Origin of the sequence: Bradyrhizobium sp. JR4.3 (assembly GCF_040547695.1) — a bacterium.
GTDB classification, from domain to species: Bacteria; Pseudomonadota; Alphaproteobacteria; order Rhizobiales; family Xanthobacteraceae; genus Bradyrhizobium; species Bradyrhizobium canariense.
On the sequence record NZ_JBEPQF010000018.1, the window covers coordinates 1 to 115,343 of the forward strand.

General features: G+C 62.0%; 89 protein-coding genes, 2 tRNA genes, 1 pseudogene and 1 riboswitch (1 of these 93 running past the window's edge). Of the genes and pseudogenes, 54 read left to right on the forward strand and 38 right to left on the reverse strand.

Annotated elements, in window-relative coordinates; genetic code table 11:
- Positions 1-104: 104 nt before the first annotated feature.
- The 4 genes from ABIB91_RS25495 to ABIB91_RS25510 form a co-directional block, all read right to left on the reverse strand.
- Positions 105-180, reverse strand: a tRNA-Thr gene (locus tag ABIB91_RS25495).
- Between the two features lie 100 nt (positions 181-280).
- Entirely contained in the window at positions 281-2,080 is a 1,800-nt protein-coding gene (locus ABIB91_RS25500) for a heme biosynthesis protein HemY (protein ID WP_354168323.1), read from the reverse strand.
- Positions 2,081-2,116: 36 nt separating this feature from the next.
- Complete coding sequence (locus tag ABIB91_RS25505; RefSeq protein WP_354168325.1) at positions 2,117-3,358, reverse strand: COG4223 family protein; 1,242 nt, start codon at positions 3,356-3,358, stop codon at positions 2,117-2,119.
- 69 nt (positions 3,359-3,427) lie between these two features.
- Positions 3,428-4,174, reverse strand: coding sequence for a uroporphyrinogen-III synthase (locus ABIB91_RS25510; protein WP_354168327.1), 747 nt, complete (start codon positions 4,172-4,174; stop codon positions 3,428-3,430).
- Positions 4,175-4,338: 164 nt separating this feature from the next.
- On the opposite strand from ABIB91_RS25510, the gene tsaD reads away from it, so the two are divergent.
- From tsaD to ABIB91_RS25525, 3 genes are read left to right on the forward strand one after another with little or no spacing between them, the layout of a single operon-like run.
- Positions 4,339-5,412: a tRNA (adenosine(37)-N6)-threonylcarbamoyltransferase complex transferase subunit TsaD gene (gene tsaD, locus ABIB91_RS25515; protein WP_354168329.1), complete on the forward strand. Its 1,074-nt coding sequence runs from the start codon at positions 4,339-4,341 to the stop codon at positions 5,410-5,412.
- A gap of 2 nt (positions 5,413-5,414) precedes the next feature.
- On the forward strand, positions 5,415-6,395 hold the full coding sequence (locus ABIB91_RS25520; protein WP_354168331.1) for an NAD(P)H-dependent glycerol-3-phosphate dehydrogenase: 981 nt from the start codon (positions 5,415-5,417) through the stop codon (positions 6,393-6,395).
- Between the two features lie 2 nt (positions 6,396-6,397).
- A complete protein-coding gene (locus ABIB91_RS25525) occupies positions 6,398-6,811 on the forward strand; it encodes an EVE domain-containing protein (protein ID WP_354168333.1) in 414 nt (137 codons plus the stop codon).
- 81 nt (positions 6,812-6,892) lie between these two features.
- Here ABIB91_RS25525 and ABIB91_RS25530 read toward each other — a convergent pair whose 3' ends face one another.
- Positions 6,893-7,987, reverse strand: a complete 1,095-nt coding sequence (locus tag ABIB91_RS25530; RefSeq protein ID WP_354168533.1) for an adenylate/guanylate cyclase domain-containing protein — start codon at positions 7,985-7,987, stop codon at positions 6,893-6,895.
- Between the two features lie 101 nt (positions 7,988-8,088).
- On the opposite strand from ABIB91_RS25530, the gene ABIB91_RS25535 reads away from it, so the two are divergent.
- Entirely contained in the window at positions 8,089-8,544 is a 456-nt protein-coding gene (locus ABIB91_RS25535) for an SRPBCC family protein (RefSeq protein ID WP_354168335.1), read from the forward strand.
- Between the two features lie 11 nt (positions 8,545-8,555).
- Here ABIB91_RS25535 and ABIB91_RS25540 read toward each other — a convergent pair whose 3' ends face one another.
- Positions 8,556-9,725 carry a DNA topoisomerase IB gene (locus ABIB91_RS25540; protein ID WP_354168337.1) on the reverse strand — a complete coding sequence of 390 codons (1,170 nt, stop codon included), beginning with the start codon at positions 9,723-9,725 and terminating at the stop codon, positions 8,556-8,558.
- A gap of 400 nt (positions 9,726-10,125) precedes the next feature.
- On the opposite strand from ABIB91_RS25540, the gene acs reads away from it, so the two are divergent.
- Together acs and ABIB91_RS25550 are read left to right on the forward strand one after the other, a co-directional pair.
- Complete coding sequence (gene acs / locus ABIB91_RS25545) at positions 10,126-12,072, forward strand: acetate--CoA ligase (RefSeq protein ID WP_354168339.1); 1,947 nt, start codon at positions 10,126-10,128, stop codon at positions 12,070-12,072.
- A gap of 451 nt (positions 12,073-12,523) precedes the next feature.
- Entirely contained in the window at positions 12,524-13,039 is a 516-nt protein-coding gene (locus ABIB91_RS25550; protein WP_007598677.1) for a L,D-transpeptidase, read from the forward strand.
- Between the two features lie 54 nt (positions 13,040-13,093).
- On the opposite strand, the gene ABIB91_RS25555 is transcribed toward ABIB91_RS25550, so the two are convergent.
- Positions 13,094-13,687, reverse strand: a complete 594-nt coding sequence (locus tag ABIB91_RS25555) for a thermonuclease family protein (RefSeq protein WP_354168342.1) — start codon at positions 13,685-13,687, stop codon at positions 13,094-13,096.
- Positions 13,688-13,939: 252 nt separating this feature from the next.
- On the opposite strand from ABIB91_RS25555, the gene ABIB91_RS25560 reads away from it, so the two are divergent.
- The 4 genes from ABIB91_RS25560 to cysC all read left to right on the forward strand — a co-directional run bounded on the left by ABIB91_RS25560 (position 13,940) and on the right by cysC (position 21,448).
- On the forward strand, positions 13,940-15,970 hold the full coding sequence (locus ABIB91_RS25560; RefSeq protein WP_354168535.1) for a methyl-accepting chemotaxis protein: 2,031 nt from the start codon (positions 13,940-13,942) through the stop codon (positions 15,968-15,970).
- Positions 15,971-16,110: 140 nt separating this feature from the next.
- Positions 16,111-18,582, forward strand: a complete 2,472-nt coding sequence (locus ABIB91_RS25565) for an FAD/NAD(P)-binding protein (RefSeq protein WP_354168344.1) — start codon at positions 16,111-16,113, stop codon at positions 18,580-18,582.
- Entirely contained in the window at positions 18,579-19,550 is a 972-nt protein-coding gene (gene cysD, locus ABIB91_RS25570; protein WP_354168346.1) for a sulfate adenylyltransferase subunit CysD, read from the forward strand. Before ABIB91_RS25565 ends, cysD begins: the two co-directional genes overlap by 4 nt.
- On the forward strand, positions 19,550-21,448 hold the full coding sequence (gene cysC, locus ABIB91_RS25575; protein ID WP_354168348.1) for an adenylyl-sulfate kinase: 1,899 nt from the start codon (positions 19,550-19,552) through the stop codon (positions 21,446-21,448). Before cysD ends, cysC begins: the two co-directional genes overlap by 1 nt.
- A 49-nt stretch (positions 21,449-21,497) precedes the next feature.
- Here the strand turns inward: cysC and ABIB91_RS25580 are convergent, their stop codons facing one another.
- A complete protein-coding gene (locus ABIB91_RS25580) occupies positions 21,498-21,707 on the reverse strand; it encodes a DUF1674 domain-containing protein (protein WP_088941367.1) in 210 nt (69 codons plus the stop codon).
- 187 nt (positions 21,708-21,894) lie between these two features.
- Between ABIB91_RS25580 and ABIB91_RS25585 the strand changes: the two genes are divergently transcribed.
- The 3 genes from ABIB91_RS25585 (at position 21,895) to purH (ending at position 26,875) form a co-directional block, all read left to right on the forward strand.
- Complete coding sequence (locus tag ABIB91_RS25585; protein ID WP_354168350.1) at positions 21,895-23,241, forward strand: RsmB/NOP family class I SAM-dependent RNA methyltransferase; 1,347 nt, start codon at positions 21,895-21,897, stop codon at positions 23,239-23,241.
- Between the two features lie 156 nt (positions 23,242-23,397).
- Complete coding sequence (locus tag ABIB91_RS25590) at positions 23,398-25,116, forward strand: heparinase II/III family protein (RefSeq protein ID WP_354168537.1); 1,719 nt, start codon at positions 23,398-23,400, stop codon at positions 25,114-25,116.
- Between the two features lie 59 nt (positions 25,117-25,175).
- A riboswitch (ZMP/ZTP riboswitch) is annotated at positions 25,176-25,257 on the forward strand.
- Between the two features lie 25 nt (positions 25,258-25,282).
- Positions 25,283-26,875 (forward strand): bifunctional phosphoribosylaminoimidazolecarboxamide formyltransferase/IMP cyclohydrolase, encoded by a 1,593-nt coding sequence (gene purH, locus ABIB91_RS25595; RefSeq protein WP_354168352.1) that lies wholly within the window; start codon positions 25,283-25,285, stop codon positions 26,873-26,875.
- A 139-nt stretch (positions 26,876-27,014) separates the two neighbouring features.
- Here purH and ABIB91_RS25600 read toward each other — a convergent pair whose 3' ends face one another.
- The gene (locus tag ABIB91_RS25600) at positions 27,015-28,400 is read right to left on the reverse strand and encodes an MFS transporter (protein WP_354168354.1); all 1,386 of its coding nucleotides are present in this window, start codon (positions 28,398-28,400) and stop codon (positions 27,015-27,017) included.
- 99 nt (positions 28,401-28,499) lie between these two features.
- Between ABIB91_RS25600 and ggt the strand changes: the two genes are divergently transcribed.
- Positions 28,500-30,251 (forward strand): gamma-glutamyltransferase, encoded by a 1,752-nt coding sequence (gene ggt, locus ABIB91_RS25605; RefSeq protein WP_354168356.1) that lies wholly within the window; start codon positions 28,500-28,502, stop codon positions 30,249-30,251.
- Positions 30,252-30,363: 112 nt separating this feature from the next.
- Entirely contained in the window at positions 30,364-31,659 is a 1,296-nt protein-coding gene (locus tag ABIB91_RS25610) for an MFS transporter (RefSeq protein ID WP_354168358.1), read from the forward strand.
- A gap of 10 nt (positions 31,660-31,669) precedes the next feature.
- Here the strand turns inward: ABIB91_RS25610 and ABIB91_RS25615 are convergent, their stop codons facing one another.
- Positions 31,670-32,335 (reverse strand): glutathione S-transferase family protein, encoded by a 666-nt coding sequence (locus tag ABIB91_RS25615; protein ID WP_354168360.1) that lies wholly within the window; start codon positions 32,333-32,335, stop codon positions 31,670-31,672.
- A gap of 150 nt (positions 32,336-32,485) precedes the next feature.
- On the opposite strand from ABIB91_RS25615, the gene ABIB91_RS25620 reads away from it, so the two are divergent.
- The 3 genes from ABIB91_RS25620 (at position 32,486) to panE (ending at position 34,946) form a co-directional block, all read left to right on the forward strand.
- Positions 32,486-33,082, forward strand: a complete 597-nt coding sequence (locus ABIB91_RS25620; RefSeq protein ID WP_354168362.1) for a DUF2239 family protein — start codon at positions 32,486-32,488, stop codon at positions 33,080-33,082.
- Positions 33,083-33,223: 141 nt separating this feature from the next.
- Positions 33,224-33,838 carry a 2-hydroxychromene-2-carboxylate isomerase gene (locus ABIB91_RS25625; RefSeq protein ID WP_007598664.1) on the forward strand — a complete coding sequence of 205 codons (615 nt, stop codon included), beginning with the start codon at positions 33,224-33,226 and terminating at the stop codon, positions 33,836-33,838.
- 184 nt (positions 33,839-34,022) lie between these two features.
- Entirely contained in the window at positions 34,023-34,946 is a 924-nt protein-coding gene (gene panE / locus ABIB91_RS25630) for a 2-dehydropantoate 2-reductase (RefSeq protein ID WP_354168364.1), read from the forward strand.
- A 12-nt stretch (positions 34,947-34,958) separates the two neighbouring features.
- Here panE and ABIB91_RS25635 read toward each other — a convergent pair whose 3' ends face one another.
- From ABIB91_RS25635 to ABIB91_RS25645, 3 genes are all read right to left on the reverse strand, one after another.
- Entirely contained in the window at positions 34,959-35,552 is a 594-nt protein-coding gene (locus ABIB91_RS25635) for a c-type cytochrome (protein WP_018459679.1), read from the reverse strand.
- 216 nt (positions 35,553-35,768) lie between these two features.
- On the reverse strand, positions 35,769-37,049 hold the full coding sequence (locus ABIB91_RS25640; protein ID WP_354168367.1) for a PQQ-dependent sugar dehydrogenase: 1,281 nt from the start codon (positions 37,047-37,049) through the stop codon (positions 35,769-35,771).
- 379 nt (positions 37,050-37,428) lie between these two features.
- Positions 37,429-38,415 carry an NAD-dependent epimerase/dehydratase family protein gene (locus ABIB91_RS25645; protein WP_354168369.1) on the reverse strand — a complete coding sequence of 329 codons (987 nt, stop codon included), beginning with the start codon at positions 38,413-38,415 and terminating at the stop codon, positions 37,429-37,431.
- 275 nt (positions 38,416-38,690) lie between these two features.
- Here ABIB91_RS25645 and ABIB91_RS25650 point away from each other — a divergent pair, with 275 nt between their 5' ends.
- The 7 genes from ABIB91_RS25650 to ABIB91_RS25680 all read left to right on the forward strand — a co-directional run bounded on the left by ABIB91_RS25650 (position 38,691) and on the right by ABIB91_RS25680 (position 47,906).
- A complete protein-coding gene (locus ABIB91_RS25650) occupies positions 38,691-39,959 on the forward strand; it encodes a tyrosine-type recombinase/integrase (RefSeq protein ID WP_354168371.1) in 1,269 nt (422 codons plus the stop codon).
- Positions 39,956-40,705 carry a hypothetical protein gene (locus ABIB91_RS25655; protein ID WP_354168373.1) on the forward strand — a complete coding sequence of 250 codons (750 nt, stop codon included), beginning with the start codon at positions 39,956-39,958 and terminating at the stop codon, positions 40,703-40,705. Before ABIB91_RS25650 ends, ABIB91_RS25655 begins: the two co-directional genes overlap by 4 nt.
- Before the next feature lie 116 nt (positions 40,706-40,821).
- Complete coding sequence (locus ABIB91_RS25660) at positions 40,822-41,064, forward strand: helix-turn-helix transcriptional regulator (RefSeq protein ID WP_354168375.1); 243 nt, start codon at positions 40,822-40,824, stop codon at positions 41,062-41,064.
- The gene (locus ABIB91_RS25665) at positions 41,057-43,429 is read left to right on the forward strand and encodes a DUF5906 domain-containing protein (RefSeq protein WP_354168377.1); all 2,373 of its coding nucleotides are present in this window, start codon (positions 41,057-41,059) and stop codon (positions 43,427-43,429) included. The genes ABIB91_RS25660 and ABIB91_RS25665 overlap by 8 nt, the downstream gene beginning before the upstream one ends.
- A gap of 1,134 nt (positions 43,430-44,563) precedes the next feature.
- Positions 44,564-46,150, forward strand: a complete 1,587-nt coding sequence (locus tag ABIB91_RS25670) for a recombinase family protein (protein ID WP_502917017.1) — start codon at positions 44,564-44,566, stop codon at positions 46,148-46,150.
- A complete protein-coding gene (locus ABIB91_RS25675) occupies positions 46,128-47,006 on the forward strand; it encodes a ParB/RepB/Spo0J family partition protein (protein WP_354168381.1) in 879 nt (292 codons plus the stop codon). Before ABIB91_RS25670 ends, ABIB91_RS25675 begins: the two co-directional genes overlap by 23 nt.
- Before the next feature lie 3 nt (positions 47,007-47,009).
- Positions 47,010-47,906: a plasmid partitioning protein RepB C-terminal domain-containing protein gene (locus tag ABIB91_RS25680; RefSeq protein WP_354168383.1), complete on the forward strand. Its 897-nt coding sequence runs from the start codon at positions 47,010-47,012 to the stop codon at positions 47,904-47,906.
- A 448-nt stretch (positions 47,907-48,354) separates the two neighbouring features.
- Here the strand turns inward: ABIB91_RS25680 and ABIB91_RS25685 are convergent, their stop codons facing one another.
- From ABIB91_RS25685 to ABIB91_RS25695, 3 genes are all read right to left on the reverse strand, one after another.
- Positions 48,355-50,085 (reverse strand): caspase family protein, encoded by a 1,731-nt coding sequence (locus ABIB91_RS25685; RefSeq protein ID WP_354168385.1) that lies wholly within the window; start codon positions 50,083-50,085, stop codon positions 48,355-48,357.
- Between the two features lie 309 nt (positions 50,086-50,394).
- Positions 50,395-51,273, reverse strand: coding sequence for a hypothetical protein (locus tag ABIB91_RS25690; protein WP_354168387.1), 879 nt, complete (start codon positions 51,271-51,273; stop codon positions 50,395-50,397).
- Entirely contained in the window at positions 51,274-53,163 is a 1,890-nt protein-coding gene (locus ABIB91_RS25695) for a hypothetical protein (protein ID WP_354168389.1), read from the reverse strand.
- Between the two features lie 620 nt (positions 53,164-53,783).
- On the opposite strand from ABIB91_RS25695, the gene ABIB91_RS25700 reads away from it, so the two are divergent.
- A complete protein-coding gene (locus ABIB91_RS25700; protein ID WP_354168391.1) occupies positions 53,784-55,385 on the forward strand; it encodes a tetratricopeptide repeat protein in 1,602 nt (533 codons plus the stop codon).
- A gap of 746 nt (positions 55,386-56,131) precedes the next feature.
- Here the strand turns inward: ABIB91_RS25700 and ABIB91_RS25705 are convergent.
- A complete protein-coding gene (locus ABIB91_RS25705) occupies positions 56,132-57,097 on the reverse strand; it encodes a GIY-YIG nuclease family protein (RefSeq protein ID WP_354168392.1) in 966 nt (321 codons plus the stop codon).
- 296 nt (positions 57,098-57,393) lie between these two features.
- On the opposite strand from ABIB91_RS25705, the gene ABIB91_RS25710 reads away from it, so the two are divergent.
- From ABIB91_RS25710 to ABIB91_RS25720, 3 genes are all read left to right on the forward strand, one after another.
- Positions 57,394-58,383, forward strand: coding sequence for a hypothetical protein (locus ABIB91_RS25710; protein WP_354168394.1), 990 nt, complete (start codon positions 57,394-57,396; stop codon positions 58,381-58,383).
- A 409-nt stretch (positions 58,384-58,792) separates the two neighbouring features.
- Complete coding sequence (locus ABIB91_RS25715) at positions 58,793-61,855, forward strand: AAA family ATPase (protein ID WP_354168396.1); 3,063 nt, start codon at positions 58,793-58,795, stop codon at positions 61,853-61,855.
- Complete coding sequence (locus ABIB91_RS25720; RefSeq protein ID WP_354168398.1) at positions 61,846-63,468, forward strand: hypothetical protein; 1,623 nt, start codon at positions 61,846-61,848, stop codon at positions 63,466-63,468. The genes ABIB91_RS25715 and ABIB91_RS25720 overlap by 10 nt, the downstream gene beginning before the upstream one ends.
- A 96-nt stretch (positions 63,469-63,564) precedes the next feature.
- On the opposite strand, the gene brxL is transcribed toward ABIB91_RS25720, so the two are convergent.
- Genes brxL through ABIB91_RS25750 form a run of 6 tightly spaced genes read right to left on the reverse strand, consistent with a single transcriptional unit; the run spans position 63,565 to position 76,425 of the window.
- Complete coding sequence (brxL, locus tag ABIB91_RS25725; RefSeq protein ID WP_354168400.1) at positions 63,565-65,622, reverse strand: BREX system Lon protease-like protein BrxL; 2,058 nt, start codon at positions 65,620-65,622, stop codon at positions 63,565-63,567.
- Positions 65,619-67,979: a BREX-1 system phosphatase PglZ type B gene (gene pglZ, locus ABIB91_RS25730; RefSeq protein ID WP_354168402.1), complete on the reverse strand. Its 2,361-nt coding sequence runs from the start codon at positions 67,977-67,979 to the stop codon at positions 65,619-65,621. Before pglZ ends, brxL begins: the two co-directional genes overlap by 4 nt.
- The gene (locus tag ABIB91_RS25735) at positions 67,976-71,614 is read right to left on the reverse strand and encodes an Eco57I restriction-modification methylase domain-containing protein (protein WP_354168404.1); all 3,639 of its coding nucleotides are present in this window, start codon (positions 71,612-71,614) and stop codon (positions 67,976-67,978) included. The genes pglZ and ABIB91_RS25735 overlap by 4 nt, the downstream gene beginning before the upstream one ends.
- 8 nt (positions 71,615-71,622) lie before the next feature.
- Entirely contained in the window at positions 71,623-75,087 is a 3,465-nt protein-coding gene (gene brxC / locus ABIB91_RS25740; protein ID WP_354168406.1) for a BREX system P-loop protein BrxC, read from the reverse strand.
- The gene (locus ABIB91_RS25745; protein WP_354168408.1) at positions 75,084-75,647 is read right to left on the reverse strand and encodes a hypothetical protein; all 564 of its coding nucleotides are present in this window, start codon (positions 75,645-75,647) and stop codon (positions 75,084-75,086) included. Before ABIB91_RS25745 ends, brxC begins: the two co-directional genes overlap by 4 nt.
- Positions 75,648-75,657: 10 nt before the next feature.
- Entirely contained in the window at positions 75,658-76,425 is a 768-nt protein-coding gene (locus ABIB91_RS25750) for a hypothetical protein (RefSeq protein ID WP_354168410.1), read from the reverse strand.
- Positions 76,426-76,736: 311 nt separating this feature from the next.
- Here ABIB91_RS25750 and ABIB91_RS25755 point away from each other — a divergent pair, with 311 nt between their 5' ends.
- Positions 76,737-77,030, forward strand: coding sequence for a DUF3892 domain-containing protein (locus ABIB91_RS25755; protein ID WP_354168412.1), 294 nt, complete (start codon positions 76,737-76,739; stop codon positions 77,028-77,030).
- A 236-nt stretch (positions 77,031-77,266) separates the two neighbouring features.
- Here the strand turns inward: ABIB91_RS25755 and ABIB91_RS25760 are convergent.
- Positions 77,267-77,341: transfer RNA gene (locus tag ABIB91_RS25760), tRNA-Gly, on the reverse strand.
- A 275-nt stretch (positions 77,342-77,616) separates the two neighbouring features.
- On the opposite strand from ABIB91_RS25760, the gene trxA reads away from it, so the two are divergent.
- Positions 77,617-78,540: a thioredoxin gene (gene trxA, locus ABIB91_RS25765; protein WP_007598659.1), complete on the forward strand. Its 924-nt coding sequence runs from the start codon at positions 77,617-77,619 to the stop codon at positions 78,538-78,540.
- Positions 78,541-78,571: 31 nt separating this feature from the next.
- Positions 78,572-79,249, forward strand: a complete 678-nt coding sequence (locus tag ABIB91_RS25770; protein WP_007598658.1) for an LON peptidase substrate-binding domain-containing protein — start codon at positions 78,572-78,574, stop codon at positions 79,247-79,249.
- 12 nt (positions 79,250-79,261) lie between these two features.
- Here the strand turns inward: ABIB91_RS25770 and ABIB91_RS25775 are convergent, their stop codons facing one another.
- The 4 genes from ABIB91_RS25775 to ABIB91_RS25790 form a co-directional block, all read right to left on the reverse strand.
- Positions 79,262-81,763: an EAL domain-containing protein gene (locus tag ABIB91_RS25775; RefSeq protein ID WP_354168415.1), complete on the reverse strand. Its 2,502-nt coding sequence runs from the start codon at positions 81,761-81,763 to the stop codon at positions 79,262-79,264.
- Positions 81,764-81,984: 221 nt separating this feature from the next.
- Complete coding sequence (locus ABIB91_RS25780; RefSeq protein WP_354168417.1) at positions 81,985-82,578, reverse strand: cytochrome b/b6 domain-containing protein; 594 nt, start codon at positions 82,576-82,578, stop codon at positions 81,985-81,987.
- Between the two features lie 62 nt (positions 82,579-82,640).
- Entirely contained in the window at positions 82,641-82,919 is a 279-nt protein-coding gene (locus tag ABIB91_RS25785) for a PepSY domain-containing protein (protein ID WP_354168419.1), read from the reverse strand.
- A gap of 214 nt (positions 82,920-83,133) precedes the next feature.
- Positions 83,134-83,484: a hypothetical protein gene (locus ABIB91_RS25790; protein WP_354168421.1), complete on the reverse strand. Its 351-nt coding sequence runs from the start codon at positions 83,482-83,484 to the stop codon at positions 83,134-83,136.
- Between the two features lie 105 nt (positions 83,485-83,589).
- Here ABIB91_RS25790 and ABIB91_RS25795 point away from each other — a divergent pair, with 105 nt between their 5' ends.
- A complete protein-coding gene (locus ABIB91_RS25795; protein WP_354168423.1) occupies positions 83,590-84,120 on the forward strand; it encodes a TetR/AcrR family transcriptional regulator in 531 nt (176 codons plus the stop codon).
- Positions 84,121-84,180: 60 nt separating this feature from the next.
- On the forward strand, positions 84,181-84,378 hold the full coding sequence (locus ABIB91_RS25800; protein ID WP_007598651.1) for a Trm112 family protein: 198 nt from the start codon (positions 84,181-84,183) through the stop codon (positions 84,376-84,378).
- 246 nt (positions 84,379-84,624) lie between these two features.
- On the opposite strand, the gene ABIB91_RS25805 is transcribed toward ABIB91_RS25800, so the two are convergent.
- Positions 84,625-85,845 carry a ubiquinone biosynthesis hydroxylase gene (locus ABIB91_RS25805; RefSeq protein ID WP_354168425.1) on the reverse strand — a complete coding sequence of 407 codons (1,221 nt, stop codon included), beginning with the start codon at positions 85,843-85,845 and terminating at the stop codon, positions 84,625-84,627.
- Positions 85,846-85,983: 138 nt separating this feature from the next.
- On the opposite strand from ABIB91_RS25805, the gene tesB reads away from it, so the two are divergent.
- Positions 85,984-86,856, forward strand: coding sequence for an acyl-CoA thioesterase II (tesB, locus tag ABIB91_RS25810; RefSeq protein ID WP_354168427.1), 873 nt, complete (start codon positions 85,984-85,986; stop codon positions 86,854-86,856).
- A gap of 31 nt (positions 86,857-86,887) precedes the next feature.
- On the opposite strand, the gene ABIB91_RS25815 is transcribed toward tesB, so the two are convergent.
- The gene (locus tag ABIB91_RS25815; RefSeq protein ID WP_007598648.1) at positions 86,888-87,778 is read right to left on the reverse strand and encodes a DUF4339 domain-containing protein; all 891 of its coding nucleotides are present in this window, start codon (positions 87,776-87,778) and stop codon (positions 86,888-86,890) included.
- Between the two features lie 238 nt (positions 87,779-88,016).
- On the opposite strand from ABIB91_RS25815, the gene ABIB91_RS25820 reads away from it, so the two are divergent.
- The 13 genes from ABIB91_RS25820 (at position 88,017) to xth (ending at position 101,706) form a co-directional block, all read left to right on the forward strand.
- On the forward strand, positions 88,017-88,355 hold the full coding sequence (locus ABIB91_RS25820) for a P-II family nitrogen regulator (RefSeq protein WP_007598647.1): 339 nt from the start codon (positions 88,017-88,019) through the stop codon (positions 88,353-88,355).
- Between the two features lie 233 nt (positions 88,356-88,588).
- The gene (locus ABIB91_RS25825) at positions 88,589-89,890 is read left to right on the forward strand and encodes an ammonium transporter (protein WP_354168430.1); all 1,302 of its coding nucleotides are present in this window, start codon (positions 88,589-88,591) and stop codon (positions 89,888-89,890) included.
- A gap of 41 nt (positions 89,891-89,931) precedes the next feature.
- A complete protein-coding gene (locus ABIB91_RS25830) occupies positions 89,932-90,246 on the forward strand; it encodes an ArsR/SmtB family transcription factor (RefSeq protein ID WP_035993871.1) in 315 nt (104 codons plus the stop codon).
- Positions 90,243-90,590 carry an SRPBCC family protein gene (locus ABIB91_RS25835; protein ID WP_007598644.1) on the forward strand — a complete coding sequence of 116 codons (348 nt, stop codon included), beginning with the start codon at positions 90,243-90,245 and terminating at the stop codon, positions 90,588-90,590. The genes ABIB91_RS25830 and ABIB91_RS25835 overlap by 4 nt, the downstream gene beginning before the upstream one ends.
- Before the next feature lie 41 nt (positions 90,591-90,631).
- Positions 90,632-91,234: an ATP-dependent Clp protease proteolytic subunit gene (locus tag ABIB91_RS25840; protein WP_354168432.1), complete on the forward strand. Its 603-nt coding sequence runs from the start codon at positions 90,632-90,634 to the stop codon at positions 91,232-91,234.
- A gap of 434 nt (positions 91,235-91,668) precedes the next feature.
- Complete coding sequence (locus tag ABIB91_RS25845; protein ID WP_007598642.1) at positions 91,669-92,007, forward strand: P-II family nitrogen regulator; 339 nt, start codon at positions 91,669-91,671, stop codon at positions 92,005-92,007.
- Positions 92,008-92,045: 38 nt separating this feature from the next.
- Entirely contained in the window at positions 92,046-93,494 is a 1,449-nt protein-coding gene (locus tag ABIB91_RS25850; RefSeq protein ID WP_007598641.1) for an ammonium transporter, read from the forward strand.
- 207 nt (positions 93,495-93,701) lie between these two features.
- On the forward strand, positions 93,702-95,300 hold the full coding sequence (locus ABIB91_RS25855; RefSeq protein ID WP_354168435.1) for a caspase family protein: 1,599 nt from the start codon (positions 93,702-93,704) through the stop codon (positions 95,298-95,300).
- A gap of 116 nt (positions 95,301-95,416) precedes the next feature.
- The gene (locus ABIB91_RS25860) at positions 95,417-95,821 is read left to right on the forward strand and encodes a GFA family protein (RefSeq protein ID WP_354168437.1); all 405 of its coding nucleotides are present in this window, start codon (positions 95,417-95,419) and stop codon (positions 95,819-95,821) included.
- Between the two features lie 309 nt (positions 95,822-96,130).
- Positions 96,131-97,345 carry an aminotransferase class I/II-fold pyridoxal phosphate-dependent enzyme gene (locus ABIB91_RS25865; protein ID WP_354168439.1) on the forward strand — a complete coding sequence of 405 codons (1,215 nt, stop codon included), beginning with the start codon at positions 96,131-96,133 and terminating at the stop codon, positions 97,343-97,345.
- Positions 97,346-97,354: 9 nt separating this feature from the next.
- Entirely contained in the window at positions 97,355-99,829 is a 2,475-nt protein-coding gene (locus ABIB91_RS25870) for a DNA translocase FtsK (protein WP_354168441.1), read from the forward strand.
- Positions 99,830-99,981: 152 nt separating this feature from the next.
- On the forward strand, positions 99,982-100,737 hold the full coding sequence (locus ABIB91_RS25875; RefSeq protein WP_354168539.1) for an outer membrane lipoprotein carrier protein LolA: 756 nt from the start codon (positions 99,982-99,984) through the stop codon (positions 100,735-100,737).
- A gap of 153 nt (positions 100,738-100,890) precedes the next feature.
- On the forward strand, positions 100,891-101,706 hold the full coding sequence (gene xth / locus ABIB91_RS25880) for an exodeoxyribonuclease III (RefSeq protein ID WP_354168443.1): 816 nt from the start codon (positions 100,891-100,893) through the stop codon (positions 101,704-101,706).
- Between the two features lie 96 nt (positions 101,707-101,802).
- Here the strand turns inward: xth and ABIB91_RS25885 are convergent, their stop codons facing one another.
- Both ABIB91_RS25885 and ABIB91_RS25890 read right to left on the reverse strand, forming a co-directional pair.
- Positions 101,803-102,246: a cyclic nucleotide-binding domain-containing protein gene (locus ABIB91_RS25885; RefSeq protein ID WP_007598631.1), complete on the reverse strand. Its 444-nt coding sequence runs from the start codon at positions 102,244-102,246 to the stop codon at positions 101,803-101,805.
- Between the two features lie 58 nt (positions 102,247-102,304).
- Complete coding sequence (locus ABIB91_RS25890; protein WP_007598630.1) at positions 102,305-102,991, reverse strand: response regulator transcription factor; 687 nt, start codon at positions 102,989-102,991, stop codon at positions 102,305-102,307.
- Positions 102,992-103,193: 202 nt separating this feature from the next.
- Between ABIB91_RS25890 and ABIB91_RS25895 the strand changes: the two genes are divergently transcribed.
- Together ABIB91_RS25895 and ABIB91_RS25900 are read left to right on the forward strand one after the other, a co-directional pair.
- Positions 103,194-103,763 carry a L,D-transpeptidase family protein gene (locus ABIB91_RS25895; RefSeq protein ID WP_219681964.1) on the forward strand — a complete coding sequence of 190 codons (570 nt, stop codon included), beginning with the start codon at positions 103,194-103,196 and terminating at the stop codon, positions 103,761-103,763.
- A gap of 6 nt (positions 103,764-103,769) precedes the next feature.
- Positions 103,770-104,543 (forward strand): 2-keto-4-pentenoate hydratase, encoded by a 774-nt coding sequence (locus ABIB91_RS25900; protein WP_354168446.1) that lies wholly within the window; start codon positions 103,770-103,772, stop codon positions 104,541-104,543.
- 138 nt (positions 104,544-104,681) lie between these two features.
- On the opposite strand, the gene ABIB91_RS25905 is transcribed toward ABIB91_RS25900, so the two are convergent.
- Positions 104,682-105,371: a YggS family pyridoxal phosphate-dependent enzyme gene (locus ABIB91_RS25905; RefSeq protein WP_354168541.1), complete on the reverse strand. Its 690-nt coding sequence runs from the start codon at positions 105,369-105,371 to the stop codon at positions 104,682-104,684.
- A gap of 107 nt (positions 105,372-105,478) precedes the next feature.
- On the opposite strand from ABIB91_RS25905, the gene ABIB91_RS25910 reads away from it, so the two are divergent.
- The gene (locus ABIB91_RS25910) at positions 105,479-107,176 is read left to right on the forward strand and encodes a diguanylate cyclase domain-containing protein (RefSeq protein WP_007598626.1); all 1,698 of its coding nucleotides are present in this window, start codon (positions 105,479-105,481) and stop codon (positions 107,174-107,176) included.
- 3 nt (positions 107,177-107,179) lie between these two features.
- Here ABIB91_RS25910 and ABIB91_RS25915 read toward each other — a convergent pair.
- A pseudogene (locus ABIB91_RS25915) lies at positions 107,180-107,287 on the reverse strand (GGDEF domain-containing protein); the annotation flags it as partial.
- 225 nt (positions 107,288-107,512) lie between these two features.
- Here ABIB91_RS25915 and leuS point away from each other — a divergent pair.
- Genes leuS through holA form a run of 3 tightly spaced genes read left to right on the forward strand, consistent with a single transcriptional unit; the run spans position 107,513 to position 111,751 of the window.
- A complete protein-coding gene (gene leuS, locus ABIB91_RS25920) occupies positions 107,513-110,137 on the forward strand; it encodes a leucine--tRNA ligase (RefSeq protein ID WP_354168449.1) in 2,625 nt (874 codons plus the stop codon).
- The gene (lptE, locus tag ABIB91_RS25925; protein WP_354168451.1) at positions 110,124-110,675 is read left to right on the forward strand and encodes an LPS assembly lipoprotein LptE; all 552 of its coding nucleotides are present in this window, start codon (positions 110,124-110,126) and stop codon (positions 110,673-110,675) included. The genes leuS and lptE overlap by 14 nt, the downstream gene beginning before the upstream one ends.
- A 47-nt stretch (positions 110,676-110,722) precedes the next feature.
- Positions 110,723-111,751, forward strand: coding sequence for a DNA polymerase III subunit delta (gene holA, locus ABIB91_RS25930; RefSeq protein ID WP_007598623.1), 1,029 nt, complete (start codon positions 110,723-110,725; stop codon positions 111,749-111,751).
- Between the two features lie 232 nt (positions 111,752-111,983).
- Here holA and ABIB91_RS25935 read toward each other — a convergent pair whose 3' ends face one another.
- The 4 genes from ABIB91_RS25935 to mnmG all read right to left on the reverse strand — a co-directional run.
- Positions 111,984-112,868, reverse strand: coding sequence for a ParB/RepB/Spo0J family partition protein (locus tag ABIB91_RS25935; protein ID WP_354168454.1), 885 nt, complete (start codon positions 112,866-112,868; stop codon positions 111,984-111,986).
- A 162-nt stretch (positions 112,869-113,030) separates the two neighbouring features.
- Positions 113,031-113,885: a ParA family protein gene (locus tag ABIB91_RS25940; RefSeq protein ID WP_007598621.1), complete on the reverse strand. Its 855-nt coding sequence runs from the start codon at positions 113,883-113,885 to the stop codon at positions 113,031-113,033.
- Positions 113,886-113,914: 29 nt separating this feature from the next.
- Entirely contained in the window at positions 113,915-114,688 is a 774-nt protein-coding gene (gene rsmG, locus ABIB91_RS25945; RefSeq protein WP_219681893.1) for a 16S rRNA (guanine(527)-N(7))-methyltransferase RsmG, read from the reverse strand.
- A 7-nt stretch (positions 114,689-114,695) separates the two neighbouring features.
- Positions 114,696-115,343, reverse strand: partial view of a tRNA uridine-5-carboxymethylaminomethyl(34) synthesis enzyme MnmG gene (gene mnmG / locus ABIB91_RS25950; protein WP_354168457.1) — the 3' end only. 1,233 nt of this gene lie beyond the right edge of the window; 648 of the gene's 1,881 nt are visible here — the last part of the coding sequence; the start codon falls outside the window, past its right edge; the stop codon is at positions 114,696-114,698.

Genomic DNA, 115,343 nt, shown 5'->3' on the forward strand with positions numbered 1-115,343 from the left:
GTAAACGACTTTGATACCCCTCGACAACCCGTTCGGCACGAGGTTGTCACCCATGTCTTAGGTACGACCTGTTACCTATGTCTCCGGTCTGGACACTGGGGCGCTGGTGCCGCAAGAGGGATTCGAACCCCCGACCCCGTCATTACGAATGACGTGCTCTACCAACTGAGCTATTGCGGCGAACCCTGCCGGGGCCCGCGCGAGGCCGGTCCCGATACGCGCGCTCCTGATATCGGGCGGGGCCCGAATTGGCAAGGTGGAGCCGGCTTCGAAATGCCGCTCAGCCGCCCCAGCGAGACCAGAATCCGCGCCAGCCGCCGGCCTGGGCCTTTGCTTGGTCCCTGGGCGTGCCGATTTGTTCCGTAAATTCATCGCTCGGACCCTCGTCGTCGATCCCGGGATCATCCGGGGCGCGGACGATCGGGATGACGGCGGGAATAGGTGCTTGCGTGGGCTTGCCAAGGTCGGCGCGGGTCCGGAACACCGGCGTCGCGGCTACCGGCGATGATTCGGCGATCTCAGGGGCCGGTTTGACCGGCTCGGCTGGCGTGACGGCCGGCTCTCCCTTTGCCGCTTCGTTGGCAGTTTCCTCGGTGGTTTCCTTGGCGTCCTCCTTGGCTTCAAGAGGCGGCGAATTGTCCTGCGCAGCAGGCACCGGATCCGGCGCCATGACAGCCGGTTCCGCCGGGCTTTCGCTCGGGGCCGCCGTCACCCGCTTCGGCGGCGGAGCCGCCAGCATGGCTTCCTCGAAGGCTGAGGATTCGATCATCGCGCCCCTGTCGGAAGGAAGACTGGCGACCGGCGTTTGCCACTGGAACGCGTCGAGGCGACCGGTGACCGGGGAAACCGGACGCCAGCGATCGCTGACATAACCGTCCGCGGTCCAGGCTGGATCATGGCGGGCGCGCACCGCGCGCAAGGTCCAGGCGCGGGCCCGGCCGCCGTCACCATGCTCGGTGCGCTCGAGCTCGGCCATCAGCAGCGCCACGCGCTGGGTCGGATCGTTGACGTAAGGCGCCAGCACCGCGCGCGCACGGGCGAACTCGGACGCATCGATCGCGGCGCGCGCGATCGCCAGCTGGCCCTCGACATAACCAGTCTTGTCGGCAGGAATTTTGGCGGCGAGCGTCTCGACCCGCTGCAAGCGCTGCCGCGCGGAATCGCCGAGCTTCACATGCGCATAGGCATCGGCGAGATCAGGATGCGGATTGGCGAGCCAGGCAGTTTCCACCAGCTTCATGGCGCGGCGCACCTGATGCGCCTCGCTCTCGAATTTTGCAGCGAGCACCGCGGCCGGAACCAGGGTCGGCGCGAGCTTGACCGCCTGCATCACGCTCTCGCGCGCGACGTCGCGGTCCATCGTTTCCAATTCCAGCGCGCGGGCGGCGAGCAGCACGCCGCGCTGGCGGCGATAGGCCTGCTTGTCGATCAGGCCCGCGGACAGATTCGAATCGAGGATCGCGAGCGCGCCGCTCCAGTCGCCGCGCGCGCAGCGGAAGCCGAGCACCGCATGCGAGGCCCAGGTCGAGAACGGCGACAGCTTGATCGCTTCCTCGGCGATCATCACGGCGCCGACCGCATCGTCGGCGCGCTGCGCCTCGATGAACAGGCCGCGCAGGCCGAGCAGGCGCGTGTCCTCGCGCTCGGCCATGGCACGGAAGACGCGCTGGGCCTCGTCGCGATTGCCCTCGAGTTGCGCCGATTGCGCATGCAGGAGAAGCGCGAGCGGATCGTTTGCGGCCAGCCGCCGCGCGGTATCGGCGTGGCGACGAGCAAGCGCGGTGTCGCCATGGCCGATCGCAAGCAGGCCGTGGGTGATGGCGTGGCGGCCGCGAGCATGGCGCTTTTCGTGACGACGGCGGCGCAGACGCCCCGGAGCGCGCCAGGCCATCGTCAGCAGGCTCCAGACCAGCACGACTGCCGCGGCAAAGAGGCCAAGCAAGAATACGAATCGGGGAAGCGTCGTTGTGGCGCGGAAGGCGCCCGCGGTCAGGACGAGGTCGCCAGGCTGATCGGCGACCCAGGCCGCGCCAGCCGCCGCCAGCGCGATCAGGACGAGGAAGAGGACGATGCGAAGCATGACGATCCCTATACGCGCTGATTGTTGCGCGAACCTTTATTGACCAGGCTTGACGAGATCCGCCATGGCGGCGTCGGCGAATTTGCGTGAGGCTGCGAGCGCGGCGTCACGGGCATCGGCCTTGTCGAGCCAGGCTTGCGCCGGTGCACGATCGGCCTCGGGCAGCGTCTTCAACTCGCGCCGTGCCTCGACGAAATCGTTGCGCAACGCAGCCGCCGTCACTCGCGCGACGATGGCGCCGCGATCGTTGCCGACCCCGTCGGTACGCTCGATGCGGACGAGTTTTGACGCCCCTGCCTGAAGGCGCTCGACGATGCCGGTGCCGCTGGCCGGAGCTTCCGCCGGCGGCGACAATTTCGGCACGATGTTGAGGAGCTCGCGACTCAATGCGACCGGCGTCGGAATGCCTGACGATGCAAAGGTGTCGAGCGGCTTCAGCATATCCGGCTTTGCTGCCAGCGACCGCGCGGCGGCGAGCTGCGATTCGTAGGCGTCGCCGTGGCGAACGGCGACGTCGAGCAGGGCCGCCGCCACCACATGGCGCAGCGGCTTGTCGTCCATCGTCTTCGCGTCAGCGATCTTCTCGTTTTGCTGCGCGAGTTCCGCACGTTCGGTCTTGCTGGCACGCTCGAGCTGCACGAGGCGGTCGTTGAGAGCGGCAACATCAGGCGCGGCAGCGCCTGGCGCCGATTTCGCGTCGTTGAGGGCGCCCGCGGTCTTGTCGGACTGTGCGCGCAGATTGGCGATGTCGCTGCGCAGGCTCGTTGCGGATTTCTCCAGCGCATCGATCCGCGCCAACATGGCCGGATCGGCGGCAGGCTTGCCCGCCTTGGCTTCGACCGCGGCAACGCGCCCGCTCAGCGCGTCAACAGTTGCGCCCGTCACTTGCGGAGCAGCCGGCGGCGCCTGCACCGCAGGCCAGCCCAGCATCCAGCCGACCGCGATCACAATTGCGGCTGCGACAGCGCCGGAGAACGGAGCGATAACCCAGGGTGAAATTGACGGCGATACCGACGCGGACGCAACGGAAGACTCTTCCTCGGCAGGCTGGGGCTGCGGCTCGGCATTGGCCTGTTCGGACTTGCCCTCTTCAGACTTTGCCTCTTCAGATTTGGATTGCTCATGCGCGGCCGGTTCGGTCGCGGCCTCAGGCTCGCCCGCCACCTCCTGCGGCTGGGTCGAGACTTCGGTCGCCTCGAGGTCGATGGTGGGCGGGCTCCGCTTGGCACGGCCGGACTCGGGAGCCAATCCTGCGTCTTCAGGCTTGTCGTCGGCCATCGTGACGGTTCCTCACACTTACCTGCCCTGAACGAACGGATCCGATTGCGTCGGATTCGGCCCGACCTCTTACGCCAAACGGGTACGCAAAGCACGCTCCAAGGTGTCAAATAAGGCATTTTCGTCCGGCGTCGCGGCCACCAGAACCTGCGAGGCACCGGCCTCGCGCAGCACGCCGGCGACGGCCTCGGACAGGCAGCATTGCGGGATCGCCAGAGCCGAGATTTCGACGCCTTCGCCCCGCGCGGCCTCCAGGAAAGCCCGCGCACTGCGCCGGGAGTAGTGCAGCACCGCCCTGATCCCATGGGCGGCAAAGCGCTCACAGACATCGCGCGGCAACAGCTTGATAGGCGCCATACGATAGATCGTCTGTGTGACGACGTTGAAGCCTTCGGCGCTCAGCTCGCCTCCGAGGTCGCGCGACAGATCCGCGCCCGCGAGATAGAGCAACGTGCCCTTTTTCTTCAGCCGCTTGTCGCGCGCGCTCTGCATCACCTTGTCGCGCAGGGCAGTACCGTCGCCGCCGGCGACGATCACCTCGGCAAAGCCGGCATCGCGCGCGGCGGCGGCCGTGTGCTCGCCGACGGCAAACAGCGGCAGCTCCAGCAGACCAAGGTCCTGCAATTGCGGCGCGACGGCACGGATCGCATTGGCCGACGTGACGATGACGGCGCTGTAGCTCGTTTCACTCTCGGCATGGAAGGCGACCGGCTCGAACTTGAGCACCGGCGCGAGCAGCACCACATGACCCCGTGCACGCAGATTTTCCGACGTCGCCTCATTGTCGGGATGCGGCCGTGTGACAAGAATGGACATCGCTTGTGTTCCCGAACCACGTGGCGGTGGCGCTTTCACGAGGAACGGCCGCGCGTGACGATTGCGTTGGCCGACCCCGGAATGCTACCGGACGTACCAGAACTCTGCTTTGCGGATGAGCGCAAGGGGGGTGAGAAGGGCGCAAATTGGATAACAATTCGCCAATGCTGGTACTGGGTATCGAAACCACCTGCGACGAGACCGCCGCGGCGGTAATCGAGCGTGCGCCTGACGGCAGCGGCAAGATCCTGTCCAATATCGTGTGGTCGCAGGTCGAGGAGCATGCCCGTTTCGGCGGGGTGGTACCGGAGATCGCGGCCCGCGCCCATGTCGACCTGCTCGACGGCATCATCGACCGCGCCATGACTGAGGCCGGCATCGACTTCGCCCAGCTCGACGGTGTCGCCGCCGCGGCGGGGCCGGGGCTGATCGGTGGTGTCATCGTCGGGCTCACCACCGCGAAGGCGATCGCGATGGTGCACGATACGCCGCTGGTCGCGGTGAACCATCTGGAGGCGCATGCGCTGACGCCGCGCCTGACTGACGCACTCGAATTTCCCTATTGCCTGTTTCTCGCCTCGGGCGGCCATACCCAGATCGTTGCCGTCACCGGCGTTGGTCAGTATGTGCGCCTCGGCACCACCGTGGATGATGCGATCGGCGAGGCCTTCGACAAGGTCGCGAAGATGCTGGGACTGCCCTATCCGGGCGGGCCGCAGGTCGAGCGCGCGGCCGCCAGCGGCGATCCCTCGCGATTTGGGTTTCCGCGGCCGTTGCAGGGACGCCCCGACGCCAACTTCTCGCTATCGGGATTGAAGACGGCGGTGCGCAACGAAGCAAGCCGGTTGGCCGAGATCACACCGCAGGACGTCAGCGATCTCTGCGCGAGCTTTCAGGCTGCCGTGCTCGACTCCACCGCCGACCGGTTGAGCGTCGGCCTGAAACTTTTCCGCGAGCAGTTCGGCGCGCCGCACGCGCTTGTGGCGGCCGGCGGCGTCGCCGCCAATCAGGCGATCCGCGACGCGCTGCATGACGTTGCGAGGAAAGCCGGAACACAATTGATCATGCCGCCGCCGGCGCTCTGCACCGACAATGGTGCAATGATCGCTTGGGCCGGCGCCGAACGTCTCGCACTCGGCATGACCGACACGATGGAAGCACAGCCTCGCGCGCGCTGGCTGCTCGATGCGAACGCGACGGCACCGGCCGGATACGGCAAGACGCGCGCGGGATTCTAGCAATGACAGCGTTCCAATCGATTGCGGTGATTGGAGCCGGCGCCTGGGGCACGGCGCTGGCGATGGTGGCGGCTCGGGCCGGACGGAACGTGACGCTGTGGGCGCGCAATCCCGAGCACGCGACGCGGATCGCATCGACCCGCGACAATCCGCGGCTGCCGGGCGTGCGGCTTGCTCCGGATATCGTCGTGACGAGCGATCTGGCCCTCGCCGCGCAGGCGGACATGCTGCTGATCGCGGTGCCCGCGCAGCATCTGCGCGGTGCTGTCAACATGCTCGCCTTGCACCTGGAAAAGCCGGTGCCGATCATTGCCTGCGCCAAGGGCATCGAGCACGGCACCCATAAATTCATGGCCGACGTGATCGCCGAGGCCGCGTCCCACGCGCAGCCGGCGATCCTGTCGGGCCCGAGCTTTGCCGACGATGTCGCGCGTGGTCTGCCGACCGCGGTCACGCTGGCGGCGAGGGACGAAGCGCTGGCCAACAGCCTGGTGCAGGCGCTGGGCTCGACGACCTTCCGGCCGTATCACTCCACCGATGTCCGCGGCGTCGAGATCGGCGGCGCCGCCAAGAACGTGCTGGCGATCGCGGTCGGCATCGCGGTCGGGCGCAAGCTCGGCGCTTCCGCCCAGGCCGCCCTCACCACCCGCGCCTTTGCCGAGCTGACACGCCTCGGCCGCGCGCTCGGCGCACGCAGCGAAACACTCACGGGCTTGTCTGGCCTCGGCGATCTGATCCTGACCTGCTCGAGCCCACAATCGCGCAATTTCGCGCTCGGCCTGGCGCTTGGCCGCGGCGATCAGCCGCCCGCCGGCAAGCTTGCCGAAGGCGAATTCACCGCGCCGGTCCTGATCGAGCTCGCGGCTTCGCAAAACATCGAAATGCCAGTATCGGAAGCCGTCGCATCGATCCTGACCGGCAGAAGCACGATCGACGCCGCGATCTCGGGGCTCATGACGCGACCTTTCAAGGCAGAGGAATGAACATGGCGTACTGGCTGGTGAAATCCGAACCATCGGTGTGGTCCTGGGACCAGCAGGTGGCGAAGGGCTCCAAGGGCGAGGCCTGGACCGGCGTGCGCAATTACACCGCGCGCCAGAACCTCGTCGCCATGAAGAAGGGCGACAAGGCGTTCTTCTATCATTCCAACGAGGGCAAGGAGATCGTCGGCATCGCGGAGATCGTCAAGGAAGCCTACCCCGATCCGACCGACAAGACCGAGAAATTCGTCTGCGTCGACATCAAGGCCGACAAGCCGTTGAAGAGTCCGGTGACGATGGCCGCGATCAAGGCCGAGAAGAAGCTCGCCGACATGGCGCTGGTGAAATATTCCCGCCTGTCGGTGCAGCCGGTGACGGCCGAGGAATGGAAGCTCGTCTGCAAGATGGGCGGGATGTAGGCTTAGGTGCTGTAGCCCGGATGAGCGAAGCGATATCCGGGACTACTGCTGCGATCCCACATGTCGCTACGCTCATGCGGGCTACGATATCGGAGTTCGCGTCTCCGGCAGCGCAAACACCTCGCATGGCGCGGCAATGCCGCGCAGGGAATGCGATCCAAGCGCGATCAGAGGCATGTCGGTCTCCGCGGCGAGCGCGCCCGACACCAGCACGGTTCTGCCGAGCGGCTTGCACAATCCTTCGAGCCGGCTGGCGAGATTGACGGCGGGACCGATCGCCGTGAAATCGAGCCGGTTGGCGGCGCCGATATTGCCCCACAGCATTTCGCCGAGATGCAGCGCCGCGCCAAACGCGAGCGGCGGCAGAGCTTGGGCACGGCGCTCCGCATTGAGATACGCCATCCCGGCTTCGGCTGCGCTCGCGGCACGCAGAGCTGCATCGCACGCTTGGCGCGGTGACGCCCCGACCACCGGAAAGATCGCGAGCACGCCGTCGCCGATGAATTTCAGCACCTCGCCGCCGAAGGCGTGAACCGCGCCGGCGATGCGATCGAACCAGGCATCGAGCGCCGCGATGACGTCGGCAGGCGGATTGGTTTCCGACAGGAGCGTGAAGTTGCGCAGATCCGCATAGAGCAGCGCGGCCTGTATGGTCTCGCCGAGATCGCGCCGCAGGGGTGCCGCCAGCACCCGCTCCGCGCTGCGCTTGCCGAGATAAGCATCCAACGTCGCGCGCAACGTGGCACGCGCGGCAAGCACCGCAAGGGGCGTCGCGGCAAAGCGCGCGGCCTGGCGCAATTGCTCGGTCTCGTTTGCGGTGAACGGACGCGGCCCGATCCAGCCGAGCAACGGCCCGTCAGGCCGTCCGACCAAATCTTCGTGCACCTCACCGTCCGCGATGTCGCGCAGCCAGCGGCGGCCGGCATCGTTGGGCGGGTCGGGCGCGAGGCCGCCTGGTGCGAAGCCGAGCGCTTCGATCACCCGGCCGTTCTCCGCGCGCCACAACCAGGTCCGCTTCGCGATCAGCGGATGCGGCACCTCGAGCGTCAGGCTGCCTGCCGCAAGCGGCACGCCGTCGGCGACCAGATGTGCGCCGAGGTCCGCGAGCAGGCGGTCGGCCCCGGCGCTATCGGCGGCGGCGTCGACAAGCCAGGCGAGCGTCGGAGAGAGGTGCACGGCCCGATCATGACGATGCCAGGCCGTCTTTGTCACGGGCAATCCTTGACGGGCCGCTCGCGCGCCGCCATGTCCCAGTGTCAGCCCAGGGATGATCGCCGATGACCGAACCGTTCATAGTGCGACGCGAGACCCAGATTGCCGCCCCACGTGCCACCGTTTTCGCTTACCTGACCGACCCCGAGAAGATTTTGAGCTGGATGGGTTCCGACGCGACCACGGAGCCGCATCCCGGCGGGCTATATCTGCTCAAAGGCATCGGCCCTCGCGGCGGCGTCGCCCGCGGCGCGTTCCGCGAAGTCGTGCCGGTGCATCGGCTCACCTACACGTTTGGATGGGAGGGCGGCCAGGAAGTGCCGCCCGGCTCGAGCCTGATCGAGATCGACCTGATCGAACGCGACGGCGGCACATTGCTGCGCATGACCCATAGCGGGCTGCCGACCGAGGAACAGGCTGCCGCCCACGCGACGGGATGGGCGCATTATCTGGGACGGCTCACGGCAGCAGCCGCGGGCGGCGATCCCGGTCCCGACAACGGCGTTTCCAACAAGGCGTAACGACGCCGAGGTCAGACCGCCGCGGTCGCCACCACCTGCTGTAAAAGCTGCTCGCGCCTGGCCTGCGAGCGCTGGCCCTTCATGGTCGCGGCGAAGCGTTCGAGGATGCCGTCCTCGAACGCGGTGACGATGGTGTCGTGAACATAGCTCTTGCGGCAGATCGCCGGCGTGTTGGAGAGCTGATCGGCGGCGCCGCGGATTGCCTCCAGCACCTGCTTCTTGCGGCCACGCTGGCTGGTCGCCGGCGTGATCCGCGACAGCGATTCCACCACAACCGCAGAGGCCATCAGCGTGCGGAAATCCTTCAGCGAGATCTTGATGCCGGCGATCTCGCGCAGAAACGCGTTCACCTGTGTGGTGCTGACCGCGCGCACGATCCCATAGGGATCGCGATACTGGAACATGCGCTTGCCGGGAACGCCCTGCAAAATGCCGATGGCGCGCACGAGCTTGGCGGCGTCGCACTCCTTGCGCACGGCCTTGCCGCCCTTCGCCTTGAAGGTCAGCACGAAGCTGTCGTCTTCCAGCGAGACGTTGGACTTCAGCAGCGTGGTGGCTCCGCGGGTGCCGTTGAGACGGGCATAGGATTCGTTGCCGGGGCGGATAGCGGTGCGCGCGATCAGTTCGATGACGGCCGAGAGCGCGAACTCGCGGGTCGGCTCGTCGCCCGACAGGAACGCCGAGACCTTGCGCCGGATCTTGGGCAGCGCGCCGACGAGTTTTTCAAGGCGATGCGCCTTGCGTTGCTCGCGGACCTTCTCCCAATCGGCGTGATAGCGATATTGCAACCGACCCGCGGCATCGCGTCCCACCGCCTGGAGATGCGTGCTTGGATCGGCCGAGTAGCGCACCTCGCGATAGGCCGGCGGCACCGCCATGGAATGCAGCCGCCGAATGGTGCGGGGATCGCGGATGTGGACGCCGTTGTGCCGCACGAAGGAATAGCCCTTGCCGCGCCTGATGCGGCGGATGGTCAGCTCGTTCTGGTCGCCGAGCCGCAGGCCCAGTTCCTTGGCAAGGGCCTCGACCGTTGCCCCAGGCGCCGCGTCGAACACTTTTTTCGGGCTGGGGCGGCCGGAACCGGCCGGTTTCGGCCATTGTCCGAGGGCTTTGGCTAGCGCAATGGCTGCAGGATCGGCTGAAGCGGGCCGCAAAGTCCCGAGATTCTGCTGATCCATCATAGTCTTATGCCTTAGCCCTGTCTGTTATCGGTCAATGCCGCTGTTCTGATTTTCGTTCCAAGGGGTCTCGTTGGACCCGGGTTGGCCATTTAGGGTGTTCCGAACCGCATTGCGAGTCCCGAATCAGTGAGAGACGGTTTCTAAATACCTCTGCTGGGTGCATGGCGCTCTGCGCGGGCCCATTCCGACGATCTGGGTAAAGACCCGAAAGCCGCCCGTTGCCCTGTTTCAAAACTGCGACAGTCGCAAGAAGCGGCTTGATCCTCCGCATGGCAGGCTGCTCGCCGAAGGTCCAGCTTGTGCACCTTGTCGGGTCCGGTTAGCCCGACGCATAATCGGTTCAACGATCAAGTCGGCTCGCCAGTGGTCTGTGCTCGGCTTGCCGTATCTGGAGGGAAACATGTCCGAGAAGATCTACGACGTCCCCGCGGAATGGGCGAAGCGCGCCTGGGTCGACCAGGCCCAATACAAGGACATGTACGCCCGCTCGATCTCGGACCCGAACGGTTTCTGGGCGGAGCAGGCCAAGCGCATTGACTGGATGCACGCTCCGACCAAGATCGAGAACGTCTCCTTCGCGCCCGGCAACATCTCCATCAAATGGTTCGAGGACGGCGTTCTCAATGTCGCCCATAATTGCATCGACCGGCATCTCCACAGCCGCGCCAACCAGACCGCGATCATCTGGGAAGGCGACGATCCCTCACAATCCCGGCACATCACTTACAAGGAGCTGCACGACGAGGTCTGCCGGATGGCCAACATCCTGCGCACCCGGAACGTCAAGAAGGGCGACCGTGTCACCATCTACCTGCCGATGATTCCGGAGGCGGCCTACGCGATGCTGGCCTGCGCGCGGATCGGCGCGATTCACTCCGTGGTGTTCGCCGGCTTCTCGCCCGACAGCCTCGCCCAGCGCATCAACGACTGCCAGTCCAAAGTGATCATCACCGCGGATGAGGGCCTGCGCGGCGGCAAGAAGGTGCCGCTGAAGGCCAACGTCGACGCGGCGCTCGCTAAGGCAGACGGCGTCGACTGGGTCGTCGTGGTCAAGCGCACCGGCGGCGCGGTCGAAATGAATCCCTCGCGCGACCTCTGGTACCACGACGCCGCCAAGATGGTGACGACGGAATGCCCGGTCGAGCACATGCACGCCGAGGATCCGCTGTTCATCCTCTACACCTCGGGCTCGACAGGCCAGCCCAAGGGCGTGCTGCACACCTCCGCGGGCTATCTCGTGTTCGCCGCGATGACGCATCAATACGTCTTCGACTATCACGACGGCGACATCTACTGGTGCACCGCCGACGTCGGCTGGGTCACCGGCCACAGCTACATTCTCTACGGACCGCTCGCCAACGGCGCGACCACGCTGATGTTCGAAGGCGTACCGAATTACCCGGATAATTCGCGATTCTGGAACGTCATCGACAAGCACAAGGTCAACATCTTCTACACCGCGCCAACCGCGATCCGCGCGCTGATGCAGAGCGGCGACGCGCCCGTGAAGAAGACCTCGCGCGCCAGCCTGCGCCTGCTCGGCTCGGTCGGCGAGCCGATCAATCCGGAAGCCTGGGAGTGGTATCACCGCGTCGTCGGCGACAACCGCTGCCCGATCGTCGACACCTGGTGGCAGACCGAGACCGGCGGCATTTTGATCACGCCGCTGCCCGGCGCCACGAAGCTCAAGCCGGGATCGGCGACGCAGCCATTCTTCGGCGTGATGCCCGAGATCGTCGATGCCGACGGCAACGTGCTGGACGGCGAGACATCAGGCAATCTGTGCCTGACGCGGTCATGGCCGGGCCAGATGCGCACGGTCTATGGCGACCACGCCCGCTTCGAGCAGACTTATTTCTCGACCTACAAGGGCAAGTATTTCACCGGCGACGGCTGCCGACGCGATGCCGACGGTTATTACTGGATCACCGGCCGCGTCGACGACGTCATCAACGTCTCCGGCCACCGCATGGGTACCGCCGAAGTCGAAAGCGCACTGGTCGCGCATGAGAAGGTGTCGGAGGCCGCCGTGGTCGGCTTCCCGCACGACATCAAGGGCCAGGGCATCTACGCCTATGTGACCCTGATGGCCGGCATCGAGCCGACCGAGGATCTGCGCAAGGAGCTCGTCACCTGGGTGCGCAAGGAGATCGGCCCGATCGCTTCGCCCGACCAGATTCAGTTTGCACCGGGTCTGCCAAAAACGCGCTCCGGCAAGATCATGCGCCGCATCCTGCGCAAGATCGCCGAGGACGAGCCGGGCAGCCTGGGCGACACCTCGACCCTGGCCGATCCCGGCGTGGTCGACGACCTCGTCAAGAACCGGCAGAACAAGAAGTCGGCGTAAAGGCGGTCTCGTGCCCCGGACGCAGCGCAGCGCTCGTTAGCGGTGCGCTGCAGAGCCGGGGCCCATGCAACAGCAGACTCTGAGGCTTTCTGGGTCCCGGCCCTCCGTCGCACCGCTTCGCGCTTTGCCGCGTCCGGGACACGAGACCCATCCCCGCGTTAGCGCTCCCCCGAACAACGGTCGTTCACATCCTCACGCACTTGTCAGGCCGCGCCCCGGCGGCCGGGCATCTTTCCCGCCGAGTGTTGTTTTCAGGTCATTTACTTTGTTTCGAACATTTCCTTTGTTCCCCCTGCTGGCTGGCCCTTGGCGGCCGTGCGTGGAAACCATCCGGTTAACAAGCGCGGTTAAGAATGTCCCCTGACAAGGACTTGCAACAAGGACTTGGCGAGCCAGCGATTGCCGGTTTTGCGTAATTTTGGACGGTCCGTTCGGGGCAGGGGGAAAATCGATGTCGATGAGGATTGCTGTGGCGCTGGCCGCCACCGTCGGGGCTGGGGTCTTGATGTCGACGGCGGCGCAGGCGCGGCCGGAAATGGTGGGGACGCACCTGGCCGACTATTCGCCGGGCACCATCGTGGTCAAAACCAACGAGCGTCGGCTCTATCTCGTCCTCGATAACGGCCACGCCGTGCGCTACCCGGTCGGCGTCGGCAAGTCCGGCAAGCAGTGGGCCGGCACCACCCGCATCGACGGCAAGTACCGCAATCCGGCCTGGTCGCCGCCTGCCGAAGTGAAGCGCGACAAGCCGAGCATCCCGGACGTTATCCCGGGCGGCTCACCGCGCAATCCGATGGGCGTCGCGGCGATGACGCTGTCCGGTGGTGAATATGCCATTCACGGTACCAACGTGCCGGGCTCGATCGGCGGCTTCGTCTCCTATGGCTGCATCCGCATGCTCAACGACGACATCACCGATCTCTACAGCCGCGTCTCGGTCGGCACCACGGTGGTCGTGACGCGCTGATCGCCGGCATCGGGTGAGACGGCAAGAGCCGCGTCTTTCGACGCGGCTTTTTTGTCACCAGAAGCGCCAACTCCGCGCGCACCAGCCGTCGCGATGGCCGCCATTGTAGCTCCGCGCGTAGCCGCCGGCGAGCAACGCCGCCGAGACATTGGCCGTACGTTTCGTCGCGACGTCAGCGAGAACGCGTCCGTATTTATCAGGTCCGAGATTGGTAATCGTCACGCCACCTTGCCCGAGCAGATCGCGCAATGCGCGGGCCGCGGCTTCGGCCTTGTCCAGTTCTTCCTGGCAGGAGGCTTTCATCTCAGGGGCATCGATGCCGCGCAGGCGAACGCGCGCGACGAGGTCGCGGCCACCCTGCTGATGCACGCGCGCGAGAAAGGTGTCGCCGTCGATGGTGCGGATGACGTCGACGGGCTGGCGAGCATCGGCATTGCCAGATTGCTGGAGGATGATCTCGGCTTCCTGCGACCGGCCGTCGGCGCCATGCGGAACGGGCCAGTTCGGCCCATGCCGGAAGGTGAGCACGATCGCCACCACGACGCCGACCACGAACATCCACGGCAACAGCCCCGAGAAACGGCGACCGAAAGGCGAGCCGCCGAACTGCGGCCGATAGGCATTGGGACGATCCTGGAAACGCATCATTGCAGGCTAGGGCTGAGTCGGGGAAGCCGGCAAGGCACCTTCAAGACACCATCGGATGCCGACTTGATGGTCCGTCGCCTGATCGTGGTCGCGGAAGTCCGGAACGTTGCTCCGTAGAATCGCACCTATGCGCGCCACGCTGTTCCGAGCACTCTCCAATCGATACCTCCTGTAGTTGTACGGAGTTTGATCTTCAGCCGTTGTTTAGTATTAAGGCCGAGTACTCGGTATGCGTGTGGGGGAGCGGTAAGTATGGCATCGTTCAAGTTTCGCATCGGTACAAAGCTCGGATTGACCGCGAGCGCGGGGGTCCTTCTCGTCGGTGGCATGCTTGCCAACCAGCTCGTCCGCAACGAGCAGATCGCGGATCTGAGCCGGCTGGTGGTCATCAACACCGCCAACAAGGCCAATGCCCAAGGGGCCGAGCTCGCAGTGACCCGGGCACGCCTCGCCATCGCGGAAATCGGATCCGCATCCTCAGCCGAGGGTCTCGGCAAACATCTCGAAACGTTGCGCGGCTCCATCGCCGCTGCCACAACCGAAATGGACGCCGCATTGGAGCGGTCCAGGCGCGCCGAAGCCAAAGAGCTCTGCCGCGAGGTCAAGATCCTGCTCGAGGCCTCTCTGAAGGCCGGCAACGATCTTGGCGAGGCACGTCGCACCGCCGTCACCGAATTCGCCGCGGCAAACCAGATCGAAGAGGCCTGGAACAAGGCTATCGAGAAACTGCTGGCGTCGTCCGCACTCGTCGCATCGCAGAACCACCTCAACGTCGAGGTCGCGTTGCGCGAAGCCGACGCCTTGTTCAAGGCGGTCAGCGCGGCCGATTGGCATTTCACGGCGACCGGCGACGTCGCGCAGAAGGACCATATCGCCGGACGGGCCGACGCCATGATCCGCGTTCTCAAGCAGGTTCGTCAGTCCGCCGGCGACAAGGATATCGCTGATGGAATCGATGCGCTCTCTGCGCTCGCCGGGCGCTACAAGGCGGCAACCGGCACAGTCATGAAGGCGGAGGAAGCGAAGAGGCGCATTTTCGACGAGCGGGTGCTTCCGGCCGCCAGGGAAATCACGACGCGTGTCGACAAGCTGGTCGCCGCCAACAATGAGTTTATGGCTCTGCGGCAGACCCAGCTCGTGACCGCGCTGGAGCAGGCCACCCAGGTCAGCCTGATCGTCGGTGTCCTCGTGATCCTGGTCCTGGCCGGCTCGGCGCTGTTTTCGGTGCTGAGCATTGCCCGGCCGATCCGCCGCATCGGCGACGTGCTGCTGCAACTCGCCGGAGGTAACAAGGCCGTCGAGATTCCCTACACTTCCCGCGGCGACGAAGTCGGCGACAATGCCCGTGCGGCAAGCACGTTCAAGGACAATCTGATCCGCATCGAGCAGATGGAGGCCGAGCAGAAGGATCAGGAGGCCGCAGCGACCGCCCGACGCAAGAACGAGATGATGAGGCTCGCCAACGCGTTCGAGGATGCGGTCGGCGGCATCGTCAACTCGGTTTCGATCGCTTCACAGCAGCTCGAATCCGCCGCCGGCACGCTGTCGGGAACGGCCGAAGAGACCGAGCAGCTTTCCGGAATGGTGGCCGCAGCTTCAGAGGAAGCATCCGCTAACGTCGGAGCCGTAGCATCCGCTGCCGAGGAAATGAGCGCGTCGGTCGTCGAGATTGGCCGTCAGGTCCATGATTCCAGCCGCATCGCCGGCGAGGCCGTGCAGCAGGCCGAGCACACCGATGCCCGGATCAACGAATTGCTCAAGGCCGCAGGCCGGATCGGCGACGTCGTCAAATTGATCACTGCGATTGCGGAGCAGACCAACCTTCTGGCGCTCAATGCGACCATCGAGGCCGCACGCGCCGGCGAGTCCGGCCGTGGGTTTGCCGTGGTGGCCAGCGAGGTCAAGGCACTCGCGGCCCAGACCGCGCGTGCCACCGACGAGATCGGCGCACAGATTGCCGGCATGCAGACCGCGACGCAAGATTCCGTCGGCGCCATCAAGGAGATCGGTACGACCATCTCCAAGATTTCGGACATCTCGACCACCATTGCTGCCACCATCGAGGAGCAGGGGGCTGCAACCGCCGAGATCGCACGCAACGTCAGCGAAGCCGCCAAGGGAACGGTCGAGGTCGCTGACAAGATCGCCCAGGTCAGTCACGGCGCCAGCGCCACCGGTTCGGCGTCGACGCAGGTGCTCGCATCCGCGCGCTCGCTCTCGACTGAGAGCGGTCGCCTCAAGGACGAGGTCGCAAAGTTCCTTGACACGGTGCGGGCCGCCTGAGGCGCCGCAAATCATGCGGCCGACCTGAGGCCGGCCGCACGCCACTTTCCGACCCGTCCATCAATCAATGGCTTTGGGAGGCCCCCACGCCGAGCCCCCGCTCGCGCCTGGGTCAAACATGGCAAATGGGGGATTGAGCGATGATCATCAGCATTGTCGGCGGCGGCGCAACCGGCATCACGATCCTGCGTCATCTGGCGGAGCTCGCCACATCGGGACGAGACCACCACGCGATCAGCGGAATTCAGCTCTTCGATAAATCCGGCTTCGATGGTGGGACGGCCTATCGCACGCAGAGCGATCGCCACCTGCTCAACATGAAGGCGTCGACGATGTCGATCCGTCCGGGCGATCCGGAGGAGTTTCTGCGCTGGCTTCGGGTCCGCGGTCTCAGCTGCCACGGCAACAAGCATCTGCCGCGGATGGTCTACAGGGACTATCTCGACGCAGTGCGACTGGCCGCGATCGCTCAATGCCGCAGCGCCGGTCTGTCCGTCCATGTCGAAGATGCCGAAATCGTCCGCATGCGGCTCTCGCCGGATCGCGATGTCCTGCTGACGACCGACCGCAACATCACGCATATCTCGTCTTTGCTGGTCCTCTGCACCGGTCACAACGCGCCCGACGATCACTACGGTCTCACAGGAAACCCGAACTATCTCCGCGATCCCTATGCGCAATTCACCTTCGCGGATCGCGACGGCTTCGAGATCGGTATCCTCGGAAGCGGGCTCAGCGCGGTCGACACTGCAACGGCGCTGGCCAAGACCCACCAAGCCGTCAGGATGACTTGCCTCTCCAGAAGCGGCCTGTTTCCCACGGTGCAGCCGGCGACTGTTCCCGCAACCACGAACGACTTCCGCGACGCGCTGCATCGCTATGTGACCAGCCGTGAGCGGATCGAGGCTGACGGCTTTGCCGCCCGTCTGTCCGAACTGCTGCTGGAGACCACCGGGATTCGCTGCGACCTGTCATGCCGGAACGTCGATGGCGATGCACTGAGCGATCTCGAGCGCAACATCTTGCGAGCTGAAACCGGCGATCTCAACGTCCACTCCTATCTCGTCAGCGTCATCGACGTGATGTGCGACGCCTGGAGCCGGATGAGCGATGCCGAGAAGATGCGTTTCATGGACCTCTATAATTCCGGCTGGCTTCGCAACCGTTCGGCGATGCCGCTGGAGAACGCGATCCGTATCCGCGACCTGATGCGGTCGGGCAGGCTCTCGGCGCGCGCCCGGCTACGCAGGGTGACCGCCATTGATGGCCGATTTCGCGCGATCCTGGGCGAGGGCGATCATCACGACGTCGATTGCGTCGTCGATGCGACAGGACCGTCCTACCGGCCGGATGCCAGCCCGCTCTATCAGGACATGCAGCGACAGGGGCTCATCGCCTTCGACGCGCTCGGCGGGATTCGCTGCGGCTACGACGACAGTCGTGTCCACGACCGCCACGGCACACCTCATCCGAACATCTATGCGGTCGGTGGCCCCACCAAGGGTACACACTTCTACGCCGCCGCTGTCGACGTCAACATGCGCCGCGCACAGATCGTGGTCGATTCGATCCTCAACCCGAAAGGTCCGAAGATGAGCACCATCACGACGTCAGTCGAAGAAACCGACCGCCTTGCCGATCTGGTCCGCCGCGACGATCCTTCGCTCGATACGATGGTGCTCGCGCCGGACGGCAAATATCAGACGCGGCCCGCCGCGCTGGACGAATTGATGTGGGAGGTGAGGGACTGTCTTGGCGAGGCGTTCCGGCACTGGGCTCCGGAGGACTTCCCGACGCTCTACTGCGCATGGGGGCGCTGCCGCGTAGGTTCGACCGCGCTCACCAACCTCTTCGGCGTCGCCGGGATGCCCTCCTATTTCCAGCCGGTGAAGGCAATCCTGCGCCATCGTCTCGTCGGAAACGCGGGGGAGCCCTGGGCCGTGCCGGTCGCGGCGGAGCAGCCGCACGTCTTCAGCAAGGAAATGGCGGGGCCCTATGTATTGGCCGAAAGCCTGTTCCTGCCGCTGCTGCCATTGATCGAGGCCGGCTGGCCGGCAGACAAGCTCCACATGATCATGCTCGACCGCGATCCCGCCAGCTCGCTCGCATCGTGGCTGGAGAAATGGTCGGACCGCGTTCCGGAGGACCGGCTGATCCAGAACTACGTCATCTCCACGCTGAACGCCCTTCGCGTCGAAAGCTACGCAAGGCGGCAGGGTGTGGCCGTCACCCGCTACGTCTATGAAGCCAGCAAGGACGCGACCGGCTCGGTCCGAAAGCTGTTCGACCGGCTCGGCCTCGGCGCCCGCTTTACCGAGAGCGCCGTCACCGATTGGCGGGAGCGCGGGCAGATCGAATCGGAGGGTTCGGGCGTCACCTTCCTCAGCGAGCCCAAGGTCTACACCGTCGTCGGCCTTCATGGATCGGACACCGCCTACCGCTATCGCGGCCGCAAGACGGCGTCGCTGAGCGATGCCCAGCTGGCGGTCATCGAACGCTACGACATCAACGGCATCTACCGCGCCTCGGTCGCGGCCTGCGTCGATGACCTCTCACTGGACGCCGACACGGCGATGCGCCTGTTCGGCGACCGCCTGGGCACGGCCGCATGACCGCTCAGATCGATTCCGCGATAGAGGCGCCAGTGCGCGGCGCCTCCGATCAACCCGCGGCGCGCCACAGCGTTACCAGTCATCTCCAGCGCCTGGAGGCGGAAAGCATCCACATTCTGCGGGAGACCGTGGCCGAATTCCGCAAGCCTGTGATGCTGTATTCCATCGGCAAGGACTCCTCCGTGCTGCTGCATCTGGCGATGAAGGCATTTCATCCCGGCAAGCCGCCGTTTCCGCTGCTGCACGTCGACACGACCTGGAAGTTCCGCGAGATGATCGCGTTTCGCGACCAGCGCGCACGCGAACTCGGCCTCGATCTGATCGTCCATACCAATGACGACGGATTGAACCAGGGCATCGATCCCTTCACCCACGGCTCGGCCCGTTACACCGACGTCATGAAGACGCAGGCATTGCGGCAGGCGCTCGACCTCCACGGCTTCGGCGCCGCGATCGGAGGCGCGCGACGCGACGAGGAGAAGTCGCGCGCCAAGGAGCGCGTGTTCTCGCACCGGAGCGCGGCGCATCGTTGGGATCCGAAGAACCAGCGGCCGGAGCTGTGGAGCCTGTACAACACGATGCTCGCGCCCGGCGAGAGCATGCGGGTGTTTCCGCTGTCGAACTGGACCGAGCTCGACGTCTGGGATTACATCCTGCTCGAGGACATCCCGATCGTTCCCCTCTATCTGGCAGCTCGGCGCCCGGTGGTCGAGCGCGACGGCGCGCTGATCATGGTGGACGATCAACGGATGCCGCTGCTTGCAGGCGAAGAGCCGCGGTGGCGCTCCGTCAGGTTTCGCACCCTTGGCTGCTATCCCCTCAGCGGCGCGACGATCTCGACGGCGGCAACTCTGCCCGAGATCGTACGGGAGATGATGGCATCACGCACCTCGGAACGGCAGGGACGCATGATCGACCGGGACAGTCCCGCATCGATGGAGCGCAAGAAAGCGGAGGGCTACTTCTGATGTCCTATCACGAGGCCCCCACGATCGCCGCAACCGACGTGCCGCGGCTCGAACAGGACGACGATCGTCCGACGCTGCGTTTCGTCACCTGCGGCAGCGTCGACGACGGCAAGAGCACGCTGGTCGGCCGCCTGCTCTACGATTCGAAGACGCTCCTCGACGACCAGCTCGACGCGCTCGCCTCGGAAAGCAAAACGTCCGGCACCACCGGCGGCGATCTCGATTTCGCTCTGCTGGTCGACGGTTTGCAGGCCGAGCGCGAGCAGGGCATCACGATCGACGTCGCCTACCGGTTCTTCGCCACCAAACTGCGGCGCTTCATCGTCGCCGACACGCCCGGGCATGCGCAGTATACGCGCAACATGGCGACCGGCGCCTCCAACGCCGATCTCGCCGTGGTGCTGGTCGACGCCCGCAAGGGCGTGATCACGCAGACACGGCGCCACAGCCACATCCTGTCGCTGCTCGGCATCCGCCACGTCGTGCTCGCCGTGAACAAGATGGATCTGATCGGCTTCGACGGGGACCGCTTCGCGGCCATCACCGCCGAATATCTGACCATGGCCGGTCAACTCGGGATCTCCCAGGTCCAGTGCATCCCGGTCGTTGCGCCCGACGGCGACAACATCGTCGCCGCGAGCGCGCGGATGCCCTGGTACGCCGGGCCGACCGTCACGGCCTATCTGGAATCGGTGGACGTTGCCGGCGACGTCTCGCAGCGGCCGTTCCGGCTGCCGGTGCAATGGGTCAACCGGCCTCATGCGGAGTTTCGCGGCTTCTGCGGGCGAATCGCCAGCGGTACGATCGCGACCGGCGAGAGCATCGCCGTGCAGCCCTCGGGCCGTCGCACGAAAGTCGCGCGCATTCTCACACCCGGCGGCGAGCGCGACCGGGCTGTGGCGGGCGCTTCGGTGACGCTGACTTTGGCGGACGAGATCGACGTCAGCCGCGGCGACGTGCTGACGGCAGGACCCACGCCCCTGATCTCGGATCAACTGGCCGCCCATCTCGTGTGGTTCGACGACGAGGCCATGGTCGCGGGCCGGCGCTACTTGCTCAAATGCGGCACGGCCTCGACCGGCGCGGTGATCACGACGCTCAAGCACCGTGTCGCCATCGACACCATGGCGCTGGAGACCGCCGCCACGCTCGATGCCAACCAGATCGGCTACGTCCATTTCAGCCTCGACCGTCCGCTGGTGTTCGAGGCCTATCGCGACGACCGCGACATGGGCAGCTTCATTCTCGTCGATCCGATCAGTCACCGCACGGCTGCCGCGGGGATGATCGACCTGTCGCTGCGGGCGGCCACCAATATTCATTGGCAGCACCTTGCGGTGGATAAATCCGTGCGGTCACGGCTGAAGCAGCAGCGGCCCTGCGTGCTCTGGTTCACGGGCCTCAGCGGTGCCGGCAAATCGACGATCGCCGATCTCGTCGACCGCAGGCTTGCCGAGCTCGGACGCCATGCCGCGCTGCTCGACGGCGACAATCTCCGCCACGGCATCAATCGCGACCTCGGCTTCTCCAGTGCGGAGAGGATGGAGAACGTCCGGCGCGTCGCGGAGATCGCAGCGCTGTTCGTCGATGCCGGCATGGTCGCGCTGGTCGCGCTGATCTCACCCTTCGGCAGCGAGCGCGAGCTGGCCCGCCAGCGGGTCGAGGCAGGCGAGTTCATCGAGATCCATGTCGCGGCCCCGCTCGCCGAATGCGAGCGCCGCGATCCGAAGGGACTCTATCGCAAGGCACGGGCAGGGGAGCTGAAGGGTTTCACCGGCATCGATGATCCCTACGAGGCACCGCAGGCGCCGGAGATCACCATCGACACCTCGGAACTGTCAACCGAGGCGGCCTGCGAACGCATCATCCGCTATCTCCGGGAGCATGATTATCTGTAGCGGCCGGGACCGGTCTTGCCCGGCATCATCCGGGCGGCCGGCACAGAGCTCAGAAGTCGGAAGCGATGCCCTTGCGCTCCCAATCGCCATAGCGGGTCGGTTCGGGTCCTTTTGGCCCCTGCAACTCCTTTGGCGTCGCCTGGCCGTCGTTTTTGGCTCGGACTGCCGCAGCCTGCCGGCGCGCTTCGGCCTCGGCCAGCGCACGCTGGGCGGCCGGTGTGAGCTGCTTGCGGTCGGAAACGGGAGGCTGGTCACTCATCGTCGGCTTTCTAGCGCGGGACGGCCCGCGACGCGACGCCCAATAACGCATTCCTGAAATGGCTCCGAAAGGGCTGAAAAACCCGGAAGCGATTCTTACATTTGGCATATTCGCGTGCCAGAGATCGCCTTCTCAAGGCATGCGCCCATTACGGCGAACTGCCGCTCGCTCAGAACCTTGTTTCCGCATGCCTTCTCAACGTTTCGCTCCTCCATCCGAAGTGCCCGGTCTCGCGGCGCGGCGGATTGCCGCCGACATCGTCGACGGCGTGCTGCAAAAGCACCGCACGCTTGACGAGCAGCTCGACGGCAGCGGCGCCCATCCCGGACTGAAGACGCTCCCCGATCGCGACCGCGCGCTGATGCGCCGCCTGGTCGCCACCGTGCTGCGCCGGCTCGGCACGCTCGGCCATGTGCTGTCCCGCTTGCTCGACAAGGGCATTCCCTCCGACGCGCCGCGCGCGCAGAGCGCGCTGTTGATCGGCGCTGCCCAGATCCTTTGGATGGATGTGCCCGATCACGCGGCCGTCGATCTCTCCGTTCGCCTCGTGCAATCCGACCGGCGCGCCGCGCGCTATGCCGGCCTCGTCAACGCCGTGCTGCGCCGCTGCGCCCGCGAGGGCAAGGCGCTGGTGGACGAGGTTGCGGCGCAGTCGCTGGACCTGCCGCCCTGGATGGTCGCGCGCTGGAGCGCGCATTACGGCGAGACAGTCGCAAGGGACATGGCGCTCGCGCTCAGCCACGATCCTTCGCTGGATCTGACCGTGAAGTCGGACGCCGCGCAATGGGCGAGCCGCTTACATGGCGAAGTGCTGCCGACCGGATCGGTGCGTACGGTGCTGCACGGCGCGGTGACCATGCTTCCCGGCTTCGCCGAAGGACAGTGGTGGGTGCAGGACGCCGCCGCTGCGCTGCCGGCCCGGCTGTTCGGCGACATCAAGGGCAAATCCATCGCCGATCTCTGCGCCGCTCCCGGCGGCAAGACCGCGCAGCTGGCGCAGGCCGGTGCGCATGTCACGGCCATCGACCGCTCGCCTGCCCGGGTGGCGCGGCTGCGTGAGAATCTGACGCGGTTGTCGCTCCAGGCCGAGACTGTCGTCGCCGACGCCGCGGAATGGGCGGGTCCGGCCGATGGCTTCGACGGCATCCTGATCGATGCGCCCTGCACCTCGACCGGGACGATCCGCCGCCACCCCGATGTCTCCTGGCTCCGTCAGGAATCCGACATCGCAGCAATGACCGTGCTCCAGCGGAGGCTGCTGCAAAACTCGGTCCCGCTGCTCAAGCCCGGCGGGACGCTGGTGTACTGTACCTGCTCGCTGGAACCCGAAGAGGGCGAGCATGCGGTCGCCGCGCTGCTGGCCGCAGAGCCTGGGCTTCGCCGGGTCCCGATCGATGCGTCCGAGGTGTCGGGGCTCAGCGAGATCGTCACCGCCGAGGGCGATTTGCGCACTCTGCCCAGCCATCTGCCGAACGCCGATCCCAAGCTCGGCGGGCTCGACGGATTTTTCGCGGCCCGGCTCGTTAAATCCTGATTTTGCACTGGATTTTGCAACCACGGCGCTGATTCGCGTCGTTCAAGGTGGTGTCGGCCGTCCGATTTTGGGATTAATAAGGATTCGTCGGAATCCTCTCCCCCATCAAGGCAAGGCGTGTCGGTCGCTCAACGCAGACGTATCTCGACGCTGGTGATGAACCGCTTCGCGCGGAACATGCTCGCGCGCGCGAGCGGCGGTTCTGTCGCCCTGTCGCGGGTCTGGCCCGGCCGCGCCGACCGGCTGATCATCGCGCCGCATGATCTGCGCACCGCGGATGCGACCCGCGCCGCCGAGATCTATGCCGGCCGCTTCGTCTTCGCCGGCAAGATCGTCAACTGCCACGGTCGTTCGATCTTCGATCTCGAGCCGCCGTCGGAGGATTGGGAGGTCGCGCTGCTCGGCTTCGGCTGGCTGCGCCATTTGCGCGCCGCCGACACCGCGCTGACGCGCGCAAATGCGCGCTCGCTGATCGAAGATTGGATCGGCAACCCTGCCAGCAAGCGCCGTCCCGTCGCGCGACGCGCCGACGTCCTGGCGCGGCGCGTGATCTCCCTGCTGTCGCAGGCACCGCTGGTGCTGAACGATACCGACAACAAATTCTACCGCCGTTATCTGCGCGCGCTGGCGCGCGAAATCCGCTTGCTGCGCTACACCATGATCAACATCCCCGACGGAGTGCCGAAGCTCCAGGTACTGATCGCGCTGTGCTATGCGGCGCTGTGCCTCGCCAACCAGGCAAGTCACATCCGCAGCACCTCGAAAAAGCTCTCCGATGAATTGCAGCGGCAGATCCTGCCCGACGGCGGGCATGTCTCGCGCAACCCGGGCGCGCTGATCGAGCTGTTGATCGACCTGTTGCCGCTGCGGCAGACCTTTGCCGCGCGCAATATCGCGCCGCCGCCCGCGCTGCTCAACGCGATCGACCGCATGATGCCGATGCTGCGCTTCTTCCGCCACGGCGACGGCAATTTCGCGCTGTTCAACGGCATGAGCGCGACGCCCTCGGACCTGCTCGCGACGCTGCTTGCCTATGACGACACCCACGGCGCGCCGATGTCGAACATGCCGCATACGGGTTTCCAGCGCCTCGATGCCGGCCAGACCACGCTGATTATCGACACTGGCCCGCCGCCGGCAGCCAGCGTCAGCCACGACGCCCATGCCGGCTGCCTGTCGTTCGAACTGTCCTCCGGCATCAGCCGCATCGTCACCAATTGCGGCATGCCGGCCACGGGCCGCGACAATTGGCGGCCGTTCGCACGCGGCACGGCGGCGCATTCGACGCTGACCTACCACGACACCTCGTCATGCCAGTTCGTGGAAATGTCGGCGATGAAGCGGCTCTTGCACGGTGCTCCGGTCACCAGCGGCCCCGTCGAGGTCGAGAGCTATCGCGAAATCGTGCAGAACGGCACGCTGCTGACGACGTCGCATGACGGTTACCTGACAAAATTCGGCGCGATCCACCGCCGCGTGCTGATGATCGCCAATGACGGCGCGCGCATCGACGGCGAGGACACGCTGTCGCCGCCGCAAGGCGGACGATTCAAGGGTCCGGATGCCGATTTCGCGCTGCGATTCCATCTGCACCCGGCGGTGAAGGCGAGCCGGCTGTCCGATGCCCGCGGCGTCATGCTGGTGCTACCGAACCGCGACGTCTGGACCTTCGAGGCGCTCGACGACAAGGTGGAGCTGGAGGACAGCGTATCCCTGGCCGGCAATGACGGCCCGCGCCGCACCGCGCAGATCGTGATCCGTCAGGATGCGCGGCAGGCGCCCTCGATCCGCTGGAGTTTTGTCCGCTCCACCGCCTCGCCGGCGATCACGAATGCCCGCAGAAATGCGCGGCGGGAGCCGGAACTTCCGCTGTAGACGCATGTGATTCGGCGCTATCTGATCGTTGTGAAAGCGATCGAAAACTGCTATCGAGCCCTCGCTCGCGCGACTGGCGACCTTGGATGGAGCACCATCGGGAAGCGCGGGACTGAGAAGCCGCGCGCCTGGGCATAGACACTCCTTCAGACAGAGGATCTTGCTCATGACTGACCATCCCCGCCGCGTCACCCGCGCCCTTCTCTCCGTTTCCGACAAGACCGGCCTGATCGACTTCGCAAAGGCGCTTGCCGCACACGATGTCGAACTGATCTCGACCGGCGGCACCGCAAAGGCGATCGCCGCGGCCGGCCTTGAGGTGAAGGACGTCTCCGAGCTGACCGGCTTCCCCGAGATGATGGATGGCCGCGTCAAGACGCTGCATCCGAAGGTGCATGGCGGCCTGCTCGCGATCCGCGACAACAAGGACCATGCGGATGCGATGACGGCGCATGGCATCGCGCCGATCGATCTCCTCGTCGTCAATCTCTATCCGTTCGAGGCGACCGTCGACAAAGGCGCGGGCTTCGAGGATTGCATCGAGAACATCGATATCGGCGGCCCCGCGATGATCCGCGCCGCCGCGAAGAACCATGACGACGTCGCCGTCGTGGTCGAGGCGCAGGACTACCAGGCCGTTCTCGACGAGCTCGCCGCCAACAAAGGCGCAACCACGCTGAAGTTGCGCCGGCGCCTTGCTGCCAAGGCGTACGCGCGCACTGCTGCATATGACGCCGCGATCTCGAACTGGTTCAACCGCCAGCTCGAGATCGACGCGCCCGATTTCCGTGCCTTCGGCGGCCGGCTGATCCAGTCGCTGCGTTATGGCGAGAATCCGCACCAGACTGCGGCGTTCTATGCGACCCCCGACAAGCGGCCGGGCGTCTCGACCGCGCGGCAGCTCCAGGGCAGGGAGCTCTCGTACAACAACATCAACGACACCGATGCGGCCTATGAATGCATCGGCGAGTTCGACGCCAAGCGCACCGCGGCCTGCGTCATCGTCAAGCATGCCAATCCCTGCGGCGTCGCGGAGGGCTCCGACCTCGTCAGCGCCTACCGCAAGGCGCTGGCCTGCGATTCCACCTCGGCCTTCGGCGGCATCATCGCGATGAACCGCGCACTCGATGCCGACACCGCGCGCGAGATCACGAAAATCTTCACCGAGGTGATCATCGCGCCCGACGCAAGCGAGGAAGCGATCGCCATCATCGGCGCGCGCAAGAACCTTCGGCTTCTGCTCGCCGGCAGCCTGCCCGATCCGCGCGCGTCCGGCCTCACCGCCAAGACGGTGGCGGGCGGTCTCCTCGTGCAGAGTCGCGACAACGCCGTGGTCGACGACATGACCTTCAAGGTTGTCACGAAGCGCGCGCCCACTGATGCCGAGATGCGCGACCTGAAGTTTGCGTTTCGGGTGGCGAAGCACGTCAAGTCCAACACCATCATCTACGCCAAGGATCTCGCCACCGTCGGCATCGGCGCCGGCCAGATGAGCCGGGTCGATTCAGCGCGGATCGCGGCGCGCAAGGCGCAGGATGCGGCCACCGAACTGAAGCTCGCCGAACCGCTCACCAAGGGCTCGGTGGTGGCGTCGGATGCGTTCTTCCCGTTCGCCGACGGCATGCTGGCGTGCATCGAGGCCGGCGCCACCGCCGTGGTGCAGCCCGGCGGCTCCATGCGCGACGACGAGGTCATCAAGGCCGCCGACGAGCATGGCATCGCCATGGTGTTCACGGGCACGCGGCACTTCAGGCATTGATTGAATGGCGTACGGGCGATCCCATCGAGTTCGTCATTGCGAGCGCAGCGAAGCAATCCAGAATCTTTCCGCGGAGAAAACCTGGATTGCTTCGTCGCTTCGCTCCTCGCAATGACGGGAATGAATCGTGGTAGCGGGGCTACTCCCGCACCCGCATCAACAGCGCCAGCCCCGCAACGAAGAACACCACCAGCACGGCCATGCCGGCCTTTTGGCTCGCCGTCACCGCGGTGATCACGCCGATCAGCAGCGGGCCGATGAAGGACGTCACTTTCCCAGTCAGCGCGAACAGACCGAAATACTGCGCAATGCGGTCCTTCGGTGCGAGACGGATCAGGAGCGTGCGTGAGGCGGCTTGCAGCGGACCACCGGCTGCACCGATCAGACAGCCCAGCACCAGATAAGCGCGCTCTGACGCAGCGGCGAACAATGCACCGCCGGGCGCGGGCGGCGCGACCTTGATGAAGAAGATCGAATCCTTGTCGACCAGCAGGATCGCCGCCAGCGCCAGCAGCAGGACCAGCATGCTGCCGGCGATCACGCGCTTAGGCCCGAAGCGATCGTCCAGCTTGCCGCCAAACCACGCGCCAAACGCGCCGGCGATCGCGAGCATGATGCCGAAGGTGCCGATCTGGATCGTGTGCCAGCCGAACGTGCCGGCAGCATAGATGCCGCCGAAGGCAAACAGCGACACCAGACCGTCGGTGTAGATCATGTTGGCGAGTAGAAACGCCGCAAGCGATTTCTGCTGCGGCAGACCTTTGATCGATTGCCTCAGCTCCGACAAGCCTTCGTGCAGCGCCTCGCGCACCGGGCGCTTCGCCGGATAGTCCGGCGTGAACAGGAACATCGGTGTCACGAAAATGATGAACCAAAGCCCGGTCAACGGTCCGGCGGCGCGGTCGCCTTGATGGCTGACGGGATCGAGCCCGAACAGAGGCGTGAGACCGAGCAGCGTGCGACCGGTCTCGGGATTCGCGGCGAGCAGGCCGAGCACGATGACCAGGCTGACGATGCCGCCGACATAGCCCGTCGCCCAGCCGGTGCCGGAAAGCCGGCCGATGCGCTCCGGCGGCACCAGCGTCGGCATCATCGCATTGTTGAAGAGGGTGGCGAATTCCGCGCCGACGCTGGCGAGCGCGACCGCGGTGAGCAGCGGCGGAATGATCGAGGGATCGCCGGGCTTCCCGATCCACAGCGTGCAGGATGCCAGCACCAGCACTGCGCCAAATCCCGCGATCCATGGCTTCCTGCGGCCTGAAGCATCGGCGATAGCCCCCAACACCGGCGACATCAACGCGATCGCGAGGCCCGCGGCAGCCATCGCAAAGCCCCACAGCGATTGCCCGGTGGCGGGATTCGGCGCAATGCCGGTGGCGAAATAGGGCGCGAACACGAAGGTCGTGATCAGCGTGAAATAAGGCTGCGCGGCCCAGTCGAAGAAGATCCAGCTGACGACGGCGCTACGCGGCGGATAGGTCCGCTGCGCGCCGGCGATGCGCGCATCCGGGGCGATCGTCGTCACTCCATAATCCTCATCACGAACAGTTTTGCCTCTGTCTGGGCAAACCGTATAGCATTGCAGCGCTGCATGTGAACTGCCCATGGCCTTTGCGGAAGTTTGATGATGTCGTCTTTTTCGACACGGCGGACATTTTTCGCCTTCCTTGCCACTCTGGCGTTCGGACTTCCGGCCGCGACCGCGCAGGATGCGCGGCGGGCCTATGTACCGCCCGCGCTCGACACGGTGCATGCCGTTCCCGCTGAGCACGGCATGGTGGTGGCGCAGGAGAAAATCTCTGCGCTGGTCGGCGCCGACATCCTGCGGCGCGGCGGCAATGCCGTCGACGCCGCGGTCGCGACCGGCTTTGCGATGGCCGTGACCTATCCACGCGCCGGCAATATCGGCGGCGGCGGCTTCATGGTGATTCATTCCACTGAGCGCAACGAAGACATCACGATCGATTATCGCGAGACCGCGCCGGCTGCGACCACGCCCCAGATCTTCCTCGGTGCCGACGGCAAGCCCGATGCGGCGAAGTCGCGGGATTCCGCGCTCGGCGTCGGCGTGCCCGGCACTGTTGCGGGTCTTGCGCTGGCGCTGGAAAAATATGGCTCGGGCCGGTTCACGCTGGCGCAACTGCTCGAGCCCGCAATCGCGCTCGCCCGCGATGGCTTCCTCGTCGGCGACGACATCGCCGACACGCTCCCGGGCTGGCACAAGCGGCTGGTGCGCTGGCCCTCCTCGGCCAGGATCTTCTCGCGGCCTGATGGCACGCCACTCAGTGAAGGCGACCGGCTGGTGCAGGGCGATCTCGCCGAAACGCTGTCGGCTGTCGCCGCACAGGGCCCGCGCGGTTTTTATGAGGGGCCGGTCGCTGAGAAACTCGCCAAGGCTGTGGCCGACGCGGGCGGCATCATGACGCCGGCCGATTTGAAATCCTATCAGGCGGTGATCCGCGCCCCGGTGCGCGGCACCTATCGCGGCTATGACATCGTGTCGATGCCCTTGCCGTCATCGGGCGGCGTGGTGCTGGTGGAGACGCTTAATATCCTCGAAGGTTTTCAGCTCGCCGATCTTAAACAGGGATCGCCGGCTTCGCTGCATCTGCTGATCGAGGCCATGAAGCGCGCTTATGCGGACCGGGCGCGCTATCTCGGCGATCCCGCCTTCGTCAACGCACCGATCGGGACGCTCACCGCCAAAGATTACGCCGCTAAACTGCGGGCAACCATCTCCGCCGATCGCGCCACGCCGTCGAAACAGCTCGTTTCCACCGCGACCTCACCGCACGAGGGCAGCAACACCACGCATTTTTCCGTCGTCGACGGCAGCGGCAACGCAGTCAGCAACACCTATACGCTGAACTTCAGTTACGGCGTCGGCCTCATCGCCGACGGCACCGGCGTGCTGCTCAACAACGAGCTTGACGATTTCACAGCGGCGGTTGGCGCTTCCAATGCCTACGGCCTTGTCGGCTACGAGGCCAATTTGCCCGGGCCGGGCAAGCGGCCGCTGTCCTCGATGTCGCCGACCATCGTTCTGAAGGACGGCAAGCCGGTTCTGGTGACGGGCTCGCCCGGCGGCAGCCGCATCATCTCGACCGTGCTCCAGGTGATCGTCAACGTGCTCGATTACAAGATGGACGTGGCGGCCGCCGTGGCCGCACCGCGGCTGCACCACCAATGGCTGCCCGACGAGGTCCGGATCGAGAGCGGCTTTCCCGACAATGTGCTGCTCGAGCTGAAGGCGATGGATCATCTCATCGTCACGCCGATGGGGCAGACATCGGCGAATTCGATCGCGGTGACCGCCAACGGTCCGCTCGGCGCGCCCGATCCGCGTAGCCGGGGTGCGGAAGCAGCGGGGCAGTAACTCTGTCGTTGCATGGCGCGAAGGCCGGCGGCCGGCTTGCGCAGGCCGCCGCGCGTGCTACCACCGCGAAGGCCAAAAATGCCGCAAAAGAAAACACTGTCGGGAAACGCACATGACCACCGTTGATCCGAACCAGCGCATCGAACGCGCCGAGATCGAGGACACCAGCCTTCTTGCTTTCTATCGCGACATGAACGCGCCGGAACGGCGGACGTTCTGGGCCTGCGCCGCGGGCTGGGCGCTCGACGGCATGGACTTCATGATCTATCCGCTGGTGATCGGCACCATCATCGCGCTATGGAAGGTCGATGCGGGATCGGCCGGGCTCGCCGGCACCGTGACGCTGCTGGCTTCCGCCATCGGCGGCTGGCTCGGCGGCTATCTCTCCGATCATATCGGCCGGGTCAGAACGCTCCAGATCACCATCATCTGGTTCTCGTTGTTCTCGCTGGTCTGCGCGGTCGTGCAGAATTTCGAACAGCTCCTGATCGCACGCGCGGTGCTGGGCCTCGGCTTCGGCGGAGAGTGGGCGGCAGGCGCCGTGCTGATGGGTGAAGCGATCCGGCCGCAATATCGCGGGCGTGCGGTCGGCTCGGTGCAGTCGGGCTGGGCCGTGGGCTGGGGCCTTGCAGTGCTGTCGCAGGCGATCCTGTTCTCGGCCTTGCCGGCGGAGACAGCGTGGCGCTGGATGTTCGTGGTCGGCGCGCTGCCGGCGCTGCTGGTGTTCTACATCCGCCGCTCCGTGACCGAGCCGGAGATCGCGGCTGAGGCCCGCGCCAAGCAGGCCGCGAGCGGCAATCGCCCGGCGCTCTGGGAAATCTTCTCCGGTCCAATCCTGAAGACCACGATCCTGGCGTCGCTGATGGCGACAGGCTGCCAGGGCGGCTATTACGCCGTCACCTTCTGGGTGCCGCAGTTCTTGACTAAGGAGCGGCATCTGTCGATCGTCGGCTCGACCGGCTATCTCTCGACGCTGATCATCGGCTCCTTCATCGGCTATCTCACGGGCGCCTGGCTCGCCGACCGGATCGGACGGCGCAATCTCTTTCTGACCTTCTCGATCGGCGCAATAGCGGTTGTGCTGCTTTACACGCAGCTGCCGCTCACCAACGAGGTCCTGTGGGTGCTCGGCTTCCCGCTCGGCTTTTTCGCCTCGGGCTATTTCTCCGGCGTCGGCGCATTCCTGACCGAGCTTTATCCAACGCGACTGCGCGGCTCGGGCCAGGGATTTTGCTACAATTTCGGCCGCGGCATCGGCGCGCTGTTTCCGTTCCTGGTCGGAGCGCTGTCGGCGACGACGTCGCTTGCGAATGCGATCGCGATCTTCGCGGTGGTGGCTTACGCGCTGTTCTTCATCGCCGCTTTCGCGCTGCCGGAGACGCGCGGGCGCGTGCTGCACGCGGACTGATGAAGGCTAACTATCGTCCGACCTGATACGGCCCGCCCTTTTCGAGGGCGCGACTGTATGCCGGCCGCGCATGAATGCGCTCCAGGAACGCCATCGCCTTGGGATGGCCGAGCTCGAGCCCGCCGCGCGCCTGGGCTGCCTCGAGCGGAAAGCTCATCTGGATGTCGGCGGCGGTGAATTCGTTGCCGGCGAACCACTCGGTCTTGCAGAGCTCGCCTTCCCAATAATCCATGTGCTGCTTGAGCTGCGGATTGACCAGCGCGGTGAGCGCCTGGTTCGAGACCTTGCGTACCAGCGGGCGGAGCAACGCCGGCGCGCGCTTCGGCATCAGCGTGAACAGCAGCTTGAGCAGCAGCGGCTGCATCGCAGAGCCTTCCGCATAGTGCAGCCAATAGGTGAAGCGCAGCCGCTCCGGCGTGTTCGGCGGCGGGACCAGCCGGCCGTTGCCGTAGGTGGCGATGAGATATTCGATGATCGCGCCTGATTCGGCGATGGTGTTGCCGTTGTCGGTGATGACGGGCGACTTGCCGAGCGGATGGATGGCGCGGAGCTCCTTCGGCGCGCGCATGTCCGGCTGTCGCTGATAGCGCACGATCTCGTAGGGCACGCCCAACTCCTCGAGCAGCCACAGCACGCGCTGCGAGCGGGAATTGTTGAGGTGATGAACGGTCAGCATCGCGTGGTCCCCGGGGCTAGGCATGGTCGATCGGCCGCGCGTTCGTGCCAGCCCGGGAACACAATGTCGAGCCATCCGGTCGGATATTTTAACCCGGGTATATTGACCTCAGCAATTTACCCGGGTATTAAAGTCGCCATCGCGACGAATATGGCAATGATTCCAATGCAGAAGACTTTCACCGCTTTCCAAGGGCATCGTCGCCTGGTCTCCGGGCCGGCAGGAGAGGTCGCGCTGGTCATCAAGCGGATGGCGGAGCGGCCCGACGAGCCCATCGTCATCTTCGAGGACGCCACGGGCCGGTCGATCGACTTCGATCTGCGCGGCGGAGACCGCGAGGTGCTGGCGCGGCTGGCGAAGCTTGTCCCGCCCCCGGTTGAGGAGACGCCATCGCCGAGCGAGCCGCGCGGCCGCGGCCGGCCGAAGCTCGGCGTGGTCGCGCGCGAGGTGACGCTGCTGCCGCGGCACTGGGAGTGGCTCAGCGCGCAAGCAGGCGGCGCTTCGGTCGCGCTGCGGAAACTTGTCGAAGAGGCGCGGCGTGCCAGCGGCGACAAGGATCGCGCGCGGCAGGCGCGCGATGCGGCCTATCACTTCATGTCGACCATGGCCGGCAATCTGCCGCAGTTCGAGGAAGCTTCGCGCGCGCTGTTTGCGGATGACCGGCGGCGTTTCACAGGACTGATCGCAGATTGGCCCGCCGACATCCGCGACCACATCGTCAAGCTCGCCTACAGCGACCGCGCTTGAGCTTGAGGCGTTCGTACGCGCAACTCGCGCCCAACGTGTTCGCGCGCTCACAGTATTATGACCGTCATTAAACGGTGGACCTGTGGTGCGCGCCGCGCCACAATGGATGGCAATCCAGATCAAGAAGCCAGGTCAGGGAGGATGATTTTGACCCGCACAGCCCCGCAATTCCTATTCGATTTCGGCAGCCCGAACGCCTATCTCAGTCATCTCGCGATTCCGGCCATCGAGCAACGCATCGGCGTTAAATTCGAGTACGTGCCGATCCTGCTCGGCGGCATCTTCAAGTCGACCAACAACAAGTCCCCGGCCGAGACGCTTGCCGGCGTCAAGAACAAGCGGGAATTCCAGGCGGTCGAGACCGAGCGCTTCGTCAAGCGCTTCAAGGTGCAGCCCTATGTCTGGAATCCCTTCTTCCCCGTCAACACGCTGAACCTGATGCGCGCGGCGATCGCGGCGCAGCTCGAAGGCGTGTTCGAAACATACGTCGAGGCCGCCTTCCATCACATGTGGCGCGAGCCGAAGAAGATGGACGATCCGGAAATCGCGGCCAAGGCGCTGGCGTCCTCCGGCCTCGACGCGCAAAAGCTGTTCACCCGCGCGGCGGAACCGGAGGTGAAGGGCAGATTGATCAAGAACACCGAGGAGGCTGTTGCACGCGGCGCGTTCGGCTCGCCGACCTTCTTTGTCGGCGACGAGATGTTCTTCGGCAAGGAACAGTTGCGCGAGGTCGAGGAGATGGTCTCGGGGAAGTGATTTTCGTATGATGGACAGATCGAGCCATCATCTCTGATGTCGTCCTGGCGAAAGCCAGGACCCATAACCACCGAACGCTGTGGCTGTGACGAGCTGGGGCTCCAACTTGCCCGACAATATACAGTCGGGGTAATGGGTCCTGGCTTTCGCCAGGACGACAGCAAGAAACAACAAGGACAATCCCATGCGTATCCTCGTGGTCGGCGCTGGCGCCATCGGCGGCTATTTTGGTGGCAGGCTACTGCAGGCGGGCCGCGACGTCACCTTCCTGGTCCGGCCGCGGCGCGCCAGCGAGCTCGCGAGCGCCGGCCTCGTTATCAAGAGCCCAAACGGGGACGTGACCTTGAACAATCCGCCGACGGTTCAGGCCGACGCGCTCAAGGAAAAATTCGATGTCGTGCTGCTCAGCTGCAAGGCCTTCGACCTCGATGACGCCATCAAGTCGTTCGCGGCAGCAGTCGGGCCGAATACCGCGATCATCCCGATGCTCAACGGCATGAAGCATCTCGACATCCTCGACGGCAAGTTCGGCAAGGAGCGCGTGCTCGGTGGCCTCTGCGCCATCGCCGCGACGCTCAACGAAAAGCGTGAGGTGGTGCAGCTGCAGCCGATGCAGTCGATCAATTACGGCGAGCGCGATGGCAAGCTGTCGGATCGCGTCAAGGCGATCGACGAGGCCTTCAAGAGCGGCATCGTTGGGGCCACCGCCAGCCAGAACATCATGCAGGACATGTGGGAGAAGTGGGTGTTCCTGTCCTCGCTTGCTGCGTCCACCAGCCTGATGCGCACCTCCGTCGGCAATATTCTCGCCGCGCCCGGCGGCAGGGATTTCCTGCTCGGCATGCTGGACGAGACCAGTGCGATCGCCGCCGCGTCGGGCTACTCGCCGGGCGGGCCGTTCTTCGAGCGCGTGAAGGGCAATCTCACCACCGAGGGTTCGCCGATGACGGCCTCGATGTTCCGCGACGTCAAGGCGGGCCTGCCGGTCGAAGCCGATCACGTCATCGGCGACCTCATCGAGCGTGCCGATGCCGCCAAGGTGCCGGTGCCGAAGCTGCGCATCGCGTACACGCATTTGAAGGCGTATGAGAAGCAGCGGGCGGGCTGACCGCAGCTTCCGCTATTTGAAATACGCGAGATAGTGCGAGACGGCGGTGATTTCCTCATCGCTCATGTGATAGGCGACATCGGCCATCGCGGCGCCGCCACCGCCGACGCGCTGGCTGCTCTTGTAGTCGTGCAGCGCCTTGACCAGGTATTCCTCGCGCTGGCCCGCCAACCGCGCGACGGCCTTGGTGCCGGCAAAGCTATCGGTATGGCATGAGGCGCAGCGGCGGCCGGCGGCAACTTGCGCGCCTTTTTTCGACAGGTCCGGATCCTTGTCCTCCGCCGCTGTCGGCGGCGTCAGCGCGGCGAAATAGGCGCCGAGATTGCGGACGTCCTCGTTGGTGATTTCCTCGGCGATCGGCTGCATCTGGTCGTTCTTGCGCGAGCCGGCGCGGAAAAACACCAGCTGCCATTGCAGGAATTGATCGGGCTGGCCAGCGAGCGAAGGGATGTTCTCGGTCTGCGAGATACCGTTCTCACCGTGACAGCCGGCGCAGACGGCAGCCTTCTCCTTGATCGCGGCATTGTCGGCGGCGCTTGTCGGGAGAGAACCGAGCGCGAGAAGCGCAACCGCGCTGATTGCGTGCGAGATGAACTGCCGGCGCATGATTGAAATTTCCGATCTATCGAACGCGTCATTCCGGGGCGAAGAAGCGCGAGCTATGATGCGCAATTGCGCATCTGAGAATTCGATAACCCACGTTCGTGGCCAAGGGTTCCGGACTTGCGCGCAAGCGGCGCGCGATCAGGAACGACAGCGTGCGAAATTGAAATGAGAAAGGCTGCGGCGCCGCTCGGCACCGCAGCCTCGTGTCGTCTCATGCTACTTCTTGCTGTAGCTGATGCGGTAGATCGCGCCGGCCCAATCGTCGGCGACGAGGATCGAGCCATCCTTGGCGAGGATGATGTCGTCGGGACGGCCGAGATAGCCCTGGTCGCCCTCGATCCAGCCGGAAGCGAACACCTCCTGCTTGGCGTTCTTACCGTCGGGCCCGACGATCACGCGCATGATGCGGCCGCCCTGGTACTTGTGACGATTCCAGGAGCCGTGCTCGGCGATCAGAATGTTGTTCTTGTACTCGGCCGGGAATTGGTCGCCGGTATAGAACTTCATGCCGAGCGGAGCGACGTGAGCACCGAGGTTCAGCACCGGCGGCGTGAACTCGGAGCACTTGTGGCCCATCGCGAACTTGGTATCCGGCAGGTCACCCTGGTGGCAGTAGGGATAGCCGAAGTGCTCGCCGATCTTGCTGATCATGTTCAGCTTGTCCGAGGGCAGATCGTCGCTGATCCAGTCGCGGGCATTCTCAGTGAACCAGAACTTGCCGGTGCGCGGATCGACGTCGCCGCCGACCGAGTTGCGAACGCCGAGCGCGTAGATTTCCGCGTTGCCGGTCTTGGGATCGACGCGGCGGATCTGCGACACGCTGGTCGGGGGCACGCCGATGTTGAAGGGCGGTCCGAACGGAATGTAGAACCAGCCTTCCTTGTCGACCGCGATGTACTTCCAGCCATGCGCGGCATAGGACGGCATGTCGTCATAGACGACCTTGCCTTCGCCGGGATTGTCGAGCTTGTTCTCGATGTCGTCGTAGCGGATCAGCTTGTCGACCGCGATGACGTAGAGCGCACCGTCCTTGACGGCCAGACCCGTGGGCATATTCAGCCCCTTGAGGATGGTCTTGACCTCTTTCTTTCCGTTGTTGTCCTTGATCGCGTAGACGTTGCCGAGGCCGAACGAGCCGACGAACAGCGTGCCCTTGTCACCCCAGGCCATCTGCCGCGCGGCCAGCACACCGGACGCGTAGACCTCCATCTTGAAGCCAGCCGGCAGCTTCACCTTCTTGACGATATTGGCGAGTTCGGTATCGGAGGCGCCGGTCGGCGGCCCCGACGGCGGCGCCAGGCCCTTCTGCGCCTCGGTCTCGTCGCCGAGGAACCAGTCGTCCGGCGGATGGGTCCAGAACTCCTTGGTGCCGGATTCGTATTTCTTCAGCGGCTTGTTCTTGTCCTGCTGCTGCGCGTGACCGACGCTTGTCCCCGCGAGAAGGGCAACCGCTGCAAGCGCCAGGATGGATTGAAAGACGGATCGATGGAATTTCATCGCGTCACTCCCCTAAGGCAGCCGTCAGGGCTGCACATTTATTTTATTTTGCTGTCGAGAGGCGAAGTTCGGACTCTGTCGAGAGGACAGACGCAGAAAGGTTAGCACATCTGCGAGCGGTGAGAAGCGCGCCGCGTGCGATGCGATAGCGCTCAGTAAAAATTGAGACGGAAAGTCAATGATGGCGAACGCCGCGACAACAACGCTCTCGCTGCAGCGCGGAATCAAGATCACGCGCGGCTAATTTACAGGCAGCAGGAGGTTCGGAACAAAAAAACGCGAAAACAACCCCATGCACAGTAGAACGGCTCCGGCCATCTTGCTGCCGGTGATTCCGGGTAGACATCTGACGAGTCGAGCGAATTAGCAAAGGTGGCGGCTACGGGGCGACGGGGTAGGGACCATCGTCGAAAATCGTCTCATGATAGCCTTTCGATCCGATATCGCGCGCCAGCGTGCTGCGAAAATCGCGATCATCGCGAAGACAGTTCAGGACATGCGCGAAGTCGAATTCGGGCCGCCAGCCGAGCTCGTGCCGCGCGCGCTCGTTGACATAGACGCGATCGATCGCGGGGAACAGGCGCCAGCCGCGCGCCGCGTAGAGCTCCGCACAATCCGGATAGAGCTCGCGCACCACACTGGCCGCGTCGCGCGCAAGCGCGGCGAGATGGCGCTGCTCGAACGGGCTCGTGGCCGACACGATGGTGCGGGCAAATCCGATGTTCGGCGCGCGCTCGACTGCGAGCAGATGGGCGCTCACCGCGTCGGCGATATCCAGCCGGCGATAGAGCAGCTCGTTGGCCTGCGCGTTCTCCGGCGCGTAAGCCGACCGCATCGCCGGATCGTCATCGTCTTCCGGAAAGAAGCGCGAGGTCCTCAAGACCACGACAGGCAGGCCGCGCTCGCGACAGAACAGCTCGCAAAGGGTCTCGGCCATCAGCTTGGTCGTGCCGTAGATGTTCTTCGGGATCGGCGGCAGGTCCTCGGTGACCCACACCGCGGCCTGTCCCGCCTCGGAGCGGAGCTGCGAGCCGAACGCGCTGGTGGTGCTGGTGAAGACATAACTGCGCACGCCGGCCGCCACAGCCGCTTCAAGCAGATTGAGCGTGCCGGTGACGTTGGTGTCGATGAAGGCTTGCTTGCTGTGGGTCGCCACATGCGGCTTGTGCAGCGTCGCGGTGTGGATCACCGCGGTGACGCCGTCCATCTGGCGCCGCACGAAATCGGAATCGACGATCGAGCCGACAGCGCCGGTGAAGGGCGATGGCTTCAGGTCGATCCCACGCACAGACGAACCGCGCCCGCGGAGCGTGCGGAGAAGACCCTCGCCGAGATGGCCCGCGCTGCCTGTGACCAGAATTGTCATTCGTTACCCAATACAGCCGCCAGCGGCGTGGAAAACCACGTGCCCGTCCGGTCCGGCTGGATGCTTTGGGAAAAATTGGAGCGGGCGAAGGGGCTCGAACCCTCGACCCCGACCTTGGCAAGGTTAAGCTCCCCAGAACCAGCCGGTAACCATGCGCAAAGTCCTGCTTTGTCAAATGTTTGATACCGCGACACAATCTGATCTCCAGGAGTACGGACGCGTACGCGTGAGAAACGCTACCCCGCACTCCCCCAGCACTCCCCGGGGGAGCAGAAATGAAGAGCCTGAACCGCAAAAGGTTGACGCCGCAGGGCGTGGAGCGCCTGCGGTACGACCCAGCGGCGGCCCCGCCGAGTGGACGAATCGAAATCGAGGACGAGGCCTGCCCAGGCCTGTTGCTGCGCATCACGCCTCGAAATGTTAAGTCCTTTAGCGTCATCTACCGGGTCGTCGGAGAGGGCGGGACCAGCCCGACGGGGCGGCTGTTGGCCGGTAAGCAACATCGGATCACCTTGGGCGGCACGCCTCCCCTTGAGCTGACCCATGCGCGCCAGCAGGCCCGGGACATCATCCAAGCTGCGACAGAAGGTCGCGATCTGCGGACGGAAAGGCGCGAGCGCAACCTGATCCGGGCTGTCAACACGTTTGAGGCCGTCTTCGAGCGCTTTATGCAAATCGAGATCATCCCGAACGTCGGCGCTTGGCGAAACGTGGACGGCGTGTTGCGCCGGCACGCCTTGCCTCGTTGGGCAAAAACACCGATTCATGACCTCCGCCGCGCCCACATCCACGAGCTCATCGATGAACTCGTCCAAAGCGGCCGTCATGGCGTGGCCCGAGAGCTTCGGAAGCATCTGTCACGCTTTTTCAATTGGGCAGTCGACCGCGAGATCATCGCCGATAACCCTATTCATGGGTTCAAGCGCGGAGACCTCCAGAACAACGACGAAGCGGGCCGCGCACTTGAGGACGACGAAATTAAGTGGGTCTGGCACGCCAGCTCCTCTTTAGGCTACCCTTTTGGTCCGTTGTACCGCCTGTTGCTGCTGACTGGACAGCGGCGCACGGAATGGGCCGCGGCGCGCAGGTCCGAGGTGAATTCGGACAAAGGGTGGCTGGAGGTCCCAAAGAACAGGTATAAAGGCGATCGCGACCACATCGTGCCGATGGCCGAGCAAGCCTGGTCCGTTTTCGAGCAGCTGCCCGTCTGGCCGGGTAATGACTATTTCCTGTTCTCGACCCGTGGTGGCAAGGTGCCCGTCTCGGGCTTCTCCAAAGGCAAGGCTCGCCTTGACCAGGAAATTTCCAAGCAGATTTCTGTCGAGCAACCTGGCGCCACTCTCAAGCCGTTCCGTGTTCACGACCTCCGCGTCACCTGCGAGACGAGGCTGGCGCGACTCGGCTTCAATCAAGACGTTCGAGACGCAGTCATTGGGCACGCGAAGGCTGGCCTTCAAAAGACTTACAACAAGTACGATTACTTGACCGAAAAGCGCGAAGCTGTCGCTGCATACGAAGCACACATCATGAGCATTGTGCGATGAGTCTATTTACGCCGCACCATGCACGCGCGCTCGCCGACGAGACGTTTAGATTTCAGATCAAATATGACTCTGCTGATGAACAAAAGCGCCTCGGTAAAGCTATTCAGCTGCTGGTCGGAAAAGAAGACGCCCTATTGACGGTACTGCGAGCAGGTGAGCAACGGTATGTCGACTGCAAGAGGGAACTTCAGGACATCCGAAAATTACGTTACGTCTACAATGAGCTTCCGGTACGATGCGCAGGAATGGCTAAGAAAATAAGGGAAGTTGTCCAGGCCTTATCGGCCATTGATGAGATCTCGCGGGAGGAGCTTGATTCGATGGCTCGCTGTCGCGGCTCAAGCGTGGAAGAGATGACTGGAGACTTGGAACGGCTCCTCGGTTTGCTGGATGAAGGAAGTAAGGAGCTTTTTTCTAAGCGGCAAAAGACGGCAGGACGAAAGCGAGGAGTCGGCAAAGGAGGCGCTCAACGATTGCCACTAGAGGAATTTGCCAAAGAGCTCAGAGTTTTTCTGCTCGAAGCGGGAGTTGCATTTACTTTCGAGGCGGCGACTCGCCAGGAACGTCATCCCGTTGACCACGTACCGGTGAGCGCAGCTGCGCGTTTGCTGTACGGCGCAGCGCGCTTGCTGGATCAGCGAGTAGAGCTCTCTGATATAGAAGCCGTGATCAAATCAGTAAACGAAAAGCCGGAATTTCGCGAAGAGCTTCTCGGCGATGCGACGGTGGACGCTTTGACGAGCTGAATTACGACCGATCTGCTTTGAGATATTCAGCCAAGTGCAGTTGATTTCCGGCTAGTGACGCCAACCAACCAACTGCACTATTTGGTTGCTTCCTTACAAACCGAAGGGAGCAACAAATGCGATTTTTACGAGTTAGCGAAGTCGTCCCCATGGTCGGCTTCTCGAAAACGACCCTTTATGCACGCGTTCGAGCAGGGACATTTCCCAAGCCTATCGCCCTCGGACCCCAGACTACCGCCTTCTTGGAAGATGAGGTCCTTGAGTGGATGAAGACCCAAGTCGCGGCTGCCCGTGGCTATTCCACGTCTGCGAGCACACCTAGGTCTTCCGCGGGAATGCAGGAGGGCGGCAATGTCTGATGCAGATAACGCTGTGCCACAGCCGGACAACGATGCAGCCATCGAATTCCTGAAGACTTTCGAGCCCGAGGGGCCGTGGGTGCTCACCGCGATTCCTCCACATCGGAAGGGAATCCAGACCCGTACCTTCGGTCCGGACCGCATAGATCAACTCAGGCAATGGCTACTTACGCGCAATGGAAGTGCTAACCTTTATTTCCATGTGAATCGACCGCTGAAAGATCTCGACAAGAAGGCTGAACGCGAAGACATTAAGGAGGTCCGCTGGCTCCACGTCGACGTCGACCCGCGAGTTAACGAGCCGGTGGAAGATGAGCAGCGCCGTATCCTCTCGCTGACGACGGATCGACTCCCGGCTGGCATTCCGAAGCCGACTGTCATTCTCTTTTCGGGCGGCGGATTCCAAGCTTTCTGGCGGCTGGAAGAGCCGATCGTTTTGGACGGCAAGCTTGAACTGGCTGAAAGCGCGGCACTTTATAACGTTGCATTGGAGCATGCTTTCCAAGGTGACAATTGCCATAACATCGACCGCATCATGCGTTTGCCAGGAACGATCAACATTCCTGACGAACGCAAGCGGTTGAAGGGACGGCGTCCAGCTCTGGCGCGGGTGGTGACTTTCGATGCTTCGAGAGTTTATCCACTTTCAGCATTTACACCCGCAGCCCCTACGCGGAGTGATCAATCTGCCGCGCTGGGGCGCCCAGGACAGTCAAATAACTCGGTCAAAATCGGCGGAAACGTTCGTCGCATCGTCGAATCCTCCGAACTCGACGAATGGGGCGTTCCTGACCGCGTCAAGATTATCATTGGCCAAGGCAAACACCCGGATGAGCCGAAGCTGGATGATAATAGCCGCTCGGCTTGGCTCTTTGACGCTGTGTGTAACCTGGTGCGCCAGCGCGTTCCGGATGAGGTGATCTTTTCACTGTTGACCGACCCCCATTGGGCCATCTCTGAAAGCGTTCTCGAAAAAGGTAGCGCAGCGGAGAAGTATGCGATCCGGCAGATCGAGCGAGCGAAGGAAGAGGTCATAAGCCCAGATCTAAGGCATCTGAACGAGAAGCACTTTGTAATCGAGAACGATGCTGGCAAGTGTCGCGTCGCTGAGTGGATCCCATCTGAGGGAGACGGCAGAGACCAGTTGTCGACCCAATCTTTCGAGGACTTTCGTAACCGCTATATGCATATGCGCGTGCTCGTCGGCAAGGACGCGAAAGAAAACCCGCAATTCAAGCCGCTAGGCAGATTCTGGCTGGAACATGAAATGCGGCGGCAATTCCGTGGTCTTGTGTTCCGTCCCGGCAAGCAGCAGGTGATAAACGGGTTCTTGAACCTCTGGCGCGGTTTCGGAGTAGAACCTCGACCTGGCAGTTGGTCACTCATGCAAGCTCACATTGCTTCGGTCCTTGCAGATGGAGATGGCAGCTCAGCCGAGTACATCCTGAATTGGGCTGCGTGGGCGGTGCAGAATCCCGACCAGCCTGCAGAGGTATCGCTGGTCTTCAAAGGTGGACAAGGAACAGGAAAATCGACGTTTGGCCGTGCGATGAGGTCGCTCTTCGGCCAGCACGGATTGCAAGTGGTGACACCAAGTCAGTTTGCCGGTCGGTTCAACGCGCATATGAGAGACGTCTGCTTGTTGTTCGCAGATGAAGCAGTGCGCCCGGACGACCGCTCAGCACGCGGCATTCTGAAGGCACTTCTTACGGAGAGAAATCTCCCTATGGAGGGCAAAGGGCGCGATATTGTCCAGATGACGAACTACGCAAAAGTCATTATGGCGTCCAACGAGGAGTGGGTGGTTACTGCGGAGCTAGATGACCGACGGTTTGCCGTCTTTAGAGTCTCCGAAGGACGAAAGGGCGATAAGCTCTACTTCAAAGCACTGAATGAGGAGCTCGAATCCGGAGGCTTGGAGGCGATGCTGTACGACCTTCTGGAACGCCCGTTGGGGGAATGGCACCCCAGGGTGAATATTCCTCAGACTGCGGAGAAGGACTTCCAAAAAACGGCATCTCTATCGCCCCTCGAGAAATGGTTTCTCGATCTACTCTTTCAGGGCGTGGTACCGGTCCGGCGCTGGATCACCGAAAAAGAGCCCTTCGTTGCCACCTCCGTGCTAACGGACGTCGCTCGGCAGCAGCTGCGGAAGGAGGACATCTCTTGGAACGCCGTCAACTTCCTACTCACCAAACTTCAGTTCAAGAAGATCGACAATCCCAGACCGCGCGGTTTCGTTTTTCCTGAACTGGGGCTTGCGCGGGCAGCTTGGAACCGGGTGTTTACCAGGGTTGAATGGCACGACACTGGAGAGTGGGCTCCTCTTGATCCTTCCAAAACGCCTTTCGAGCCGCCGTTCTAGGACAGGCTCAATCCAACCTGCCGACCACCGACCCCGATATTTATCCGCAGGCCCCAGTGATGAGCGATGAGCTCGCGCCCTGGCCTCTACTTCGTGGTCGGTAAGGTCGGTAGGTCGGATTCTACTTGGAATCATAAGAAGATAGAAAACCGAGTCTATCCGACTACTTAGGTTCGCAAATGGGACAATCCTCATCGCTAACTTCCCAGCCCATCGCATTGCCTTGCACCTGCTGAAAGTTATCGGAAATCTCCCACCCCAAAAATTTATGCAAGAGACAAGATTCAAGCTTTCGCGGTGGCGTGACAGCTCAGTAAGCGCAGCACTTTTTCTGAGGAATATCTTGGAGGACGGCGTCTAATCGAGCACATTTGTAGTGCCCACGCGCGCGCGCGAGGCTTGTGTGCAAATATGAGACGATGACCTTTCCAGTTGAGATAACAAAGGCGCACCATGCGCATCGTGATCTGGGCAAACTCCTCTGAAGGTTTCTCTCCCCGACATTTAACCGTCCAAGACGGCAACGCCGCGCGAACCACGCGGAGAGGCGACGAACTTCGATCCGCCGTCTCACGCCGACGAGAGCTTTGCCAAGGCACCAGGATGCGCCCCGTCTGCGTCTCTCTAAGCGAGCCGGGCCGATTGCCGGAGCTCCATTTGCCACGCACGGCGAGGTTGCCAGCGCTCTCGCCTATTTTGGTGTGTCCTGTCCGTCTCGAACCTGGATAACTTCCGAGAGCAGATCAGCTGTCACTTGTAAGCTGTTCCGCACTTCTGCGAGCCTCTGATTGGATGGAAATGCGGGCCGATGCGATAACTTCAAGACGAACTCGAATACCCGATCTGAATTACGCATGAGCTGCAGTAAATGCTCCCCGCTCGGCCCGTTAGTCCGGAAAGCCAATTCTTAGCGGTTCTTTCGTTAGCTCCGGTCCACCGCATCAAGGTCTTCTGAGCTTGATGGCTGTTGCCCAGCTCGGATCTTAGAATATCTGCGATCAAGTTCGCGTAAGTGGAGGAGGTCGCTCTGTCGTTTGGAAACTTCTTGCCCGTTTTCGGAAACATGTTTCCCCCCGAGCTAAGTTATAGTTTTGAAGACCGATCATGCATTCTTGACGCTAGTAGGGCGAGTTGATGCAAGGCATGTCCCACTCAGGTGCCGAATCGGAGCGCCCGGCACAAAAACCCGCTGCCGAATACGTGCGGATGTCGACTGATCACCAGCAGTATTCAACGGCAAACCAAGCACAGGCTATTCGCGAGTACGCTGCCCGTCACGGCTTTCGGATCGAGAAAACCTATGAGGATAGCGGCAAGAGTGGTCTCAATCTCGACGACCGGCAAGCGCTTAAGCAGCTCATCGAAGATGTACAAAATGGCGCGGCCGAGTTCGCGACCATCCTCGTCTACGACGTCAGTCGCTGGGGGCGCTTCCAAGATGCCGATGAAAGCGCTTACTACGAGTATATTTGCAAGCGGGCGGGCATCTCGGTTCGTTATTGCGCCGAGCAATTTGAGAATGACGGGAGCCCGGTCTCGACCATCGTCAAAGGCGTTAAACGCGCAATGGCGGGTGAGTACAGCCGAGAACTATCGGTCAAAGTTTTTGCAGGACAGCGGCGGCTGATCGAGCTTGGCTATCGCCAGGGAGGGCCGGCGGGATACGGTCTGAGGCGGCAACTGATTGATCAGAATGGTATTTCCAAAGCCGAGCTGGTCCGCGGCGAACACAAAAGCATCCAAACGGATCGGATCGTCCTCATCCCAGGTCCCGCGCAAGAGATCGAGACGATCCGCTTCATTTACGAAGCCTTTGTCGCGCAAGGTAAGAGCGAGCGGGAAATTGCTGATTGCCTCAACGCCAAAGGTATCACCACCGATCTTGGTCGGTCCTGGACGAGAGCCACGGTCCACCAAATTCTGATCAACGAAAAGTACATCGGCAACAATGTCTGGAATCGATGCTCTTGTAAGCTTAAAGGCCGGCGAGTTTATAATCCCCCCGAGCGCTGGATTCGCCACGATCAGGCTTTCGAGCCGATCGTCGCTGAAGATACATTTATTGCCGCGCAAGCTATGATTTCAGATCGCTCGAAGCGCTATTCCGACGAGGAACTGCTCGACGTGCTGCGGGGCCTCCTGGAACAGCACGGCTATCTCTCCGGCATCATCATCGATGAACTCGAGGTCGGACCATCCAGCAGTGCCTATCGTTCGCGCTTCGGCAGCCTAATCCGCGCCTATGAACTGATCGGCTTCAGCCCTGACCGGGACTACCGCTACATTGAGATCAACCGGGCCCTACGCCGGATGTATCCCGATTTCATTGCATCGACGGTTCGCGGCATCGAGGAGATCGGGGGATCGGTTCGTCAGGATAGGGAAACCGATCTCCTCACGGTCAATGACGAGTTCACCGCTTCTCTTTGCCTCGTCCGGTCCCAGGAAACCCTAGCCGGGTCCTACCGCTGGAAGATCCGCTTCGATGCGGGCTTGCGGCCGGACATCACGGTGGCGATCCGGATGAACCAGATGAACAGCGCCGTGCTCGACTATTACCTGTTGCCGCGCTTTGAGATGGAAGCAGACCAAGTTGCTCTTGCCGAACACAACGGCTTGGCCCTCGATGCCTATCGTTTCGACACGCTGGAGATGCTGTTTGAACTCGCAGCCCGCTCGCAACTGATGGAGGTCAGCTATGGCATCAGCTCAATGCATTGAGATCATTCCAGTCGGAGCTATCGATGTCGTCAATCCGCGAGTACGCAATCGCCGGGTCTTCAAGGAGATTGTAACCAGCGTCGCCGAACTCGGCTTGAAGCGGCCGATCACAGTCAAACGAAAGGCTTGCGAAGGCGAACTCCGGTACGATCTAGTTTGTGGCCAGGGGCGCCTGGAAGCCTACCAAGCCCTCGGCCAACGCGAGATCCCGGCCGTCGTGGTCGACGCCACCAACGAAGACGGCGCCATCATGAGCCTGGTCGAAAACTGCGCCCGGCGGCAGCACCGCGCGATCGACCTCCTGCATGACATCGAGGGGCTGCGGGGGCGTGGCTATGAGTTCGATGACATCGCCCGCAAGACCGGCCTCAGCATCGAGTATGTCAAAGGCGTCAGCAGCCTATTGGAAAGCGGCGAGCACCGGCTGCTCCGGGCCGTTGAGGCCGGACAGATGCCGGTCAGCACCGCAGTGATGATCTCGCAGGCGCAAGATGCCGACGTCCAATCCGTGCTGCAGCAAGCTTACGAGGAACGCCTGCTGCGGGGACAGAAGCTGCTTGCGGCCAAGAAGCTGATCGAGCAGCGCCGGCGGCGGGGAAAAGGGTACAAGACTGGCCCGCGACGAAGCGACGGGGCGCCGATGAGCTCAAACGCGCTGCTGCGCGCCTACCGCCAAGACGTCGACCGCAAACGTGTCCTGATCCGCAAGTCCAACAGCACCAAAGCGCGCCTAATCTTCATCTTGGAGGCCCTGCGCAAGCTCCTGGTCGAACCGGAATTTTTCTCGATTCTCGCTGGGGAAAAGCTCGATACGCTGCCCAAGAACCTTGCGCTTCGGCTGCATGGGCAGGGTTGAGCCATGGCACGCCGCCCCCATATTTCGGTGCGGATGGGCTTTGAGGAACGGACGGCCGTGGTCCGGCTGGCTGACATCCAGCCCCTCAAACTCGTGTCCGAGGAGGTGAAGCGCTCGCCAAAATACCGACAGATCGCAGCCTCCGTGGCCGAGATCGGTTTGGTCGAGCCGCCTGTGGTAGCGCGAACCCGCGACAGCCATGGCAAATTCCTACTTCTGGACGGCCATTTGCGCCTCGAGGTCCTACGCGACCGCGGTCTCTTGGAGGTGGAGTGCCTGGTGTCGACCGAAGATGAGGCCTTTACCTACAACAAGCGCGTCAACCGGATTGCCATCATTCAAGAACATCGCATGATTCTGAAGGCGATCGAGAACGGGGTATCGGAAGCGAGAATTGCCAAGGCGCTGAACGTCGATGTCGCCAGTATTCGCCGGCGCCGCAAGCTGCTCGACGGCATCTGCGCGGAGGCGGTCGATTTACTCAAGGAGAAGCACCTGACCCTCAACTCGTTCTCCGAGTTGCGCAAGTTAGCACCATTAAGGCAGATCGAAGCCGCCGAGTTGATGATTGCGATGAACAACTTTTCCAACAGCTATGTGCGCTCGCTGGTGGCGGCGACGCCGCGCAACCAATTGGCGGCCGGCTATACGCCGCGCACTCCGAAAGGTCTGTCGGAAGAGCAATTGTCTCTGATGGAGCGGGAGTCGGCCTCGCTCGCCCGCGAATTCAAGGTGGCCGAACAGACCTACGGCACCGACCATCTCGATCTGGTGCTCGCGGTCGGCTACGTCTCAAAATTGCTGCGCAACGGTAGGGTGGTCGGTTATCTCGCCAAGCACTTTCAGGAATTGCTGTTTGAATTCCAGCGCATCACCGAATCCGAGGCTAATGCGACCTAAAGCCTTCCGAGGCAAATGAATCGAGTTGGCCGCATTCGCGTATGCATCGTTCGGAAGCAAATCAGCCAGCATCGACTCCCAGTTTCGAAGCTAAGCTGACCTACAACCATTTGGACCAGTGAGCCTTGGCTCTTAACATCTTAACAAGCCAAGGCGGACATTTTGTCCCCTCGCGAAGCGGGTCTTCGAGGACCCTACTCTTCTAAAGGTTGAGGTCACCTTCGAGAACCGTTGGTTCCCAAGTGGCGATAGTCCCTACTCGTCGCTTGGGGGGAGCGGCAGGGGAGCGACTGCGCGCCGGCGATCAGGGTAAGCGCCGCTTGATTGTCGCGCAGCGGTCAAGGCTCGCCAAAGCCACAGCGAGCGTCAATGAATTGCTTAATTGGCCTTCGTCTCCGCGCTCAAGCCCTCAAAAGCCGTGGCCTTAGAACGACGCTTACACTGTAAGTTAGCGGTTACTGCCCGCTTCCAGCACATCGCGCCCGGTCCAATGGTTGGTAAGAATGACCGCGAGTCCAATAACGCCGCCTAACGTGACACCAACAACTAGTCCGTAAGCTGCCCCGCCCGTCATCAGCACCAGAGTATTGTCGGCGTTTCTCGAAAGCCATTCGAAAACGACGCCGACTAAACCAACAGCGTAAAGTATCGATAGGAAAGCCGCCGCAATCGCACCGCCGACTACGACAGCCCCTAAGACACATAAGAGGCTTACACCCAGGCGGGAAGCGCTTAGGCGCTCGAAGTCAAAATTGACGATCGAAAATACTAATATTGCCGTCCCAACGATGCCACTTGGTAGCAAAAGCTCGGGCATCGCGGGGGGCCCTGCTCCCGTTCCAAAATAGAAAGTAACGATGGGCGCGCAAATAAGACCGCTCAGCGCCCCGCCCAATCCACAACCGAATAGCGTGCGTGTAGCCGACCTATTGCTTGAGAGTGCGAATTTTCCGCCACTTACATCAACGCGCGCAAAAAAAAGGGAAAGGAAGCCAAAAATGCATCCGCAAACCGTGGTTGTGATCGAAACCTTGGCCATGATCAAGCTCAACGGCTCAGGTGCAGATGATCCTCGTAGAGCGCCCTCCACCCAGGCGCGTGCTCCCTGACTGAACTTTGATGTCCACATCCGATCGTAGACGAGGCTCATGATTAACGCTGGAACAATCGATCCTACAAATCCTCCAACGACCCCTTTTCTCAGGCTGACGAGCGAATAATCTCGCAGGGAGAGCGGCCCTTCTATAAAGCCTTGAGTGGCTCCCCTGAGCCTCGAATAGACCGTGTGCGATCCAGACATTAGTATCAGGAGCGACGCGACCGGAAACACGCTCGAAAGTGCAATCACGCTCCATGACCGCTCGGGCGACGCAAGCGAAATGGAATACGGTATCATCGCTAGCAGAAGCGCAACGACAGCCAGTGCATTGCCCATAAACAGGAACAGCGACCCAGGATTGAAATAGAACGGAATGGTGAGCGAAGAATGGTCCCAAGTTTGCTGCTGATAGGCCGTTGCCCTGTAAACTTCCTGGCGCACACGACTCATCAGGTTGGACACAGGAATGTCCACCAGCTCTACGTTTTTCAGAAATGCTTCCGTAAATGGACTGAGCAATCCGTCGCCATCGTAAGCAACGTCCCCTGGAGCGGCAGCGAATGCGATGAACGTATTACCCGGCGCCTGCATCTCGGCCAAGCCTGTTCGCGCCTCCTGATATGTCGCAGCATTGTACGCTTTGGCTCCAACTGGGCCAATCGATTTTCCCTTCAATATCTCTCGCGGCTCCATACTACTTCGGCAAGCATCCAACAGGACAATTTGAAGGTTGCTGTATCTGGCTACACGATCGAGTAGTTGCTGAACACTAACCATATTGAGGCTGTCGTCGGACTGAAAATCGATTGGCAATATGAAGTTATGATCCTTAACCTGAAGCCCGTGGCCAGAATAATAAACAACGGTGGCGAGGGGCTTCTCTTTTGAAATCCTACCTATAAAGTTATCAATCAGCGCGTTTAACTGGTCATACTTCAGATCGATTCCTGGCGTAACGTCGAAGTGTAGTCGCTTGAGCGCGGCGGCTGTTTGTTCCGCGTCGGACTTCGGACAACGCAACCAAAGCTCACCATCATACGAGCTGTTGCCAAGCACCAATGCACACTTAGTCGATTGCACGGCAGCGCTCCAATATCCGGTGCATCCTTCTGCACGCCTGCTGAATCATTTAACAAAACTGCTTGATTTCTCCCTGGAGCTTAGATGCACAGCTTCTCAAATGCAATTTTGACGCGGGCGCTGAAGCGCCAAGAGTAACGTGCTTGCTACCCGCTACGACGCGACTACACTGGTCGGCACGTCACTTTGAAGCAAATGCCGTCGGCAATGATCCGCTTGATCCATCCGTGTGTCCAAGTGATGCATTCGCTGAAAGCGACAACTCGGCCGGAGCGGATTTGCTTTCGGCGCGCCCGGCGGCAGCTCTTATCAACGCCCGCACGAAGCTATTATCGCCTGGCTAACACGTTTGTCTCCGATATAGCCTTCGATAGAATGGGGGTTTCCTCGAATATTCCGGATGTCGAGGAGGTTGTGGATCCCGGTAGTGAAATTTGCCGCGTCAAGCCCTCGTCCGAGTGCAATGAGGTCGTCAGGATCTACTGCATTCAGCCAATGTTCTACGCCGGTTGGGACAGTAAACGCGGGTCCAAGTGCTGCCTGCACTGCCATTAATGGTAATGGTGAGCCGAGTGTCACGTAAAGCGGAACGCGGAGCGGGCGCCCCTCGAGTGCCAGTTGACGCAGCAACTTGAATGTTATCACGGTTCCGAGCGAATGACTGACTACCACTGCTGGAGCCGCGTCAAGAACAGGACGTACAATCGCATCTACTATGTTATTTACGCCCGGTCGCTTGAGATAGGCGTACGCCTGCTTCAACAGGCTCATGCAAACTGCACCATGCAACGGCGACAGCCGTTCAATGATACGCAGGATCGCATTAAGACGCCGATCCATCGGAAAACCTTGACTCGCAACGGACGCGCCCCCCTCCTCTGCCAGCGCGCGCTCTTCTAGTGCTATGATCTTTGCACTTGCGCCAGCAGCCTGAGCCTGTTCCGAGAGCGCCGCTGCGAGAAAGGTCCTTTCATTAGCATCAGCGCTTTGTCCTTGAGCTACCGTGCCATCGAATTGTGCGCCAGCAGAGCGTGACAGCGCATCTCCGAAGAACGGCGCCCGGACTTCGAGTACATCGGTAATGCCCGGCTGACCTAGTCCATTTTCGAGGGACGCCAACCACTCGGCTTTGATCAAGTTTTCGCTCTTGCCCTCCTGACTAATGCCATGGACGAAAACTAGCCGCATCTACATCTCCTCGATAATTGTCTTAAGCTGCTGCCCCCCGCGGGCGGAGAGGGTGCTAAACGAACTTCGCAACAGTTCGGCTCTCAAATCAACAAGCCCCTCCATGACAAGGCCCGATGCCTCATCGTCTTCGAGCAGCGACCATCCTTGCCGCAACCACGGGAAAATGCCCGCAACCAGAGCACGCGCAGAGGGTGTGGAGTTGAAGGTCCATGTTCGGCGCGCTTCTTCGTGAGAACGCGGCTTCCTCGGCGGCGTTTCGGGAATTTCGACTTCAATCAATCCGGGCGCAACCTGTCGGGAGCGAAGACGCCCAAGTAAGGCTACGTCATAAGGAACGGGAATGCCGGCGGCCGCGAGATACCATGCGATCCGATGTATGCTGTCGCGATCGCCCAGTGCGTCGTAAATGTATGCAGCGATAACCGCGCGCACTGGATCGCGCTCCTTCTGGTCCCGGAGGCGCGCTGCTTGATCGTAACCCATTCGCGCAGACAACGCGCCGGCGCGGAGTTGTGCAATGGCCAGTTCAGTATCTCGCGCCTCGGTCGGAGCCGCGTTCAAGAGGCGGTAAATGACGCTGACGACTTCTTCTCCCTCGACGGTGAACGTCGCGACGTGATCTGGGAGTGCTGCGGCCCCACCCCAATTGCCATTATCGAACTCGATCAACAACGGCGCCGGAAGCGACAAATAGCTTGCTCCGATCGGATCGATGCGCCACCAGGATTTTGTTGTTTCACGAACGGCCCTCGCCGAGCGCCCGAGCGTCGCGCGTCGCCCGTTGGCGCCAGCAACGTTGAAGCCAGCACCCGTTACAAAGTGCGTTGGGCGATCGTTTTCAGATGCGTATTCTCTGAGAATACGCGCAACCTTCTTTTCCTGTTGCTTTAGGCTAAGCGCAAATGCTTCTGCATCACGATCCACCAGTAACTTCGACGTATAGTTCAATTCATAATGCGAGCGGCCCGACCTCGCCTTATGCCGTATTGAGGAGCTGAACCCCTTAGCTTTTGGGACGGGCTTCGCCGAAAAGGTCGACCAACCTCGGCCGGCGGCAGCTCCTCCAACCCTGGAACTCATCTCCCCAACAATGCTCGGCTCGGGCCAAGACTTAAGGACCGGTGGGGCTGCTGGCCGACTTGCAAGGTAAATATTGTTTGGTGGCCGCAAACCCGTCGCAATGTCTGGAGTTAGCTCAACCTGATATTGACTCGCGCGCAGGGGCACCTGCTGGCTGAGGAAGTCCGCCAGACTAAAATTACTGATGCGCCGCCGGTCGGGCGCCTCGAACGCCTCCTCATGGGCTCCAGACAAAGCTTCTGTCAAAAGCCCGCTAAAGATGCAGCGATCTTCATCCGGCGTAGCTCCCCTCACCATATAGGCTGCGTGAAATGGAGAAGACGCTCGCAACATATCTATTGACGGCAGGCGTACATCAAAGGGACCTTTGTCCAAAATGGGATCGATAGCGAGGTCAGCACTATCTGTGGTAGCGGCCAGCGATCGGCACGCGTCCGAGACGACAGTCAATTGCTCCACACCATATCTGGAGAGCCTACGGCATAGCTGGCCGACTGAAACGGCCCTTTGGCTAGTGAACCATTGCGAGAGCAGCCAGAGATCTTCAGCCGGGTCCCGCGTGAGGCCGTGCCCGGCGAAATATATCAGCAAACGTGAAATTCTGGGCCTGCCAGCGAATAGGCGCTCGAAGGCAGCTTTTACGGTATCAAAACCCACCGGCCGCTCGTCATCCACGAGAACTTCCGTCGGAATGCCAAGGTCCTTTGCCCAGTCGCCGAACGCCCTCGCACCGTTCGCAGCGCCCTGGAGAAACTCTAGCGGCGGCGCATCAGAGATACCCAAACTAAGGCAACGCATCGATTCCATTGAAAATATCCGAACGACGGCCAGACAACCAATCGGAATGAAATTTGGAGCGCACAACTCGTCATACTGACGACATCCCGCCTCAAGTCAACGACAAGGGGAGCATCGTCGGAAAAGCCCACGTCCTACAAATTCGGAGTAGCCCCGCGATGTTGCAGTGCCACGATCGGCCGAAACCATACACTGCCTTCGGTGCTCGAATCCGCATCTGCCACGTGCCAATTTCTATCGCCTGCTCCCTTGTCGGGAAATGTCTCAAACGGGTGTAAGTTCTCTTTCAGGTCACCGCGACGCTCGCCCGGTATACGCGGTCGGGCTCTCGGCTGGAATACGGCAGCCTATCGCATGGGTTCGCTTGCCTCGCGAACGGGCCCAACGGAGATGTTCATTATTCGCCGCATTCCATTGAGCTCGGGGGTTGTGGTGCGATCGAGATCCGGTAGTCCTCATTGTACGGCCAAGGCGCGCGCGCAACGCGCAAACCTGCTCAATCGCCCCGGTTGTAATTATTGCCCTCGCAAGGTAGGGTAAATTCAAAAATCTACAAATCGTTCTCGCCCGGAGCCACCGGCATGTAGGCCCAGGGAACTCAATTAATTACAAGGCGATTGGATCTACGCGTGGGCAGCTATCGCTCTCCAGTATTCGGATCAAAGTGTTTCGCGCTAATATTTGCGAACTCGATTTATGCCTGCGCCTCAGCTTTTGGCCAAGCTGGACCGCCAGCGTCTCCGCCAAACAGCTTACCATCGCGCGATACACATCTTTCCCGGGATGCCATAGCCAGATGCGACACCTATGCTGCTTCGGAATTCGATCCAAGACGCACATCAGGCGCCGTTCCATTCGAAAAATTGGACCCAAAACTCGCAATTCCGGCCTGCGAAGAGGCGGTGAAACAATTCCCGGAAGATGCCCGATTACACTTTGAGCTCGGACGCGCGTATCAAAAAGCGAATAACTTTTCTGATGCGCTCCTCCATTACAAGAAGGCCGGAGAACAAGGCCTGGCGGTCGCCGAAAACAACCTAGCCGTGATGTACCAGAACGGCTGGGGCGTTCAGCAAAATTTCGGCATCGCTCTTACTTGGTTTCGGAAAGCCGCTGATCAAAATCTCGCGCTTGCCGAACACAGCCTCGGTCTGATGTATCAGAATGGTTGGGGCGTTCAGCAAGATTTCGGAACCGCCTCTACTTGGTATCGGAAGGCGGCCGATCAGAATCTTGCGGCCTCACAGTACGCGCTTGGTTCGCTCAATCTAAATGGCTCGGGAGTGAAGGTAGATTATGATGCGGCTTTAAGTTGGTATCGAAAAGCGGCCGATCAGAACCTCGCGCCCGCGCAAAATGACCTTGGTGTGATGTATCAAAATGGTTGGGGCGTTCAGCAAAACTTCGGGACCGCACTTGTCTGGTTTCGGAAAGCGGCCGATCAGAATTTCGCGAACGCGGAGTTCAGCCTTGGGCAAATGTACTGGAATGGTTGGGGCGTGAAAAAGGATTTTGCAACTGCTCTTACTTGGTATCGGAAAGCGGCGGTTCAAAATTTCGCGCCCGCGCAATACATGCTTGGCGAGATGTACGATAATGGTTGGGGCGTCGCCAAAGACCCTTCCATAGCTTTCGAATGGGTAAGGAAGGCAGCCGATCAGAACTTTCCCGCCGCGCAAAACGACCTTGCTGTGATGTATGCGCGAGGCTCGGGTGTACCCGAAAACCTCCAACTCGCTGCAGCCTATTATAGGAAGGCCGCGAAACAGGGTGTGACGCTTGCACGTATGAATCTAGGTCGCTTGTATTTAAGTGGCGTGCGGGAGCCCGGCGACCTCGACATCATTTTCGGCCAGTTCAAAAAACAGATTGAGGGTGTAGGAGCGCAACCGAAAGTCGGAGGAAAGTTGACTATCGAAGGCCGCTCCGTCGAACAGAAAGTTCAAGTCGCGATAAAGATTGTTTCCGCTGCTTCAAATGCCGCTTACTTGGAGAGTTGCGGCCTGCGCCTTGATGTCGAGCGTCGGGCTGTCGAAGCGGTGAAGGACTGTGTAGAAACGGATTCTTTGAACCGTTTGATAACATTCTTTCGCAATGAAAAGGCGAGCCTCAAAGGTGCATCGGGCACTTGCACCGCCCCCGAGACGAGTAAGGTCGTTGGCGAGTTGGATGAGGAAATACAGACGTGGGGCCGCATGTGTCGCGCCTGTGGCATCATATGTGGACGATGACAATCGAAACGTGAAGAACGTAACCAGTTCTTCGATACCAAAGCGACCTACGAAGGCCTGGAGCTAAGCAATGTATCGCAGATCTGTCGCTGCGTGGGTGGTACACCGAATACCTGCTGAGCCGATTCTAGGATCCGAAGATAACTGCCACTGTTACTAATAACGCGAGCCGCGGAGGTAACTTGGTGGGTGCGGGAGCCCAACCTCCGCAGGGTTAGGGTCGATTTCGATAGGCCTCACATTGTGCATTAGACCTACCCATGCGGTAGTCGACAGGGGAGCCTTGGGGTATCTGCCTTTCATCGAGAGGCCCAAAGGAGCAAGTCCGGCCTGAGAATCCATGAAGAAGCCGTCGAGAACGCCTCCCACTGCCAAGATGCTGCGCGTGCGGCTACAGACGTCGCACGCCTAAACCGACACGGGGTGATTGCGGAGAGCCATGGAAACTTGTCAAAGTCATCGCAGCGGCTGATGTGTCCAGACTGCTGATGGAGGAGTTGATCAGACCTGCGGCCCTCTGGACCTAGGAAGCAAAACCGCCAGCACATCCAAAACGTGGCCGACCAGCAGCCAACCGGTTGTGAAGGACCGGCCTTAAGGGGCGGAGCCTCTGAGATCGTCCCGCCGGAGGGGAGGGGCTGTTGAGATTGATTAAGGAGGCGGGCGCGTAATTCACAAGTAGGATCTTTAACCCAAAATCCACACGTGGCCCGATTTCATAAGAGCAATCAACGGACGTTTTACCGTCACTCTGCAGGAGATACTCCCCCTCCGGATTTGTTGGATTCTTCTGTATCAACAGCTGTTGAACTGTCGAACATGGTTGCCGTTTCTAGGCTTCTTTCCCTAAATTGCCCATACGTCTGCTCCGTTCCGCTGATCTTCCAGTTAGCCGGTCCGCTGATGCTCGTGCCGTAAATAACCGCCGCAGCAGCAGTAGGGCTGTCGAAGGGAGTATCCCTAGTGAATTCGTATGTGTCAGCACCTGGTTTTCGCTGTAGTGTTCCATCTGCTCTTAATTTCTCGCGAAGGGCTTTGTACGTCTTCGGATAAGACGGCGTTTCCGACCCCCGGGCGATAGAACCTTTGAGGACAACAAAGTCACCCCGGTTCTCTGTAGCAGTCGCGCGAGCATCCCCTACACTAAAGGAAAAAAGAATCCGCTCTACGCCTGATGTCGGAACGTCAATCTTGTTCTTGGTGGGCCGAGTGTAGGCAGTCATTATAGGACGCAGTATATCAAGACCTAGAGCTGGCAAGACAATTCCCGCTTGATCAAGGTAGTAGTCCATATCGGATCGGTCGGCCTCTGGTAGCGATGCTCCACCCGGCTCATTGCTGTGCATGGGCGTGGTTCTGCCCGCTTCCTTGATGCGCTCGGTTAGCTGTTTCTCCAAATGACGCACATGTGCCTTCGTTAGATTCTCATCCTTGCTAATGAAAACGATAGCGCGCTGAAAAAATGCCTTCTCCTCGTCGGCATCATGTTCTCTAAGCCGTTTGCCGACGACCTCGCTCTCTCCGACATACACGAGTGGTCTGAAGGGGTCGTCTGGATCTTGGCCGGCAAGAATATAACAACCTGCTTTTTGGGCTTCTGGTCGATTCAGAAATTCCGCCAGATTGCTACGTTGCACTACCACCGCCATGCCTGTCCAATTCACAATTTCTGCGAAGATCAGCCCTGTCGTACTGCCGTCAAGCAGATACATACGAATTGACCTGCCGCGCGCGTTTCGTTGCATGTTCGTTCATCTCGCGACGTAGAGAGGGATCAAATCTACAAAGCTAGTATACTGGGAACTCCTAAACCTTGACTAGAGGCCTCGACTCATGCGCTTTGCGTACGGCACGACCGGAGTTACTCGCAGGTACAGATACCTCATTTTCTCGTCTCGTCTCACGACACCATCACCGGTATGGTCGCGAGTGACCGTAGCTAGGTCGCATTTCGTTTCCAGATTAGGAAGCACTCGGACAAACCGTCTCACCACCTGGGAGTTGCCGCGTGTTTATTACCCATGAGCTTACGCCGGTTGAGTTAGTTGCAGAGCTCCTTTCGCTGCGCGCCTATAGCGATGAGGCCACGTACGAATTTCGAGAGCTTCGGCACAACAAGGATCTGTGCCCCCGATTTGCAGAACAGGTTGACCGCGTGCTTGATGCCTATAAGCGGCACCGCTCAGACGTGCATGACATTCAAGGCGTCCGAGATAGCGGTTGCGACGTAATGTTGACCTATGGCACTGCAGACGGTCGCTATTCGCTCGGCATGCAGATCAAGTCTTACGTCGAGCTGGAGGCAGCGAAAGGCAAGAAAGCCGGCGTCTCGCTGCTACAGCTTCTAAAGTCGCAATACGCAGAAGCGCTTAACAAGGCCTCGGTCGATGAGTGGTGGATTGTACTCTGCACATCATCGATTGAACACCAGGATAAGGTTCGAATGATATGCGCGGAATTCAAGGAATTCGAGAAAGTTAAAGTTATCGAGCCGCGCCAGGCGCTCTCGTTCTATCGCATGAGCCCCGTTGATCTCGCCAGTCGGGTTTCCATGCTGCTCTGTAGCGACGACTACGTTCTTCGCGAGGCCCGGTCCGAAGTTGGCTCGCTTACATTATGCGCCTGCTTCATGCTGGTTCATCTGATGTGTCGATCATTGCGCTCAGGGGAGCGATCCATCTCAGAAGGCGCTCTTATGGACCTTCATTCGGAATTCGGACCGTTTGCTAGCGCGTTCATTCTGGACAACCGGTCTGAGAATGAAGAAGATGATGATTGCGAAGAGGGACATGAAGACGGCCCTCCAGCCATCCACGACGTGGTTCCGGAGCTTGAACAAACCGGTGTTGTGCAGATGGACGACGCGCAAGGTTATAACCTGCAGCCTGAAGCCGTCCCGTCGATATGCGCCTTATATTTTGATCAGGTTTTGAGATATGAGGGCAATCGCGATGAGCTTCCTGAGCTACTTCTGAGGCTGCTTTTGACAGGTGGATAGATCAACAATGGCCATTATCGACATTGGCCAACACATCATCTCTATCCGTTATCGAAGGAGAGGCGCTCCCACGGAGAACGTGCGCCAGCCGCTTACATGTTGCTGAGCATATTGCATCAGAGTATGCGGATGGTTCCTCGGCGCACGAAGTCCCGCCCTTGAGGCGTGCGGCCTATGTGAGCAGCGGCGGTATCCTACCGAGAGCTCGGCGTCCATCGGACCGCACATTGGTCGTCGTTGATGTGCACAGCTCGCGGCGCACTCGGAGCCAGACGCAATTCGGAGTTGCTTAGGCCCGTCGAACTTGCGATGCTCGCGTTGAATTACACGATTATATCACGCTTCTCGTCATGATTTCCTTGCGTTTCAGTTTAGTGACCCCTGCTCCAATCGAGGGTGCGGTGTGAGCATGTCCGATACCGCATTCCGCTTTTTGCTGCAGCACGAGCGGCAGCCTTTCTTTCCTTCGCGCTGCTATATAACGGCTGATCCGAAAGTGGACGATCGCAGGCAATGGGGTCTGCAGCTTGATTTCCCGGTAGATGCCCCTTGGGTCTACCAATTGGACGATATGAAGGATTGGATGCTGCACGATCGCAAAGCGGTGCGGCGCATATTTTTCGATGTGAAGAATCCTCGCACGCCGTTCCGGGAACTAGAACGCGACGAGGTTTTTCGGGCGTACCTCCGCAAGATCCTGGAGCGGCTGCCGGCGGAATATATGCAGCGACGAAAATACGCCCTTATGCCGTCGATCGGAGACGACAAGACGCGGACTCGTTACATGGAAGCCGTCGAAGCGGCTATCCCCGGCATAACAATTTTGCCCGAGCCCGAAATGGTGTGCGAGTTCTTCCGTCTCGTGAAGCGAACGCTGAAGCTCGAAACGGGAGCGAACAACGTCCTTCTGGTGGTCGACGTAGGCGCGTCTACCGCCAACATGAGCGTGGTTCTCAGCCGGCGGGACGGCACAATCCTCGACGTTGATGCGAAAGGGGCCCAGCGCGACCTAAGAGTCCGCGCGCTGCGGGGCGATAGCGTTAGTCACGCCGGCCGCTGGGTCGACTCGCGCCTTGTCGACATACTCGGCGTAGCAGACTTTCTGTTGGAAAAGGATCGCGACCGTGTGTTGAGGACTATCGAGCAGGCCAAGGTTCAGTCGAGCCAGACGGGGACGCCGGTTCAGGTCGAACTTCCGTCGAGCGGAGAGCCCCTCGTCATCGACCGGAATACGCTCGTTTCGGTGTCGGACGAAATCTGGACTGAGTTGAAGCCTCTCTTCGATCGTCTCTGCGAACGCTTGTACGTCAACCAGACCTCTACGGAAGACGCCAAGCGAAAAAGCGAGGCCCGTCTGCGCGAGCGGCGCGTGAACTCTGCCGGAGACGCTTATCGTCTGGTCGACACGATCTTGCTGGCGGGGGGAACGAGCCTGCTTCCAGGATTTCAGGAAGCTATGATGGCCACCCTGTTCCCGGATGGCCATCGGCCCGCGGTGCTCCGCGTCGGAAGCTCCTTTGCGATCGCGGCGGCCGCCGGAGGACTGGCGCACATACTGCACAACTACGATCCGCCGCGGCTCCGCGAGCCTGACGGAAAGGGTGGGAGCGTATTCAAGGCTCCGTTGGAATCCACTCTTCCGTATCCCTTACTACTCGGCATCAAACAACCTGCGGAGCGCGAACGACAGGTCACGGTGCTCGATCCCAACGAGCCCTTCATCGATGACGGGGGTCAGCGGACGATCCCGGATACTCCTCCTCTTGCGGCGGGCTCGCAGCCGCGGATGAGACTGATCCCCGGCGGTGCGGCAGGCGTTTCGGCTCGCCAGGGACGGCAGTTTCGCGCGATGAACGTCCGCCAAGCGCCGGGCAAGATGTCGATCGAATGGGATCCCGCCAAGCAAAAGGCGTTCGTCCACTCTGAACAGGTCGACGGGACCGGCACGCTTTGGATCGACGCCAATACTCTACGTAAGCGGCAGGAGTCTGCGCTGGATCCGTTCGACGGGCCTCTGCAACCGGGAGCGCTCGCTGTGGACGCCGCAGAGGACGTCGTTCTGGATTTGGGCATGTCCAAAATCGTCGCATTGACTGCCGATCGCGGGTGGATTTCGGCAGAAGAGCTGGAACGCGTGGTACGCGAGGGGCTGGACGGTCGTCCCGACGTCGAACATCAAAGCGGGGCGCCGTCCGACGACGGACGGGGCGATTTGCCGGGCGCCGTCGACGCAGAGAAGGAAGCCGGTGTCGCGGCAGAGACCTCATCCTCCGAGCGGTTTGGTCCTCGGCAGGCCGGCGAGGCGCCGACTAGAGGCGCCGACTTTACCCGGCGTGCTGAATCTGAGACCGGATCCGAACTGCGTTCGGATTCCGCCGATGTCGCGGCCGTAGGCAGCGGCGGCCGCGAGGCCCTGGGCGAACAGACATCGCAAAGATCGGCAAGCGAAAAGGGTACTGCCGAACCCAGCGATGCCATGCCTTTCGACTGGGACGTTCGTATTCCCGACTCGCAGTTCTCCCATGCCCTGGAAACGATGAGAGATGAGATCAAAACGGCCGCGCCTCACCTGCAGTTCGACGACATCGTCGTCGCTCTACTTGCGCTCGCGGTCCGCCCGATCGTGCTGCTCGCCGGCCCACCGGGATGCGGCAAGTCGACGCTCGTCCGTACGATTGCGCGGATCCTCGGAAAGGAGACCGGACGCACCTTCCATGAGATCGCAGTGCAGGCACATTGGGAAGACGACGGCGTGCTCTTCGACGAAAGCGGTAAGCTGTGTCATCTACTCGGCGAGAACGCGCACTCGCATCTGATACTCTTCGACGAGTTCAATCTCACACGCCCGGAATACTACCTGTCGCGACTATTCAACGCGCTTGACGGCGGAGGTGGCTCCATCGCTGCCGGAACGAAGATCGCTTCGTGTCGAATCTTCGGAACGATGAACATCGACGACTCATCGCGTCCACCGTCGCCGAAGGTGATAGACAGGTGCTTTCTTCTGGAATTGACGCAGGTTCCATGGGATGTCGAGAAGCCGACGGGGCTAGAAAATCTTGATTCAATAGCCCCGTTGCCTGGGCTTCCGATGGTATCAGTCGACGGCGCGAACGCCGACGAGAGAATCGACGCCGTTCTGCGTGCGCTGCATGTTGCCGTCGCCGAGCACGACCTTCGCCACGATTTTCTACCATCTCGACGCGTGCTTGCTGACATCAAGTCGCTTCTTGGCTTGCACCACAGGTTGGACCTTCAGGGCAAGGATCTGTTGAACCGGGACGATCTAGTGGATCGTGTTCTCGCCAGCCGGATCTTAGTGAAACTATCAGGCGCGTTCGATCAGCTGCAGCCGGCGCTCGATGCTTTAGACAAGGCTCTCGACGGCGCTGAAGAGCTTCCGCGGACGCGTCGACGCCTGAAGTTGGCGCGACAACAGGCGCGGCTCGGGTTCGTCTCGCCGTGGCAGTAGGAAAGACCGAGATCGGCGCCGTACGCGTCGCCGGCACGAACGGCGTAGGCGTCGAGTACGGCTGGCGGCCGAACACGTGGTACATTGTTCGGGACGATTGTCCGTACCTCGATGTCCTGGTCAGAGGTGGTCCCGCCCAGGCGGCGAGAGGCGAGGCGAAGCTGAAGATCTTGTCGGAGCCTGCTCCCGACGGCGCCATGTGGCAGCGATGGGATTTAGAAGCGGATCTGGCGTGGCGTCGCCGCTTCGGCGAAGTCAGTCTCTCGCTGAAGGCCCCGAAGCACTGCACGCTACGCTGCTACGTATTGCCAGCGTTGCTCCTTAGCTATCGCGATGTCATCGCCATGGTCGAAGATATCGAGGCGGAGTTCAAGGTGGCCGCTGCGTGGGATGTCATAACCGAACGACCCGAACGCTCGTGGAGCCGTCGCGACGAATACGGTCGGTCCATATCGCCATCCGAGCTCGTCGGTCTGGTCGACGAGGAGTTGCGATCAGCGCTCTCGATTCGTCGGGACCCGTTTATCGAATTAGGACCTCAATCAAGGCGCGGGCTCCCGCTCGCTGAGAATGCGATCGTCTCACACTGGGCGATGCGCAGGCGAGGGCAATTGAAAGATGCCGGTGACATCGTCAGGAGCGAGATCGAGTCGTTGGGATCGAAGGCCGCCCGAAAAAATCCCGAGCAACGACAGATAAGAATAGAAAATGATTTAAGGCGGCTTTCCTCGCTCGAAGATAGATTGGTTGATCTGAGCGGCACTGTGACCTACCTTCGAGATGACGCGGAACTTACGACGGTCGTATATCCCAGTCCGTTGTTCCAGCGCGATCACCGACTTCGCCGCCTCCTCCGCGCATTCGCGCCTCGGGTTTCGGAATCGCTCTCCGAAGTCGAGTCTTCGAGATCGCACTATCCACCGGTCTACCTGAATAGTCTTTGGGAGCTTTGGGGAGCGGTGTGGCTGGCGAAGCAGCTTCGGCTGATGGGATTCGAGGGCACTTGTTCTACCGACGCTACCGATGCAGTGAGATCTTGTTCGTGGCGTTTGCAGCGGGATGATATCGTTGCCGAACTCGACTACGAGCCAGTACCCGTCTTCGTCGACTACGAACGGCTACCGCCCGCCCACGATCGGGACCTGCCCGCGCTCGAATGGGCGGCTCGCAACCAGGTACTTGATCCGGATCGTCCCTTTTTGGGAACCGAATCAAAGTGCTCGCCGGATTACATGCTCAGGATTACGACGCCGCTCAGAAGGTCGCTGATGGTGGGAGACGCGTGCCTGGCCAGTCCGAAACATCACGGGAAGGGTGCAGACAAGGGTGACTCCAAGCCGCACACGGTCGAGAGGTATAGGCGCACGTTGGGATGGTCCGTCGAAGGCCAAGTCGTCAGGTGCCATTCCATGGGCGGCTTTGTCTTGTTTCCGACGCGGGCATCGGAGTGGACCGATTTCGAGCGAATGCCAGGAGCAAGTGATATCACTCTCCTTTGTCCGAGCCCGCACGACGACGACGATGCAAGTCGGCGGTTTACAAAGCTTTTAGCCATGGTGGCTCCTGAGGCCACCGTTCCCGAGACGGAGAATATGCCGCCCTCGTCTGACTGAAGAGCCGTCACTGCGAGCCGTCGATAGCGGGCTTGTTAGCGAACGTTACAAGTGCGCATTGTTGACATGTTGCGGGACTACTTCAGCGTTTTAGAGCTACTCCTCCAAGGCTTTGAAGACGGCATCGGGCACGTCGCGATAGAATTCGATATTTATCTTCGTCCACATATCGTCCGCGAGCTCATTTAGCTGTCGCCGCGCAGATACGGGCATCAAAAGTGTCTGCGCTCTTTTCTCAATTGCCAACTCGGCGATCTGAGCGGCATTCCGAACGAGCTCGATTGAGCCTCCCAGAGTTGTTGAACCAACAACGATAGTGCCCCCCCGGCTATTGCGCCCAAGTAGTGAACCACATAGTGCCACCACAACCGGCACGCCCAATCCAGCGCCGGCCTTATCTGAATCTATTGCGCGGAGTTGCACAGTAAATTCTTGCTCACGGGGATCGCGGTCGCCCACCAAACTTCGAGCTTGTCCAAAGAGAACTTGCTCGCCAACTTTCACGCTTTCACGAAACGTCGGAGAGGGAGGTTGGTTAAGGATGCGTATTCCGGAGCCAGGCTGGTGCGAGATCTCAATGCGATACACGCCCGGGCCGGTATCCGCCGATCCCGAGGCGACTGCCCACACTTGACCGGGCGGCAGCGGATCACTTTCGATTGCCTCTTCTGACTGTAGCTCCGGCGTCGCGACAAATGTTTCTACGCCGTCAATGCCGAGAGTGTAACTAAAATGCGTGTTGCGGAACTCGCTCTTGAATACTCGCCGCTGCTGTTCCTTCACGCGCCGCCGCGACTCCAACGCTAAGCGCACGATCCACTCTAGATCTGCATCTGAAATTGGTTCCGTGGGATTCGGAAACATAAGCTTCGCTATGCCACTGACTGTCTTTCTAACCGCCTCGATATCGCGACCAGAGAGAGCTCCACCAAAGTGAATACGGCCATCCAGAACGCCAGCACGTGAGTTCTTTCGCAGGCGCGTGAAGCACTCCGATAGGAAATCGGACACCAGTCCAAAATGGTCTGTCAGATGCCGCCGAGGGTCAAGCTTTGGAAACTCCCAGCCCGGCACGTACGCATGTAGTCGATCCATAAAAGCTGTGTCATCCCGCATATCCGGCGGAAGCGGCGCAAGCAGGTGACCGACGCGCTGCGCTTGATCGAGATCCATATCGAGGTTGCCGACGAGCACAATCCCGCCCTCGGCCCTTATGGAGTCCTTGCCGCGCGAAAACTCGCCTGATGCCATATATCCCTTCATGATGTTGACGCCGTCCTTCGAATCGAAAGAGACCCCGGCTATCTCATCAAAGCAAACGACGTCGTATTGACAAACAAGGCCACGCTGTCCACTCGCCATATTGACAAACATTCGAGCTACAGTCGCTTTGCCGCCTGAAATCAAATGAGCATACGGCGAAACTTGTTGAAACAGGTGGCTCTTGCCCGTTCCACGCGGACCCAGCTCGACAAGATTATAGTTGCGCTCGACAAAAGGAACTATGCGGAGGAGAGCAACCCGCTTCGCGCGGTCGTCAAATTCGGCGGGCTCAAATCCGACGGAACGCAGTAGAAAATCAATCCAATCGTTCGGCGACTCAAACTTCGCGCGCCCTTCAAAGAAGGTGTCGAGCACATCGGCGCGAGACATCTGGATAGGGCGCAGGGATTCGATACCAAACGGACGCCCGTTCTTCTCCTGCGCGATAATGCTATCATATGCGAGGGTCACCTCTGCATAAAATCCGTCAATCAGGATGCGCTCATTCTCTTCAACGATAGTATCTGGAATGCGCACGTCGCGAAGTGCGAGACTTGGAAGTTCTGCAACATAACAGGCATTCTTGGCATCGAGCCGCGCGCGTATAGTATCGATGATGCGGACAGATCCCTTACGATAGGCTTCGTTCTTAAAAACTTCTTCCTGGCCGGTGCGTACGCAGCGATCTCTCAATTGTTTTTCTACAATCTCAAGCCCTTCCTTGATCTCGGCTTCGTCAGTCGACGCGCAATAGCGACCTAGCAAAAACTCCACGACGTAGGCGGGCACCGGGTAGGCTTTGGCGTAGCGACGGACCAAGTCTTTTCGGACGACAAAGCCCTCGAAGGCTCTTGCGCCCAAGTGATCTAGCCGATCAAGTGTTAAGGTCATGAACGATCTCCAACGCGTGTGGCACGAGCATCGATGATGCTGCCGTGACGATCAACAAGAACCACGAGAACGGGATCACCCTCTTCCACCTCGTCGGATATGGTCAGCCGTGCGCGAGCCCCTTCCGTCGTAGAGCCGACATCGACGCGAGACGCCGGATCGCGCTCCTTGCGGCGAACCTCTATGGTGACATCTGACAACTCGACGGTAAGCTCGACGGTCAAACGCAAACGACGCCAGATAATCGCGCTAATGCGCACACCCTTGGAGGGGGACGATTCTCCGCCGTCCCCCACGGTAATGTCAGGGATGACGCATTCCTGCGGTGACAAGCCGCCGTGTGTATAGACCTCCCCAGCACGAAAGGCCTCGGCGCCCGGCGGCATTGCAATTCGAACTGATCTGTCCCAATGCCAGGGTAAGAACGCGAGCTCGGCAGCCGCAGCGTCTTGAAGAATAGCAGCACGGCTTCCTTTGGCGATAACCGCCGAAGGCGGTAAACGGACCACTTCAAGGCCCCCTGGAATGAGCAGCCAGCCATGATCCGTGACAATCCGCACTCGCGGCCAACCGGCCGCCCGTAAAGCCAAAACGTACTCGGCTATGCGAGTAACCTCTAATGCCAGTTGGCCCGCCAAGCGCAGCCCCATGCCATGACCGTCATGGTCAATGTTGCCGCACTCAGCGTATCCAATCGACGTTGGCTTCTCCGGAGGCATGATAGCTTCGCGCTCAAGGACCTGAACACTCCGGGCAAGCATGGCTTTGCGCAGAACGTCCGCTGTCGCCGGCTTTCCTGACGAGATCTCCAACGGCAGGAACGCATCGAGCTTACCGCGGCCGGCTATGCTGTCTCCGACCGGGGTTACGATCGCCTTTGCACTAGCCGTCACACTGGGGATAGGCGAGAGACGCCAGCCAAGTGAAGCTTCGATACCGGAATTGTTCAATCGTTCGGCGACCGAGTGGCCGACATCCATGCGTAGTCCGTCAACAAAAAGGACAAGCGTCCCCGGCTCAAAGGAAAGCGGGCTCGGTCGCGCTGCCTCGCCGGCGGCTTCAAATGTCGTACGGAAGCGTCTTGCAAGTGCGTCCACCCATGGGCGGTAAAGAGCGCCAGCGGCGCGTGCTACCGCGTCCTCCCGGGTTCCCGCCGCGGCAATTGTTTCGATAAGCGCAGCGTCGACCCGCCAACCTTCTTCAGCGTAGGAGCTGGCGAGCGTAGTGAGGTCGTTGCCAGAGAGGTACGCATCGACCGCCGCTGCAAGGCGCGCGAGCGGATCGAGTGCTGAGGCGAGCGGTGCTTCGCCCAATCTTGCCCACAACGTGTCGCGGCGGCCCCTGTGACGTTCTTCAAGGGACACCACCTTTGCTGCCGCCGCTCGGCCCGAAAGATCCGCGATTGTGCTAAGGTCTTGCGCCAATATCCTTTCGGCGAGCGCGTTATCGTGCGGGTTGGTGAAGGGATCGCCTTCGCCAAACAAATCAGTCTGCTTACTACCGGTTGCCTCGCGCAAACGCTCGCAGGCTTGCCGAAACTGATGTGGCGAGTCCGCTAGGCGATTCCAAACCCGACCCCACGGCCCTTTTCGGCGGATCAGGCGATCGATCGCTTGCTGCAATGCCCCCTTCTCGTCGAGATCGACATCATAGTCGCGCTTGACCAAATCGCGCAACGCGGCCCACGTGCCCGCCTCTTTTGTTAGCTTGGTAGCGTCAGGATTTGCTATCCAAGAGAGAAGGTCTCGCACGTCGTCGGGCACTCGGAGTCGATCGAACTCATCTGCCCCTATGCGACGCCCACGCCAACCATCCAGTTCAAGATCCAACAAGGCGGCAAGTGCCCTCTGCGCGGCCTCATCGGTGCGCGCGTCGACCGATATGTCGAGGCCCAGGCCTTGGTCGGTATCGCGGAGGAAGGTCGCCACAGTCCAGTCACGTGCCTGCCTGCGCTGGCGAAAGACATCGCCGCGGTACTGCATCTCGACCAGTAGCTGGACGCCGCGCGGCAAGGTAAGCGGCTCACGCAAATTGCGCCATGACACTCCAGGCAAAAGAATGACAGGGAGACTACCCTTTGGGACGGGTCCCTTCAAACCCGGCGCGTCCGGCGCGTCGATCAGGCAGCGAAGCCAAATGGACGGACCCATGCCTTCCTCAGGCGCGTAGTCCCCATGAGCGTAAAGCGCGATGCGTTGTGAAGCGAGCCGACGGCGCATATCAGAGAACGCCGCCAACCACTGCCGTTCCGGATCAGGCCACAGCAACGCCGCCGGCCATTCCTTCCCACTCTCAAACGTCTGAGCAGCGTCGACAAACGCGCGAGCAAGGCCGTTTAGGAGCGTTCCATCGCTCATGATTTCTTGCTCTGTTTATCGCGAGCGCGCTGTTTGAATCCGCGACTATAATGGAAATCGTTGTAGCGGCGGCCCTTGAATTCTACGCCGGCGAAGTCGACTTTCGACACGTCAGCGTCCTCGGCCCAGAACCAAGGAAATTCCATTTTCTCTCTGCGAGGTTCGGAACCGCGGTCAGCGCCTGCGTGCTTCTTAACGCGTGGAGTGACACGTAGGATACAAGCGCCTTGACCGCGATTCTTTTTCGGTCGCGCGTTTAGGAATGGCCGAATGTTGATTCGGATACCGTCATCTATATCTGGCTCCCAGCCGATCGCTTGGCGATGAAGCGGTTTCCATCGCACGAAAGTATCGTAGGGCGGCACGCCTTCTATAATCCCGGTCAGTTCGCCACGAAGGTGCTCCGCAGCCATCAACCGCTCTTCGGCGCCCACTTCGCCCGATGCCAACGCGCGACGCTGTAAGGCAATCCATTCGCCAAGATAACTGTCGCGCAGCTTTTCGAGCAGGCGGCGTCCAGCTCCGTTCCCCTCAGACAGCTTATGATAGTTGACGAGCGCGGAAAAGCCTCCGCGAACGCCGTCCCATACATGCCAGATGAAAGGAATCTGGTGGAACAGCTCGCAATGCCCCTCGAAGAATTCGTCAGCAAGCCAGGTCGTAAGATCGTTAGCTCTTGCTCCTTCGGCCCCGAGCAGTTCGCGGATCGTGCCTTCGTTGTAATCTGAACCCCAGGCGGCGCGGATCAGTTCGCGCAGTCGGGCCGCAGCGTCGGTCTCGCCAGCTAGGGCAGGTAATGAGACAACTCCATCGCTGTCGATGAGCCCAGATCTATCTACCTCATCCGGCTCTGTAACGGGCGGGCAGTCCATAAAGGAGGATCCGGTTTGACGAGGCCAACGATAGCCAAGTAGTCGCGCGACGGCTACCTGCAAAGGATGCTCGGCCAAACCCGGCCGGACTCCAAGCGGCACAATAAGCCCCGGATCAATTGCTTTGTTTTCCGCGACATTCGGATCAGCGCTTCCACGCGGATGCCCATCGAACAGCCATTGCGTGGGATCATTCGAATACGGCTTTGGGAGACCTCTGGGGAACTTTTCGTTTGCTACCTTGCGCCAACGATCCTGTTCAAAGGAGATCTTTGCGAACGTTGCATTGGTTACGTTGAGCTTCTTCTCGATATTGCGAATCGCTTCAATAAACTCTTCGCTGGTGCAAAAACACCATAAAGCGGGTACGAGTGTTGGGTCTGTGGGCACCAAAGCCGCGACATTGGAATCGAATTTGTCGCCAAAATATCGGGCAACCGGGAGTGCCCGCATTTGACTAATGGCGATGCCGGGGCGCCCCCAAACGGAGCCACCTCGCTGGTCGGAATCATGGAGCCGCTCCCGTCGTATCTTCGCGTCTTCTCGAAGGTGGCCATTCCGTCCATCATAGTAGATTACTTGGTCCAAGCCTCCGCACAGTGCGGATGCGTCAACAGTTGTTTGCTGGAACGTCCAAAACTCATTGTTAGCAGCAAACTCCCAAAATTTTCTAATAAACCTTGGAGTATCACCGTTCAGAATCCCAGCAAGACAGCTGGCCTGTGTTGAAAGCGGCGGGTGTTCTCCGGGCGGCGCAAATGCAAACCGATGATCTGGTTGATCGAGAAAGTTTCGGACAGATCGCTGTAAAACACTGGCCTGTCGACAATTCCGCTCTTTCTGTATCGGCCACTTCCCTGCTGATGCATCCAAGCAGCTGGTCGAGGAACTTGAGCGGTCGCCAATGATCTGCAAGTTTGTCTTCGCAGCCCACCAATTCATGACCTCAAACGCAGCCGGACCTAAATCGACCAGCAGAATTATCTTATCTCTTTCCAAAAGGTGAAGCCGGAGAGCTTTGTACGAACCTAGAAACCACCAGTTTTGCGGGGTAACCGTCGCCGTGACCCCGCCTTTAGCGCAGAATCTCAGCAATCTCTCTATGAAGCATGTGGCAAGGTCGGATCGAGAGAGCCTATAATTCTGATCGACAAACTCTCCAATTGTCGCGCTCATTTTTGCGCGGCCAAGATAGGGCACATTCGTTGAGACGAGCGTGTAGGTGCCCCGCAATATCTGCGTTGCTTGCGCCAATCCCGCCGCGACTACAGCCAGCTCCCTAACTTCAGGAACGCCTTCGCCGGCTTTCAAGAGGTCGTCCAAAAATCCTTCGATATCTTCGTAGCCTGATGCAAAAAGATCGCTACTGGCCTGACGAGGATCAATCAAGCTACCGAGAAAGGGCGCCTTCTCAAACAGATCGTACAGTCGCGCGAGACCTTCACGCTCGCGTTTGATAGCGGCGCTTTCCATGGGTAACGCGCCATCTCCCAACAAATCAGTGGGAGGTTTCCAGCCTCGCTTTGAGGCAATTTTTTCAGCAAGTTTCAAAAACTCCGGCTTACCAAGCCCAATCGCAAGACCCGAACAAGCCAGATTGAGTCTCGGAAGAGGTTCCGGTCCACCCAGGCGCTTCCAGCAGGCAAGTGCGAGAGCAAACGCTGCAATTTGTGTGCAGCGCAGATCAATCTCGAGGCCAAAGAGGTTGTCAGCCACCACTGCTTTGACGGCCTCGCGCTCGTCGAGGCCCTCCTCTGCACGGCGAAACGCGACAAGGATCGATAGCGCGAATACCAGGAAATGACCCGACCCCATACACGGATCGAGCACAGTGATACCCTTCGCCGCAATAGGCCACTCTACAAAGTTGCCTGCAGCCGGCCGCCAAGGGCCAGTAGCAGTTTCTTCCGTCTCGCCTTCCTGCAGCTCGCGTACGAAGCGTAAGTACCTCCAGCGATAGCCGTCAGGACTTGTCTTATCCCGCAATTCGTCTTCCGAGTCTGCTTCAATCGCGAGAACTGGATCGGCGGCAAGCACTTTGCTTGCCCACCAGGCACCTAGCGTGTTCTCTAAGAGGAAAAGAACCATATAGTCATCGGTGAACAGCTGCGTCACCGGCGAAATCTCGTCCGCTCCAATCTTAGATCCCCGTTTCTCAGCAAGATCTACCTCTGCCTTCCGATCTACCTGCCAGAACTGATAAACCCAGCCAAGTGAATCATCGGATCCGAACACGGCGCGCGGTAGCCCGTTTACAATCTCGGCGAGGCCTCCCTTCGTCTCAGGCGGTAGCGAAAGAGCGAGCACGGGGTCGTCCTTGCGAAAGATCTGCGGCAGCATTGGCTCCGCCCAATCGGCGGCTAACTCTGTGAGGTCCCGCCCTTCCTCCTTCGCGACGAGTTCAAGTTCACCAAGCGACACCGGCACCTTGTGCTCAGGATCAATGAGAAGATCATTCTCAGCAAGAAATCGTGCAAACAACGCGCGATGCCAATGTTCGTAGGCAATTTCACGCACCAAACGGGTTGCTTTGATTGAACCATCTGGCTGCATGACATCGCCGAGGGATCGCGCATGCGCCCGGAGCCGATTGCGCAGCTCTGCTTGCGCTGGCGAAAGTCCATCCGGTCTCTTTGCCTCCTCAAGCCCAATTTCAGTTAGCGCCTTGCGGGCACCGTCTTCGGCGACACGGCGAGCGCCGGCCTGGCCGATAATTGCGGTCCGCAGTATAGATCTAACGCTGCGTTCGAGGGCTATGGCCACCGATCACCTCACGAAATTACCACAGGGCCACGTTTGACAGCCGCGACAAGCGTGGTGCGCTGGCGACTGAGCCACACGTCGACCTCACCTTCAGTACGAACGATCGTGCCCCTCTCGATGGTCGCGCGGTGCGTCTGAGGCGCTGATAGCTGTGCGGCCTTTTGGACGGCGCTGACCTGAAGATCAGATACGCCCCGTACTTCTGCTTGCCATTGACCAAGCGGGCGGCGATCGAGGCTTTCGGCCAAACGTTCATCGTCCGACACTTCTGGCTGAACAGGAAGCTTCAGCCCGACCTCCGCCAAAATCGCCTCTTTCTTCGGGAGGTCGAGCCCGACCCAGATGGGATTTGCGTCGAGCGTGTTGAGCGCTCCGCGCACAGCCTCCGCGAGGTCCCGATGCGCGGCCGTAAGCCGCTTTGTTAATAGCTCCCGCAGACGACTCATCGGTGCCGACAAGGGATCGTTCGTCTCCAGAAGCTGTCGGCCTTCACGGATGCCCTTAAGTTCAATCAGATCGATTGCCGCATCTGGAATCAGTTCTGCATGTCGACTGAGCCGTTCGGCTGTACGCCACCGCGCCATTCGCTCCGCCTTGAGCTTGGCGCGTGCCGTCCACGATTCAATCGCTTGCTCAATTTCGGACCTGCGATCAAGCAGCAGCCGCAGCAGTGCGTTGCCCGAAAGCGCTTTCGCCTCGTCTTCTATCAACAGCCGTGGCGCGGCCGGCGATGGTGGCTCACCCCCCGCGCTCTCTCCAAGGGATCGGAACCTGCGCAGGAAATCGCGCGCGGGGTCTGCCAGATCGTCACGATTAGGGATCGGCCCGACAAGCGTTTGAAGCAATCCGGCGAGTCCAATCCTGTCGCGCGCCGAAATTGCAACGTCCTCTCGCCGGAATGTAGCTTTCCCAATTGCCGTTCCATCCAAGGCGGACGCGGCCGCTGGCTCTCCGTTCAAGATGACCGTGAGCTTGTTTGCGCGTACGAGCGCGACCAGCGCTGCGTCGACCGCGTCTTTTGGCCAGCCGTAGGGATCGCGCTCAAAATACTGTCGCACCTCCCGCCCGGCCTTGCCTGCACCGATAATACCGAGAATTGCGCGCCCGACCGGATGGACATCGACGTCCGCCATATGGCCGACCGCTGCAAAAGGATGCTCGCCTCCCTCGCGAGCGGCTTTCAGAGCCTTTTCCCATTCAGCGGCCGGCCGGTCGGCGTCCTTAAACTGCGGGAAGAGACGTTTGCGCGCAGTTTCGATCGCGGCTTCGAGGCGAGCTGAAAATGTCGCCTGGATTTCGGTAGTCCCGCCGCCGAGCAACACCACGGCATCATCCACAACCCTTTCCGCGATTTCGATAGCACGCTCCTGGGCAACTCGTTGCCGCGTTTCCATGCCACGTCGAGCTTCTTCACCAGACGAGCCGTGTCCGAGACCCCGTTTATCCAGCGTCGCCTTTGCCGCGAGCAAGTCCGCGATCGCATCCTTCAGGTCATTGCTGGTTGGCTTGTCAAAGAATACGTGAACGATACCGTTTGCAGAGCCCATGGCTCTTGCTGTATCACGCGCTTCCTTTGCGCTGGTTCGCCACCCATCACGAATCCAAAGCGGAATGTTGCGGCCATCTTTCTCGGGAGCGCGATCGCCTCGATGAGGTACTAATTTGCGGGGGACTTTGGCGTCGCCGTGAACAGACGACACCTGCCGCAGCACGGCTGCCAATGCGTCCTCGATCAGCTTCTCGCGTGCATCGGCGATGGCCGACACGTCATTGCCGTAGTGACTCCGGAATTTCTGGAACTCCTGTTGCCAAGCTCTCCCTTCCGTCGTCTGAATGCGCACCTCTTCGCCTATTCGCACCAGATTCCCGTCCTCGACCATGTTGTCGATGAGCACGCGTACGCGCGATCGGAACGCCCCCTGGTCAATCGTTAGGTCGTCGACCAATAGATCGGCGAGATGATCTGGTGTGGCTCGCACTCCGATATCGGCGCCGGCTTCGGTCGGCAGTCGGGAAATCAAAAAGGCGAGGCCTGCGAGTCGTTTTGCCAAAGCACCATCGGGGCGATAAACATCAGCTAGCGGCTCAATCCGATCATAAGCATCGCGCGGCAGCGCGCCCGATTGGACGAGTGCCGCTTTCAGCGCGTCGTAGAGCACGTCAGCCGGAACAACTGCGCCAAGAGGCTTCTCGGCATTCTCTGCGAGCGCATCGTGAAGAATGCGCAGCTGCGAACGTAATTGGCTTTGCGTGCCCTGAAGATCAGCGGCACGGAAGCACACATCCCAAAACCGCCGGCGCACTGGCAATAGCGGATAGTCATCGACGCGAATTGCTCGATCGTTTGCACGCACTGCAATTTTCGTCTCCGCAAGTTGGCGCGCGATTGCACCGTCGTTAATGTCAAGACAGTGTTCGATAAGAGTTCGAGCCTCCGCCTTCTTCCGCAGTAACACCTTTCGTGTGACCGTCTCGACATCATTGTCGTCAAGCTGCACGCGGATCGTGAAACGATCCAGCAAGCGAACAAGCTGGGGATTTGACTGAGACGTGCCTTGCAGCGCGCTCTGGCCCGCTCCCACGAGCATGATTCGGCTATCGAATTCCTTTGCAAGAGTCTCCGCAATCTCGGCAATCGCGCCGGCACGATCTTGGCTATCGCCGATGTAAATTTGGATCTCATCAAGCAGGATCAGCGTCAGCGGCGGCTTGCCGTGCTTACCTTGACGCTTCAGCACCCGCTTCAACATGGAAACGAACTGTGTTCGGTCAATATCGAAATCAGGCGTTTTGAACTGCGCACGGATGCGCTCGCGAATTTCCTTCGAGGTCTCTCCCGGAAACTGACTGGCAATGGCCTCCGGGATAAGGGGGCTCATGTAGAGTTCGTCAATCTCCTCATCGAACGCACCGCCAGCCGACGAAACCGCAGCCTTCACGTCGTCGATGATACCCTTGTCTTCAAGCCACAGGCAGAAGGCCGCTTTACCGAAGTCGGCTGGAAGCCCGGCTGCTCGGAGGACCATAGACAACACCGAGTGGCGAGGCCGCTCAAGCTGACCACTGGGCATGGGGCCGCCAGCCGCGAAAAGGCCGCCAGCGCGAGCGGCTTGTGTGTCCAACTCGCGAAGTACAGCGCGCACGGACCCAGGCATCTCTTCGACCAGAGCGCGAGGGCTCATTCCATCGCTAAAAGGTTCATTCGACCATAGGTAACCGAGCATTTTCAGGAGGTGGGATTTTCCGCTACCATAGAAGCCGCTAACCCAAGCCGCTTGCTGACTCGACTTGCCGATGTCGCGGCAGAAGTTCTCAAGGATGCGGGTCACGCCATCGGCATAGCGACCTTCACAGACGAAGGTGCGCAATTCACCTCGAGCCTCTTCGTCGGTACCGATCAGTCGGGCCTGACCATTGTTGACAAGCCGCTGACCGCGCGGATCGCGATCGAGGAGGTCTGCGATCGTTGTCATTGGCGTACTCCACTGCTTTCGGTTTGGATGGCGACCGCGTGATAGTCCCAGCCTTCACGAGCATCGAGCAGGCGATAACGACCATCGCGAGTTCGCCCAGGGAAGAAAATTACAAGGCGACCCTTGATTGCATGCTCCACCCGCGCAACGATATCGGACAATGACACCACTCCGAACACCGAGGCGGCACCTATTATGCCGACGAGTTCGCGAGCCGTATGCTGAGGTCTTTCCAGGGTTTGGAGAATAAAGTTGGATGCGTGTTCGGTGAAGCGCTCATTTGCGCCAGCCGCCAACATTTCCGGTTCCTCAAAATAGCTTTCGCGATATCGATGCGCTCCGAGCCATTTTGCAAAGACCGAGGTAAGATCGATGCTATGCCAAGCATGTTGGTGAGTCTGAGCAGCTTGGGCAAATAGACCAATTTTCTTTCTCAGTGCGCGCTCCTCATTTGGGTCGTACACGATCATGATCACGCGCTGGGCGCCGGAGCTGCTGCTGGGCCAACCGACCGCGACATGATCTCGGAATACGCCTGCGAGCTGATCGATCTTCGACATGTCACCCGCCTCAGTTCATATGGTCCAAGAGAGAGAGATCCAACTCGACGGCATCGCCAATTTTGCGGAAGTTGATCAAACCAGCTGCGTGTGCGCGCTCCGCCTGCGCGCGCGCAGCGGTCGGTTCGAGGTCAAGCGCGGCGATCCAACCGTTGTCGAAAAGCTCCGCACCGCCAAAGCCAGCCTTGTGCGCAAGCCAGAGTGCAAAAGCAAAGGCTGTTTGGTTGGCCCGAACATGGGCGCGGCGCTTGAGCGTTCGACCAACGAGATGGCCTGTCTTGGTCCAGCTGCTCGATGCGTTTCGGACGACCTTATCGAGTACTGCCTCATTCATGCGATCGCCCACCACGGAAGCAATGGCGTTGCGCTGAACATCCCGCATTAGCTGCGACCCGGAAGCGAGCCCTAGTACCGGCCTCGCGCTCGCCCTGAGAAGAGGATCACGGGCAATCGCCATGAGAAGTGCAAGCTGCGGTAGGGCCGTGGGATCGCGTCTGCAAAGCGCCGAGAAAATCCTGAAAATCGGAACCGAGTTGTCGAAGCAATAAAGCTCGGTCAGCCTCTGCAAGCTGAGACTTCTTCCTGAGGCGGTCGATTTTCCCAGCGCGTTTTCTTCGATGACAGCTTTCTTGATGTCTTCCGGAAAGGCTCCTGAGGAGCATAGTAATGCCAACTCCCCAAGCATCATGGTGCGACTAGAGTGAGTTCCGCGGGGCCCGCCGCGGAAGCCCAGCGAGAGGGGCGGTTCCTGCTTGTTGTAAAAAAAGGCGAATGTCACGGTCGTCCCCCTGTGCAAACCGACCTTGCTCCGAAAACGGCAAGGCCGTCAAGACTCGCCGGCAAGTTTGCCGGCGGAAGTCACGGGGTATCTTGACGAAATCGCGGGAGCGGCGGATTATTGTCGGAACCCCGGAAACGGACGAAGCCGCCAGCCCTGCAAGGCTAAGCGGCTTCTAAGTTTCCGATTCGCGCTCCCGGGGCCGGGAGCGGATAGGCTTCTCAACAGCGGGACTAATATCCCGTTTGCAGCCAAGGTCAACCCGGCCCCCTTTCAACGGCAACAGTTTGCCGCATACAATGGAGTTGGTTATGACCAACCGAGTCACCTGCATTACAAAACCGCACCCGCACAGTCCACGGGAGCACATCACTCACGTCGGTGGCGTCAACCCACAAGGCGGCTACTGGTATCACACGCGGGAACAGGTCGCTGACATGATCGACAGCGGCAACTACAGCTTCCACGTGAAAGTCGGTCTGTACGACGTACCGGTGCGGACATATGTGCTTCACGGGACCAAGTATCTGCGGACGACGCCGGATAACACCACGCAGGATAACCTGCTGAGTCTCGATCAGTGCCCTGTACGCGGAGCGGCATAGGGCGGATCGCTCTGTTCTGACATCACTGTGAAAAGCGAATTGAGCTCGGTGTTCGATCCCGAGCTCAATTCAATAGGCGCCTGTGCTTGACCTAGCCCGACCCGAGCGTTTGCAAAACGGGTCGGCCAGCTTGGGCTAGTCGCAATCAGCTCCCCCAGCCGCTCCCCCGGGGCAAAAGCCGCGCTGGCCCCAGGAGGGGCAATATCTTCTAACCGTTTGAGCAACTGGGGAAAAATTGGAGCGGGCGAAGGGGCTCGAACCCTCGACCCCGACCTTGGCAAGGTCGTGCTCTACCACTGAGCTACACCCGCATCCTGTGTCGGTCGCATGACTGCGCCGGCAACGGCTGTCGTATGCCAAAAGCGGGAGGGGAATGCAACAGCTACCGGCGGCATAGATGCGCAATCGGAGGCCCGATATAGACCCGAACGCGGCCAAATGACCCAAAAAGGCCCCGGAACCGTCGAATCGGCACGCACGGATTGAAATTCGGCCGTCCCGGCCCAATTTAGGGCCAACAGCGAAGCATATGAATTGGCGACGTGCTAAAGACCCGCCAATTCCAGACATCAGACGAGGGGATCCCGTGACGATCATCGACCAGGGTAACGGAGCAGCGGGCCCGGCTGCCGCCGATCTGATCAAGGACACGACCACCCAGACCTTCGTGAAGGACGTCATCGAAGAATCGAAGCGCCAGCCGGTGCTGATCGACTTCTGGGCGGAGTGGTGCGGCCCCTGCAAGCAGCTCACGCCCTTGCTGGAAAAAGCGGTCAAGGCCGCCAAGGGCAAGGTCAAGCTGGTCAAGATGAACATCGACCAGCACCCGGCGATCCCGGGCCAGATGGGCATCCAGTCGATTCCGGCGGTGATCGCCTTCGTCAACGGCCAGCCGGCCGACGGCTTCATGGGTGCGGTCCCGGAGAGCCAGCTCAACGCCTTCATCGAGAAGCTGACCAAGGGCGTGACCGCGCCGGGTGAGCCGAATATCGCGGAAATCCTCCAGGAAGCCGAGGCCGTGCTCGCCGAGGGCGATGCCGCCGCGGCCGCGCAGATCTACGCGGAAGTGCTGCAGCTCGAATCGACCAACATCGCAGCCCTGGCCGGGCTCGCGAAATGCTACGCCGTCTCCGGTGCGATGGAGCAGGCCAAGCAGACGCTCGCCATGGTGCCGGAATCCAAGCGCAACGACCCGGCCGTGAAAGCCGTGCAGACCGCGATCGATCTGGCCGAGCAGGCGGAGCAGCTCGGGCCTGTCGCCGAGCTGGAACAGAAAGTCGCCGCAAACCCGCTCGATCATCAGGCCCGATTCGACCTCGCGATCGCGCTCAACGCCCAAGGCAACCGGGCAGCTGCCACCGAGCAGCTGCTCGCGATCGTCAAGCGCGACCGCAAATGGAACGACGACGGCGCCCGCAAGCAGCTGGTGCAGTTCTTCGAGGCCTGGGGCGGCACGGACGATGCAACCGTCGAGGGACGCAAGCGCTTGTCGATCATCCTGTTTTCCTGACGCGCGCTGGCAAGGCCAGGGGACCCGGCAGATGCCGATCAATATCGAATATCGCGGGCCCGCCGACCTTCCGGAGATCCTTCCGGTGTTTCCGTTGCCGGGCGCGCTGCTGCTGCCGCGCGGGCAGATGCCGCTCAACATCTTCGAGCCGCGCTACCTCGCGATGATCGACGATGCCTTCCGCGATGGCCATCGCCTGATCGGCATGATCCAGCCCGACATCGCGCATTCGCCCAAGAATTCCGACAAGCCGGCGCTGTTCCGCGTCGGCTGTGTCGGCCGCATCACCCAACTCGCGGAATCCGGCGACGGCCGCTACATCCTCGAGCTCACCGGTGTCTCGCGCTTCAAAGTGCTCGAGGAGCTCGAAGTGCTCACCGCCTACCGGCAGTGCAAGGTGGATTTCTTCGCCTTCGTCGACGATTTCACGCCGCGCATGGGCGAGGAGGAGGTCGATCGCGAAGCACTGCTGACGGTGCTGGCGGACTTTCTGAAGGCCAACAATCTCAAGGTCGACTGGGAGGGCGTCGAGACCGCTCCCAACGAGGCGCTCGTCAACGCGCTGGCGATGATGTCGCCCTATGGTGTGGCCGAGAAGCAAGCGATGCTGGAAGCGCCCGACCTGAAGACCCGCGCCGAGATCCTGATCGCGGTGACCGAGATGGACCTCGCCAAAAAACGCACCTCAGGCGATCCGCCGCTGCAGTGACGGCCTGAACGCTCACGCAGCGCAGATGGCTGCTCCGTCATCTCGCAGCAGCATTTTCGCGATGCTGGATGCAGGCATTGGCCGGCTGAAATAGTAGCCTTGCGTTTCGGCGCAGCCGTCTTCACGCAGGATGTCCAGCTGCTCCCTCGTTTCGACGCCTTCGGCGGTCGTGGTCTTGCTCAAGCTGACTGCGAAACGAACCACTGCTCGCGCGAGATGTTGCGCCTCTGCCCTCGCGCTGGTCAGTTCGCTGACGAAGCTGCGGTCGATCTTGATCTTGTCGAACGGGAATCTTTGCAGAAAGCTCAGAGAAGAATAGCCGGTGCCGAAATCGTCCAGGGCGATTCGCACACGGAGCTGGCGCAGCTGACCGAGGGCCTCGAATACAGCTTCGCTGTCATGCATGATCGCTGTCTCCGTAACTTCGAGCTCGAGCCTGTGCGGCGCCACACCCGAACTCGCCAGCGCGCTGACAACGACCGGCACAAGCTCCTTGCTCCTGAATTGAGCGGGAGACAGGTTGATCGCGATGCTGAGATCGACAGGCCATTTTGCGGCTTCCGCACAGGCCGTCCTAAGGACCCATTCCCCCAGCGGCACGATCAGGCCGGTCTCTTCCGCAAGCGGGATGAATTCGCCCGGCATGACCAGACCTCGCTGCGGGTGATGCCAGCGCAGCAGGGCCTCGAAGCCCCTGGTCTTACCGGTCGCGGCGTCGATGAATGGCTGGTAATAGAGCTCGAATTGACCGCCGGCAAGCGCATCGCGCAAGTCGCGCTCCAGATTCCGTCGCGCATGCATGATCTCGTCGAGTTCCGGCTCGAAGAAACGGAATGCGCCACGTCCACCATTCTTGGCCGAGTAGAGGGCGAGATCGGCGCTCTTCATGATCGCGTCGGGATCATTGCCGTCACGCGGCGCGATGGCAATGCCGATGCTGGTGCCTACGGTGACCCGGTGATCGCCGAGGTCGAAGGGTTTGCAAAGCGCCTTTCTGATGTTCTCGGCGAGGGTCGCGGCCTCCACGGCCGGGCTGGTCACGTAGTCGATCACCGCGAACTCGTCCCCGCCCAGTCGGGCGATCAACGCCGTTTCCGTGGTGCATTCGCGCAAACGCGCCGCGACGGCGCGCAGCAGGGAATCGCCCGCCGGATGTCCAAGCGTGTCATTGACTTCCTTGAAGCGATCGAGGTCAAGCATGAGCACGGCAAGATCAAGACCACCAGTGCGCGTAACTGCAATGGCATGCTCCATCCGCTCTCTGAGCAGCACCCGATTTGGCAGGTCGGTCAACGCATCGTGTTGCGCCATATGGGTGATTTTGGCCTCGGACCGGCGTTGCTCCGTAACATCAAGATGCGTGGCCACCCATCCGCCGCCGGGCATCGGCTGTCGCGTCACGCAGATCAACCGACCATCCGCAAACTCGTCGATCCTGCTCGAGACTGTGTCGAACGGCAATGCAGCCAGTCTCGAGATGTATTGCCCGGCAGCGCCCTCGCTCGTATCGCCCTTGAGGATGCCGTTCACAACGCGGTGCTTGATGATGTCGACGTGCGGCGTCCCCGTCTTCAGCAGTTCCGGCGGCAGCCGATAGAGCAGGGCATAGCGCTCGTTGCAGACGACGAGCCGCTTCTCCGTGTCAAACATGCAAAGGCCCTCGACCATGTTGTTGATGGCCGTGTCGAGCCTGATCTTCTGGTCCTGGATTTCCTTTTGCGAATCTTCCACCTGTTGCCTGGCAAACGAAAGCTGAGTGATAACTTCCTCGAATCGGCTGGTTCTGGTCGCAAGCCGGCGATCCGCCAGCACGCCCACAAAACTCATCCCGAGCACCGACAGGGCCACGCCCGCGATTGCCACGGCGAGGAAGCCGGGAGAAAGCGACAGTGTGTCGCTTGCCAGCGTCGGGTCTGGAACGATCTGTACCGCCCCCATAGCTGTGAAATGATGCGACACGATGGCGAGCGTCAGCAGCAGCGCCGCAGCGAAGGTCCCCCACCTGTCCTTGCGACCCAGGGCGACCGCAAGTGCGGCGTAGCCTAGGACCATGCCGAGGGCGATCGAGATGAGCACCAGCTCCGGCGACCAGGTCACGCGACCAGGCACTTCGAGGGCCGACATGCCCAGATAGTGCATGCTCGCAATACCGCCGCCGATGATGCCGCCACCGGCAGCCGCGCGCCAGCGGCCGGGGCTGCCGACGGCAACGCCAAAACCTGCCGACGTCAGGATCATCGCTGCGGCGAGCGACAAAGCTGTCAGCGTGATGGCGTAACCGGTCGAGACGCCGGGCTCGTAGGCAAGCATTGCCACAAAATGCGTTGCCCAGATTCCATAACCGATGGCGGCGCCGGCGATCGCAATCCAGATCAGTCGCGTCCAGGCGCGCGATGCGTTCGCTCGATGAAAGATGCTGACGGCTACAATGCTTGCGGCGAAGCAAACCAGACCGGCGAGCATGACAAGCCGCCAATCGTGCTCTGCCGTGAGGCAAGTAAAAACGCGGAACATCGAAATCGCCTCCCTCGTCAATAAGCTCGACGATTGATCCGATTGGCTTTGGTCACGTTAATTTCTTGCAATGCCCGGTTGCATGCCTATCGGGAGGTAAACCCAACCTCGACAATGGCGCCGTTTGGCGGTAGCCGGTGCGGGCGAAGGACTTAATTCTCGTGGAACCACGGGTTTAGGCGGGCCCAAGGCTCCATCCGCTTGAATTAACCCGGTGCTGCTTAGAGGTGCCCGCGGATTCGTTTGCGGCCGGTGATCATCGCGCGGATCAGGTTCTCGCGCTGGAGACGCCCCATCAACAGCACGCCCAGGACGTGCAGCACGACCAGGACGATGACCGCGTCGGATGAATAGTGGTGGGTGTCCTCGATCCACCAGACGCCGAAGAAAGTGACGGTCACCGACATCGCGCCTGATATCGTCGAGATCGCGAGCGAGACCAACAGCGCCACCAGCATCAACGTGCCGGCGGGATTGAGCCCGATATAGCGGCCGGTGATGCCGCGGCGAAGATTCCAGAGATAGCGTGGCGCGGCCCGAAGCCTGACGCCGACCATGCGGAAGCGCGAATAGCGGCTTCCCCAAAGACCCCAAACCAGACGGAACGCAAGAAGCCCGAGCACGGTATAGCCGACGATGCGGTGAAGTCCGTCATAGACGGTGGGCGTGAACCACGCGGCCAGAACGCAAGCCGCGAGCGCCCAGTGCCAGAGCCGCAGCGGGAGGTCCCAGACCGCGACTGTCCGCGAAGCGGCTCGATCCGCGGGGGTCCGGTTGGACCCCCCGCGTACTTGCGGTACCGTTTCATCGATCAAGCGAGGACCACCCTCAGGCCTAACTTTGCGCAGTTCATTTGGCGCGAGCCGTCTCGCGCGGTCTACTTCGCAATCGTGTGCTTCAGGCTGAGATCTTCGGGGCTGTAGAACAGCTCGTAAAGCTTGCCTTCCTTGACGCCGTAGACCTCGTAGCACGAGCCTTCGATCTTTGAGCGCCGCACCTCGTAGCCGAGCGTCTTGGCCTTGGCTTCGGCTTCGCTCGCCGGCTTCCACGACGCCTTGTCGAGCTTGGTGCAGTCCTTGAAACCATCGGCCAAGGCCGCCGATCCCATGCCAATCCCGATCGTCAATGCAACGGCAACAACACGAATAACCTTCACGAACGTCTCCTCTTCTGTCGTGGGCGCTACGCCCTAGGGCGAAGCGGGACCGAAAGAAGCAAAGCACATGATGAAGTCAATCCGCAGCTACGGCGGAAGCCTTTAGAGATATTCTAACGATCCGAAAAGCTCAGCGCCCTCCGTGCGCAACGTGCATTTGGCGCGTCGATGCGGCCTTACGCCTCACAACAGGCATGACTGCAATATGCCGCGCCTAGTAGCCGGCAGCCGCCATCGCGACGACAGCACTGAGCGCCATCCAGCCGAAGTGCCGACCGCGCGTCGCCCATGCGTTGGCGAGAGCGGCGAAGCCGAACACACAGGCCATGGTGACGACGATCCAGTGCCGCGCCGGCTCCGATTGCAGCCAGGGTGCTGCGATCAGGAGCACACCCCCGCCGAACCAGGCGACGGTCGAGGCCTGCCAGACCAGGCGGATCAGGGTGCGGAGCCGCTCCGGCTCGATGCGGGCGCGGGCAAAGACCTTGGTCTCGCCGAGAATGCCATGGATGAGGGCCACGACAATGGTCACGACCCCGGCACACTGGAGCAAGAGATCACGCATCGTCAGAACTCCTGAAAATTTTTTCCATACGGTCCTGTATGGTGAGATAGGCGCTGGCGTGTCGGCTGTCAATACACTAGTGTATGGTTGAATCCGGACCCCGACATGGCCGAACAGCTGAACGCCGACGACTGGATCAAACAGGGCCTGAAGGCGCTCGCGAGAGACGGCTTCACCGCGCTGAAGGCCGATCCGCTGGCGAAAGCCATGGGGGTCTCGCGCGGCAGCTTCTATTGGCATTTTGCCGATCTCGGCGCGTTCCATGCTGCACTTTTGAAGCGCTGGCGCGAGATCGCGGCCGAGCAGATCATCGCCGACGTCGAGGCGGACAGCGGCGAGCCGCTGAAAGCGCTGCTGCGCAGGACTTTTGGCGCGCGGCTCGACCTCGAGCGCGCGGTGCGGAACTGGGCGGCTTTCGATGCGGCGGCACAAACGGCGGTGCGTGCCATCGACCGGCGCAGGCTCGACTATATCGAAGAGCTGCTGAGGAAGCGCGGGTTCGAGGCGGCGACAGCGCGAGCCCGCGCGCAAATCCTGTACTGGGCTTTTCTCGGCTTCGCTCTGTCGGGCCCGCCATCGCCGGCCGCGCGGCTTGAGGGCCTGCTCGACGAGATTCTGCGGATGGTTTCGGCTTGAGCGACGCGATGGGCTGCTACGATTTTTTATGCTAGAGGCAACCGACCGCCGGAGACCCCCATGAACGCGCCTACCGAACGCCCCGAAGCCAGCGTCGATCCCAAATTGCTGGAGATTTTGGTCTGCCCGCTGACCAAGGGCCCGCTGGAGTTCGATTCTGCAAAGCAGGAGCTGATCTCGCGCAGCGCCAAGCTCGCCTATCCGATCCGCGATGGCATCCCGATCATGCTGCCGGAAGAGGCCCGCAAGATCGATTGAGAGACTTGTGGCCCGTTGGTCGTTTGGCGCGATGACCGCGCCACACCCCAGGTGTCGTCCTGGCCTAGTGCGCAATTGCGCACGGGGGCCGGGACCCATAACCACCGAATTGGGTTGTTGCGCGAGCTGGTCACTCCGAGTCTTCGCAAAACTATTGCTGCGGCGTATGGGTCCCGGATCTGCGCGCGCCTGAGGCGCGCTTGTCCGGACGACGCGGAGAGTGGGACGGAGCGCTCCCTAAACGCGCTACAGCGCCTCGCCCTTCAGCAACCGCGGTATCTCACCGGTCAGACCCGCGGCCTGGCGGATGAACAGGTTCTTCAGCGGCGGGGCGCGGTCGACGAGGCCGAGGCCGATGTCGCGCACCGTGCGCAACAGCGTCGACTGGTTGGAGAACAGGAAGTTCAGCGAGTTGGTGGCAACGCCCATGGCCATCGTGTCGAAGCGGCGCCAGCGCTGGTAACGTTCGAGCACGTCGGCGGCGCCGATATCCATGCCGAGCCGCGCGGCATCGACCACGACCTCGGCCAGTGCGGCGACGTCCTTCAGCCCCATGTTGAGACCCTGGCCCGCGATGGGGTGGATGACGTGGGCGGAATCGCCGACCAGCGCGAGGCGCTGGGCAATGAAGGAGCGTGCGACGAAATAGGACAGCGGAAACGCGCGCGGCTTGTCGAGCGCCTTCACCTCGCCGAGATGCAGGCCGAAGCGTCGTTCGAGCTCGCCGTGAAATTCCTCATCGCTCAACGCGATGATACGCGCGGCTTCGCTGCGGCGCTCGGTCCATACCAGCGAGGAACGCTTGCCCGAAAGCGGCAGGATCGCGAACGGACCCGCCGGCAGAAAATGTTCTTCGGCGCGGCCCTCGTGATCGCGCTCATGGCCGACGGTGACGACGATGCCGGATTGATCATATTCCCAGCCATGGGTGGCGATGCCGGCGCGTTCGCGCAGTTTCGACTTCGCACCGTCAGCCGCAACCAGGAGGCTCGCTGCAATCACGCTGCCATCACCGAGCGTCACGTCGATGCCTTCGGCCCGCGCGTCGTAAGACGACACGGTGGTCGCGCGGAGATCGATGCCCTCGGCCTCGGCGCGCACCACCAGCGCATCGATCAGGCGGCGGTTCTCGACCATATGCGCGAAGGGCTCGCCCGGCGCGACATCGCCGGCAAAGTTGAGGAACGCCGGACGGGTGGCATCTTCCAGCTTGGAATCGGTGACGATCATGTCGAGGATGGGCTGCGCCTCGCCCCTGACGTCATCCCAGGCGCCGATCGCCTCGAACAGGCGGCGGCAGGCGGCCACGATCGCGGTGGCGCGCGGGTCGCGGCTGGGACGTGTCCCGAGCGCGGGGTCGGCGACGATGACGGGGATCTCGGGGCCGAGTCCCTGGCGCAACGCCACAGCCAGCGCCAGGCCCGCAAACGCGCCGCCACCGATGACAATGCTACCCTGTACCGACATATCCAATTCCCGGCTAAATCCTGGCCTTGCTAGCAGACTTGAGGTGGGCGAAACAGTGCGGTGAAACAAGGGCGGAAAGCCCCCATTGTGTCATTCCGGAGCAGCGAAGCCGGGGCGGCAAGGCGAAAGCTGAATTCCATGTCCAAGAGCCTGATCGACCTCATCTCGATCCTCGACCTCGAACAGCTCGAGGTGAATCTGTTCCGCGGCAACAGTCCGAAGACTAGCTGGCAACGGGTGTTCGGCGGCCAGGTGATCGGGCAGGCGATGGTCGCAGCGTGCCGCACCGTCGAGGGCAGGCTGCCGCATTCGCTGCATTGCTATTTCGTCCTGCCGGGCGATCCGCAGATCCCGATCATCTACCAGGTCGAGCGCCTGCGCGACGGCAAGAGCTACTCGACGCGACGCGTCACCGCGATTCAGCACGGCAACGCGATCTTCTCGATCATGGTGTCGTTCCATGCCGAGGAGGAGAGCGCGTTCGATCACCAGGACAAGATGCCCGACGTGCCGCGGCCGGAAAAGCTGACGGCGGAGGAGGTGGCGAAGCAGCCGATGTTCAAGGAAATGCCGGATTTCATCCGCCGCTATTATGAATCCGATCGTCCGATCGAGCTGCGCCCGGTCGAGCTCGGCCGTTATTTGGGCCAAAAGATCGAGGACGGTCGCATTCATGTCTGGATCAAGACCGCGGCGACGCTGCCGGACGATCCGGCGCTGCACATGTGCGCGCTGGCCTACGCGTCCGACTTCTCGCTGCTCGATGCGATCATGGCGCGCTACGGCCGCACCCTGTTCGACAAGCGCATGATGCCAGCGAGCCTCGACCACGCGATGTGGTTTCACCGGCCGTTCCGCGCCGACGAATGGCTGCTCTACGCACAGGATTCGCCAAGCGCCCGAAGCGGCCGCGGCTTGACCCGCGGCTCGATCTTCAAGCCCGACGGCACGCTGGTGGCCTCCGTCGCGCAGGAAGGCTCGGTGCGCGAACGGAAAGCCAGAGAGGCATAAGCACGATCGATCGCGCTTATGCCTCTCGAGATCAGGTCCGGAGCGATCCTCGCGGAGCCAGGACGGTCTCCGACGCGAACCAGTTCATGATCCAGCGATACACCCACGGGATCGGGATGATGAAGCCGCACAGGAATGCAGCCACGATGCCCCGCCAGAGAATCCCGAGACCGCTGCCGTTGAAGACGATCTCGCGCCGCGTGCCTTCGATGCTGCGGCAGAACCAGCGCATTTGAGCCGCGGCGACCCAGGCCCAGCCGATGATGGTGATGATGGAGATCGCAAACAGCAGGCTCCAGCCGACATAGGCCCAGACCGTGCCGGTGAAGCTCAGGCCGAGCGGCTGCCCGTTGGAGGCGAGGTTCGCGACCATCCATTTGATCAGGAGCCAGTAGAGAACGATCTGGGCGATGAACAGCAAATTGCTCAGCAACGGGACGCCGATCAACCCGATCACGATCGCCAGAACGATGAAGCCAAAATACCAAGGCACCAGCGCCATCGCATTGCCGGTGAAGCTGAGATTGGGCCGTCCGGGGACCTTCACGCAGGACACGATCCATTTCGTGTACCAGACGAACACCCACGGCACCGGGATGATGAAGCACATGCCGATCAGCATCACGATGCTGCGCCAGGTGAACTCGAGGATGCCGAAATCGACCGCCAGCGATCCTCCGCCGCCACCGCCGCCGTAGCCTCCGGAGCCCATCATCGGCGGGCCGCCAGCCGGCATCATCGGAGGCGCACCGCCGCCGCTGATCAGGCCAGGGATTTCGGCCGCCTTCTGCCAGCCGGCCATGCCCTCCGACCACACCAGCGTATCGGGGCGCACGACTCCCTGGGCGACGAGGTCGCGGAATTGCCCTTCCTGATAGGGCCCCTGCTGCTTGCCCTCGGATGCGTAGAACCAACTCGCCATGAAGCGTCCCCCTCAAACATAGTTTTGTACCGGCCGCGACGCTTGGGTTCATCGCATCCATGCCAAAAACGCATTGTGGAGGATGAACGCCTGCCCTGTACAGAGGCGGCCGTTCACATAGCCCAACGATTTTCCGCTTCAATCTGCAACTTTTTTATGCCATTTGCCCGGAAAGATGCCAGATTGACGCAGCGCCGGGGACATACGGCGCGGCGCATCCCGGGGAATAGGCCTGACCATGAAACTCGTCGTCGCGATCATCAAACCCTTCAAGCTCGATGAAGTCCGCCAGGCACTTACGGCGATCGGCGTCCACGGCATGACCGTGACCGAAGTGAAGGGCTATGGCCGCCAAAAGGGCCACACCGAGATCTATCGCGGCGCCGAATATGTCGTGAATTTCCTGCCGAAGCTGCGGATCGAGATCGCGGTCGCCTCCGATATCGCCGAGAAGGCGGTCGCCGTCATCACCGCGACCGCGCGCACCGGCCAGATCGGTGACGGCAAGATCTTCGTCACGCCGATTGATCACGCGACCCGCATTCGCACCGGCGAGACTGACAGCGACGCGCTCTGATTCAAGACCCTCATGGTGAGGAGCGCGGAACGCGTTTCCGGACGATGCTTTGCATCGCCGGGCGAACCATGAAGGCCCGGCTCTCGCCCGCGGCCATCCTTCGAGACGCCCGCTTGTCGCGGGCTCCTCAGGATGAGGGTGGAGTGCGGTGAGGCAGGGACTAATTCTTATCTAGATCGCACCGGGCAACGGCGCCACGGCGTGCGACGCAATCAATAGCTGGGGGAAACGACATGGCGGGATTGTTGCGCCGCGCGGCTGCTATTGCCGCGCCGATCGGGCTTGTGTCGATCATGGCTTCGCCGGCGCGCGCCGCGGGCTCAGAGATCAACACCGCCGACACCGCCTGGATGATCGTCGCCACCGCATTGGTGCTGATGATGACGATCCCGGGGCTCGCGCTGTTCTATTCCGGCATGGTGCGCAAGAAGAACGTGCTCGCCACCATGGCGCAGAGCCTCGCCGCGGTGACGATCATCTCCATTCTCTGGGTCGCCTTCGGCTATTCGCTGTGCTTCGTCGGCGACGGCCCATGGATCGGCACGCTCGACCGCTGGTTCCTCGCCGGCATGACCATGGACAGCGTCAACCCGGCGGCGAAGACGATCCCGGAAGCGCTGTTCATGCTGTACCAGATGACGTTTGCGATCATCACGGTGGCGCTGGTCGCGGGCGCGGTCGCCGACCGGATGCGGTTCTCCGCCTATCTCCTCTTCTCGGTCGCATGGTTCATCTTCGTCTACATTCCGCTGGCGCATTGGGTGTGGGGCGGCGGCTTCCTCGCCAGCATGGGCGTGCTGGATTTCGCCGGCGGCCTCGTGGTGCATCTGTCGGCCGGCACCGCCGGCCTCGTCGCGGCGAAGGTGATGGGACGCCGTCACGGCTACGGCACCGAAAATCTTTCGCCGTTCGATCTGTCGCTCGCGGTGATGGGCACCGGCCTGTTGTGGGTCGGCTGGTTCGGTTTCAACGGCGGCTCGGCGGGCGCAGCCAATTCGCGCGCGGTGCTGGCGATCATCGCGACCCATCTCGCGGCCTGCTCCGGCGCGCTGACCTGGGGCGCGATCGAATGGTCGACGCGGCGCAAGCCGTCCGTGCTCGGCATGATCTCCGGCGCGGTGGCCGGCCTCGGCACCATCACGCCGGCCTCGGGATTCGTGGCGCCCTGGCACGGTATCGTCATCGGCGTGATCGCAGGCCTCGTCTGCTACTGGGCCTGCACCTGGCTGAAGCACCGGTTCGACTATGACGATTCGCTCGACGTGTTCGGCGTCCACGGCATCGGCGGGCTGACCGGCACCCTGCTGGCCGGCGTGTTCGCAACCAGCGCGATCGGCGGCACCGCCGGCCTGCTCGAAGGCCATCCGCAGCAGCTTCTGATCCAGCTCTCAGGGGTCGCCGTCACCTTCGTCTGGTCGGCAGGCGTGAGCTTCGTCCTGCTCAAGCTGGTCAGCCTGTTCGTGCCGTTGCGCGTCTCCCGTGAGCACGAGCTCGAAGGGCTGGATATTTCGCAGCACGGCGAAGCGCTGCAGTAATTGGGCTTGCGCAACACATAAGCACGTGCTTATGTGTTGCCATGATCGAAGCTGACATCTTCAAGGCGCTGGCCGACCCGACCCGCCGCAAGGTCTTTGAGAAGCTTGCCGGCGGAAGCCTGAATGCGAGCGCTTTGCGCGACGGATTAGAGATCAGCCAACCGGCGATGTCGCAGCATCTTGCGGTGCTGCGCGGGGCGGGCCTGGTGCGCGAACAGCGGCAGGGCCGCTTTGTGAATTACGAAGTCGATCCCGAAGGAATTCTCGCCATCGGGACCTGGCTTGCGCGCTACCGTGCCTATTGGCCGAAACGCATGGATGCCCTCGCCGATCTCTTGAAGGAGATGGATCAATGAGCGACGCCGCGAAGCCTGATCCCTCCGACGCAGCTCTCGTCCTCGAATATGAATTCGATGCGCCGCCGGCCAAGGTCTGGCGCGCGGTGACCATTCCGGCGTTGCGCGAGCGCTGGCTGCCGGATTGCGACCTTGCGGGCGCCGAGCCGGAATCATCAATCCCAGGCCAGGAGGTGCGCTACCGGCTTCGCGATTCCGAACCGCCGTTTCGCGAAAGCCATGTCATCTTCCGGATCGAACCGAACGAGGATGGCGGCACCCGCTTCCGCATCATCCAGCAAACCTGCATGAAGCTGCCGCAGCCGGCCAACAGCAATGGCTGCCTGATGCGCGCGGCCGCCTAACACCAACACCACTTCATCACCCGCAGACATGGAGGTCGCCGATGCGCGACATGCTTCAGCTCGTCCCTATGGTCGTCGAACAATCCGCCCGCGGCGAACGATCGTTCGACATCTATTCGCGCCTGCTGCGCGAGCGCATCATCTTCCTCAACGGCGAGGTCAATGATGCGATGTCGGGCCTCGTCTGCGCGCAGCTCTTGTTCCTGGAGGCGGAGAATCCGAACAAGCCGATCGATCTCTACATCAATTCCTATGGCGGCGTGGTCACCAGCGGGCTGGCGATGTACGACACCATGCAATTCATCAAGGCGCCGGTGCATACGCTGTGCATGGGCACCGCGCGCTCGATGGGCTCGTTCCTGCTGATGGCCGGCGAGCCCGGTCACCGCGCCGCCCTGCCCAATGCGAGTCTTCACGTGCATCAGCCGCTCGGCGGCTTTCAAGGCCAGGCGTCCGACATTCTGATCCATGCCACCGAGATGCAGGAAACCAAGCGGCGCATTATCCGGCTCTATGCCCAGCATTGCGGGCGCCCCGAGCCGGACGTGGAACGGACCCTGGACCGCGACCACTTCATGACCGCGCAGCAGGCGGTCGACTGGGGTCTGATCGACCGGGTGTTCGCGGAACGCAGCGCCGCCTGACGGTCTCTGCCCGCAACCGTCGGCAAGGCTCGCCCCGCTTAAGCTGGTTGGCCGGTTGCGCGCATTCCGTGAGCACACCAGGCAGGGGTCCGATATTTCGCAGCACGACAAGCCCTGCAATGGGCGTCCCCCTTACGAAAATACCTTTCTGCTGCCCGACGCATGAGCATCAATGTGTCGGCAGCTTGACGTGCCTTTATTTTAATCAGGCATGATCAGGTATTGAGCGCGGCGTAATAGCGCACCGCACCGCAATACGCGTCAAACGCGAAAACACCCGTTTTCATAGTCCGTTAGCCAACACGCCCGATCTGGCACGGCATTTGATTCTAGGGGTCCTGGCTGTGCCCGCGTAGTGAACTTTCTCCCTCGTGGCGAACCAGTCGAGAAACGCCCGGCCACGTCCGGACCGGGCCCAAGCGGGGATAGGACCCATGAAAATTGTTATGGCGATTATTAAGCCATTCAAGCTGGAAGAAGTCCGTGACGCCCTGACCGCCATCGGCGTTCACGGTCTCACGGTGACGGAAGTCAAGGGATATGGCCGCCAGAAGGGCCATACGGAAATCTATCGCGGCGCCGAATATGCCGTGAGCTTCCTGCCCAAGATCAAGATCGAGGTCGCTGTCGCCTCCGACCAGGTCGACAAGACCATCGACGCCATCACGACCGCCGCGAAAACCGGTCAGATCGGCGACGGCAAGATCTTCGTCATCAATCTCGACCATGCGGTTCGCATCCGCACCGGCGAGGCCGATGCTGCGGCCCTTTGATTTCGCGCTCAATCAAAATTCAATCAGGAGTAAATGAAATGACGTTTAAGCGTCCCTATGGCGCGGGATTGGCGGCTCTCGCAGTCGGCCTGTTCGCTGCGACCGCAGCCTATGCCGAGCCAACGGTCAACAAGGGAGACAACGCCTGGATGCTGACATCGACAGTGCTCGTGCTGTTGATGACGATCCCCGGCCTCGCGCTGTTCTACGGCGGCCTCGTCCGCTCCAAGAACATGCTCTCGGTCCTGATGCAGGTGTTCTACACCGTCTGCGTCGTCACCGTGATCTGGGCCGTGTACGGCTACAGCCTCACCTTCACCGGCGGTTCCGACTTCATCGGCGGCTTCTCCAAGGCCTTCATGATGGGCGTCACCACCGACTCGAAGGCTGCGACCTTCTCGGTCGACGCCAACATCTCGGAGCTCATCTATATGTGCTTCCAGATGACCTTCGCAGCGATCACGCCCGCCCTCATCGTCGGCGCCTTTGCCGAGCGCATGAAGTTCGCGGCGATCGCGCTCTTCATCCCGCTCTGGGTCACGCTGATCTACTTCCCGATCGCGCACATGGTCTGGTATTGGCCCGGCCCGGACATGATCCAGGACGCTGCCAAGGCTCTGGCTGCTGCGGCTGATGGCGCGGCGAAGACCGCGGCGCAGGCCAAGCTCGACGAGATCAACGCCGACGCAGGCTGGATCTTCAAGAAGGGCGCGATCGACTTCGCGGGCGGCACCGTGGTGCACATCAACGCCGGCATCGCGGGCCTCGTCGGCGCTCTGCTGATCGGCAAGCGCGTCGGTTACGGCAAGGAGCTGATGGCTCCGCACTCGCTGACCATGTCGATGATCGGCGCCTCGCTGCTCTGGGTCGGCTGGTTCGGCTTCAACGCCGGCTCCAACCTCGAAGCCAACGGCGGCGCAGCCCTCGCCATGACCAACTCCTTCGTCGCCACCGCAGCCGCCGCGCTGTCATGGATGTTCGCGGAGTGGATCATCAAGGGTCACCCGTCGGTGCTCGGCGTCATCTCCGGCGCTGTCGCGGGCCTCGTGGCCGTCACGCCTGCCGCCGGCTTCTCCGGCGTGATGGGTGCGATCGTCCTCGGCCTCGTGGTCGGCGTGGTCTGCCTGTTCTTCTGCACCGTCGTGAAGAACGCGCTCGGCTACGATGACTCCCTCGATGTGTTCGGCGTGCACTGCGTCGGCGGCATCATCGGCGCCCTCGGCACCGGCATCCTCGTCAATCCGGCGTTGGGTGGTGCGGGCATCATCGACTACACCGCGATCCCGCCGAAGGTTGCCGATTACGACTTCGCAGCGCAGATGATCTCCCAGGTCTGGGGCGTCGGCACCACGCTGGTGTGGTCGGGTATCGGTTCGGCGATCCTCTACAAGGTCGTCGATGTGATCGTTGGCCTCCGCGCCAATGTCGAGAGCGAGCGTGAAGGCCTCGACATCACCGAGCACACCGAGCGCGCCTACAACATGTAAGTCTCCTCCCGGGCGCGGCCTCCTCGGAGGTCGCGCTCACAACTACGGTTTGGGGCACATACCCGGCAATGTCCCGGCCGTTGAGGGGCTCCAGCGCAAGTTGGAGCCCCTTTCTTTTTGGACCCGAGCACCGCTGGGCCGTCATAAGTTAAATTGCATTGCTGCGAGCTTGTTGAATATCATGCTCCCCATTTGGAGCAGGATTTCATGCGTCTGCCCTATTGCCTGGTCTGGTGCTTCCTGTTGCTCGCTTTGTCGAGCCTCGATGCCCGTGCGGACAAGCGCGTCGCGCTGGTGATTGGCAACGGCGCCTACCGAAACGTTCCCACGCTCGCCAATCCGACCAATGATGCGGCCGATGTCGGCGCGGCCCTCAAGCGATCGGGGTTCGATCCTCTGGTCGCGACCGACCTCGACCAGTCCGCCATGCAGGACACCATTCTTCGCTTCGCGCGTGAGGCCCGCGGCGCGGATGTCGCTCTGTTCTATTACAGCGGGCACGCGCTCCAGTTCGCCGGCGTCAACTATCTGGTGCCTGTCGATGCCGTCGTTCGCGACGAGGTCGATCTGCGCCGCCTGGTGCGGGCCGACGAGATCCTGGCGGATCTGCAGCAGGCGAAGAACCTGCGCATCCTCGTGCTCGACGCCTGCCGCGACAATCCATTTGCCGACGAGTTGCGGCGAAACGTCGGACAGGGCCGCGGCGTCACCGTCTCTCGCGGCCTCGCCAAGATGGAAAGTCCCGAGGGCACCATCATTTCCTACGCGACACAGGCCGGCCGGACTGCCGACGACGGCAGCGGCCGCAACAGCCCCTATACCAGCGCGTTCCTGGAGCACATCGGCGACAAGGGCAACGTCAACACGGTATTTCAGACGATCAGCGCCGGCGTCTACCAGCGCTCGAAAGGCTCGCAAGTGCCGGAGCTGTCGCTGTCGTTCTTCGGCGAGTTCTACCTGAACGGCAAGCCCGAAACGGCGGCGTTGTCGCCTGCGACGCCTCAGGTCGATCCCTGCGCGGAGGCCGGCGACCATTGGCGTAGCGCGGAAGCGCTGGGAACGCTCGCGGCGTTCAAGGATCACCTCGCACGCTTCCCGGCCTGCGCGTTCGCAGATTTGGCGAAATCACGCATCGAGACTTTGGCGAAACCATCAGACGCCGCCAAGCGCGTAACCGCGTTCGATGGAACCTGGATCGCGAAGGAAACTTGCGAGAACAAGCCCCCGTTTCCCGAGGCCTATTTCCAGTATGCGCTGCGCGTCAAGGATGGCGTGCTGCACACTCTCTCCGGGGAAGAGGGCCAGCCCGGTGCCACAATCTATGACGGGAAGATTGAAGCGGACGGCAGCGCGACTGTCACCGTCAACGGGCTGATTGGCGAGAAGGATCCGCTGCGCCGCACCGCCGGCGCGCCCTATCAGTACAAGCTCGCACTCGAGCTGAAAGAAACCACCGGCGCCGGCGTCCGGACCGAGACCAGCCGACCGTGTCGGATGGAGCTCTCCAAGCTGACGACACCGAGCCCCGCTGCAAGTCCGGGCCAACCTGATTCGAAGCGGCCGACCAAGCGCGACGACAAGAGGGCCGTGCTGCCGCCAGATCAGGCCGGAGCAGGGCAACCGCGGCAGACCGGAAGCGGCATGAGCTGTTCGTTCATGCGAAGCAGGTGCGCCACGGCGTGCGTCAGTATGGGCGGCCGCGCGGATTGCGCTTCAACCGCTTGTCCACGGCTGGAAGCCGAGTGCATGAGCAGCGGTTGCTGGCGCGGCCGGGGATTCAACGGCTGCGGGCTTGCCAAGCGATAGATGCACGAACCGGCTGCGGATGGTCTGCCTTTGTCCGCTCGCAAAGAAAAAGATTGCCATTCCGCACCGCTGGCGCAGAAATATCGACCACAAGAAACAACAAGAGGGAGGTCGTCATGCGTTTGGAAGGCGGATGCTATTGCGGCGAAGTGCGCTATGTCGCCGAGGGCGACCCGATGATGCAGGCGCAGTGTCATTGCCGCGAGTGCCAGTACATCTCGGGCGGCGCGCCCAACACCTTCATCGCGATGCCGGCGGCCGGCTTCAGCTACGTCACCGGGCAGCCCAAGCAGTTCACCCGCAAGGACCTCGAGCGCGCCGTGACGCGCGAGTTCTGCGCCGAATGCGGCACCCATCTGGTGACCAAGGTTCCAGGACTGCCGGCCGCGATCCTGAAGGTCGGGACGCTGGACGAGCCTGCGCAGTTCCATCCGCAGATGGCGATCTACACCTGCGACAAGCAGGACTTCCACGCGATCCCCGCGGGCATGGCGACATTCGAGAAGCTGCCGGGGCACTAGAGCCGCAATGACGGCGCGCTCCCTCCCGCATGCGGGGGAGGGCTGGGGAGAGGGTGCCTCAACATCGGGACAGTCCCTGTTTGGAGAGAACCCTCACCCAAGCCTCCGGCGCGACCTCTCCCGCAAGCGGGAGCGGTAAGAACCGCCGCAGCCATCCCGTTGTTATCCGGTCTCGTTATTCCTGCTCTGGACGGAGCCGGCGACCGATGGTTAATCGCGTCTTAACCTCGCCCTATCTATGGTGAAGTGAACCGCTTCCCGCCGGCGCCTTGGTCGCGACCGGCTGTTCCAAGAGTGCTGGCGTCCAGAATGGCTATGACCGCTTCATCCCGTGCGCCGCAGGACAGTGGAAGCTCCGATAGCGAACGCTCTCCCTTCGTCCGGCTGAACGAGCTGCTGGCACCCCATCAGCCCGGCAAGCCTTTGATTTCGCTTGCCGTCGGCGAGCCGCAGCATCCCGTGCCCGACTTCGTCGGCCCGGTGCTGGCCAAGCACATCGCCGATTTCGGCCGTTACCCCGCGAACAAGGGCACCGACCCGTTCCGCAAGGCTGCGGGCGCCTGGCTGTCGTCACGCTTCAAGCTGCCGCGCGCGCTCGATCCCGAGAGCGAGATTCTCGTCCTCAATGGAAGCCGCGAGGGGCTGTTCCTCGCCGCGATCGCGGCCGCGCGCTATGTCGGCCCGCGTCCCGGCAAGCCTGCGATCCTGATGCCGAACCCGTTCTATCCGGTCTATGGCGCCGGCGCCCGCGCCGCCGCTTGCGAGCCGGTCTACCTGCCGACCACGGCCGAGAACGGCTTCCTGCCCGATCTCGACGCCATCGACGAGGCGACGCTGGCGCGCACGGTGGCGTTCTATCTGGCTTCGCCCGCCAACCCGCAGGGCTCGGTCGCCTCGCGCGATTATTTCACGCGCCTGAAGCAGCTCGCCGACCGCTACGGCTTCGTGATCCTCAGCGACGAGTGCTATTCGGAGATCTACACCCGCGAAGCGCCCGGCAGCGCGCTCGAATGCGCCGGCCCTGATTTCACCCGCGTGGTTGCGTTCCAGTCGCTGTCGAAGCGCTCCAACCTGCCGGGCCTGCGCGTCGGCTTCGCCGCCGGCGACAAAAAACTCATCGGCATGTTCCTCGAGCTGCGCAACATCGCGGCGCCGCAGGTGCCGGTACCGCTCCAGCATGTTGCGACCGCTGCTTACGGCGACGAAGCGCATGTCGAGGAGAACCGCAGGCTCTACCGGATCAAGTTCGATCTCGCCGACCAGATCATCGGCAATCGTTACGGCTATCGCCGGCCCGATGCCGGCTTCTGCGTCTGGCTCAACACGTCCGAAATCGGCGATGACGTGTCTGTGTGCCTGAAACTCTTCAAGGAAGCAGGCGTGCGCGTGGTGCCCGGCAGCTATCTGGCGCGGCTCCAGCCCGACGGCTTCAATCCCGGCGCAGGCTACATTCGCCTTGCGCTGGTGCAGGATGGCGAGACTACGGCGCAGGCGCTGCACCGCCTGGTCGAGACTCTGGGTTAGGCGGGGCCCGTGAGCATGTCGACAATCGAACGTGTCATTCCCTTGGTCGGCCATCTGCCGCCCTCGATCCGCGAGGGGTTGGCGCGGCGCGTGCGCGAGCTCAGCGGTCTCGGCCTGATCGCATTGTCGGGCGTCGCCTCGGCGGCGCTGATGACCTGGTCGGTGCAGGATCCCAGCCTCAGCCACGCAACGTCGCGGCCGATCCGCAACATTCTCGGCTATGCCGGCGCAATCGGCGCCGACCTTGCGATGCAGATCCTCGGGCTCGGCGCGATCATGCTGGTCCTGACGATCGCGGTCTGGGGGTGGCGCATGCTGACCCATCGCCCGTTCGACCGCGAGGCGCTGCGGCTCGGCTCCTGGATTCTCTGCACGGCGATCGCGGCAGGGTTCGTCAGCTGCTGGCCACATGGCGGCGCCTGGCCGCTGCCGACAGGCCTCGGCGGCGTGGTCGGCGATGCCTTGGTTCGCGCGCCCGCGGTGATCTTCGGACCGCCGGGCATGATCTATCGCATCGTGCTCGGCACGATCCTGTTCGCGGCGATGGCGGCGACCTTCCTGATCGCCTGCGGCCTCGGCGCACGCGAGCATGACGACGAACTCGCGGACATCGAGGACGACGACAAGCCGCTCGAACAGGACGAGGACAGCGATCGCGGTTCGGTGTCGCTGGGCTGGCTGTTCCATGCCTTGATGAGCACGAAGGCGCGACTGACCTGGTTGCTTGGTGCGGCCTACCGCTCGCTGGTCTCGAGCGGACCGAAGACCAAGGCCGTTGCATTCAGCCGCCAGGAGCCGAAGCTCGGTGGCGGCCGCACCGCGCCGTCGATCTCGCCCCAATCCGAAGACGAGCACGACGAGGACGAACACGAGGACGACGAGGAGGAGGAAGAGGAGGAGGAGCCGGCCGCGCGCGCCCCGCGCAAGAAGGCTGCGCCCAAGGCCGCTTCCAAGAAATCCTCCGACAAGTTCGAGCTTCCGTCCGTGTCGGTGCTGGCCGCGCCGAAGGCCGGCGATCGCCAGCCGCTCAGCAAGGCCGAGCTGGAAACCAATTCGCGCGCGCTCGAAGGCGTGCTGCAGGATTTCGGCGTTCGCGGCGAGATCGTGAAGGCCCATCCGGGTCCCGTGGTCACGCTGTACGAGCTGGAGCCGGCGCCGGGCATCAAATCGTCGCGCGTGATCGGATTGTCCGACGACATCGCGCGTTCGATGAGCGCGCTGTCGGCGCGCGTCGCCGTCGTGCCCGGCCGCAACGCCATCGGCATCGAGCTGCCGAACGCCCATCGCGAAAAGGTCTATCTGCGCGAGCTGCTGGTCGCCAAGGAGACCGTCGATTCGGTTGCGAAGCTGCCGCTCTGCCTCGGCAAGACCATCGGTGGTGACCCCGTCATCATCGACCTCGCCCGCACGCCGCACATGCTGATCGCCGGTACCACCGGCTCCGGCAAATCGGTCGCCATCAACACCATGATCCTCAGCCTGGTCTACCGGCTGCGTCCGGACCAGTGCCGCCTGATCATGGTCGATCCGAAGATGCTCGAACTCTCCGTCTATGACGGCATTCCCCATCTGCTCACGCCCGTCGTGACTGACCCGAAGAAGGCGGTGGTCGCGCTGAAATGGGCCGTGCGCGAGATGGAAGAGCGCTACAAGAACATGGCCAAGCTCGGTGTGCGCAACATCGACGGTTACAACACGCGCTTGCTCGAATTGAAGGCCAAGGGCGAAGAGCCAACGCGCACGGTGCACACCGGCTTCGACAAGGAAACCGGCAAGGCGATCTACGAGGAAGAGAAGCTCTCGCTCGACCCGCTGCCCTACATCGTCATCATCGTCGACGAAATGGCCGACCTGATGATGGTTGCCGGCAAGGACATCGAAGGCGCGGTGCAGCGTCTCGCGCAGATGGCGCGCGCGGCCGGCCTGCACGTGATCCTCGCCACGCAGCGTCCATCGGTCGATGTCATCACCGGCACCATCAAGGCGAACTTCCCGACCCGCATCGCCTTCCAGGTCACGTCCAAGATCGACAGCCGCACGATTCTCGGCGAGATGGGCGCCGAGCAGCTGCTCGGCCAGGGCGACATGCTCTACATGGCCGGCGGCGGTCGCATCAGCCGCGTGCACGGACCGTTCGCGTCGGACGACGAAGTCGAGAAGGTGGTGCGCCACCTCAAGACGCAGGGACAGCCGGAATATCTCGAAGCCGTCACGGCCGAAGAACCCAGCGAGGACGAGGACGGCGCGGTGTTCGACGCCTCCGCCATGGGCGCGGATGGCGGCGGCGATTTGTTCTCGCAGGCCGTTGCGATCGTCAAACGCGACCGCAAGGCCTCGACCAGCTACATCCAGCGTCGCCTGCAGATCGGCTATAACCGCGCCGCATCGCTGATGGAGCGCATGGAACTGGAGGGCATCGTCGGACCCGCCAACCACGCCGGCAAACGCGAGATTCTGGTCGAGGAAGAAGACAGCCATATGTGAGGCGAGCCGCCTCGGACCACCATTTCACGCAAAAACGTTATCTGCTTTTGGCCGAAATCACGCTAAAAGGGCGCCCAGCCACACAGGACGACGCGTTGATCAGACATCCGGACATTCGATTCGCTGCCATCGTCGCCGCGCGAAGCGCGCGCATGGCCGGCGTGATTCTCGTCACCGCCGCGATGGTGAGTGCGGCGTCGTTCGCGCAGACCGTTCCCGTGCCGAAGCCCGCACCGAAGGGCCGCGATGGCAGCCCGGCCGGTGGAGGACCCACGGTCACCGGCGCGACCCAGGCGCCGCCGAATCCGGTGATTCCGGATCCGCGCCGCAACGTGCCGAGCAGCATCTTCCAGACCTTCGATGCGAACCAGAAGGCCCAGGCGGCCAAGGTCAGCGCCTATCTCTCGTCATTGTCGACGCTGGTCGGAAATTTCGTCCAGGTCGGCCCCGACGGCAGCAAGACGCAAGGCGACTTCTACATCCAGAAGCCGGGCAAGGTGCGCTTCGAATATGACGCGCCGAGCCCGATCGACATCGTCGCCGACGGATCGTCGCTGGTGGTGCGCGACCGCAAGCTCGCGACGCAGGACGTTTATCCGCTGTCGCAGACGCCGCTGCGTTTCCTGCTGTCCGACCGCATCGACCTGATGAAGGACACCAACGTCGTCAACGTCTCGGCCGACGACGTCTTCGTCAGCGTCACCATCGAGGAGAAGCAGGCGCTGGTCGGCACCAGCCGCCTCTTGCTGATGTTCGGCGCCAAGGACGGTCAGTTGAAGCAGTGGACCGTCACAGATCCGCAGGGCTACGACACCACGATCGCCGTTTATAATCTGGACACGAGCAAGAAGCTCGATCCCGGCATGTTCAAGATCGATTTTACCAATTACGGCCCGTCGCCGGGCTAGGTGCCGTAGGGTGGGTTAGCCGAAGGCGTAACCCACCATCTCGCTCCGCAAATTTGGAAGCATGGTGGGTTGCGCTGCGCTTACCCACCCTACGATTCCGCCGCTGTGGACAAGCATTTTCCTCGCGCAAATCCATGCTAAGACGCATCCCTCATGCGTTTTTCCCTGACAACCTGGAACATCAATTCGGTGCGGCTGCGCATCGATCTGGTCGCAAAATTTCTCAAGAGCTCGCGGCCGGACGTGCTGTGTCTCCAGGAGACCAAGTGCATCGACGACGCCTTTCCACTGAAGCGCTTCAAGCGGCTCGGCTACGAGCATGTCGCGCTGAACGGGCAGAAGGGTTATCACGGCGTCGCCATCGTCTCGAAGATTCCGTTCGAGTCGAAGGACATCCGCACCTTCTGCGACAAGGTTGATTCACGCCATATCTCAGTATCGTTCGGTGAGAAGGCCGGGATCGCGAAGCCCCTGGTGGTGCATAATTTCTACGTGCCGGCCGGCGGCGACATTCCCGATCCCGCGCTGAACGAGAAGTTCGATCACAAGCTCCGCTTCCTCGACGAGATGAAAGCGTGCGAGCCGTTGCATCCGCGCGGCGAGGATCGCCACATCCTGGTCGGCGATCTCAACGTCGCCCCGCATGAGAACGACGTCTGGTCGCACAAGCAGCTTCTGAAAGTGGTGTCGCACACGCCCATCGAAACCGAGAAGCTGCAAGCCGCGCTCGCCGCCGGCGAATGGGTCGACGTCGCGCGCGACCGCATTCCGATGTCGGAAAAGGTCTACACCTGGTGGAGCTACCGCTCCGCCGATTGGACCGTCGGCGACCGCGGCCGCAGGCTCGACCACATCTGGGTCTCGCGCGCGCTGAAAGACGCGGTCGGCGATTTCAAGATTTTACGCGACGCGCGGAGCTGGGAGCGTCCGTCGGACCATGTGCCCGTGACGGTGACGCTCGAGGTGTGATCTTGTAGCCCGGATGGAGCGTAGCGAAATCCGGGGCAGCTTTTCCGGAGGCACGAATCCCGGATTGCGCTTCGCTCCATCCGGGCTACGGCACTGCTAGCTGGTCAGCTTCGCACCCGCCATCAATATATCGCTGGCGATCTGGCTGGAGCGCACCGCGAATTCATCGCGAAGGCGGACGGCCGCGGCGGGGTCGCTTTCGAGCACACGCTGAAACAGGCTGCGCGCGACGCGGATGACGGAGGCGTGCTCGATCGCGATCGCGCTCGACGGCCGCTTCATCGGCACGATCAGCGCGAGCTCGCCGATCAGCGCACCGGGACTTGCGATCATCTCCGCGCCGGCGCCGTCGTCGACCCGGAAGGCGCCGCGCTGGACCACGAAGCCGGCATCGGCATCGTCGCCGAGATTGAACAAGACGTCGCCGCGGACGAAGTCACGCTGCTCGGAGCCGATCGCCAGCATGCGCAACGAAGCGTCTCCCAACAGGCGCAGTGTCGGGACACGCTCGAGAAGCGCTACATCGTCGTCGATTGACATTCAGGTCCGGGGCTCGAGGGCATGCAATCTAAAACGATTCGCACGCCCCAGAAGCGTATCACGGCACCAGCTTGTAGCCACCGGCTTCCGTGACCAGGATTTCCGGGTTCGCGGCGTCCTTCTCGATCTTCTGGCGAAGGCGGTAGATGTGGGTTTCCAGCGTGTGGGTGGTGACGCCGGAATTGTAGCCCCAGACCTCCTGGAGCAGGGTCTCGCGGGAGACCGGCATCTGACCGGCCCGGTAGAGGAAGCGGAGGATCGCGGTTTCCTTCTCCGTCAGCCGGACCTTGCGCGCGTTGGCGGCGGTCAGCATCTTGGAGCCGGGGCGGAAAGAGTAGGGGCCGACCGAGAACACCGCGTCCTCGCTCGCTTCGTGCTGCCGAAGCTGGGCGCGGATGCGCGCCAGCAGCACGGCGAAGCGGAAGGGTTTTGCGACATAGTCATTGGCGCCGGATTCCAGCCCCAAAATCGTGTCGGAATCAGTATCATGCCCGGTGAGCATGATGATCGGAGCCTTGAACCCGCCCTTGCGTAAGGAACGGACCACTTCGCGGCCGTCCGTGTCAGGCAGGCCAACATCCATCAGGACGAGATCGGGGGCATTGGCCTTCGCGGCGCTCGCGCCCTTGGCGCCGGTATCGACGGCGGAGGCTTCAAATTCTTCGTGCAGCGACAATTGCTCCACCAACGTATCGCGCAGATCGGTATCGTCATCCACGATCAGGATCTTGCGGGCATTGGCCATAGGGGGTCATCCTTTTGGGGTCCGGCGCGGCGCGCATCCATGCTGCACCCAACCGAGAGGGAAGTTTAGGGGTCGCCGTTATTATTGTTGTTCGTGTTGAAGTAGTGGGCTGTTACCGATTCACAAGCCAGAACCACTCTAACCCAGAATAGCAGGCCGTTTTGATGAATGTCCTGTAATGAATTCGACATCGCACGTTCACATGAAAAATAAAGCTGCTTCAGCTAGTTACACCATGAACCGAAGCGCCGGGCCGCTGTCGGCGATCCGCGTTAAGCCTGCCGCCGGGAATCCGCGCCGGGGCTGGCTGACCGCCGGAGCGCTGACGATTCCGGTGGCGCTCGGACGCGGCGGCATTCTGGCGAACAAGCGCGAGGGCGATGGCGGCACCCCGAGGGGCAGCTTCCGTCCCAGACGATTGTGGTGGCGGGGCGACCGGCACAGCCGCCCGCAGACCTTCCTGCCGGCCCGGATCATCACCGGCGAGGACGCCTGGTGCGAGGATCCCAAGGACCGTCACTACAATCAGGGGATCCGCCTCGGCGAGGGGCAGGGCGGCGACCGGCTCAAGCGGGCCGACCATCTCTATGACTTCATCATCGAAATCGACCACAATACGAGGCCTCGGATCGCCGGCCGGGGCAGCGCGGTGTTTTTGCATCTGGCCCGCGACAATTTCGGCCCGACCGCAGGCTGCGTCTCGATGACCGAAGCGGCGATGCGACAATTGCTGCGGCGGCTGGGACCAAAAACAAAAATCATCATCGGGTGAGGACACATGCTCGACAGGGATCAGATCGCCGCCGCTTCGCAGGTCCTGATCAAACATTGGCGCGACGGCACCAAGCTTGACGCGCTGGAGCCACCGTTGCGGCCTCAGAACCGCACCGAGGGTTACGCCATACAGGCCGCACTCAGCGGGACTTTGTTCGGCTGGAAGATCGCGGCGACAAGCGAGTCCGGACAGAAGCACATCAACGTCGCGGGACCGCTGGCCGGTCGGATCATGAGCGACACCGTGATCGCCGATGGCGGCACCGCCTCGATGAAGGGCAACGCGATGCGCGTCGGCGAACCTGAGTTCGCTTTCCGCATGGCGCGCGATCTGCCGCCGCGCGCGGCGCCGTATACTGTCGACGAGGTGCTCGCCGCCGTGGACAGCTTGCATCCCGCGATCGAGATTCCCGATTCGCGCTTTGCCGATTTCGCCAGCGCCGGCGAGGCGCAGCTGATCGCCGACAATGCCTGTGCGCATCTGTTCGTGCTGGGCGCGGCGACGAATGCGAACTGGCGTGCCATGGATCTCGTCGAGGAGCGGCCGCAGATCACGCTGCGTGGCCAGCGCTATCTCGGCCACGGCAAGAACGTGCTCGGCGATCCCCGCATTGCCCTGGTCTGGCTGGCCAACGAGCTGCGTGGCCTCGGCATCACCTTGCGGGCAGGAGAGGTGGTGACCACGGGCACGTGCCATCCGCCGCTGCCGATCCAGGCCGGCGATCAGTTTGTCGCGGACTTTGGCGCGCTGGGAAAGGTGGCGGTGGGGTTTGAATAGGCCCCGCATACACCACCGTCATTGCGAGCGCAGCGAAGCAATCCAGAATCTTTCCGCGGAGAGACTCTGGATTGCTTCGCTCCGCTCGCAATGACGAATTCGAGAGTTCGTATGGCGCCTTGCCGTCGCTAACGGCTCTCACCGGTGCCCGAAGATCGCACTGCCCACGCGCACATGCGTGGCGCCGAGCATGATCGCGGTCGCATAATCCGCGCTCATGCCCATCGAGAGCTTCTTCAATCCATTACGCGCGGCGATCTTGGCGGTCAGCGCGAAATGCGCCGCCGGCGGCTCATCCACCGGCGGGATGCACATCAACCCCGAGATTGTCAGCCCGTAGGTGTCGCGGCAGCTCGCGATGAAAGCATCGGCCTCGCCGGGGGCTATGCCCGCCTTCTGCGGCTCCTCACCGATATTGATCTGGACGAACAATTCCGGGTGCTTGTCCTGGGATTCGATTTCCTTGGCTAACGCCTGGCAAATGCTCGGGCGGTCGACCGAATGGATGGCATCGAACAGCGCGACCGCCTCTTTCGCCTTGTTGGATTGCAGCGGGCCGATCAGATGCAGCGCGATATCGGGGTAAACAGAAGTTAACGCGGGCCATTTGCTTTTGGCCTCCTGCACGCGATTTTCACCGAATACGCGCTGTCCGGCGTCGATGACCGGGGTAATTGCATCCGCGGCGAAAGTTTTCGACACCGCAATCAGCGTCACGGAGGCACGTTCGCGCCGCGCATCCCTGCAGGCACGCGCGATTTCGGCTTCGACCGCGGCGAGCGCGTTTGGTGAATGGCCGGTTACCGGCGCGGCGTTGGCTTCAGTCATGATGTCGCATCGGAGCTGTTGTTGCAGAGCTAATTCTAATTTTACCGAGTTCAAGAAAGAGTTTTTGAACCCTTTGCTTTACCTTAGCCGCGGGGTGGGCAGCGAAGATGGCAAACGTCAGTTTCAACCGCAAACGAGCGAAACTCAAGCAGGTTCTCGGAATCCGGGCGCGGCTTGCGTTGCTCGCGGTAATTCTGGTGACGCCTTTGATGTTCGAGCGCATCCGTTCGCTCGAAGACACGCGCACGCGGCAGATCGCGCAGGCCACGGCCGAATTCACCACCGTTGCAAGACACAGCGCCGATGCGCAGCGCGAGGTGATATCGTCGGTCGAGACCATCCTGAAATCGGAAGCTTTCATCCGCGCCTCCGTCGGCGGCATCAGCAAGAGCTGTGACGTGCTGCGCGCGAGCCTGCCGTCGAATCTTCCCTGGATCCGCACGCTTCTGATCGCCGGCCAGGACGGGCGCATCCAGTGCGCCACCAACAACATGTATGTCGGCCTCGACCTCGGTGACCGGCCGTACTTCCAGCAGGCGCAGGAAACCGGCCGCTTCGTGCTGAGCGACTTCATCCTGTCGCGCCCTGTGCCGACACCGACCGTCATGGCGGTCTACCCGGTGTCCGCCTTCAGCGGCGTAGCGGATGCCGTCGTGCTCGCCACCGTCAACCTCGACTGGATGTCGAAGGTCATGAGCAATCTGGGTGGCCGCGCCGGCATCACGGCCGTGCTGGTCGACAGCGCGGGCACCGTGCTGGCGGCACCGGCCGACCAGCATAGTGCGATCGGACGTCCGCTCGACAACATGCCGCTGATGTCCGCGATCGCCGACAAGGCGCTGAGGTCTGACCAGGACGAAGGTTCACTCTCCTTCCTCGCCGCGGACGGCTCCCGCCGCGCGGTCAGCTATATCCGCATCGCCGGAACCAATGCCCGCCTGATCGCCAGCATCGACGAGGACAAGGTGTCCGCGGCCGTGAGCCGCGATATCCGCACCGCCTATCTCCAGCTCGCTTTCGTCGTCGTGTTCGTGCTGCTCGGCGCGCTGATCGCAGCCGAGAAACTGGTGATCAAGCCGATCAGGATGCTCGCCGACATGGCCAAGCGTCTGGGCGAGGGCGATCTGTCGGCGCGTGCAGCGCGCAATCGCCTGCCGTCCGAGTTCGTGCCGCTGGCCCGTGCGTTCAACGCGATGGCAGCGCAGCTCAGCCAGCGCGAACGCGAGCTGATGGCGAGCAATGACCGGCTCACGGTGATGGCCTCGATCGACATGTTGTCGGGGCTCGCCAACCGCCGCGGCTTCCAGAGCCGCCTCGACTTCGAATGGATGCGCGCGCAGCAATATGGCAGCGACCTCGCGCTGTTGATGATCGACGTCGACCATTTCAAGCTGTTCAACGACACCTACGGCCATCTCGAAGGTGATTCCTGCCTGACCAGGCTCGGCGAGTCGCTGTCCGGCATCGCCGCCGACACGATGGGCTTCGCGGCCCGCTACGGCGGTGAGGAATTCTGCCTGTTGCTGCCGAACACCGACATCGCGCGCGCCGTCGAAATCGGCGAACAGGCGCGCGCGGCCGTGCTGAAGCTGTGCCTGCCGCACATCACCTCCGACCACATGATCGTCACCGTCTCGATCGGCGTTGCCGCGACGAAGCCCAACGAGAGCTTGCGTCCGGGCGATTTGATCGAAGCCGCCGACGCCGCGCTCTACGCCGCCAAGCACCGCGGTCGCAACAACGTCGTCGAACACGGCATCATGGTGATCGACAACGGCGCGGCGGAAATGATGATGGCGGGTTAAGGGCTAACCCGCAGCCCCGGTGGCATCGAGCTCGCTCTCGGTGACCACGCGATTGCGGCCGTTGTTCTTGGCGAGATAGAGCGCGCGATCGCAGCTCTCGATGAGATCTGTGATCGGTCGAGATCGTCGAAGCTGGTGTCCATCGCAAGTCTTCGGGTCCTGGCCACCACCAACCTGGCATCGACCTCTTAATCACACCCCAATGGCGGCCGCACTATTTGCCCGGGACGGTCGCGAAGGTTCCCAAATTGCGGCAACCCATTGACCCCTTGAGGACTTCTATGGCCTAGTCCGCCGTCTTTAGCTGGCCCAGATCCACGAAAACCCAACGATTCCATGACCTCCGAACGCTATAACGCCCGCGACGCCGAACCGCGCTGGCAAGCCGCCTGGGACCAACAGGCGATCTTCGTCTCCAAGAACGACGATCCGCGGCCGAAATATTATGTGCTCGAGATGTTCCCCTACCCGTCGGGGCGCATCCATATCGGCCATGTCCGCAATTACACGCTCGGCGACGTGCTGGCCCGCTTCATGCGCGCCAAGGGTTTCAACGTGCTGCATCCGATGGGCTGGGACGCTTTCGGCCTGCCGGCCGAGAACGCCGCGATCGAGCGCAAGGTGGCACCGAAGGCCTGGACCTACGACAACATCGCCGCGATGAAGAAGCAGCTCCGTTCGATCGGGCTGTCGCTGGACTGGAGCCGCGAGATCGCGACCTGCGATCCTAGCTACTACAAGCACCAGCAGAAGTTGTTTCTGGACTTCCTGCGCGAAGGCCTCGCCGAGCGCGAAAAGCGCAAGGTGAACTGGGACCCCGTCGACATGACCGTGCTCGCCAACGAGCAGGTGATCGACGGCAAAGGCTGGCGTTCGGGCGCCGTTGTCGAACAACGGGAAATGAACCAGTGGGTCTTCAAGATCACGAAGTACTCGCAGGAGCTGCTGTCGGCACTGGATACGCTGGACCGCTGGCCCGACAAGGTGCGGCTGATGCAGCGCAACTGGATCGGCCGGTCCGAGGGGCTGCTGATCCGCTTCGCGCTCGACGCGGCGACGACGCCGGCCGGCGAGAGCGAGCTGAAGATTTTCACGACGCGCCCCGACACGCTGTTCGGCGCGAAATTCATGGCGATCTCGGCCGATCATCCGCTGGCGCAGGCGGCCGCGGCGAAAAATCCTGAGCTCGCCGAGTTCATCGGCGAGATCAAGCGGATGGGCACGGCGCAGGAGATCATCGACACCGCCGAGAAACAGGGATTCGATACCGGCATCCGCGCGGTCCATCCGTTCGATCCGAGCTGGAAGCTGCCGGTCTATGTCGCGAACTTCGTGCTGATGGAATACGGCACCGGCGCCATTTTCGGCTGCCCTGCCCACGATCAGCGCGACCTCGATTTCGCCAACAAGTATGCTCTCGGCAATACGCCGGTGGTGTGCCCCGAGGGCCAGGATCCGAAATCGTTCGTCATCACCGATACCGCCTATGACGGTGACGGCCGCATGATCAATTCGCGCTTCCTCGACGGCATGACCATCGATCAGGCCAAGGACGAGGTGGCGAAGCGTCTCGAGAGCGAGCTGCGCGGCAACGCTCCGGTCGGCGAGCGTCAGGTCAATTTCCGCCTGCGCGACTGGGGCATTTCGCGCCAGCGCTATTGGGGCTGCCCGATTCCTGTCATCCACTGTCCGAAGTGCGACGTGGTGCCGGTGCCGGATGCCGACCTCCCCGTGGTGCTGCCGGAGGATGTGAGCTTCGACAAGCCAGGCAACGCGCTCGATCATCACCCGACCTGGAAGCACGTGACCTGTCCGCAATGCGGCGGCAAGGCGCAGCGCGAAACCGACACCATGGACACTTTCGTGGATTCGTCCTGGTACTTTGCGCGCTTCACCGATCCCTGGAACGAGAACGCGCCGACGACGCCAGAGGTCGCCAACCGGATGCTGCCGGTCGACCAGTATATCGGCGGCGTCGAGCACGCGATCCTGCATCTGCTCTACAGCCGCTTCTTCACGCGCGCCATGAAGGCGACCGGGCACATCGAACTGGACGAGCCGTTCGCCGGCATGTTCACGCAGGGCATGGTGGTGCACGAGACCTACCAGAAGGCCGACGGCACCTACGTCCAGCCGGTCGAGGTGAAGGTCGAGACCGGCGCCAACGGCCGCCGCGCCACGCTGCTGACGTCAGGCGAAGACATCCAGATCGGTCCGATCGAAAAGATGTCGAAGTCTAAGAAGAACACGGTCGATCCCGACGACATCATCGAGACCTATGGCGCCGACGTCGCCCGCTGGTTCATGCTGTCGGACTCCCCGCCCGAGCGCGACGTGATCTGGAGCGATGAGCGCGTCCAGGGCGCCTCACGCTTCGTACAGCGGCTGTGGCGGCTGGTGAACGACTCGATCGAACCCGGCAAGGCCGCGCCGGCCGCCCGGCCCGCCGGCTTCGGCCCGGACGCCACCGCCTTGCGCAAGGCCGCCCATGGCGCACTGGACAAGGTCACCACCGGGATCGAGCGGTTGCACTTCAACGTCTGCCTCGCCCATATTCGCGAATTCACCAATGCGTTCGCGGAGGTCTTGCAGCGTTCCGGCCAGCCGGCTCCAGATTTGGCCTGGGCGATCCGGGAGGCGAGCCAGATCCTGGTCCAGCTGTTCTCCCCGATGATGCCGCATCTGGCCGAGGAGTGTTGGCAGGCTCTCGGCCACAGCGGGCTGGTTTCCGAGGCCAATTGGCCCCAAATCGAACGTGATTTGCTGGTTGAAGACAGTGTGACCCTGGTGGTTCAGGTCAACGGCAAGAAGCGGGGCGAGGTCACAGTTGCAACAGCGGCCGAGAATCCGGAAATCGAGGCTGCCGTTTTGGCCCTCGATGCGGTAAAACTGGCCCTGGATGGCAAGCCCGTCCGCAAGGTGATTATCGTCCCCAAGAGGATCGTGAATGTTGTCGGCTAGGATCCGCATCGCAGCCCGCTTGCTGGCGGTCGCCGCACTGGCGGCCATGACGGCCGGCTGCTTCCACCCGATGTATGCCGAGCACACCGACGGCACGCCCGGCCTGCGCGAGAAGCTGATGGGGGTCGATCTGCCCCCGATCTCCAAAGCCAATGCCTCGCGCGAGGCCCGCGTCGGCGTCGAGGTCCGCAACGCGCTGGCCTTCAGGCTCTATGGCACCGCCACCGGCATGCCGCCGACCCACCGCCTGGAGATCCGCTTCTCAAGCAGCAAGTCGTCGCTGATCGTCGATCCCAATACCGGCCTGCCGAGCAGCGAAAACTACGGCCTCGACGCCCAGTACAATCTGATCGAGGTCGTCAGCGGCAAGTCGGTAATGACCGGCACCACGTTCTCCCGCGTGTCCTACGACATGCCCGGCTCCTATCAGCGTTTCAGCCGCAACCGCGCAATACGTGATGCCGAGGATCGTGCCGCCAACGAGATCGCCGAGAACATCACGACTCGCCTCGCCTCGTTCTTCACCGCGGGCACTTAATTCATCCCGTCCCCCCGGTTCGCCCGGAATGACGAATCCCAGGCAACATGGTCGCGCTGCGCGGAAAAGAGATCGACGCCTTTCTCGCCCGCCCCGATGTGGGCCGTTCGATCATCCTGCTCTATGGACCTGACGCCGGCCTGGTCCGCGAACGCGCGGATGCGCTGATTGCCTCGGCTGTCGACGATCCCAACGATCCGTTCTCGCTGGTCAAGGTCGATGGCGACGAGCTCTCCGCCGAGCCGTCGCGCCTCGTCGACGAGGCCATGACGGTGCCGCTGTTCGGCGGCCGCCGCGCCATCCGCGTGCGCGCCGGCTCGCGCAGCTTTGCCAGCGCTATCGACACGCTGGCTGAGATGGGCGTGAAGGATTGCCGCATCGTGATCGAGGCCGGCGAGCTGCGCCCGGAATCGCCGCTGCGCAAGGCCTGCGAACGCGCCAAGACGGCCGTCGCGATCGCCTGCTATCCCGATAGCGAGCGCGACCTGGCCAAGCTGATGGAAGACGAGCTCCGCATCGCCAATTTGCGCATCGCGCAGGATGCCCGCGCGGCGCTGATGTCGTTCCTCGGCGGCGACCGCCAGGCCTCCCGCAACGAGCTGCGCAAGCTCACGCTCTATGCCCATGGCAAGGGCGAGATCACGCTGGATGACGTGATGGCTGTCGTCGCCGATGCGTCGGAGCTGAAACTCGATCCGATCGTCGATGGCGCCTTCGCCGGCCGGCCCGAGATCGTCGAGAACGAGTTTGCCAAAGCCATGATAGCAGGCACATACCCCGGCGTGATCATCTCTGCGGCGCAGCGTCAGGCGGCGTGGCTGCACAAATCGGCGCTCGCGATCGCCGACGGCACGCCCGCTTCCGCAGTACTCGACAGCGGCTATCCGCGCCTGCATTTTTCGCGGAAGCCCGCGGTCGAAACCGCACTGCGCAATTTCAGCGTGGCGCGGCTCGCCGCCATCATCGAGCAGCTCGCGACCGCCGCGCTCGACACGCGCAAGCAATCCACCCTCGCCGCCGCCATCGCCCAGCGCACGCTGATGGCGATCGCCGCGAACGCGAAGCGGCGGAGCTGAGCACGCCGCTCTGCCCCCCGTCATTGCGAGGAGCCCTTGCAACGAAGCAATCCAGAATCTCTCCGCGGAAAGATTCTGGATTGCTGCGCTCGCGATGACGAGGACGGTGCGTGCCCCTCATCCTGAGGAGCGCGCTCTTGCGCGCGTCTCGAAGGATGCAGGCCGGGCCCTCGCCCTTCGAGACGCCGCTCCGCGGCCCCTCAGGGTGAGGGTGAGAGAGCGGAACTAGCGGCTACAGCGCGCCCTTCGCCAGCCGCCGCATCACCTCGTCGAGCTGATCGAGGTTGAGGTAGTTGATTTGGACGGAGCCGCCGGGATCGCGGTGGCTCACCGTGACCTTGAGCCCGAGCGCATCGCTGACGCGCTTCTCCAGGTCGACCGTGTCGGGGTCCTTTTCCTTCGCCCCCGTGCGCGCCTTCTGCGGCTTGCGCTCCGGCACGCCCTCTTCATGCGCCAGCGCCTCGGTCTGGCGGACGTTAAGGCCTTCTTCGACGATGCGCTTGGCGGCCGCGAGCGGATCAGGCACGCCGATCAGCGCGCGGGCGTGACCCGCGGTCAGCTCGCCGCTCGTGATCAACGCTTGCACTTCGGCGGGAAGCTTCGTCAGCCGCATCATGTTGGCGATGTGGCTGCGGCTCTTGCCAACGACTTTGGCGATATCGTCCTGGCTGCGTTTGAACTCGTTGGCGAGCGCGTGATAGCCGAGCGCCTCTTCCATCGGGTTGAGGTCTTCGCGCTGCACATTCTCGACGATCGCGAACTCCAGCGCATCGCTGTCGCTGATGTCGACGGGGACGATCGGCACTTCGTGCAGGCCGGCCATTTGCGAGGCGCGCCAGCGCCGTTCGCCGGCGATGATCTCGAAGCGGTCCTGCGCACCCTTCACCGGGCGCACCACGATCGGCTGGATCACGCCATGCTGCCTGATGGAATCGCTGAGCTCCCTGAGCTCGCTTTCCGAAAAGGTGCGGCGCGGGTTGCGCGGATTGGGCTTGATGAATTCGATCGGCACCTTGCGCTGCGCGCGCGGACGATCGACGTGCTGAGCCTCGCCGCCGACGTCACCGATCAGACTCGCAAGACCCCGGCCCAATCGCGAACGCGCTTCGTCGGCCATCGCCAGCTCCCTTGGATTCACGCTGCAGCACTCCAGAACTGAATATCGAATTGTAGAATCGTAGGGTGGGTTAGCGAAGCGTAACCCACCATCACTTCGTTCGAGGCACCAGACGTGGTGGGTTACGCCTTCGGCTAACCCACCCTACGGGCCGGCGGTGGATCAATGCGTCGTCCGCAGTTCGCGCTCGCGCTGGATCACTTCGGTGGCGAGCCGCAGATAAGCTTCGCTGCCGACGCATTTGAGATCGTAGACCAGCACCGGTTTGCCGTAGGACGGCGCCTCCGAGATGCGCACGTTGCGCGGGATCATGGTCTTGTAGACCTTCTCGCCCATGAACTGCCGGACGTCGGCAACGACCTGGTTCGAGAGATTGTTGCGCGAGTCGAACATGGTCAGCACGATGCCGTGGATCGACAGGTTCGGATTGAGCGTCGAACGCACCTGCTCCACCGTCTGCAGCAATTGCGACAGACCTTCGAGCGCGAAGAACTCGCACTGCAGCGGCACCAGGATCGCGTCGGAAGCCGCCATCGCGTTCACGGTGATCAGATTGAGCGAGGGCGGACAGTCGATCAGCACGTAGGTGTAATCGGCGTCGGGCGAGACGTTGTTGTTGAGCGCGCTGATCGCGTCGCGCAGCTTGTACGCACGACCGGGCGTGGTGCCGAGCTCGAGCTCGAGGCCGGAGAGATCCATGGTCGAGGGCGCGATATGCAGCCGCGGCACTGCAGTCGATACCACCGCTTCCCGCAGGCTCGCCTCGCCCACCAGCACGTCATAGGTCGAGCAGGAGCGGTTGCGGCGATCAATGCCGAGGCCGGTCGAGGCGTTGCCCTGCGGATCGAGATCGACGATCAGGACGCGTTCGCCGATCGCAGCGAGCGCCGTGCCGAGATTGATCGCCGTGGTTGTTTTTCCCACGCCGCCCTTCTGATTCGCCAGCGCCAGGATGCGCGGATGGCCCTGCGGGACGGCGGCGGTCTGTTCTTGCTGCGGTTCGTCAATCACGCTCATCGCAAATTCCCCACTCGGCCCCTGACGCCTCACCCGCGCCGTTCGACGGAAGCCAGCTCGACGATCCAACCGTCGCCTGTCCGGCTTTGGTGGAGCTGCGGCTGAATATTCCAATATTTAGTGGCTTCGGTCAATTCAGACTCTACATCTTGACCCTTGAGAAACAACGCTTTTGCGCCCTGACGCATCAGCGGCTCCGCAAAGCCGATGAGTTGGTGTAGCGGAGCCAGCGCACGCGCGGTGACGCAATCGACCGGGCCGGTGATTCTATCCACATTATCCCCGATCTCAGCGAGATGTACGACTCCCGGGGATGTAGTTATGCGGACGGCTTCGCGCAGGAAGGCCGCCTTCTTGGCGATTCGCTCGACCAGATGGACGCTCGCCCCGGCCGTTCCTGCCATAGCGCAGGCCAAGACGATCCCGGGAAAGCCACCGCCACTGCCGAGATCGGCCCAGCGTTTGGCCGATGGGGCGAGAGCGACGAGCTGAAGGGAGTCGGCGATGTGCCGGGTCCAGAGATGCGGCAATGTCGAGGGCGCGACCAGGTTGGTCTTGGCCTGCCACTCCCGGAGCAGTGCGATGTAGCGATCGAGCCGGGCCTCCGTTTCATGTGAAACGGGCGCAAGCTTGAGCGCCGCAATCTTGTCGGCTGCGATGACGGCGTCCAGCGATCGATCGTTGGCGCTGGCCTTGTCGATCTTCGGTCTGGTCGGCGCCGGTTCGAAGCGACCACCGGCGCCCTCTCCCGCCGAGGGTTTTGCTGATGACGATCTGCCGCCGCCCGGCCCGCGCTGTTTCACGTGAAACCTATGCGGTCGCTTTGGACGTCTTCCGCGCTTCGCGGCGGAGATAGGCCGCAAGGATGCCGAGCGCGGCCGGCGTCATCCCGTCGATTCGGCCGGCTTGGCCAACCGTGAACGGACGTGCCTTCTCCAGCTTGGCCCGGACCTCATTGGAGAGACCGGGGACCTGCTGGTAGTCGACGTCCGACAGCACCATCCCCTCGTCCCGCCTGAAGGCTTCAACGTCGGCGCTCTGGCGCTCCAGATAGACATCGTACTTCGCGTCGATCTCGAGATGGGCGGCAATGACGGGATCAATGGCAGCGAGCTCCGGCCAGATCGCACGGACCTGACTCCAGCCGATGTCGGGATAGGCCATCAGCTCGAAGGCCGACCGCCGCTGACCATCTCGATTCAGGGACAGCCCATGCTTGATCGCTTCGTTCGGGGTGATCGTGAGCGACTTCGATAGTTCTCGAGCCGCATTCAGGGCGTCCATCTTGGCCCGATGATGCACGGTCCGGGCGCTCCCGACGCATCCCAGGGCGATGCCCTTCTCGGTCAAACGCTGATCGGCATTGTCCGCCCGCAGCGTCAGCCGGTACTCGGCCCTGGAGGTGAACATCCGATAGGGTTCGCTGATGCCGCGGGTGACGAGGTCGTCGATCATCAC

Bases quoted from the DNA above. Each gene is read 5' to 3' on its own strand.
- ABIB91_RS25500 (WP_354168323.1), bottom strand. From the start codon at position 2,080: ATGCTTCGCATCGTCCTCTTCCTCGTCCTGATCGCGCTGGCGGCGGCT.
- ABIB91_RS25505 (WP_354168325.1), bottom strand. From the start codon at position 3,358: ATGGCCGACGACAAGCCTGAAGACGCAGGATTGGCTCCCGAGTCCGGC.
- ABIB91_RS25510 (WP_354168327.1), bottom strand. From the start codon at position 4,174: ATGTCCATTCTTGTCACACGGCCGCATCCCGACAATGAGGCGACGTCG.
- tsaD (WP_354168329.1), top strand. From the start codon at position 4,339: ATGCTGGTACTGGGTATCGAAACCACCTGCGACGAGACCGCCGCGGCG.
- ABIB91_RS25520 (WP_354168331.1), top strand. From the start codon at position 5,415: ATGACAGCGTTCCAATCGATTGCGGTGATTGGAGCCGGCGCCTGGGGC.
- ABIB91_RS25525 (WP_354168333.1), top strand. From the start codon at position 6,398: ATGGCGTACTGGCTGGTGAAATCCGAACCATCGGTGTGGTCCTGGGAC.
- ABIB91_RS25535 (WP_354168335.1), top strand. From the start codon at position 8,089: ATGACCGAACCGTTCATAGTGCGACGCGAGACCCAGATTGCCGCCCCA.
- ABIB91_RS25540 (WP_354168337.1), bottom strand. From the start codon at position 9,725: ATGATGGATCAGCAGAATCTCGGGACTTTGCGGCCCGCTTCAGCCGAT.
- acs (WP_354168339.1), top strand. From the start codon at position 10,126: ATGTCCGAGAAGATCTACGACGTCCCCGCGGAATGGGCGAAGCGCGCC.
- ABIB91_RS25550 (WP_007598677.1), top strand. From the start codon at position 12,524: ATGTCGATGAGGATTGCTGTGGCGCTGGCCGCCACCGTCGGGGCTGGG.
- ABIB91_RS25555 (WP_354168342.1), bottom strand. From the start codon at position 13,687: ATGATGCGTTTCCAGGATCGTCCCAATGCCTATCGGCCGCAGTTCGGC.
- ABIB91_RS25560 (WP_354168535.1), top strand. From the start codon at position 13,940: ATGGCATCGTTCAAGTTTCGCATCGGTACAAAGCTCGGATTGACCGCG.
- ABIB91_RS25565 (WP_354168344.1), top strand. From the start codon at position 16,111: ATGATCATCAGCATTGTCGGCGGCGGCGCAACCGGCATCACGATCCTG.
- cysD (WP_354168346.1), top strand. From the start codon at position 18,579: ATGACCGCTCAGATCGATTCCGCGATAGAGGCGCCAGTGCGCGGCGCC.
- cysC (WP_354168348.1), top strand. From the start codon at position 19,550: ATGTCCTATCACGAGGCCCCCACGATCGCCGCAACCGACGTGCCGCGG.
- ABIB91_RS25580 (WP_088941367.1), bottom strand. From the start codon at position 21,707: ATGAGTGACCAGCCTCCCGTTTCCGACCGCAAGCAGCTCACACCGGCC.
- ABIB91_RS25585 (WP_354168350.1), top strand. From the start codon at position 21,895: ATGCCTTCTCAACGTTTCGCTCCTCCATCCGAAGTGCCCGGTCTCGCG.
- ABIB91_RS25590 (WP_354168537.1), top strand. From the start codon at position 23,398: ATGAACCGCTTCGCGCGGAACATGCTCGCGCGCGCGAGCGGCGGTTCT.
- purH (WP_354168352.1), top strand. From the start codon at position 25,283: ATGACTGACCATCCCCGCCGCGTCACCCGCGCCCTTCTCTCCGTTTCC.
- ggt (WP_354168356.1), top strand. From the start codon at position 28,500: ATGATGTCGTCTTTTTCGACACGGCGGACATTTTTCGCCTTCCTTGCC.
- ABIB91_RS25610 (WP_354168358.1), top strand. From the start codon at position 30,364: ATGACCACCGTTGATCCGAACCAGCGCATCGAACGCGCCGAGATCGAG.
- ABIB91_RS25615 (WP_354168360.1), bottom strand. From the start codon at position 32,335: ATGCTGACCGTTCATCACCTCAACAATTCCCGCTCGCAGCGCGTGCTG.
- ABIB91_RS25620 (WP_354168362.1), top strand. From the start codon at position 32,486: ATGGCAATGATTCCAATGCAGAAGACTTTCACCGCTTTCCAAGGGCAT.
- ABIB91_RS25625 (WP_007598664.1), top strand. From the start codon at position 33,224: ATGATTTTGACCCGCACAGCCCCGCAATTCCTATTCGATTTCGGCAGC.
- panE (WP_354168364.1), top strand. From the start codon at position 34,023: ATGCGTATCCTCGTGGTCGGCGCTGGCGCCATCGGCGGCTATTTTGGT.
- ABIB91_RS25635 (WP_018459679.1), bottom strand. From the start codon at position 35,552: ATGCGCCGGCAGTTCATCTCGCACGCAATCAGCGCGGTTGCGCTTCTC.
- ABIB91_RS25640 (WP_354168367.1), bottom strand. From the start codon at position 37,049: ATGAAATTCCATCGATCCGTCTTTCAATCCATCCTGGCGCTTGCAGCG.
- ABIB91_RS25645 (WP_354168369.1), bottom strand. From the start codon at position 38,415: ATGACAATTCTGGTCACAGGCAGCGCGGGCCATCTCGGCGAGGGTCTT.
- ABIB91_RS25650 (WP_354168371.1), top strand. From the start codon at position 38,691: ATGAAGAGCCTGAACCGCAAAAGGTTGACGCCGCAGGGCGTGGAGCGC.
- ABIB91_RS25655 (WP_354168373.1), top strand. From the start codon at position 39,956: ATGAGTCTATTTACGCCGCACCATGCACGCGCGCTCGCCGACGAGACG.
- ABIB91_RS25660 (WP_354168375.1), top strand. From the start codon at position 40,822: ATGCGATTTTTACGAGTTAGCGAAGTCGTCCCCATGGTCGGCTTCTCG.
- ABIB91_RS25665 (WP_354168377.1), top strand. From the start codon at position 41,057: ATGTCTGATGCAGATAACGCTGTGCCACAGCCGGACAACGATGCAGCC.
- ABIB91_RS25670 (WP_502917017.1), top strand. From the start codon at position 44,564: ATGCAAGGCATGTCCCACTCAGGTGCCGAATCGGAGCGCCCGGCACAA.
- ABIB91_RS25675 (WP_354168381.1), top strand. From the start codon at position 46,128: ATGGCATCAGCTCAATGCATTGAGATCATTCCAGTCGGAGCTATCGAT.
- ABIB91_RS25680 (WP_354168383.1), top strand. From the start codon at position 47,010: ATGGCACGCCGCCCCCATATTTCGGTGCGGATGGGCTTTGAGGAACGG.
- ABIB91_RS25690 (WP_354168387.1), bottom strand. From the start codon at position 51,273: ATGCGGCTAGTTTTCGTCCATGGCATTAGTCAGGAGGGCAAGAGCGAA.
- ABIB91_RS25695 (WP_354168389.1), bottom strand. From the start codon at position 53,163: ATGGAATCGATGCGTTGCCTTAGTTTGGGTATCTCTGATGCGCCGCCG.
- ABIB91_RS25705 (WP_354168392.1), bottom strand. From the start codon at position 57,097: ATGTATCTGCTTGACGGCAGTACGACAGGGCTGATCTTCGCAGAAATT.
- ABIB91_RS25715 (WP_354168396.1), top strand. From the start codon at position 58,793: ATGTCCGATACCGCATTCCGCTTTTTGCTGCAGCACGAGCGGCAGCCT.
- brxL (WP_354168400.1), bottom strand. From the start codon at position 65,622: ATGACCTTAACACTTGATCGGCTAGATCACTTGGGCGCAAGAGCCTTC.
- pglZ (WP_354168402.1), bottom strand. From the start codon at position 67,979: ATGAGCGATGGAACGCTCCTAAACGGCCTTGCTCGCGCGTTTGTCGAC.
- brxC (WP_354168406.1), bottom strand. From the start codon at position 75,087: ATGACAACGATCGCAGACCTCCTCGATCGCGATCCGCGCGGTCAGCGG.
- ABIB91_RS25745 (WP_354168408.1), bottom strand. From the start codon at position 75,647: ATGTCGAAGATCGATCAGCTCGCAGGCGTATTCCGAGATCATGTCGCG.
- ABIB91_RS25755 (WP_354168412.1), top strand. From the start codon at position 76,737: ATGACCAACCGAGTCACCTGCATTACAAAACCGCACCCGCACAGTCCA.
- ABIB91_RS25770 (WP_007598658.1), top strand. From the start codon at position 78,572: ATGCCGATCAATATCGAATATCGCGGGCCCGCCGACCTTCCGGAGATC.
- ABIB91_RS25775 (WP_354168415.1), bottom strand. From the start codon at position 81,763: ATGTTCCGCGTTTTTACTTGCCTCACGGCAGAGCACGATTGGCGGCTT.
- ABIB91_RS25790 (WP_354168421.1), bottom strand. From the start codon at position 83,484: ATGCGTGATCTCTTGCTCCAGTGTGCCGGGGTCGTGACCATTGTCGTG.
- ABIB91_RS25795 (WP_354168423.1), top strand. From the start codon at position 83,590: ATGGCCGAACAGCTGAACGCCGACGACTGGATCAAACAGGGCCTGAAG.
- ABIB91_RS25800 (WP_007598651.1), top strand. From the start codon at position 84,181: ATGAACGCGCCTACCGAACGCCCCGAAGCCAGCGTCGATCCCAAATTG.
- ABIB91_RS25805 (WP_354168425.1), bottom strand. From the start codon at position 85,845: ATGTCGGTACAGGGTAGCATTGTCATCGGTGGCGGCGCGTTTGCGGGC.
- tesB (WP_354168427.1), top strand. From the start codon at position 85,984: ATGTCCAAGAGCCTGATCGACCTCATCTCGATCCTCGACCTCGAACAG.
- ABIB91_RS25815 (WP_007598648.1), bottom strand. From the start codon at position 87,778: ATGGCGAGTTGGTTCTACGCATCCGAGGGCAAGCAGCAGGGGCCCTAT.
- ABIB91_RS25820 (WP_007598647.1), top strand. From the start codon at position 88,017: ATGAAACTCGTCGTCGCGATCATCAAACCCTTCAAGCTCGATGAAGTC.
- ABIB91_RS25825 (WP_354168430.1), top strand. From the start codon at position 88,589: ATGGCGGGATTGTTGCGCCGCGCGGCTGCTATTGCCGCGCCGATCGGG.
- ABIB91_RS25830 (WP_035993871.1), top strand. From the start codon at position 89,932: ATGATCGAAGCTGACATCTTCAAGGCGCTGGCCGACCCGACCCGCCGC.
- ABIB91_RS25835 (WP_007598644.1), top strand. From the start codon at position 90,243: ATGAGCGACGCCGCGAAGCCTGATCCCTCCGACGCAGCTCTCGTCCTC.
- ABIB91_RS25840 (WP_354168432.1), top strand. From the start codon at position 90,632: ATGCGCGACATGCTTCAGCTCGTCCCTATGGTCGTCGAACAATCCGCC.
- ABIB91_RS25845 (WP_007598642.1), top strand. From the start codon at position 91,669: ATGAAAATTGTTATGGCGATTATTAAGCCATTCAAGCTGGAAGAAGTC.
- ABIB91_RS25850 (WP_007598641.1), top strand. From the start codon at position 92,046: ATGACGTTTAAGCGTCCCTATGGCGCGGGATTGGCGGCTCTCGCAGTC.
- ABIB91_RS25855 (WP_354168435.1), top strand. From the start codon at position 93,702: ATGCGTCTGCCCTATTGCCTGGTCTGGTGCTTCCTGTTGCTCGCTTTG.
- ABIB91_RS25860 (WP_354168437.1), top strand. From the start codon at position 95,417: ATGCGTTTGGAAGGCGGATGCTATTGCGGCGAAGTGCGCTATGTCGCC.
- ABIB91_RS25865 (WP_354168439.1), top strand. From the start codon at position 96,131: ATGGCTATGACCGCTTCATCCCGTGCGCCGCAGGACAGTGGAAGCTCC.
- ABIB91_RS25875 (WP_354168539.1), top strand. From the start codon at position 99,982: ATGGCCGGCGTGATTCTCGTCACCGCCGCGATGGTGAGTGCGGCGTCG.
- xth (WP_354168443.1), top strand. From the start codon at position 100,891: ATGCGTTTTTCCCTGACAACCTGGAACATCAATTCGGTGCGGCTGCGC.
- ABIB91_RS25885 (WP_007598631.1), bottom strand. From the start codon at position 102,246: ATGTCAATCGACGACGATGTAGCGCTTCTCGAGCGTGTCCCGACACTG.
- ABIB91_RS25890 (WP_007598630.1), bottom strand. From the start codon at position 102,991: ATGGCCAATGCCCGCAAGATCCTGATCGTGGATGACGATACCGATCTG.
- ABIB91_RS25895 (WP_219681964.1), top strand. From the start codon at position 103,194: ATGAAAAATAAAGCTGCTTCAGCTAGTTACACCATGAACCGAAGCGCC.
- ABIB91_RS25900 (WP_354168446.1), top strand. From the start codon at position 103,770: ATGCTCGACAGGGATCAGATCGCCGCCGCTTCGCAGGTCCTGATCAAA.
- ABIB91_RS25905 (WP_354168541.1), bottom strand. From the start codon at position 105,371: ATGACTGAAGCCAACGCCGCGCCGGTAACCGGCCATTCACCAAACGCG.
- ABIB91_RS25910 (WP_007598626.1), top strand. From the start codon at position 105,479: ATGGCAAACGTCAGTTTCAACCGCAAACGAGCGAAACTCAAGCAGGTT.
- leuS (WP_354168449.1), top strand. From the start codon at position 107,513: ATGACCTCCGAACGCTATAACGCCCGCGACGCCGAACCGCGCTGGCAA.
- lptE (WP_354168451.1), top strand. From the start codon at position 110,124: ATGTTGTCGGCTAGGATCCGCATCGCAGCCCGCTTGCTGGCGGTCGCC.
- holA (WP_007598623.1), top strand. From the start codon at position 110,723: ATGGTCGCGCTGCGCGGAAAAGAGATCGACGCCTTTCTCGCCCGCCCC.
- ABIB91_RS25935 (WP_354168454.1), bottom strand. From the start codon at position 112,868: ATGGCCGACGAAGCGCGTTCGCGATTGGGCCGGGGTCTTGCGAGTCTG.
- ABIB91_RS25940 (WP_007598621.1), bottom strand. From the start codon at position 113,885: ATGAGCGTGATTGACGAACCGCAGCAAGAACAGACCGCCGCCGTCCCG.